The organism is Streptomyces sp. 378, assembly GCF_030124145.1.
Taxonomy (GTDB): domain Bacteria; phylum Actinomycetota; class Actinomycetes; order Streptomycetales; family Streptomycetaceae; genus Streptomyces.
Window position 1 is genome coordinate 1 of the sequence record NZ_JASKMS010000007.1, and the last position, 115,343, is coordinate 115,343.

At 71.1% G+C, this 115,343-nt stretch carries 99 protein-coding genes, 3 pseudogenes and 2 riboswitches (1 of these 104 running past the window's edge); of the genes and pseudogenes, 60 read left to right on the top strand and 42 right to left on the bottom strand.

The features are described from left to right. Nucleotides 1-140: 140 nt before the first annotated feature. From QNO09_RS11945 to glgX, 8 genes are all read right to left on the bottom strand, one after another. On the bottom strand, nucleotides 141-677 hold the full coding sequence (locus QNO09_RS11945; RefSeq protein WP_283970356.1) for a DUF1990 domain-containing protein: 537 nt from the start codon (nucleotides 675-677) through the stop codon (nucleotides 141-143). A 62-nt stretch (nucleotides 678-739) separates the two neighbouring features. Continuing rightward, entirely contained in the window at nucleotides 740-2,386 is a 1,647-nt protein-coding gene (locus QNO09_RS11950; RefSeq protein ID WP_283970113.1) for a M4 family metallopeptidase, read from the bottom strand. 197 nt (nucleotides 2,387-2,583) lie between these two features. After that, complete coding sequence (locus QNO09_RS11955; protein ID WP_283970114.1) at nucleotides 2,584-4,644, bottom strand: M4 family metallopeptidase; 2,061 nt, start codon at nucleotides 4,642-4,644, stop codon at nucleotides 2,584-2,586. 170 nt (nucleotides 4,645-4,814) lie between these two features. Beyond that, entirely contained in the window at nucleotides 4,815-6,587 is a 1,773-nt protein-coding gene (locus QNO09_RS11960) for an ABC transporter ATP-binding protein (protein WP_283970115.1), read from the bottom strand. Then, the gene (locus QNO09_RS11965; protein ID WP_283970116.1) at nucleotides 6,584-8,347 is read right to left on the bottom strand and encodes an ABC transporter ATP-binding protein; all 1,764 of its coding nucleotides are present in this window, start codon (nucleotides 8,345-8,347) and stop codon (nucleotides 6,584-6,586) included. The genes QNO09_RS11960 and QNO09_RS11965 overlap by 4 nt, the downstream gene beginning before the upstream one ends. 22 nt (nucleotides 8,348-8,369) lie before the next feature. After that, nucleotides 8,370-10,295 (bottom strand): ABC transporter ATP-binding protein, encoded by a 1,926-nt coding sequence (locus QNO09_RS11970; RefSeq protein ID WP_283970117.1) that lies wholly within the window; start codon nucleotides 10,293-10,295, stop codon nucleotides 8,370-8,372. Further along, nucleotides 10,292-12,169 (bottom strand): ABC transporter ATP-binding protein, encoded by a 1,878-nt coding sequence (locus tag QNO09_RS11975; protein WP_283970118.1) that lies wholly within the window; start codon nucleotides 12,167-12,169, stop codon nucleotides 10,292-10,294. Before QNO09_RS11975 ends, QNO09_RS11970 begins: the two co-directional genes overlap by 4 nt. 278 nt (nucleotides 12,170-12,447) lie before the next feature. Next, nucleotides 12,448-14,715, bottom strand: a complete 2,268-nt coding sequence (gene glgX, locus QNO09_RS11985; protein ID WP_283970119.1) for a glycogen debranching protein GlgX — start codon at nucleotides 14,713-14,715, stop codon at nucleotides 12,448-12,450. 187 nt (nucleotides 14,716-14,902) lie between these two features. Here glgX and QNO09_RS11990 point away from each other — a divergent pair, with 187 nt between their 5' ends. The 5 genes from QNO09_RS11990 to QNO09_RS12010 all read left to right on the top strand — a co-directional run bounded on the left by QNO09_RS11990 (nucleotide 14,903) and on the right by QNO09_RS12010 (nucleotide 20,517). Continuing rightward, nucleotides 14,903-16,147 (top strand): L,D-transpeptidase, encoded by a 1,245-nt coding sequence (locus tag QNO09_RS11990; protein ID WP_283970120.1) that lies wholly within the window; start codon nucleotides 14,903-14,905, stop codon nucleotides 16,145-16,147. A gap of 154 nt (nucleotides 16,148-16,301) precedes the next feature. After that, the gene (locus QNO09_RS11995; protein ID WP_283970121.1) at nucleotides 16,302-17,534 is read left to right on the top strand and encodes a L,D-transpeptidase; all 1,233 of its coding nucleotides are present in this window, start codon (nucleotides 16,302-16,304) and stop codon (nucleotides 17,532-17,534) included. Between the two features lie 181 nt (nucleotides 17,535-17,715). Continuing rightward, nucleotides 17,716-18,483, top strand: a complete 768-nt coding sequence (locus tag QNO09_RS12000; RefSeq protein ID WP_283970122.1) for an enoyl-CoA hydratase/isomerase family protein — start codon at nucleotides 17,716-17,718, stop codon at nucleotides 18,481-18,483. A 275-nt stretch (nucleotides 18,484-18,758) separates the two neighbouring features. Beyond that, on the top strand, nucleotides 18,759-19,262 hold the full coding sequence (locus QNO09_RS12005; RefSeq protein WP_283970123.1) for an ATP-binding protein: 504 nt from the start codon (nucleotides 18,759-18,761) through the stop codon (nucleotides 19,260-19,262). A gap of 76 nt (nucleotides 19,263-19,338) precedes the next feature. Further along, nucleotides 19,339-20,517: a YncE family protein gene (locus tag QNO09_RS12010; protein WP_283970124.1), complete on the top strand. Its 1,179-nt coding sequence runs from the start codon at nucleotides 19,339-19,341 to the stop codon at nucleotides 20,515-20,517. A 366-nt stretch (nucleotides 20,518-20,883) separates the two neighbouring features. On the opposite strand, the pseudogene QNO09_RS12015 reads toward QNO09_RS12010, so the two are convergent. Further along, nucleotides 20,884-20,994: pseudogene (locus QNO09_RS12015) on the bottom strand (GNAT family N-acetyltransferase); the annotation flags it as partial. 413 nt (nucleotides 20,995-21,407) lie between these two features. Between QNO09_RS12015 and QNO09_RS12020 the strand changes: the two are divergent. Next, nucleotides 21,408-21,620 (top strand): EF-hand domain-containing protein, encoded by a 213-nt coding sequence (locus QNO09_RS12020; protein ID WP_283970125.1) that lies wholly within the window; start codon nucleotides 21,408-21,410, stop codon nucleotides 21,618-21,620. 359 nt (nucleotides 21,621-21,979) lie between these two features. Here QNO09_RS12020 and QNO09_RS12025 read toward each other — a convergent pair whose 3' ends face one another. From QNO09_RS12025 to QNO09_RS12035, 3 genes are all read right to left on the bottom strand, one after another. Further along, nucleotides 21,980-22,660: an ATP-binding cassette domain-containing protein gene (locus QNO09_RS12025; RefSeq protein WP_283970126.1), complete on the bottom strand. Its 681-nt coding sequence runs from the start codon at nucleotides 22,658-22,660 to the stop codon at nucleotides 21,980-21,982. 43 nt (nucleotides 22,661-22,703) lie between these two features. Further along, nucleotides 22,704-24,710: a bacteriocin-associated integral membrane family protein gene (locus tag QNO09_RS12030; RefSeq protein ID WP_283970127.1), complete on the bottom strand. Its 2,007-nt coding sequence runs from the start codon at nucleotides 24,708-24,710 to the stop codon at nucleotides 22,704-22,706. A 240-nt stretch (nucleotides 24,711-24,950) separates the two neighbouring features. Next, on the bottom strand, nucleotides 24,951-25,172 hold the full coding sequence (locus tag QNO09_RS12035) for a lactococcin 972 family bacteriocin (protein ID WP_283970128.1): 222 nt from the start codon (nucleotides 25,170-25,172) through the stop codon (nucleotides 24,951-24,953). 43 nt (nucleotides 25,173-25,215) lie between these two features. On the opposite strand from QNO09_RS12035, the gene QNO09_RS12040 reads away from it, so the two are divergent. From QNO09_RS12040 to QNO09_RS39915, 4 genes are all read left to right on the top strand, one after another. Beyond that, a complete protein-coding gene (locus tag QNO09_RS12040) occupies nucleotides 25,216-25,596 on the top strand; it encodes a hypothetical protein (RefSeq protein ID WP_349636965.1) in 381 nt (126 codons plus the stop codon). A 119-nt stretch (nucleotides 25,597-25,715) separates the two neighbouring features. After that, nucleotides 25,716-25,994 (top strand): helix-turn-helix domain-containing protein, encoded by a 279-nt coding sequence (locus tag QNO09_RS39905; protein WP_502962282.1) that lies wholly within the window; start codon nucleotides 25,716-25,718, stop codon nucleotides 25,992-25,994. Continuing rightward, nucleotides 25,966-26,196: a winged helix-turn-helix domain-containing protein gene (locus QNO09_RS39910; RefSeq protein WP_502962283.1), complete on the top strand. Its 231-nt coding sequence runs from the start codon at nucleotides 25,966-25,968 to the stop codon at nucleotides 26,194-26,196. Before QNO09_RS39905 ends, QNO09_RS39910 begins: the two co-directional genes overlap by 29 nt. After that, nucleotides 26,142-26,597 (top strand): IS630 family transposase, encoded by a 456-nt coding sequence (locus tag QNO09_RS39915; RefSeq protein WP_502962288.1) that lies wholly within the window; start codon nucleotides 26,142-26,144, stop codon nucleotides 26,595-26,597. The genes QNO09_RS39910 and QNO09_RS39915 overlap by 55 nt, the downstream gene beginning before the upstream one ends. A 304-nt stretch (nucleotides 26,598-26,901) precedes the next feature. Here QNO09_RS39915 and QNO09_RS12050 read toward each other — a convergent pair whose 3' ends face one another. The 4 genes from QNO09_RS12050 to gcvT all read right to left on the bottom strand — a co-directional run bounded on the left by QNO09_RS12050 (nucleotide 26,902) and on the right by gcvT (nucleotide 31,254). Continuing rightward, nucleotides 26,902-28,269 (bottom strand): L-serine ammonia-lyase, encoded by a 1,368-nt coding sequence (locus QNO09_RS12050; RefSeq protein WP_283970129.1) that lies wholly within the window; start codon nucleotides 28,267-28,269, stop codon nucleotides 26,902-26,904. Between the two features lie 106 nt (nucleotides 28,270-28,375). After that, entirely contained in the window at nucleotides 28,376-29,638 is a 1,263-nt protein-coding gene (gene glyA / locus QNO09_RS12055; protein WP_283970130.1) for a serine hydroxymethyltransferase, read from the bottom strand. A gap of 14 nt (nucleotides 29,639-29,652) precedes the next feature. Next, entirely contained in the window at nucleotides 29,653-30,030 is a 378-nt protein-coding gene (gene gcvH, locus QNO09_RS12060; RefSeq protein WP_283970131.1) for a glycine cleavage system protein GcvH, read from the bottom strand. Nucleotides 30,031-30,132: 102 nt separating this feature from the next. Further along, the gene (gene gcvT, locus QNO09_RS12065; RefSeq protein ID WP_283970132.1) at nucleotides 30,133-31,254 is read right to left on the bottom strand and encodes a glycine cleavage system aminomethyltransferase GcvT; all 1,122 of its coding nucleotides are present in this window, start codon (nucleotides 31,252-31,254) and stop codon (nucleotides 30,133-30,135) included. A 38-nt stretch (nucleotides 31,255-31,292) separates the two neighbouring features. Then, a riboswitch (glycine riboswitch) is annotated at nucleotides 31,293-31,411 on the bottom strand. Beyond that, nucleotides 31,412-31,511, bottom strand: a riboswitch (glycine riboswitch). A 222-nt stretch (nucleotides 31,512-31,733) separates the two neighbouring features. Between gcvT and QNO09_RS12070 the strand changes: the two genes are divergently transcribed. The 9 genes from QNO09_RS12070 (at nucleotide 31,734) to QNO09_RS12110 (ending at nucleotide 42,258) form a co-directional block, all read left to right on the top strand. Continuing rightward, on the top strand, nucleotides 31,734-32,408 hold the full coding sequence (locus QNO09_RS12070; RefSeq protein ID WP_283970133.1) for an AAA family ATPase: 675 nt from the start codon (nucleotides 31,734-31,736) through the stop codon (nucleotides 32,406-32,408). An 886-nt stretch (nucleotides 32,409-33,294) separates the two neighbouring features. Further along, a complete protein-coding gene (locus QNO09_RS12075; protein WP_283970134.1) occupies nucleotides 33,295-34,083 on the top strand; it encodes an enhanced serine sensitivity protein SseB in 789 nt (262 codons plus the stop codon). Between the two features lie 138 nt (nucleotides 34,084-34,221). After that, nucleotides 34,222-35,022: an enhanced serine sensitivity protein SseB C-terminal domain-containing protein gene (locus QNO09_RS12080; protein WP_283970135.1), complete on the top strand. Its 801-nt coding sequence runs from the start codon at nucleotides 34,222-34,224 to the stop codon at nucleotides 35,020-35,022. Nucleotides 35,023-35,408: 386 nt separating this feature from the next. Beyond that, nucleotides 35,409-36,407: an ABC transporter permease gene (locus QNO09_RS12085; RefSeq protein ID WP_283970136.1), complete on the top strand. Its 999-nt coding sequence runs from the start codon at nucleotides 35,409-35,411 to the stop codon at nucleotides 36,405-36,407. A gap of 40 nt (nucleotides 36,408-36,447) precedes the next feature. After that, nucleotides 36,448-38,181, top strand: coding sequence for an ABC transporter substrate-binding protein (locus QNO09_RS12090; RefSeq protein WP_283970137.1), 1,734 nt, complete (start codon nucleotides 36,448-36,450; stop codon nucleotides 38,179-38,181). Nucleotides 38,182-38,272: 91 nt separating this feature from the next. Beyond that, a complete protein-coding gene (locus QNO09_RS12095) occupies nucleotides 38,273-39,283 on the top strand; it encodes an ABC transporter permease (protein ID WP_283970138.1) in 1,011 nt (336 codons plus the stop codon). Beyond that, nucleotides 39,280-40,362 (top strand): ABC transporter ATP-binding protein, encoded by a 1,083-nt coding sequence (locus QNO09_RS12100; protein ID WP_283970139.1) that lies wholly within the window; start codon nucleotides 39,280-39,282, stop codon nucleotides 40,360-40,362. Before QNO09_RS12095 ends, QNO09_RS12100 begins: the two co-directional genes overlap by 4 nt. Then, complete coding sequence (locus QNO09_RS12105) at nucleotides 40,359-41,519, top strand: ABC transporter ATP-binding protein (RefSeq protein ID WP_502962284.1); 1,161 nt, start codon at nucleotides 40,359-40,361, stop codon at nucleotides 41,517-41,519. The genes QNO09_RS12100 and QNO09_RS12105 overlap by 4 nt, the downstream gene beginning before the upstream one ends. Before the next feature lie 64 nt (nucleotides 41,520-41,583). Continuing rightward, nucleotides 41,584-42,258, top strand: a complete 675-nt coding sequence (locus QNO09_RS12110; protein ID WP_283970140.1) for a trimeric intracellular cation channel family protein — start codon at nucleotides 41,584-41,586, stop codon at nucleotides 42,256-42,258. Here the strand turns inward: QNO09_RS12110 and QNO09_RS12115 are convergent. Continuing rightward, nucleotides 42,149-42,394, bottom strand: a pseudogene (locus QNO09_RS12115) (esterase); the annotation flags it as partial. The gene QNO09_RS12110 and the pseudogene QNO09_RS12115 overlap by 110 nt on opposite strands. 46 nt (nucleotides 42,395-42,440) lie before the next feature. On the opposite strand from QNO09_RS12115, the gene QNO09_RS12120 reads away from it, so the two are divergent. Next, nucleotides 42,441-43,301, top strand: a complete 861-nt coding sequence (locus QNO09_RS12120; protein WP_283970141.1) for a thioesterase family protein — start codon at nucleotides 42,441-42,443, stop codon at nucleotides 43,299-43,301. A gap of 23 nt (nucleotides 43,302-43,324) precedes the next feature. Here the strand turns inward: QNO09_RS12120 and QNO09_RS12125 are convergent, their stop codons facing one another. After that, nucleotides 43,325-43,543, bottom strand: coding sequence for a hypothetical protein (locus QNO09_RS12125; protein WP_283970142.1), 219 nt, complete (start codon nucleotides 43,541-43,543; stop codon nucleotides 43,325-43,327). Between the two features lie 258 nt (nucleotides 43,544-43,801). Continuing rightward, on the bottom strand, nucleotides 43,802-44,440 hold the full coding sequence (locus QNO09_RS12130) for a TetR family transcriptional regulator (RefSeq protein ID WP_283970143.1): 639 nt from the start codon (nucleotides 44,438-44,440) through the stop codon (nucleotides 43,802-43,804). Nucleotides 44,441-44,555: 115 nt separating this feature from the next. Between QNO09_RS12130 and QNO09_RS12135 the strand changes: the two genes are divergently transcribed. The 3 genes from QNO09_RS12135 (at nucleotide 44,556) to QNO09_RS12145 (ending at nucleotide 46,340) form a co-directional block, all read left to right on the top strand. Continuing rightward, nucleotides 44,556-44,720, top strand: coding sequence for a hypothetical protein (locus tag QNO09_RS12135; RefSeq protein ID WP_283970144.1), 165 nt, complete (start codon nucleotides 44,556-44,558; stop codon nucleotides 44,718-44,720). Between the two features lie 44 nt (nucleotides 44,721-44,764). After that, nucleotides 44,765-45,031, top strand: a complete 267-nt coding sequence (locus tag QNO09_RS12140) for a DUF4190 domain-containing protein (RefSeq protein ID WP_283970145.1) — start codon at nucleotides 44,765-44,767, stop codon at nucleotides 45,029-45,031. A 139-nt stretch (nucleotides 45,032-45,170) separates the two neighbouring features. Next, nucleotides 45,171-46,340 (top strand): cysteine desulfurase family protein, encoded by a 1,170-nt coding sequence (locus QNO09_RS12145; RefSeq protein ID WP_283970146.1) that lies wholly within the window; start codon nucleotides 45,171-45,173, stop codon nucleotides 46,338-46,340. Nucleotides 46,341-46,364: 24 nt separating this feature from the next. Here QNO09_RS12145 and QNO09_RS12150 read toward each other — a convergent pair whose 3' ends face one another. Continuing rightward, the gene (locus QNO09_RS12150) at nucleotides 46,365-47,030 is read right to left on the bottom strand and encodes an N-acetylmuramoyl-L-alanine amidase (protein WP_283970147.1); all 666 of its coding nucleotides are present in this window, start codon (nucleotides 47,028-47,030) and stop codon (nucleotides 46,365-46,367) included. A 60-nt stretch (nucleotides 47,031-47,090) separates the two neighbouring features. On the opposite strand from QNO09_RS12150, the gene mnmA reads away from it, so the two are divergent. Further along, entirely contained in the window at nucleotides 47,091-48,221 is a 1,131-nt protein-coding gene (gene mnmA, locus QNO09_RS12155; protein WP_283970148.1) for a tRNA 2-thiouridine(34) synthase MnmA, read from the top strand. A 57-nt stretch (nucleotides 48,222-48,278) separates the two neighbouring features. Here the strand turns inward: mnmA and QNO09_RS12160 are convergent, their stop codons facing one another. Both QNO09_RS12160 and QNO09_RS12165 read right to left on the bottom strand, forming a co-directional pair. Then, the gene (locus tag QNO09_RS12160) at nucleotides 48,279-49,061 is read right to left on the bottom strand and encodes an alpha/beta fold hydrolase (RefSeq protein WP_283970149.1); all 783 of its coding nucleotides are present in this window, start codon (nucleotides 49,059-49,061) and stop codon (nucleotides 48,279-48,281) included. 61 nt (nucleotides 49,062-49,122) lie between these two features. Beyond that, complete coding sequence (locus QNO09_RS12165; protein WP_283970150.1) at nucleotides 49,123-49,446, bottom strand: DUF427 domain-containing protein; 324 nt, start codon at nucleotides 49,444-49,446, stop codon at nucleotides 49,123-49,125. Nucleotides 49,447-49,527: 81 nt separating this feature from the next. Here QNO09_RS12165 and QNO09_RS12170 point away from each other — a divergent pair, with 81 nt between their 5' ends. The 10 genes from QNO09_RS12170 to gatB all read left to right on the top strand — a co-directional run bounded on the left by QNO09_RS12170 (nucleotide 49,528) and on the right by gatB (nucleotide 61,757). Next, nucleotides 49,528-50,331, top strand: coding sequence for a class I SAM-dependent methyltransferase (locus tag QNO09_RS12170; protein WP_283970151.1), 804 nt, complete (start codon nucleotides 49,528-49,530; stop codon nucleotides 50,329-50,331). Then, nucleotides 50,328-50,867, top strand: coding sequence for an LOG family protein (locus QNO09_RS12175; protein ID WP_283970152.1), 540 nt, complete (start codon nucleotides 50,328-50,330; stop codon nucleotides 50,865-50,867). The genes QNO09_RS12170 and QNO09_RS12175 overlap by 4 nt, the downstream gene beginning before the upstream one ends. An 18-nt stretch (nucleotides 50,868-50,885) precedes the next feature. Then, the gene (locus QNO09_RS12180; protein WP_283970153.1) at nucleotides 50,886-51,584 is read left to right on the top strand and encodes an SDR family oxidoreductase; all 699 of its coding nucleotides are present in this window, start codon (nucleotides 50,886-50,888) and stop codon (nucleotides 51,582-51,584) included. Between the two features lie 31 nt (nucleotides 51,585-51,615). Next, on the top strand, nucleotides 51,616-52,623 hold the full coding sequence (locus tag QNO09_RS12185) for a methionine synthase (protein ID WP_283970154.1): 1,008 nt from the start codon (nucleotides 51,616-51,618) through the stop codon (nucleotides 52,621-52,623). Nucleotides 52,624-52,638: 15 nt separating this feature from the next. After that, nucleotides 52,639-54,834: an NAD-dependent DNA ligase LigA gene (gene ligA, locus QNO09_RS12190; protein WP_283970155.1), complete on the top strand. Its 2,196-nt coding sequence runs from the start codon at nucleotides 52,639-52,641 to the stop codon at nucleotides 54,832-54,834. Between the two features lie 258 nt (nucleotides 54,835-55,092). Next, nucleotides 55,093-57,369 (top strand): putative bifunctional diguanylate cyclase/phosphodiesterase, encoded by a 2,277-nt coding sequence (locus QNO09_RS12195; RefSeq protein ID WP_283970156.1) that lies wholly within the window; start codon nucleotides 55,093-55,095, stop codon nucleotides 57,367-57,369. 827 nt (nucleotides 57,370-58,196) lie between these two features. Beyond that, nucleotides 58,197-58,493, top strand: coding sequence for an Asp-tRNA(Asn)/Glu-tRNA(Gln) amidotransferase subunit GatC (gatC, locus tag QNO09_RS12200; protein ID WP_018531282.1), 297 nt, complete (start codon nucleotides 58,197-58,199; stop codon nucleotides 58,491-58,493). Nucleotides 58,494-58,498: 5 nt separating this feature from the next. Next, entirely contained in the window at nucleotides 58,499-59,992 is a 1,494-nt protein-coding gene (gatA, locus tag QNO09_RS12205; RefSeq protein ID WP_283970157.1) for an Asp-tRNA(Asn)/Glu-tRNA(Gln) amidotransferase subunit GatA, read from the top strand. Further along, nucleotides 59,989-60,228 (top strand): hypothetical protein, encoded by a 240-nt coding sequence (locus tag QNO09_RS12210; RefSeq protein WP_283970158.1) that lies wholly within the window; start codon nucleotides 59,989-59,991, stop codon nucleotides 60,226-60,228. Before gatA ends, QNO09_RS12210 begins: the two co-directional genes overlap by 4 nt. A gap of 14 nt (nucleotides 60,229-60,242) precedes the next feature. After that, nucleotides 60,243-61,757: an Asp-tRNA(Asn)/Glu-tRNA(Gln) amidotransferase subunit GatB gene (gene gatB, locus QNO09_RS12215; protein ID WP_283970159.1), complete on the top strand. Its 1,515-nt coding sequence runs from the start codon at nucleotides 60,243-60,245 to the stop codon at nucleotides 61,755-61,757. Nucleotides 61,758-61,818: 61 nt separating this feature from the next. Here gatB and QNO09_RS12220 read toward each other — a convergent pair whose 3' ends face one another. Continuing rightward, nucleotides 61,819-62,622 (bottom strand): SAM-dependent methyltransferase, encoded by an 804-nt coding sequence (locus tag QNO09_RS12220; RefSeq protein ID WP_283970160.1) that lies wholly within the window; start codon nucleotides 62,620-62,622, stop codon nucleotides 61,819-61,821. Between the two features lie 191 nt (nucleotides 62,623-62,813). Between QNO09_RS12220 and QNO09_RS12225 the strand changes: the two genes are divergently transcribed. The 7 genes from QNO09_RS12225 (at nucleotide 62,814) to QNO09_RS12255 (ending at nucleotide 70,499) form a co-directional block, all read left to right on the top strand. Further along, nucleotides 62,814-63,149: a hypothetical protein gene (locus tag QNO09_RS12225; protein ID WP_283970161.1), complete on the top strand. Its 336-nt coding sequence runs from the start codon at nucleotides 62,814-62,816 to the stop codon at nucleotides 63,147-63,149. 158 nt (nucleotides 63,150-63,307) lie between these two features. Next, nucleotides 63,308-65,551: an MMPL family transporter gene (locus tag QNO09_RS12230; RefSeq protein ID WP_283970162.1), complete on the top strand. Its 2,244-nt coding sequence runs from the start codon at nucleotides 63,308-63,310 to the stop codon at nucleotides 65,549-65,551. Continuing rightward, nucleotides 65,529-66,101 carry a GNAT family N-acetyltransferase gene (locus QNO09_RS12235; protein WP_283970163.1) on the top strand — a complete coding sequence of 191 codons (573 nt, stop codon included), beginning with the start codon at nucleotides 65,529-65,531 and terminating at the stop codon, nucleotides 66,099-66,101. The genes QNO09_RS12230 and QNO09_RS12235 overlap by 23 nt, the downstream gene beginning before the upstream one ends. A 35-nt stretch (nucleotides 66,102-66,136) precedes the next feature. After that, nucleotides 66,137-66,673 carry a hypothetical protein gene (locus tag QNO09_RS12240; RefSeq protein WP_283970164.1) on the top strand — a complete coding sequence of 179 codons (537 nt, stop codon included), beginning with the start codon at nucleotides 66,137-66,139 and terminating at the stop codon, nucleotides 66,671-66,673. Between the two features lie 198 nt (nucleotides 66,674-66,871). After that, nucleotides 66,872-67,057, top strand: coding sequence for a hypothetical protein (locus QNO09_RS12245; RefSeq protein ID WP_283970165.1), 186 nt, complete (start codon nucleotides 66,872-66,874; stop codon nucleotides 67,055-67,057). A gap of 26 nt (nucleotides 67,058-67,083) precedes the next feature. Further along, a complete protein-coding gene (locus QNO09_RS12250; RefSeq protein WP_502962289.1) occupies nucleotides 67,084-70,236 on the top strand; it encodes a helix-turn-helix transcriptional regulator in 3,153 nt (1,050 codons plus the stop codon). 68 nt (nucleotides 70,237-70,304) lie between these two features. Then, nucleotides 70,305-70,499: a DUF6191 domain-containing protein gene (locus tag QNO09_RS12255; protein ID WP_283970358.1), complete on the top strand. Its 195-nt coding sequence runs from the start codon at nucleotides 70,305-70,307 to the stop codon at nucleotides 70,497-70,499. A 20-nt stretch (nucleotides 70,500-70,519) separates the two neighbouring features. Here QNO09_RS12255 and QNO09_RS39920 read toward each other — a convergent pair. The 3 genes and pseudogenes from QNO09_RS39920 to QNO09_RS12265 all read right to left on the bottom strand — a co-directional run. Next, a pseudogene (locus QNO09_RS39920) lies at nucleotides 70,520-70,618 on the bottom strand (IS481 family transposase); the annotation flags it as partial. 122 nt (nucleotides 70,619-70,740) lie between these two features. Next, nucleotides 70,741-71,910, bottom strand: a complete 1,170-nt coding sequence (locus QNO09_RS12260; protein WP_283970167.1) for a PQQ-dependent sugar dehydrogenase — start codon at nucleotides 71,908-71,910, stop codon at nucleotides 70,741-70,743. Between the two features lie 123 nt (nucleotides 71,911-72,033). Next, entirely contained in the window at nucleotides 72,034-73,032 is a 999-nt protein-coding gene (locus QNO09_RS12265; RefSeq protein WP_283970168.1) for an aldo/keto reductase, read from the bottom strand. A gap of 76 nt (nucleotides 73,033-73,108) precedes the next feature. Here QNO09_RS12265 and QNO09_RS12270 point away from each other — a divergent pair, with 76 nt between their 5' ends. The 6 genes from QNO09_RS12270 (at nucleotide 73,109) to serA (ending at nucleotide 83,073) form a co-directional block, all read left to right on the top strand. After that, nucleotides 73,109-74,059, top strand: coding sequence for a 2-hydroxyacid dehydrogenase (locus QNO09_RS12270; protein ID WP_283970169.1), 951 nt, complete (start codon nucleotides 73,109-73,111; stop codon nucleotides 74,057-74,059). A 427-nt stretch (nucleotides 74,060-74,486) separates the two neighbouring features. Further along, nucleotides 74,487-77,474 carry a putative bifunctional diguanylate cyclase/phosphodiesterase gene (locus QNO09_RS12275; protein ID WP_283970170.1) on the top strand — a complete coding sequence of 996 codons (2,988 nt, stop codon included), beginning with the start codon at nucleotides 74,487-74,489 and terminating at the stop codon, nucleotides 77,472-77,474. A gap of 230 nt (nucleotides 77,475-77,704) precedes the next feature. Next, nucleotides 77,705-79,549 (top strand): acetolactate synthase large subunit, encoded by a 1,845-nt coding sequence (locus tag QNO09_RS12280; protein WP_283970171.1) that lies wholly within the window; start codon nucleotides 77,705-77,707, stop codon nucleotides 79,547-79,549. A gap of 21 nt (nucleotides 79,550-79,570) precedes the next feature. Beyond that, nucleotides 79,571-80,095 carry an acetolactate synthase small subunit gene (gene ilvN / locus QNO09_RS12285; RefSeq protein ID WP_010048631.1) on the top strand — a complete coding sequence of 175 codons (525 nt, stop codon included), beginning with the start codon at nucleotides 79,571-79,573 and terminating at the stop codon, nucleotides 80,093-80,095. 121 nt (nucleotides 80,096-80,216) lie between these two features. After that, entirely contained in the window at nucleotides 80,217-81,215 is a 999-nt protein-coding gene (gene ilvC, locus QNO09_RS12290; RefSeq protein ID WP_283970172.1) for a ketol-acid reductoisomerase, read from the top strand. A gap of 268 nt (nucleotides 81,216-81,483) precedes the next feature. After that, nucleotides 81,484-83,073, top strand: coding sequence for a phosphoglycerate dehydrogenase (gene serA / locus QNO09_RS12295; protein ID WP_283970173.1), 1,590 nt, complete (start codon nucleotides 81,484-81,486; stop codon nucleotides 83,071-83,073). Nucleotides 83,074-83,105: 32 nt separating this feature from the next. On the opposite strand, the gene QNO09_RS12300 is transcribed toward serA, so the two are convergent. After that, nucleotides 83,106-84,680, bottom strand: a complete 1,575-nt coding sequence (locus tag QNO09_RS12300; RefSeq protein WP_283970174.1) for an MFS transporter — start codon at nucleotides 84,678-84,680, stop codon at nucleotides 83,106-83,108. 86 nt (nucleotides 84,681-84,766) lie between these two features. Between QNO09_RS12300 and QNO09_RS12305 the strand changes: the two genes are divergently transcribed. Next, nucleotides 84,767-85,342: a TetR/AcrR family transcriptional regulator gene (locus tag QNO09_RS12305; protein WP_283970175.1), complete on the top strand. Its 576-nt coding sequence runs from the start codon at nucleotides 84,767-84,769 to the stop codon at nucleotides 85,340-85,342. Between the two features lie 10 nt (nucleotides 85,343-85,352). Here the strand turns inward: QNO09_RS12305 and QNO09_RS12310 are convergent, their stop codons facing one another. The 3 genes from QNO09_RS12310 to QNO09_RS12320 are packed head-to-tail and all read right to left on the bottom strand — an operon-like array spanning nucleotide 85,353 to nucleotide 87,028. Continuing rightward, nucleotides 85,353-85,475, bottom strand: coding sequence for a hypothetical protein (locus QNO09_RS12310; protein ID WP_283970176.1), 123 nt, complete (start codon nucleotides 85,473-85,475; stop codon nucleotides 85,353-85,355). Nucleotides 85,476-85,478: 3 nt separating this feature from the next. Continuing rightward, the gene (locus QNO09_RS12315) at nucleotides 85,479-85,613 is read right to left on the bottom strand and encodes a hypothetical protein (protein ID WP_283970177.1); all 135 of its coding nucleotides are present in this window, start codon (nucleotides 85,611-85,613) and stop codon (nucleotides 85,479-85,481) included. Then, on the bottom strand, nucleotides 85,610-87,028 hold the full coding sequence (locus QNO09_RS12320; protein WP_502962285.1) for a PucR family transcriptional regulator: 1,419 nt from the start codon (nucleotides 87,026-87,028) through the stop codon (nucleotides 85,610-85,612). The genes QNO09_RS12315 and QNO09_RS12320 overlap by 4 nt, the downstream gene beginning before the upstream one ends. A gap of 152 nt (nucleotides 87,029-87,180) precedes the next feature. Here QNO09_RS12320 and QNO09_RS12325 point away from each other — a divergent pair, with 152 nt between their 5' ends. From QNO09_RS12325 to QNO09_RS12340, 4 genes are all read left to right on the top strand, one after another. Beyond that, nucleotides 87,181-88,107, top strand: coding sequence for a proline dehydrogenase family protein (locus QNO09_RS12325; RefSeq protein ID WP_283970179.1), 927 nt, complete (start codon nucleotides 87,181-87,183; stop codon nucleotides 88,105-88,107). Nucleotides 88,108-88,542: 435 nt separating this feature from the next. After that, nucleotides 88,543-90,174 (top strand): L-glutamate gamma-semialdehyde dehydrogenase, encoded by a 1,632-nt coding sequence (gene pruA, locus QNO09_RS12330; RefSeq protein WP_283970180.1) that lies wholly within the window; start codon nucleotides 88,543-88,545, stop codon nucleotides 90,172-90,174. Nucleotides 90,175-90,248: 74 nt separating this feature from the next. Continuing rightward, complete coding sequence (locus tag QNO09_RS12335) at nucleotides 90,249-90,791, top strand: GNAT family N-acetyltransferase (protein WP_283970181.1); 543 nt, start codon at nucleotides 90,249-90,251, stop codon at nucleotides 90,789-90,791. A 280-nt stretch (nucleotides 90,792-91,071) separates the two neighbouring features. Then, nucleotides 91,072-91,200, top strand: coding sequence for a hypothetical protein (locus QNO09_RS12340; RefSeq protein WP_283970182.1), 129 nt, complete (start codon nucleotides 91,072-91,074; stop codon nucleotides 91,198-91,200). 46 nt (nucleotides 91,201-91,246) lie between these two features. Here QNO09_RS12340 and QNO09_RS12345 read toward each other — a convergent pair whose 3' ends face one another. Then, complete coding sequence (locus QNO09_RS12345) at nucleotides 91,247-92,827, bottom strand: purple acid phosphatase family protein (protein WP_283970183.1); 1,581 nt, start codon at nucleotides 92,825-92,827, stop codon at nucleotides 91,247-91,249. Nucleotides 92,828-92,981: 154 nt separating this feature from the next. On the opposite strand from QNO09_RS12345, the gene QNO09_RS12350 reads away from it, so the two are divergent. From QNO09_RS12350 to cimA, 3 genes are all read left to right on the top strand, one after another. Next, nucleotides 92,982-94,025 carry a 3-isopropylmalate dehydrogenase gene (locus tag QNO09_RS12350; RefSeq protein WP_283970184.1) on the top strand — a complete coding sequence of 348 codons (1,044 nt, stop codon included), beginning with the start codon at nucleotides 92,982-92,984 and terminating at the stop codon, nucleotides 94,023-94,025. 242 nt (nucleotides 94,026-94,267) lie between these two features. After that, the gene (locus QNO09_RS12355; RefSeq protein WP_283970185.1) at nucleotides 94,268-95,356 is read left to right on the top strand and encodes a branched-chain amino acid aminotransferase; all 1,089 of its coding nucleotides are present in this window, start codon (nucleotides 94,268-94,270) and stop codon (nucleotides 95,354-95,356) included. 651 nt (nucleotides 95,357-96,007) lie between these two features. Beyond that, a complete protein-coding gene (gene cimA, locus QNO09_RS12365) occupies nucleotides 96,008-97,612 on the top strand; it encodes a citramalate synthase (RefSeq protein ID WP_283970186.1) in 1,605 nt (534 codons plus the stop codon). Between the two features lie 37 nt (nucleotides 97,613-97,649). Here cimA and QNO09_RS12370 read toward each other — a convergent pair whose 3' ends face one another. Continuing rightward, nucleotides 97,650-98,336, bottom strand: a complete 687-nt coding sequence (locus QNO09_RS12370) for an SLATT domain-containing protein (protein ID WP_283970187.1) — start codon at nucleotides 98,334-98,336, stop codon at nucleotides 97,650-97,652. Between the two features lie 115 nt (nucleotides 98,337-98,451). On the opposite strand from QNO09_RS12370, the gene QNO09_RS12375 reads away from it, so the two are divergent. Continuing rightward, a complete protein-coding gene (locus QNO09_RS12375) occupies nucleotides 98,452-99,810 on the top strand; it encodes a hypothetical protein (protein ID WP_283970188.1) in 1,359 nt (452 codons plus the stop codon). A gap of 327 nt (nucleotides 99,811-100,137) precedes the next feature. Here QNO09_RS12375 and QNO09_RS12380 read toward each other — a convergent pair whose 3' ends face one another. After that, complete coding sequence (locus QNO09_RS12380; protein ID WP_283970189.1) at nucleotides 100,138-100,923, bottom strand: S1 family peptidase; 786 nt, start codon at nucleotides 100,921-100,923, stop codon at nucleotides 100,138-100,140. A gap of 219 nt (nucleotides 100,924-101,142) precedes the next feature. Next, nucleotides 101,143-101,748, bottom strand: a complete 606-nt coding sequence (locus QNO09_RS12385) for a YceI family protein (RefSeq protein WP_283970190.1) — start codon at nucleotides 101,746-101,748, stop codon at nucleotides 101,143-101,145. A gap of 257 nt (nucleotides 101,749-102,005) precedes the next feature. On the opposite strand from QNO09_RS12385, the gene QNO09_RS12390 reads away from it, so the two are divergent. The 4 genes from QNO09_RS12390 (at nucleotide 102,006) to QNO09_RS12405 (ending at nucleotide 107,760) form a co-directional block, all read left to right on the top strand. Then, nucleotides 102,006-102,863 (top strand): SDR family NAD(P)-dependent oxidoreductase, encoded by an 858-nt coding sequence (locus QNO09_RS12390; protein ID WP_283970359.1) that lies wholly within the window; start codon nucleotides 102,006-102,008, stop codon nucleotides 102,861-102,863. Nucleotides 102,864-103,368: 505 nt separating this feature from the next. Next, on the top strand, nucleotides 103,369-105,792 hold the full coding sequence (locus QNO09_RS12395) for a polysaccharide lyase 8 family protein (protein WP_283970191.1): 2,424 nt from the start codon (nucleotides 103,369-103,371) through the stop codon (nucleotides 105,790-105,792). A 154-nt stretch (nucleotides 105,793-105,946) separates the two neighbouring features. Further along, entirely contained in the window at nucleotides 105,947-107,530 is a 1,584-nt protein-coding gene (locus QNO09_RS12400) for an acyl-CoA carboxylase subunit beta (RefSeq protein WP_283970192.1), read from the top strand. 35 nt (nucleotides 107,531-107,565) lie between these two features. Beyond that, entirely contained in the window at nucleotides 107,566-107,760 is a 195-nt protein-coding gene (locus QNO09_RS12405; RefSeq protein ID WP_283970193.1) for an acyl-CoA carboxylase epsilon subunit, read from the top strand. A gap of 177 nt (nucleotides 107,761-107,937) precedes the next feature. Here the strand turns inward: QNO09_RS12405 and QNO09_RS12410 are convergent, their stop codons facing one another. The 8 genes from QNO09_RS12410 to QNO09_RS12445 all read right to left on the bottom strand — a co-directional run. Next, complete coding sequence (locus QNO09_RS12410) at nucleotides 107,938-108,519, bottom strand: GTP-binding protein (RefSeq protein WP_014675207.1); 582 nt, start codon at nucleotides 108,517-108,519, stop codon at nucleotides 107,938-107,940. Further along, nucleotides 108,500-109,084: a DUF742 domain-containing protein gene (locus QNO09_RS12415; protein WP_283970194.1), complete on the bottom strand. Its 585-nt coding sequence runs from the start codon at nucleotides 109,082-109,084 to the stop codon at nucleotides 108,500-108,502. The genes QNO09_RS12410 and QNO09_RS12415 overlap by 20 nt, the downstream gene beginning before the upstream one ends. Nucleotides 109,085-109,178: 94 nt before the next feature. After that, nucleotides 109,179-109,592 (bottom strand): roadblock/LC7 domain-containing protein, encoded by a 414-nt coding sequence (locus QNO09_RS12420; RefSeq protein ID WP_283970195.1) that lies wholly within the window; start codon nucleotides 109,590-109,592, stop codon nucleotides 109,179-109,181. A gap of 10 nt (nucleotides 109,593-109,602) precedes the next feature. After that, nucleotides 109,603-112,917 carry a sensor histidine kinase gene (locus tag QNO09_RS12425; RefSeq protein ID WP_283970196.1) on the bottom strand — a complete coding sequence of 1,105 codons (3,315 nt, stop codon included), beginning with the start codon at nucleotides 112,915-112,917 and terminating at the stop codon, nucleotides 109,603-109,605. Nucleotides 112,918-113,292: 375 nt separating this feature from the next. Beyond that, nucleotides 113,293-113,868: a GTP-binding protein gene (locus tag QNO09_RS12430; RefSeq protein WP_283970197.1), complete on the bottom strand. Its 576-nt coding sequence runs from the start codon at nucleotides 113,866-113,868 to the stop codon at nucleotides 113,293-113,295. Next, the gene (locus QNO09_RS12435; RefSeq protein ID WP_030851927.1) at nucleotides 113,849-114,244 is read right to left on the bottom strand and encodes a DUF742 domain-containing protein; all 396 of its coding nucleotides are present in this window, start codon (nucleotides 114,242-114,244) and stop codon (nucleotides 113,849-113,851) included. Before QNO09_RS12435 ends, QNO09_RS12430 begins: the two co-directional genes overlap by 20 nt. A gap of 111 nt (nucleotides 114,245-114,355) precedes the next feature. Next, on the bottom strand, nucleotides 114,356-114,769 hold the full coding sequence (locus QNO09_RS12440; protein ID WP_030851929.1) for a roadblock/LC7 domain-containing protein: 414 nt from the start codon (nucleotides 114,767-114,769) through the stop codon (nucleotides 114,356-114,358). A gap of 9 nt (nucleotides 114,770-114,778) precedes the next feature. Then, nucleotides 114,779-115,343: the end of a sensor histidine kinase gene (locus tag QNO09_RS12445; RefSeq protein WP_283970198.1), read on the bottom strand. The gene runs 3,311 nt beyond the window's last position; only the last 565 of its 3,876 coding nucleotides appear in the window; its start codon lies off the right edge, out of view — the gene reads right to left on this strand; it ends in the stop codon at nucleotides 114,779-114,781.

Sequence of the window (115,343 nt, forward strand, 5' to 3'; positions counted from 1 at the left end):
CGCCGCACCGCGCGAAAGCCCGAGTAGCTCCGCTACGAGGGCTTCCACGCGGCACTCCCCCAAGCTCTTCGAGCAGGGGGGACCCCCAGAGCACGCACCGAACGCCGCTCCTTCTCCCACGGAGATCCATCAGAAGGGGCCTAGGCCGGCTCGTCACCTCGCGTCGCCAGGTTCCGCAGGACGGTGCCACAGCGGCGCGCGTACGCGTGCTGCAAGCCCCTGGTCGCGGGGCCGCCCGCCTTCGCGTACCACTTCGCCGCACGGCTGAAGGCGTTCACCGTCAGCCAGACGGTGCCGTCGCCCGTGCGGTCGACCACGAAGGACTCCTCGCCGGTCTCGGGGTGGCCGGGCAGCGTGCCGTAGGCCCAGCCCGCCCGGCGGGGTTCCTCGACCGTCCAGACCACGCGGCAGGGGGCCTTGATCATGCCGGCCAGGGTGACGGTGACGTCGACACCGGGGGCGGCTCGCTCCGCGCCCGCGTCGAGGCCCACGCCCATCGCGCGGTGCATCTCCCAGGTGAGGACCGCCTGCGCGGCCCGGCGGAAGACCTCCTCGCCCTCGCCGAGGCGGGTGCGGACGGTCATGAGGTGGAAACCCGGCGGGCAGAAGCCCTGATCGCGGGTGGCGCCGACATCGGCGTAGGTGAAGTCCTTCGGATCCGGATAAGACACGGTCACCAAGAGTAGGACGGTACCCGGACCGGACCGCGTCCCGGGTACCGCCCGTGGTCGTGCTTCGGTCAGCCGACGTTCACGGCCGACCAGGCGGACGCGACCGCCTTGTACTCGGTGCTGGAGGCGCCGTACAGCGCCGAGGCCGCGTTCAGGGTCGCCGTACGGGCCTGCGCGTACTTGGTCGTCGACGTCATGTACGTCGTCAGCGCCTTGTACCAGATCTGCAGCGCCTTGGTGCGGCCGATGCCGGTGACCGTGGAGCCGTTGGACGTGGGCGAGTTGTAGGTGACGCCGTTGATCGTCTTGGAGCCGCTGCCCTCGGACAGCAGGTAGAAGAAGTGGTTGGCGGGGCCCGAGGAGTAGTGGACGTCCAGGCTGCCGAGGCCGGCGGACCAGGCGTCGGCGGAGTCGCCGTCCTTGCTGGGCTTGTCCATGTAGCGCAGCGGCGTGCCGTCACCGTTGATGTCGATCTTCTCGCCGATGAGGTAGTCGCCGACGTCGGAGGGGTTGTTCGCGTAGAACTCCGCGCCCGCGGCGAAGATGTCGCTGGTCGCCTCGTTCAGGCCGCCGGACTCGCCGCTGTAGTTGAGGCGCGCCGTGGCCGACGTCAGGCCGTGGCTCATCTCGTGGGCGGCCACGTCGAGCGAGGTCAGCGGGTGGGTGTTGCCCGAGCCGTCGCCGTAGGTCATGCAGAAGCAGCCGTCCGACCAGAAGGCGTTGTTGAAGTTGTTGCCGTAGTGGACGCGCGAGTAGGCGGCCTTGCCGTCGTTGCGGATGCCGTTGCGGCCGAAGGTGTTCTTGTAGAAGTCCCAGGTCGCCTGGGCGCCGTAGTGGGCGTCGGCGGCGGCGGTCTCCAGGTTGGAGGGGTTGCCGTTGCCCCAGATGTCGTCGGAGCCGGAGAAGAGGGTGCCGGTGCCGGAGGTGCCGCGGTTGAGGTTGTACGTCTTGCTGCCGCCGCGTGTGGCGTCCGACAGGGTGTAGGACGACCCGGACTTCGTGGTGCCGAGGGTGACCTGGCCGCTGTACGTGGTGTTGCCGGTGCCGGTCTCGATGCCCTGGTACTCGTAGAGCTTCTTGCCGGTGGCGGCGTCGGTGACGACGTGCAGCTCGTTCGGGGTGCCGTCCTCCTGGAGGCCGCCGACGACGGTCTCGTAGGCGAGGACCGGCGTGCCGCTCGCCGCCCAGATCACCTTGCGGGGAGCGGAGTTCGCCGCGGTCTTGGCCGAACCGGCCGCCTTGGCGAGGGTCACGGCCTGCTTCTCCGCCTTGGCGGCGGTGACCGCGGGCTTGAGCGAGGCGACCTTCAGCGCCGCCGTGGTGGCTCTGGTGACGCCCCTGGCCGCGCCGGACTTCGACTCGTGCACCACGAGGTCGCCGCCGAGGACCGGCAGGCCCGCGTAGGTGCGCTCGTAGCGGGTGTGGACCGAGCCGTCGGCGTCCTTCACGACGTCCTTGACGACCAGCTTCTCCTGGGCGCCGAGGCCTATCTCGTCGGCGGTCCGCGTGGCGTCCGCCTGCTGCTCCTGGATGAGCGCCGTGCGGGCGGGCGCCGAGAGCAGCACGGGGGCGGCGCCGAGGGCCGGCTTGTTCGCGGAGTCCGCGGCGACGCTGCTGCCGGACGTCAGCGCGGTGGTGAGCAGGGCGCCCGCGGCGACGGCGGTGGCGATGGCGAGCGTGGCGCGCTTTTTACGCGCGTAGACAGGGGTGGACACACGAGCTCCTCGTTGTGGGGGGGGGTGCTGCGGTGCTGTGCGGCGTGGGGGAAGAGTGGCACCGAGGGCGCGTACATGTCAGGAGTGGGAGGTGATGTTGGCCAGAAATGGACGACCAGATGTACGCGAGGACACGTGAAACGGACGCCGCCCCGGGGGGATTCGAACCCACCGGGGCGGCACCCTGACTCAAGGGCCTACGGGAATGTCAGCTTCCAGCTGTTGATGTAGCCGGTGTCGACAGCCGCGTTGTCCTGCACCCGCAGCTTCCACACGCCGTTGGCCACCTCGGAGGAGGCGTTCACCGTGTAGGTGGTGTCGATGTTGTTCGCGCTGCCGCCGGTGCCGTACCCCTTCAGGGTGTACGCCGTGCCGTCGGGGGCGACCAGTTCCACCTTGAGGTCACCGATGTAGGTGTGGACGATGTCCACCGCGACCTGGAGGTTGGACGGCGCGTTGCCGGTCCGGCCGGACACGGTGACCGACGAGGTGACCGCCGCGCCCCGGTCCGGGATCGCCACATCGGCGGTGTTCTCGAAGGACGTGCCGCCGCCGCCTCCGTCGCCGGGCCGGGTGCCGACGTTGATGCCCGCCCACGCGTGCTGGACCGCCTTGTACTCGGCGCTGTCCGTGCCGTAGAGCTCACCGGTGGCCGCGAGGGTGCCGGTGCGGGCCCCCGCGTAGTTGGTGGTCGAGGTGAACTTCGTGGTGAGCGCGCGGAACCAGATCTTCTCCGCCTTGTCCCGGCCGATGCCGGTGACCGGAAGGCCGTCCGAGGTGGGCGAGTTGTAGGTGACACCGTTGATCGTCTTGGTGCCGCTGCCCTCGGAGAGCAGGTAGAAGAAGTGGTTCGCCGGGCCCGACGAGTAGTGCACGTCGATCGAGCCGATGCCCGAGTACCAGGCGTCCTTGGACGCGCCGTCCTTGCTCGGTTTGTCCATGTAGCGCAGCGGCGTGCCGTCGCCGTTGATGTCGATCTCCTCGCCGATGAGGTAGTCACCGACGTCGGAGGAGTTGTTCGCGTAGAACTCGACCGTCGCTCCGAAGATGTCGGAGGTGGCCTCGTTCAGACCACCGGACTCACCGCTGTAGTTGAGACCGGCGGTGTTCGAGGTGAGCCCGTGGGTCATCTCGTGCGCGGCCACGTCGATCGACGTCAGCGGGTTGGCGTTGCCCGAGCCGTCGCCGTAGGTCATGCAGAAGCAGCTGTCCGACCAGAACGCGTTGACGTAGTTGTTGCCGTAGTGGACCCGGGAGTACGCGCTCACGCCGTCGCCGCGGATGCCGGAGCGGCCGTGCACGTTCTTGTAGTAGTCCCAGGTCAGCGCCGCGCCGTAGTGTGCGTCGGCCCCCGCGGACTCCAGGTTGGACGGGCTGCCGTTGCCCCACACGTCGTCCGGGCCGGAGAAGAGGGTGCCGGTGCCGGAGGTGCCGCGGTTGAGGTTGTACGTCTTGTGGTTGCCGCGGGCGCCGTCGGTGAGGTTGTACGTCGACCCGGACTGGGTGGTGGTCAGGTCGACCGTGCCGGAGTACACCGTGTTGCCGGTGCCGGTCTCGATCGCCTCCCACTCGTACAGCTTCTCGCCGGTGGTGGCGTCGGTGACGACGTGCAGTTCCTGCGGGGTGCCGTCGTGCTGGAAGCCGCCGACGACCGTCTCGTAGGCCACGACCGGCGTGCCGCTCGCGGCCCAGATCACCTTGCGGGGCTCGCGGTTGATGTCGGGGTTCTTGGCCTCGTCGGCCTCGCCGGCGGTCAGGGCCTGCTGCCGGGCCTTCGCGGCGGGCACCGCGGTCTTCGTCGTGGCGGGCTTGACGGCGGCACGGGTGGCCTTGACGACGGCCGCCGTGGCGTCCGCCTTCGTGCTCTCCACGACCAGGTCGCCGCCGAGGACCGGCAGGCCGTCGTAGGTGCGCTCGTAGCGCGTGTGCACGGTGCCGTCACGGTCCTTCAGGACGTCCCGGACGACCAGCTTCTCCTTGGCGCCGAGGCCCAGGTCGCGGGCCGTCCGCGCCTTGCCGGCCTCGGCCTCGCGGATCAGCGCGGCGCGCTGCGCGGGGCTGAGCTTGACCGATTCCGAGCCGGGGATCGCCTTGCTCGCGGCCGACGGTGCCTTCTCCGGGGCTGCGGTGGCGGTGCCGCTCTGGACGGCTGCGGCGATCAGCGCGGCGACGCCGGCGAGGGCCACGGCCGCGGTGCGACGGGTGGTGTGCGGAGTGCGTCTGTGGGAGGTGCCTCTGCGCGCGGAACTGCTTCTCAACACGGACTCCTTCTGCGGGACCGGGGGTCGCCCGGCCTGGGGAGGTGGAGGTGTTGCTGTGGGGTTCCTGTGGAGCAGTCGTGGGAAGCGTGGCAGGGGAGCGCGCTTTCTGTCAGGACCGCGTCAAAACTATGGCCGGAAACGGTTCGTTGTCCGGAAGTTCATGTTCGCTATGCGGACGCTTGGTCGTCCCCGGGCAGCTCCCCGTGCCAGGAGTGCCACAGCGCCGCATAGGCCCCGCCGGCCGCCACCAGCTCGTCGTGCGTGCCGAGTTCGGTCAGCCGGCCGTCCTCCATCACCGCCACCCGGTCGGCGTCGTGCGCGGTGTGCAGCCGGTGCGCGACGGCGATGACCGTGCGCCCTTCGAGGACGGCGGCCAGGGCCCGCTCGGTGTGCCGGGCGGTCGTCGGGTCGAGCAGCGCGGTCGCCTCGTCGAGGATCAGCGTGTGCGGGTCCGCCAGCACGACCCGGGCCAAAGCGAGTTGCTGGGCCTGCGAGCCGTCGGTCCGGCAACCGCCCTGGCCCAGCGGGGTGTCCAGCCCCTGCGGCAGCCCCCGCACCCACGCGTCGGCGCCCACCACGGCCAGCGCCTCCCACAACGAGTCGTCGTCCGCGGCCGGTTCGGCCATGCGCAGATTGTCGCGGACCGAGCCGAGGAACACATGGTGCTCCTGGGAGACCAGGACGACCTGGCGGCGCAGCCGCTCCGGCCCCAGTCCGACGACCGGCACACCGCCGACCGTGACCGAGCCGGAGGTCGGCGCGTCGACGCCCGCCATCAGCCGGCTCAGCGTGGTCTTGCCGGCACCGGACGGCCCGACGACGGCCAGCCGCTCCCCGGGCCGCACCGTCAGGTCGACGCCGCGCAACACCTCCACGCCCCCCTCGTACGCGTAGCGCACCCCGGTGACGTCGATGCGGTCACCGTCCGGATCCGGACCGTCGCCCTCACCGGCCACCCGCGGCGCCCGGGCCAGCCCCTCCACCCGGGCGAAGGAGGCGCCGCCGGACTGGAGTTGCTCGATCCGTACCAGGACCTCGTCCAGGGGCGCGCTCAGCTGGTGCAGATACAGCGCCGCCGCCACCACCGCTCCGAGGCTCATCGAGCCGGACGCGTGCAGCGCACCGCCGATCACCAGCACTCCGGCCACCGGGAGGACGTACGACGTCTCCATCACCGGGAAGAGCACCGAACGCAGGAAGAGGGTGTGGTAGCGGGCGCGGCGGGAGGTCTCCAGGGCGTCCCGGCTCGCGGCCGTGCGCTGCTTCTGGAGCCCGAAGGTCTCCACCGTGCGTGCCCCGGCCGCCGTCGAGGCCACGATCTCCGCCACGTCCGACGTGGCGGCGCCCTCGGCGAGGTAACCGTCCCGGGCTCGTCGCAGATACCAGCGCAAGACGATCCAGATCGGCGTCAGCGCCAGCACCGCGAGGACGCCGAGCAGGGGGTGCATCAGGAAGACCGCGCCGATCAGGAACAGTGCCTGCACCAGGTTGACCAGCAGGACGGGGCCCGCGTCCCGCAGGGTGTTGCCGACCGTCGTCACGTCCGCCGTCCCGCGTGCCGTCACGTCACCGGTGCCGGCTCGCTCCACCACCGACGCGGGCAGCGTCAGCGCTCGGTCCACGAACCGTTCCCGCACCCGGGCCAGGGTCCGCTCCCCGAATCGATGTCCCACGTACCGGGCCCACCGCGCCAGCAGTACCTGTGACAGGACGCTCAGCAGCAGGAGCAGGGCCAGCCGGTCCACGGCGGCCGTCCCGTGCCCGGCCTGCACCTCGTCGATCATCCGGCCCAGCAGCCACGGACCGGCCAGCCCCGCCGCGGCCGCGAGCGCGTTCAGGCCCAGGACGACACCGAAGGCGCGGGCGTCGGCCCGTACGAGAACCAGCAGGGCGCGCCGAATGTCGGCCCGTTCAGCGACCGGCAGGTGTGCCTGGCTCATCCCAGGGCCTCCTCGGCGTCCCTCGCGACGAGGGTGCGGTAGCCGGGGGTGGTGACGAGCAGTTCGTGGTGGGTGCCGGAGGCTTCGACCTTGCCGTCCCTGAGGTAGTGGACGGTATCCGTGCGATCCAGGACGAGAGGAGAGGTGGTGGTCACGACGGTGGTGCGGCCTTCCCTCGCTTTCCTCAGCCTGGTGGCGACGGTGGCTTCGGTGTGGGCGTCCAGGGCCGAGGTGGGCTCTATGGCCAGGAGGATCTCCGGGTCGGTCAGGAGGGCTCTGGCCAGGCGGATGCGCTGGCGCTGGCCGCCGCTGAGGTTGCGGGCCTGAGCGTCCATGAGGGTGTCCAGGCCGTGAGGAAGGGCTTGGACGATGTCCTCCGCCGCGGCTGTGTGGAGCGCCTTCCGCAGTGCCGGGTGGTCTGGTGGGGTGGCTGCGGGCGCGTTGTGGTGGTCCGCGCAGTTCCCCGCGCCCCCTGGGGACGTGCCCTGTACGCCCAGCATGTGGGAGAGGGCGCCCGCGAACAGGTCCGCCTCGTGGTCGGACACCAGAATGCGCGACCGGATCTGGTTCAGGGCGATGTCGTCCAGGCGTGTGTCTCCCCATGTCACGCTCGACGGGACGAAACGGCCCAGGCGGTCCACGACGGTGGTCGCGTCCGCGGAGTGTTCCGCGACCAAGGCCGTCAGGCGCCCCGGCAGGATGCGTACGCCCGATTCGGGGTCGTACAGAGCGGACGGTTCGGACGGGGCGTCCAGGGTCCCCGAGCCGGCCATCGGTTCCAGGCGCAGGAAGCGTACGACCCGGCGTGCGCACACCAGGCCGCGGCTGATCTGGTAGCCGCACTCGACCAGGAAGGCCACCGGCCACACCAGCACGGCGACATAGCCGTAGACGGACACCAACTGGCCCACGGTGATGCCGCCCTGCGCGGCGAGCCGGGCCGCCAGCCAGGTCACCACCGCGAGGAACAGGGTCGGCAGCCCGACCCCGAGCGCCTGCACCCAGCTGGTCACCGCCCCCACCCGGTACCCCTGCTCACGCAGGCGGCGTGAGTCCTGCAGGAAGGCGTCCGCCACCAGCTGCTTGCCGCCCAGACCGGCGAGGACCCGCAGCCCCCCTGCCAGATCACCGATGCGCGCCGTCAGCACGCCCTGCCGCGCACGGTACTCCGCCTCCGACCCCTGCAACCGGCCGAGCAGCGGCCCCATCACCAGGGCGAGCACCGGAATGCCGAGCAGCACGATCAAGGCAACGAAGCCCGAGACCGACACCAGCAGCAGGGCGATCACCAGATAGCCCAGGACCGCGCCGACCCCGGGCCCCACCACGGTCAGCGACTGGCTGACCGTCTGCACGTCGCTGACGCCGATGGTGACGACCTCCCCGGCGCCCGCTTGCCGCCGCAGAGAGGCGCCCAGCCGCACCGCCTGCCCGACGACCACTTTCACCGTGCGGAAGTTGGCGTCCATCCGCACCCGCGTCATGGTGCGGTGCCGCATGATGCTCAGCCAGGCGTTGAAGGCGCCCACCGCGAAGAGCGCGCCGCTCCACAGGGCCAGCGCCCTCATGTCCCCGGGCTCCAGGCCGTCGTCGATCGCCCGGGACATCAGATACGGCGTCGCCGCCAGCAGCACCATCCACACACTGCCGAACATCGCCCCCGCGGCGCACCGCCCCGGCTGCCGGGCGACCAGCCACCACAGGTAGCGGGCGCCGCTCCGGTCGTCGGGTGTGCCGGGTTCCTCGTACGCGTCGATCATCCGCCCGCCCCTCGCCACCGCTCTACGCCAAGCTGTCCCGCCAGGCGCGGTGCAGGTCCGCGAACCTGCCCGTGCCCGCGATGAGTTCGGCCGGTTCGCCGTCCTCCACGATCCGGCCGTGCTCCATCACCAGGACCCGGTCCGCGATCTCCACCGTCGACAGCCGGTGGGCGATGACCACGGCCGTACGGCCCTTCAGCACCGTCGTCATGGCCCGCTGCACCGCGCGCTCCCCGGGGATGTCCAGCGAGCTGGTCGCCTCGTCGAGGATCAGCACGGCCGGGTCGGCCAGCAACGCCCGGGCGAAGGCGACCAGTTGCCGCTGCCCGGCGGAGATACGGCCGCCCCGCTTGCGCACGTCGGTGTCGTAGCCGTCGGGAAGGGCGCTGATGAAGTCGTGGGCGCCGATCTCCTTCGCCGCCTGCTCGATCTCCTCGCGGGTGGCGTCCGGGCGGCCGATCGCGATGTTGTCGGCGACCGTGCCGGAGAAGAGGAACGCCTCCTGCGTCACCATGACCACCCCGCGTCGCAGTTCGGGCACGGCGAGGTCGCGCAGGTCGACACCGTCCAGCAGCACCCGGCCGCCGTAGGGGTCTCCCCTGCTCGAACGCAGTTGAGAGCTTGGGGAAGGGTCGTAGAACCGGGCCAGCAGTTTGGCCAGCGTCGACTTGCCGGCGCCCGTGGAGCCCACGACCGCGACCGTCTGCCCGGCCGGAAGGGTCAGGTCGAAGGAGGGCAGCACCTCGCCGCCGGTGCGGTAACCGAAGCGGACGCCGTCGAAGACCACCGCGCGGTCGGGGTGTTCGCTCTCCGGCGGCGGCAGCCGCCGGGGGGCGGCCGGCTCGGGGACCGACGGGGTCTGCGCGAGCAGGCCGGCGATCTTCTCCAGGGAGGCGGCCGCCGACTGGTAGGAGTTCAGAAACATCCCGAGACGGTCGATGGGGTCGTACAGCCGCCGCAGGTACAGCACGGCCGCCGCCAGCACACCGAGGGCCAGTGTGCCGTCCGCGACCCGGTAGGCGCCCCACAGCACGATCGCCGCGACCGCCACGTTGGCGACCAGCCGCGAGCCGGTGACGTAGCGGGTAATCTCCAGCAGCGCGTCGCCGTTGGTCCGTTCGTGCCGCCGGTTGAGCACGCCGAAGTCCGCGTCGTTGACGGCCTCGCGACGGAAGGCGCGCACCGGGCGGATGCCGTTCATGGTCTCGACGAACGTGACGATGACGGCCGCGATGGCCGTCGACCGGGCCCGGTACACCCGGCCGGCCCGCCGCTGGTACCCCCGCACGAGGGCGTAGAGCGGCACCAGGGACGCCACCGCCACGCCCCCGAGGCCCAGGTCGAGCCAGAGCAGCATGACCGAGATGTAGACGAAGGAGAGGATGACCGTCACGAGCTCCTGGAGGCCCTCGTCGAGCAGTTCGCGCAGTGACTCCACGTCGGCCGTGGAGCGGGAGATGAGCCGGCCCGAGGTGTAGCGCTCGTGGAAGTCGACACTCAGCGCCTGCGCGTGGCGGAAGATCCGGCCCCGCAGATCCAGCAGCACGTCCTGGCTGACCCGTGCGGCGGCGCCGACGAACGCGAACTGCAGCCCGCCCGCGGCCAGCGCGCACGCCAGGTAGCCCACGCCCACCGCGATCAGCGGCCCGTGGTCCCGCGCCCGGAACGCCGGTACGGCACGGTCGATGGCGTACGCCACGAGCAGCGGCCCCGCCTGCACGACCGCCTGCTGGAGCAGCAGCAGGACCGTCGTGACCGTGACCCTGGCCTTCAGGGGCGCGAGCAGGGAGCGGAGCAGGGCTTTGGTGGCGCCCGGCGGGGTGGGCAGGACGTCCCGGTCGAAGGGGTCGCCGGTGGCGGCCGGCCGATCGTCGGGTCGGTCGCCGGGAGGTTCGTCGGGTTGTTCGTCGGGTGTGCTGCCGGCCGGTGTGCCGGTGGCCGCCGTCATCGTGCGCCCTCCTCTTCCCCTGACATCAGATGCGCGTACTCGGCGTTCGTACGCAGCAGTTCGTGGTGGGTGCCGACCGCGGCGATCCGGCCGCCGGACAGCAGCGCGACCCGGTCGGCGAGCAGCACGGTGGACGGGCGGTGCGCCACGATCAGGGCGGTCGTGTCCGCGAGGACCTGACGCAGGGCGGCCTCCACGGCGGCCTCGGTGTGCACGTCCAGGGCCGACAGCGGGTCGTCGAGGACGAGGAACTCCGGCTGGCCGACGACGGCCCGGGCGAGCGCGAGGCGCTGGCGCTGGCCGCCGGAGAGGCTGAGGCCCTGCTCGCCCACCCGGGTGTCCGTCCCCTGCGGCAGGGCGTACACGAAGTCGGCCTGGGCGACGGCCAGCGCGCGCTCCAGATCAGCCGTACCCGCGGTGTCCTTCGCGCCCATGAGAACGTTGTCGCCGACCGTGGCCGAGAACAGCGTGGGCTCCTCGAAGGCCACGGCGACCTTGGCGCGCAGCGCTTGTCTGGGGAGGTCTCTGATGTCGACGCCGTCGAGGGTGATGCGGCCCGACGTCAGCTCGTACAGGCGGGGGATGAGCGCGGTCAGGGTGGTCTTGCCGCTGCCGGTGGCGCCGACCAGGGCCATGGACTCGCCCGGGCGGATGTGCAGGTCGATGTGCTGGAGGACGGGCGGGGTGCCGGGCGGGGCGTCGGGGTAGCGGAAGCGCACCCCGTGGAAGCGGAGTCCCCTGTCCCGGACGTCCACCGTGCCGGTGCCGGTGCCAGCGGTGCCGGAGGTGGAAGCGGGGGCGGGGGCCGCGGTGGTGGCGATGGCGGTGGCAGGGACGGTTGCGGTGGCGGTGATCCCCTCCGCCGTTCCCTCCGTGTCGTCCTCCGCGTCCTCGTCCATCACCTCGAAGTACCGCTGCGTCGCCGTCGCCGCCTCCTGGCTCATCGCCAGCAGGAACCCGATCGACTCCACCGGCCACCGCAGCGCCAGCGCCGTCGACAGGAACGCCACCAGCGTGCCCGCCGACAGGGCACCGTCGGCCACTTGGACGACGCCCACCACCAGCGCCGCCCCGATCGCCACCTCGGGCAGCGTCACGATGACACCCCAGATGGCGGCCAGCAGCCGCGCCTTGCGCAGTTCCGTGCCGCGCAGCTTCGCCGACAGGTCCCGGAAGGCCAGCGCCTGGCTGTGGTGGCGGCCGAAGCCCTTGATGATGCGGATGCCGAGCACGCTCTCCTCGACGACCGTCGTCAGGTCGCCGACCTGGTCCTGGGCGCGCCGGGCCATCGCGGCGTAACGCTTCTCGAAGATCACGCAAGTGACCATGACGGGCAGCGCCGGCCCGAGGATGACCAGCCCCAGCGTCCAGTCCTGGAGCAGCATGATGAGCACGCCGACGAGGATCGTCACCCCGTTGACCAGCAGGAACGTCAGCGGAAAGGCGAGGAACTGGCGCAGCAGCATCAGGTCCGTCGTCGCCCGGGACAGCAACTGCCCCGAGGCCCACCGGTCGTGGAAGGACACCGGTAGCCGCTGGAGGTGCCGGTACAGATCCGCCCGCATCGACGCCTCGACGTGGGAGAGCGGACGGGCCACGAGCCACCGCCGCAGCCCGAACAGCAGGGCCTCGGTGAAGCCGAGGAGCAGCAGGTACAGCGCGCCGAGCCACACCCCGGCCGGGTCCCTGTCGGCGATCGGCCCGTCCACCATCCACTTCAGGACGAGCGGGATCACCAGGCCCACGCAGGAGGCGAGTATCGCGACGAACGCGGCGCCGGACAGCCGCGCTCGCACGGGCCGCACATACGGCCACAGGCGCAGCAGCGTACGCACGGCGGAACGGTCCTGGGCGGGGGCGGGTGTCGTGGCCATCGGCAGCGAGCCTACGGATCGTCACTGACACTGCCCACCGAGTTTCCGCCGGACCCGGATCGGCCCATGGTCCTGCGACCTGGGCGTTCGGCAGATCGCCCGGCGGGACCGGTCGGGTCGTACGGCCGCATCAGCCGATCGGCTGATGCCCGTTCGAGCGAGACGGCCGATGTGGCGGGCCCCGCCCGCCGGGACCCCCTCTACGCCGAGCTCGGCGTCAAGGACCGCGCGGATGCGGTGGCGGTGGCGTACGACCGGGGCATCCTCGGACGGAACAGCTAGCCCGCCACCCGCAACAGCAGTACCGCCCGCGCCGGTATCGTGATCTCCGTGCCCGCCCGGTGCTCCACGCCCGGCGCCTCCGCCTGCTCCTCCAGGCTCGTGTCGACGACGACCTCGTAGCGCTCCGCCCAGGGCGGCCCCGGCAGCGTGAAGGTGACCGGTCCCTCGCCCGCGTGCAGCACGGCCAGGAAACTGTCGTCGACGATCTGCTCCCCGCGCTCGTCCCGGCCCGGGATGTCCCGGCCGGACAGGTACATGCCCAGCGTGGCGGCGGGCGCGTACCAGTCCTGCTCCGTCATCTCCGTGCCGCGGGAGGTGAACCAGGCCAGATCGCGCAGCCCGTCCGCGGTCTGGGCCCGGCCCGAGAAGAACGCCCGGCGCCTGAGCACCGGGTGACGGTGGCGCAGCGCGATCAGCCGGGACGTCAGCGCGAACAGGGCCTTCCAGCCGGGGTCCGTCAGCAGCGTCCAGTCCAGCCAGCCGATCTCGTTGTCCTGGCAGTACGCGTTGTTGTTGCCGCGCTGGGTGCGGCCCAGCTCGTCGCCGGCGACCAGCATCGGCACGCCCGTGGACAGCAGCAGGGTGGTCAGCAGGTTCCTGAGCTGCCGCCGCCTGAGCGCTCGTATCCCCTCGTCGTCGGTCTCGCCCTCGGTGCCGCAGTTCCAGGCCCGGTTGTCGTCCGTGCCGTCCCGGTTGCCCTCGCCGTTGGCCTCGTTGTGCTTGCGCCCGTAACTCACCAGGTCGCGCAGGGTGAACCCGTCGTGGGCGGTGATGAAGTTGACGGACGCGTACGGCCTGCGCCCGCCCCAGGCGTACAGGTCGCTGGAGCCCGACAGGCGGTAGCCCATCTCCCGGACGTCGGGCAGGGCGTGCCGCCAGAAGTCCCGCACGGCGTTGCGGTACCGGTCGTTCCACTCCGTCCACAGCGGGGGAAACGCCCCCACCTGGTAGCCGCCCGACCCCACGTCCCACGGCTCGGCGATCAGCTTCACCCGGCGCAGCACCGGGTCCTGGGCGATGACCGCGAGGAACGGGGAGAGCATGTCGACGTCGTGCATGGAGCGGGCCAGCGCCGCCGCCAGGTCGAAGCGGAAGCCGTCCACGCCCATCTCGGTGACCCAGTAGCGCAGCGAGTCCGTGATCAGGCGCAGCACATGCGGCTGGACCACGTGCAGGGTGTTGCCGCAGCCGGTGTAGTCGGCGTAGCGGCGGGCGTCGTCCTGGAGACGGTAGTAGCCGCGGTTGTCGATGCCCTTCAGAGAGAGCGTCGGGCCGAGTTCGCCCGCCTCCGCGGTGTGGTTGTAGACCACGTCGAGGATGACCTCGATCCCGGCCGCGTGCAGGGCGCGGACCATGCGCTTGAACTCGCCGACCTGCTGGCCGGTCGTCCCGGAGGCCGCGTAGGCCGCGTGCGGGGCGAAGTAGCCGATGGAGTTGTAGCCCCAGTAGTTCCTGAGGCCCCGGCGCAGCAGGTGGTCCTCGTGGGCGAACTGGTGCACCGGCAGCAGCTCCACCGCCGTCACGCCCAGCTGGACCAGGTGCTCGATCGCCGCCGGGTGCGCGAGACCGGCGTAGGTGCCGCGCAGCTCCTCGGGGATGCCGGGGTGCAGCCGCGTGAAGCCCTTGACGTGCAGCTCGTAGATCACCGAGTCGGCCCACGGCGTCTTCGGGCGGCGGTCGTCCGCCCAGTCGTCGTCATCGTGGACGACGACGCCCTTCGGCACGTGCGGTGCCGAGTCCCGGTCGTCGCGCACGGTGTCGGCGACGTGCTGCTGGGGCCAGTCGCGGACGTGCCCGTACACCTCCGGCGGCAGGCTGCTGTAGTCATTTCCCTCGGCGCCGTCGACCGCCCGGGCGTACGGGTCGAGGAGTAGCTTCGCCGGGTTCCAGCGGGCGCCGGTCCACGGGTCCCAGCGGCCGTGCACCCGGTAACCGTAGCGCTGGCCCGGCAGCACGCCCGGGACGAAGCCGTGCCAGATCTCATGGGTCAGCTCGCCGAGCCGCACCCGCGACTCCTTGCCCGCCTCGTCGAAGAGGCACAGCTCGACACCCTCCGCCCCGCCCGCCCACAACGCGAAGTTGGTGCCCGCCACCCCGTCCGGACCGACCCGGAACCGGGCGCCCAGCGGGGTCGGCGCACCCGGCCACGCGGGCACGGTGGGCGGCGGCGCGGCCCGCCGTGCGCCGTTCACGGCGGCGTCCTGGCGCCCGTTCCCGGTGGCCTGATGACCGGCCACCGCCTCCTGCTCGGCTGCGCTGGACACCTGTCCGCCTCCCGCGGCTCGTGGAACGACGGGGGACAGAGGGGTGCGGCCCTGTGCTGCGGCCCGGGTCGCGGCTCCCCTGCGCGTCGTCCTCCCCACTGTTCTGCCCAGAGCGTGGGTCGCACTCACGTTTCCCCGGGGGCGGGCATGGTCGTTTCCGGGGACACGGCCGGTCGTTGGGCACCCCGTGAGGCACGTACAAGGGCGCGCGCGGCGCGCGAGGGCCGCGCTGGCCGCCGTAGTGACATGGGCAGGGCTCCTCGCCGGGGCCACGGGCTGTACCTCGGACGACGCGGGCGGGATCACCGGGGCGTTCGGCGCGCCCCCGGCGCCCGAGGACGTCATCAAGGTCTCGCCCGAGGACGGCAGCAGGGGTGTGCGCCCCGGGAAGAAGCTGCGGGTGCGCGTGCCCGACGGCCGGCTGGAGAAGGTGAAGGTCGTCCGGTCGCAGGACGCGCAGGAGACCCCGGTGCCCGGGCATCTCTCCGCCGACCGCCTGACCTGGGAACCCGACGACCAGCGGCTCGCGCTGGCCGCCAGGTACACGATCGACGCGGTGGCCGTGGACGGCGACGGACGCCGCTCGGCCCGGCACACCACCTTCACCACCTACGTCCCCGGGGAACGCTTCATCGGCTACGTCGCCCCGGAGAACCGTGCCACCGTCGGCACCGGCATGATCGTCTCCCTGGAGTTCAACCGGAAGATCACCGACCGCGCCGCAGTCGAACGCGCGGTGCGGGTCACCGCCCGCCCCGCCGTGGAGATCCGCCCGCACTGGTTCGGCAGAACGCGCCTCGACTTCCGCCCCGAGGACTACTGGAAACCCGGCACCCAGGTCACCGTCGACCTGCGCCTGCGCGACGTCGAGGGCGCCCCCGGGGTCTACGGCCTCCAGCACAAGACGTTCTCCTTCACCGTCGGCCGCAGTCAGATCTCCGTGGTCGACGCCGCCGCGCACTCCATGGAGGTCCGGCGCGACGGCGAGCCCCTCGCCACCGTGCCCATCACGGCGGGCGCGCCGAAGACCACCACGTACAACGGCAAGATGGTGGTCACCGAGATGCTCGACGTCACCCGGATGAACGGCGCCACGGTCGGCTTCAAGAAGCGCGACGGCAAGGGCGAGTACGACATCCCGGATGTCCCGCACGCCATGCGCCTGACCGACTCCGGCACCTTCCTGCACGGCAACTACTGGGCGCACCACACCGTCTTCGGCCGCGCCAACGTCAGTCACGGCTGCATCGGGCTGCGCGATGTGAAGGGCGGCAGTTCGGACACCCCCGCCGGCTGGTTCTTCGACCGCAGCCTCATCGGGGACGTCGTCGAAGTCGTCAACAGCAATGACAAAAAGGTCTCTCCCGACAACGGGCTCGGAGGCTGGAATATGGGCTGGAATGCATGGAAGGCGGGCAGTGCGGTGAAGTAGCCGGACAGGGGGGCGGGTTGACCCGGCGCCGCGTTGGGACCGAACAGTGACAATCGCGGGCCGCCGGGCCCGTCCCCCCAGTGGTTACTATTCGCCGACGCGCGGGGGACGCGCGAGGTGTGGGCCTGACCTGGCCCTGGGAGGGGAGAACCACTTGAACGGGCGACCGATATCGGGGGCGTCGGTTGGACGCGGGAACGGACTGCGCGCGCTGATATGCGGCGTGCTGCTCCTCGCCGTCACGGCGTGCGGCGGCGGAGGGGCCGACTCCGGTTCCAGCGGGGGCGACACCAAGGGCAAGGACTCGGGCGCCGCGCGGAGCGGGCAGTCCGAGGCGGTCGTCAGCATCACCCCCAAGGACGGAGCCAAGGCCGTCGACACGAGCGGTGCGCTGAAGGTCACCGCCGCGAAGGGGAAACTGACCGAGGTCGAGGTCAAGGACGCCAAGGGCAAGAAGGTCGACGGCGAGATATCCGGGGACGGCGCCAGCTGGACGCCGTCCACCCATCTGGCCGGCGCCACCAAGTACACGGTCCACGCGGTCGCCAAGGACTCCGAGGGCCGCACGGCCGCGGAGGACGCCGGCTTCACCACGCTGACCCCGGAGAACACCTTCATCGGCACCTTCACTCCCGAGGACGGCTCCAAGGTCGGCGTCGGGATGCCGTTCTCCATCCGCTTCTCGCGGGGCATCACCCACCCGGAGGACGTCGAGAAGGCCATCCGCATCAAGACGGAGCCGGCCGTCGACGTCGAGGGCCACTGGTTCGGCAACGATCGTCTCGACTTCCGCCCCGAGAAGTACTGGAAGCCCGGCACCAAGGTGACCGTCGACCTCAACCTCGACGGCGTCGAGGGCCGCAACGGCGTCTACGGCGAGCAGGACAAGACGGTCGAGTTCACCATCGGCCGCAACCAGGTCTCCGTCGTCGACGCCAAGAAGCTCACGATGAAGGTCATGCGCGACGGCAAGGTCATCAAAACCATCCCGGTCACCACCGGCAAGCCCGGTATGGAGACCTGGAACGGCCAGATGGTCATCAGCGAGATGCTCACGGTGACCCGGATGAACGGCGAGACCGTCGGCTACGGCGGCGAGTACGACATCAAGGACGTCCCGCACGCCATCCGCCTGACCACGTCCGGCACCTTCCTGCACGGCAACTACTGGGCGGGCGGAGCCTTCGGCAACTACAACGCCAGCCACGGCTGCATCGGCCTGCGCGACGTGCGCGGCGGCTGGGACAAGAAGGTGCCGGCCGCCTGGTTCTTCAACCACTCGATGATCGGCGACGTGGTGGTCGTCAAGAACTCCGAGGACCGGATCGTCGACCCGGACAACGGGCTCAACGGCTGGAACATGTCGTGGGAGAAGTGGAAGAAGTAGCTTTCAGCGACCGACGGGCCCCGGTGCGACCGACCGCACCGGGGCCCTCGCCGTCGGTACCCGCGCCACGCCTGCCCGGCGGGTGACCCCGGGTCGGAGCCTGGGGTGTCCCGATGGGCCCCCGGCCGGTGTGACCGACCGCACCGGGCCGAATGCTGTTAGCCCCCGTTAACCTGCTGCCATGACCGTCTCTCTCGAAGTCGCTGAAGGCGTCGGCACGATCCGTCTCGACCGCCCGCCCATGAACGCGCTGGACATCGCCACGCAGGACCGGTTGAAGGAACTCGCCGAGGAGGCCACGCGCCGCGCGGACGTGCGGGCCGTGGTGGTCTACGGCGGCGAGAAGGTGTTCGCGGCCGGCGCGGACATCAAGGAGATGCAGGCGATGGACCACACCGCGATGGTCCTGCGCGCCCGCGCTCTGCAGGACTCGTTCACGGCGGTGGCCCGGATCCCCAAGCCGGTCGTCGCGGCCGTGACGGGCTACGCGCTGGGCGGCGGCTGCGAACTCGCCCTGTGCGCGGACTTCCGGATCGCCGGCGAGAACGCCAAGCTCGGCCAGCCGGAGATCCTGCTCGGCCTCATCCCCGGCGCCGGCGGCACCCAACGCCTGGCCCGCCTGGTCGGCCCCTCCAAGGCCAAGGACCTCATCTTCACGGGCCGCATGGTGAAGGCCGACGAGGCCCGCGAGATCGGCCTGGTGGACCGGGTCGTGCCCGCCGACGAGGTGTACGCACAGGCGCACGCCTGGGCCGCGAAGCTGGCGCAGGGCCCGGCGCTCGCGCTGCGCGCCGCCAAGGAGTCGATCGACACGGGCCTGGAGACGGACATCGACACGGGCCTCGCGATCGAACGCAACTGGTTCGCCGGTCTGTTCGCCACCGAGGACCGCGAGCGCGGGATGCGCAGCTTCGTGGAGGAGGGGCCCGGCAAGGCGAAGTTCCGCTGAACCTCCCTCCAGGGGCTTGCCATTGACACCGTGTCTGACCCGGGATCCCTCGATGGGGCGGTTTATGTCACCCTTAAGCCAACCTTAAGCGTGTCTGGTCGAGGGAGTTCGCCCCGTACTCCGAAACGAGTCGTTCCAGCAGGTCAGATGAGGTATGCATGCCTTCGTAGTGCCGTTGGCATATGACGGGCGACCGTCGGTTCACCGCCCGTTCCCCGGGGCGTATTCCCCGGGAACGGCCCCGTCGGGCGTTCCGGACGGCCATGATGGGGGGCATGGCGGGGCTGGAGGGTATGGGACAGCCGCGGGGACACGCACATGCGGCCGCGGCGCGCTGGTCGCCGACCGTCGAGGACGAACACGCGCTGAAGGCGCTCGAGTTGTACGGCAACCCGACGGAGGCAGAGGTTCCACTGCCGTCCCGCCCCGAGTCCGCGGCCACCGCGCGACGGCTCACCCAGGTCGTCGTGCTGCGTCACTGGGGGCTCAGTCCCAAGATCACGGAGGATGCGGTCCTGCTCGTCTCCGAACTGGTCGGCAACGCCGTACGCCACACCGGTGCCCGGGTCTTCGGACTGCGTCTGCACCGGCGCCGCGGCTGGATCCGCGTCGAGGTCCGCGACCCCTCCCGGGGGCTGCCCTGCCTGATGCCGGTCCAGGAGATGGACATCAGCGGCCGGGGCCTGTTCCTCGTGGACAAGCTCGCCGACCGCTGGGGAGTCGATCTGCTGCCCCGGGGCAAGACCACCTGGTTCGAGATGCGGGTCGCCGACCGCTGAGCGCACGCGATGCCTCACCCGGTCGCCGGACGGGTGAATCACGGGATTCCCGTCCGCACGCCCCTTAAATGGGGCAATGCACCGCCATCTCGTCAGAAGCGCCCTGGCCGCGGGTGCCGCCCTCGCCGCCCTCGCCGCCTGTGGCACCGGAAGCGGGGAACGGACCTCACCGGCGCGCGCCACCAAGGCCGCCGTGCCCGCCCCGCCCGAGAAGAAGCCCCTCAAGGGCCTGCCCGGCATGCCGCCCGTCCTGGATCCCGAGGACGTGTACGCGGCCGACCGCCCGAACAAGCTGTCCCCGGTGGTCAAGGGCTTCCCGTCCCGGGTCTACGTCCCCAACACCGAGTCCGACACGGTCTCCGTGATCGACCCCAAGACCTACGAGATCGTCGAGACCATCCGCGTGGGCCGACAGCCCCAGCACGTCGTGCCCTCCTGGGACCTCAAGACGCTCTGGGTCAACAACAACCGCGGCCACACCCTCACCCCGATCGACCCGAAGACCGGCAAGGCGGGCAAGGAGGTCGAGGTCCACGACCCGTACAACCTCTACTTCACACCCAACGGCAGGTACGCCGTCGTCATGGCCTCCCTCGACCGCGAGCTGGTCTTCCGCGACCCACACACCATGAAGGTCGAGAAGACCGTCCCGGTCTCCTGCTACGGCGTCAACCACGCCGACTTCTCCCTCGACGGCCGCTACTTCATCGTCTCCTGCGAGTTCAGCGGCGAACTGCTCAAGGTCGACACCGAGAAGATGAAGGTCGTCGGGCAGCAGCGACTGCCGTTCCAGGGCGCCATGCCGCAGGACGTGAAGATCTCGCCCGACGGCAAGAGGTTCTACATCGCCGACATGATGGCCCACGGCATGTGGGTCCTGGACGGCGACAAGTTCACCGAGCCCACCCTGATGCCCACCGGCAAGGGCTGCCACGGCCTCTACGTCAGCCGGGACTCACGCGAGATGTACGTGAGCAACCGCGGCGAGGGCACGATCTCCGTCTTCGACTTCACTCAGGGCAAGCTGACGAAGAAGTGGCGGCTGCCCGACGGCGGCAGCCCCGACATGGGCGGCGTCTCCGCCGACGGCAAGGTGCTGTGGCTGTCCGGCCGTTACGACGCCGAGGTGTACGCCATCGACACCCGCACCGGCACCCAGCTCGCCCGCATCCCGGTCGGCAGTGGCCCGCACGGCCTCGCGGTCTACCCGCAGCCCGGCCGCTACTCGCTCGGCCACACCGGCGTCTTCCGGTGACGCGCTCACACCGTCCACCCCGGGGGAGTCGACCCGCCCTGACCCGGTGAGGGCCCCGCAGCCGCACGAAGATCACGGGCAAGCGCGGGAGCGACCCGCACCACAAGCCCCGGCACGGAGAGAGCGACCCGCACCACAAGCCCCGGCACGGAGAGAGCGACCCGCACCACGGGCCCCGGCACGGAGAGAGCGACCCGTACCACGGGCCCCGGCACGGAGAGAGCGACCCGCACCACAAGCCCCGGCCCGGAGCAGCGCCCCCTAGCCCACGGGCCGGTAGCCGTCCGCCCGGAACGCCCGCAGCCTGCGGGCGTTCCCCGCCGCCCCTGCGCCCACACGGGCGCGCCCCCGGCCGGCTGCGCGCCGCGGCTGGGGCACGATCGTCGTACCGCCGTCCACCGGCGGGAAGGCGCCCCGCGCCGCCGCGTCGAGTATGTCCCGGGAGGGTCCGTCACGACGTGCTCCTCGAGTCTCCACCCGCTGGAGTCCGGGCCGCGATGCGCAAGGTGGCCGAGTTCAACGCGGCCGACCGCGGTCATGACGCGCCCGTCGGGGCGTCCCTGTGGTTCTCCCGGCGGCTCGTGCGGCTGGGAGCCCGGGCGTGCGCGCACGGGCTCGCGCGCGATTCGCCGGAGGCGGCCGGGGCGCTGCGCGAGCTGCCGGGAGACGCTGACCCCGCCACCGTGCTCGCCCGGCCGCGGTCGCACGCACCCACGAGGTCGCCCGCTACCGCGAGTTGCTCGCCGTCGTGCAGGGCGTCGGGCACGAGGCGGCGTATCGCGAGGAGTTACCTGGGTGGTCGCCGCGCTGGAGGCGCGCACGGCCGGTTAATCTGACCTGCGTCAAACGCGCGTCACGAGGACGCACAGCACGAGATGAGGGGCGGATCGGTGGCGGACATCGAGGAAGCACGCAAGCAGTTCGAGCAGATCGATACGGATGGTGACGGCTTCGTCACCGCTGCCGAGTTCAAGGCCGCCCTCGCCCGGTCGGGCGACTGGAACGTCACCGAGTCGGTCGCCGAGGTCGTCATCAAGACCCGCGACCTCGACGGCGACAAGCAGCTGAGCTTCGACGAGTTCTGGGCCTACCTGAACAAGTAGGCGCCGGTTTTCGCCGAGTGGTGGGGCCCGGTCCGCGGTCGCGGACCGGGCCCCACCGGCCGACGGCCCCGGGGCGATTCGCTGCGTCGGCCACTCACGCGAACTCGCTCTCAGAGGCATCCCCGTGATGTGCTCCGCCTGCCGTGCCCGACGCCACTGGCTGCTCATCAACCACGGCCGCACCTTTGGGTCCGCCGACGTTCAGCTGTGGTCAGTCGCGTGTGCTGTCCATTGGTTCCCCGGAGATCGCGCCCTGGAACTCGTCCTCACGCTGGACACCGCGCACGTACCAGCCATGGACCGTTGTGTGCAGGATCGCCTCCTCGGACCCCGCTCTTGGACGGAAAGACGCGCCTTGGTCAGGTGGCGCGGAGGCTGGCGGTCGGTCGCTGCGCGGCACGATCGTTCTCACCCAGGGCGAAGACCCTGTCGCACTGATCCCGAACTGAGGCGCTGTGGGTGGCGATGACGACAGCGCACCCGGCCTTGCTCATTGTGCGTAGCACATCGACGACCATGTTCGCGTTCGCCTCATCGAGGGCACCGGTCGGCTCATCCGCGAGCACCAGAGCGGGCCGCTTGACCATGAGCCGGGCGAGGGCCACGCGCTGCTGTTCTCCGCCACTGAGGTGGTGGATCGTTTCCTTCTCCCTGCCACCCAGGCCCACGTGGTCCAGGGCCTCGGCGATGGTCGTGCCAGGCTGGTCCGGCGAGGACCGGCGGGGTTTCACGGCTACCTTGAGGTTCTCGGAAACGGTCGCGTTCTCGATAAGAGCGTAGTTCTGGAACAGGTAGCCGAGCACGTCGCGGCGGAACCCACGGGTCTCGCGCCGGCCGAATCGAGTGATGTCCTTGCCCTCATGGCGCATCGCTCCCGTGCTCGGCTTGTCCAGCAGCCCGAGACAGTTGAGGAGGGTGGACTTGCCCGAGCCGCTGGGCCCGACGAGAGCGAGCATCTCGCCACGGTTGATGTTGAAGGTGACATCGGACCACAGAGTCCGGGAACCGTAGGACTTCGAGAGATTCTCGATATCGATCACGACAGTACTCCTGCTGAGGGGAAGGGGATCGCACGTACGGGTCTCACGCCTCGGTCGCCCCTTCCCTGATGATGCGACGATGGAAGACGGCAAGGGCAAGGAGCACAGCACCGAATTCGACGGCCACGAGCCCGGCGATGATGCCCAGGTCAAGTCCGGTGAGCTCGACGAGTGGCCGGGGAAGGGGGGCACCGGACGCGGCGATCCGTTCCAGGTCCTTGTTACGCATCCATGTTTCGAAGGGCACTCGGGTAGCCAGGAGGAAGGCGATGGCCGCCTCCACGCCGAGGATGAACCGGTGGGTGGCCACGTATCTCCACCCATTGATGTGCTGCGCGAAGATGGACTGGGCGTTCTTGCGCGCGTAGATGACGCAGATGCCGAGGCCAGCGATGAGGAGGACGGTGACCGTCAGCGCGAGGTTGAAGAGCTGTACCCGAAACTCGGTGACCACCTCTCTCATCTTCAGCGCGGAGTTCTCAGCGACGGGACGTAGCGCCACGACGTAGACGCCCAGTCTCTTCCCCTGAATGGCGCTCACGACGACGTCAGGGTCGGGGAAGACGACGCCCTCCTGCGCGGCGAACGCGGTGTAGCCGTCGTCGGACACGAAGTGTGAGCCGTTGGGGACCACGACAAGGACCGGGTCCTGTACGAGGGAGCGGTCCTCCTTCTGGCTGTGGGCCGCGTTGTAGACCTGGTTTCCGGGGTTGTATGTGAAGACGCTCTGGCCGCCCTTGGCAGGGAGCGCTTCCAACTGGGTCCGGGGGTCGAATTCCGAAGCCAGCACTCCGGCGACCGCCTTGGTGAGGGCTGCTTCGTGTCCGCGGAGGGATTCGGGAACGATGAGCCGTACCCGGTCCCCCTTTGCGGCCTTACCCTTCCCGTCCGCGGGCATGTAGCGCTGTCCCGCTGGATCGAGGACGGGCTGTTCGGTGAGGAAGGTTTCGTTCACGACGAGCACCTCACCTGGTGGGAGGTGTGAGCCCGGCGCCAGGTTTTGGAGGTCTCGGCGCCCGGCGAGAATGACCTCACCGTTGCTGTCTGCCCGGCGCAGCCACGGGCCGATCTCCTCGACGACCCTCTCCTTCTCGCCGGAGAGGCCTCCGTTGAGGCGGATGGTGACGGCGTCGCCCGCCTCGGCGTAGGCCGCCCGGTTCTCCTGACGCGTCTCCATGTCTCGGCCGACCGCCGCGATGTCGGTGGCGACACTGAGTGCGAGTAGCAGAGCGGGAATGCGCACCAGGTAGACGCCGACGGATGCTGTCCGAGCGGGGAGGGCACCCTTTACTGCTTGGAGCACGTCGACCTTGAACGTCAGGGCGATCACAGCCACATGAGCGGACACCACGAGGAGAATGAGCAGTCCGGCCAAGGCGGCGGCCAGAGTGGCGAAGAGCGAGAGCCAGGCAAAGCCGTTGTAGAAGCCGAGGAAGGTGAGTGCCACCGCGGTCACGGCACCGAGCGTCACGGCCCAGGGCACCAGCAGTTGCCTCAGGTCACGCACGAGGAGATGCATCAGGGAGAAGCCCTGCAACCGCAGGATTCCATAGGTCCTCGCGGACAGCAGTACGCTGGCGCCGGTGAGGGTCACCGCGGCGAGAGTGATCACCCAGAACGACCAGTACATGACGCTGTTGGTGTAGGTGGTGGCCAGTTCCTCATACGAGAGCGGGTGGGACACGTCCGCCCTCAGGCCGAGGCCGGAGAACTCCGCGACCAACGCGTCCGCGGTCTCCGGCGGTCCGAACACATAGTAGTGGCCACGCGGGTCACGCTGTCCGATGTCGGCAATCGGATGCACGTCCGTGGCCAGGTTCGAACTGAACGCCGGATAACCCTCGTTCAGCCACTCGCTGGCATCGGACGGGTCATCGCCTGCGGTCATGTACAGGTGGCGGCGGCCATCAGGATCCCTCAGGTCGGGCACCTCACGAGCCACCGTGACGCCGTGGTCCTCGGCGAACGACGCGATCGTCCGGGTGACCTGGGCTCCACTCGTCGAATCATCGGAGTCGAAGACGAAGATCACGGCCGAGTTGCCCAGCACCTCGTCCTCGTCCAGTTCCCGGACGAACAGGAAGGCCAGCACCGCGGCGAAGAACAACACGGCGACATGGACGAACTTGATACCTCGGTGCAGCATCGGCTTCCTAGGTCGGACCACTGGGTCGGCTTACGAGACTGCCCGGGGCCGGTGAGATGTGGCGGGAGAATGGCTGTGGGCGGTCGGGTGGACCCACGTGAGCCCCGGCGATGTCGACACCGGGGCTCACGGTAGTACGTGGGATCAGAGCTTGCAGCCCTTGTCCCAGTACGCCTTGCCGGTACCGCCGTCGAGCTCCGCTGACGCCAGGGCCCACGGTCCGGGCGCGGTGCAGCCACTGTAGGCCCAGTAGTCGCCATCGGCCGAGGACGAGTGGTTCACCGAGGCGTGCTTGTAGTTCGACCAGACGCTGCAACAGCCGGTCCCGTACGACCACTGACCGCCGCCCACGTTGACGGAGGCCATCGCCGGAGCGCCTGCGGCCACGGTGAGGGCGACAGTCGCGGACGTGCGGCGGCTCAAGCGGCCCGGCGACGGCGTGCTCTTCGTGCCGGCCGCGCGGCGCGACACCAAGTCGGTTTCCCCCGATGCCTTCACCGGCCTAAGGGACATCGCGTTGATGGAGAGCCCGGCGGTGTCCGGGACGCTCAAGGGGGTGGAGACGAACCCGGCGGGGATCCGCGCCGCGATGCTTGCGCAGAAGCAGATACTGCTTGTCACGGATGCCACGGAGGTTGCGGCACCCGTGACGTCCCCGCGGGACAAGGCGAAGCTCTCGGTGCTGGACGAGCACTTCAAGGCAGTGGCGGACGAGCAGGTCCGCGGCCGGCGGGTGACGGTGTACCGGAGTCTCGACCCCAACAGGTTCTCAGCGCCTGGCCGTGGTTGAACAGGATCGTGAGGTCTATTGATCCGAAACGGTTAATGTTCTGGGTCGTTGTTCCCTATGTGAGTGAACTAGTGGGGGGCGGACGGCAGTTGTCGCCGTCGGCACCGGAGGCCCTTCGGATGCGGGCGGTAGCCGCGTTGGTGGCGGGCCGGACCCGCGAGGATGTCGCGGCGGTGTTCCAGGTCTCGCTGAAGGCTGTGGACAACTGGTGGGCGAAGTGGCTGGCCGGCGGGCGCGAAGCACTCGTAGCTCGGCCGCGTGGGCGCCGGGTCGGCGAACATCAGGTCCTCGACGCGGCCGAGCAGCAGGCGATCCGGCAAGCGGTTCTGGATCACCGTCCCTGTGTGACCTGGGGCTGGCGGGGCAGCTGTGGACGCGGGCCGGGGCCGGAGATCTGATCGCGAAGCTGTACCGGGTACGGCTGACCGAGCAGGGCGTGGGCAAGTCCTGCGCCGCTGGGGCCTGTCCTTCCAGCGCCCGGACAAGCGGGCCGTCGAGCAGAACGCGGAAGCGGTCCGCGTCTGGCGGGAGGAGACCTGGCCGCGATCCGGGCCAGGGCGAAGGCCGAGGGTGGTGAGGTGCTCTTCGCCGACCAGGTAGGCATCCGTTCCGACCAGGTCACCGGCCGCACCTGGGGCGCCAAGGGGTGCACCCCCGTCGTGCGCCGCACGGGCAACCGGTTCTCGGTCAACGCGATGTCCGCGATCAGCACCAAGGGCCGCATGCACTTCATGGTCTTCACCGAGACCTTCGACGCCTACGTCATGTGCCGCTTCCTGGACCGGCTCGCAGGCCACTTCGGCCGCAAGGTGCACCTCGTCGTGGACGGCCACTCCGCACACCGCTCCCGCAAGGTCCGCGCATGGCTGGCCGCCCACCCGGACCGCATCGAACTGCATTTCCTGCCGTCCTACTCGCCGGAGCTGAACCCCGACGAGTTGGTCAACGCCGACCTCAAACGGAGCCTGCCCATGCATAGCCGGGCCCGCGACCAGGCCTAACTCGCCGCCGAGACCCGCAGGTTCTTCCACCGCCGCCAACGCCAGCCACACATCGTCCGCGGTTACTTCGGCGGACCCCACGTCCGCTACACCGTCGAATAGAACCCTTTGAGTTTCGGATCAATATGCAAGCGGTTGCCGTGTCCGATCAGCTGAGGGGGTCCCTGGATCGCCCCCGAACGCAGGGACGGTCCAGGGACTTTCACGTCTGTCCCAGGGAGATTCCAGGGACTTTCCGCCGAGTAAGCAGGGAAGGCACTGATAGCGCCGAAAGACACGAACGCGCTGGTCAGGACCGATTTCCCTAGCACTCGATGATGTTCACCGCCAGCCCGCCACGGGCCGTCTCCTTGTACTTCACCGACATGTCCGCGCCGGTGTCCTTCATCGTCTTGATGACCTTGTCCAGGGACACCTTGTGGGAGCCGTCGCCGCGCATCGCCATGCGGGCGGCGGTGACGGCCTTGACCGCGGCCATGCCGTTGCGTTCGATGCAGGGGATCTGGACCAGGCCGCCGACCGGGTCGCAGGTGAGGCCGAGGTTGTGCTCCATGCCGATCTCGGCGGCGTTCTCGACCTGTTCGGGCGAGCCGCCGAGGACCTCGGCGAGGGCGCCCGCGGCCATGGAGCAGGCGGAGCCGACCTCGCCCTGGCAGCCGACCTCGGCGCCGGAGATGGAGGCGTTCTCCTTGAAGAGCATGCCGATCGCGCCCGCGGCCAGCAGGAAGCGGACCACGCCCTCCTCGTCGGCGCCCGGCACGAAGTTCATGTAGTAGTGCAGGACCGCCGGGATGATGCCGGCGGCGCCGTTGGTGGGGGCGGTGACGACCCGGCCGCCCGCGGCGTTCTCCTCGTTGACCGCCATGGCGTAGAGGGTGATCCACTCCATGGACAGGGCCAGCGGGTCGCCCTCGGAGCGCAGCTTGCGCGCGGTGTTCGCGGCCCGCCGGCGCACCTTGAGACCGCCGGGCAGGATGCCCTCCTGGGACAGTCCGCGCGCCACGCAGTCCCGCATCACCTGCCAGATCTCCAGCAGGCCCGCGCGGATCTCCTCCTCGGAGCGCCAGGCCCGCTCGTTCTCCAGCATCAGCGCGGAGATCGACAGGCCGGTCTCCTCGGCCAGGCGCAGCAGCTCGTCGCCCGTGCGGAAGGGGTACTTGAGCACGGTGTCGTCGAGTTTGATGCGGTCGGCGCCGACCGCCTCCTCGTCGACGACGAAGCCGCCGCCGACCGAGTAGTAGGTCTTGGTCAGCAGTTCCGTGCCCGAGGCGTCGTACGCCCACAGCGTCATGCCGTTCGCGTGGTACGGCAGGGTTTTGCGGCGGTGCAGGACCATGTCGTCGTCGAAGGAGAACACGATCTCGTGTTCGCCGAGCAGGTTCAGCCGACCGTCGGTCTTGATCGCCTCCACCCGCTGGTCGGCGTTCGAGACGTCCACCGTGCGCGGCGAGTCGCCCTCCAGGCCGAGCAGCACCGCCTTGGGAGTGCCGTGGCCGTGCCCGGTCGCGCCGAGCGAGCCGTACAGTTCCGCACGGACCTTCACCGTCGGCGCCAGCAGTTCCTCGTTGCGCAGCCGCCGGGCGAACATCCGGGCCGCCCGCATCGGGCCGACGGTGTGGGAGCTGGACGGGCCGATGCCGATCGAGAACAGGTCGAAGACCGAGATGGCCACGGGGGAACTCCTGACTACGGGGGTGGTGCAGAGGGGTGGGTGCCGCGCCCGCTTGTGGCCGACGCGGCGCCCGAAAGGTTTCTTCGCGGCCGTTGCGAGCCGCTTGTTACACGTTCAGACCCGGGTACAGCGGGTGCTTGTCGGCCAGGGCCTTCACCCGGGCCTTGAGAGCCTCCGCGTCGTAGGACGGCTTCAGCGCCTCGGCGATGACGTCCGCGACCTCCGCGAAGTCCTCGGACCGGAACCCGCGGGTGGCCAGGGCCGGTGTGCCGATCCGCAGACCGGACGTCACCATCGGCGGACGCGGGTCGTTCGGGATCGCGTTCCGGTTGACGGTGATGCCCACCTCGTGGAGGCGGTCCTCGGCCTGCCGGCCGTCCAGCTCCGAGTGGCGCAGGTCGACCAGGACCAGGTGCACGTCCGTGCCGCCGGACAGGACGTCGACGCCCACGGCCCGGACGTCGTCCTTCACCAGACGCTCGGCCAGGATGCGGGCACCCTCCAGCGTACGGCGCTGGCGCTCCGTGAAGTCCTCCGAGGCGGCGACCTTGAAGGCGACGGCCTTGGCGGCGATCACATGCTCCAGCGGGCCGCCCTGCTGACCGGGGAAGACGGCGGAGTTGATCTTCTTGGCCAGTTCGGCCGTGGAGAGGATCACACCGCCGCGCGGACCGCCGAGGGTCTTGTGGGTCGTGGTGGTGACCACATGGGCGTGCGGCACCGGGTTGGGGTGCAGCCCGGCCGCGACCAGCCCGGCGAAGTGGGCCATGTCGACCATGAGGTACGCACCGACCTCGTCCGCGATCCGGCGGAACGCGGCGAAGTCCAGCTGCCGCGGGTACGCCGACCAGCCGGCCACGATCAGCTTCGGCTTGGCCTCCTTGGCCAGCCGCTCGACCTCGGCCATGTCGACCCGGCCGTCCTCGCCCACGTGGTAGGCGACGACGTCGTAGAGCTTGCCGGAGAAGTTGATCTTCATGCCGTGGGTCAGGTGCCCGCCGTGGGCGAGGTTCAGACCCATGATGGTGTCGCCCGGCTTGAGCAGCGCGAACATCGCCGCCGCGTTGGCCTGGGCGCCGGAGTGCGGCTGCACGTTGGCGTGCTCGGCGCCGAACAGCTCCTTGACGCGGTCGATCGCGATCTGCTCGACCACGTCGACGTGCTCGCAGCCGCCGTAGTAGCGACGGCCCGGGTAGCCCTCGGCGTACTTGTTGGTGAGGACCGAGCCCTGCGCCTCCATGACCGCGACCGGAGCGAAGTTCTCCGAGGCGATCATCTCGAGCGTGGACTGCTGGCGGTGCAGCTCGGCGTCGACCGCCGCGGCGACGGCCGGGTCGAGCTCGTGCAGGGGTGTGTTCAGGACGGACATGGGGCTACGACTCCTCAGCCGGCGGAGAACGCGGTGTACTCGTCGGCGGAGAGCAGGTCGCCCGGCTCGTCCGTGACGCGCACCTTGAACAGCCAGCCGCCCTCGAAGGGGGCCGAGTTCACCAGCGACGGGTCGTTCACGACGTCCTCGTTGACCTCGGTGACCTCACCGGAGACCGGGGAGTACAGGTCGGACACCGACTTGGTCGACTCCAGCTCGCCGCAGGTCTCGCCGGCGGACACGGAGTCACCGACCTCGGGAAGCTGGACGAACACGACATCGCCGAGCGCGTTGGCCGCGTGCTCCGTGATGCCGACCGTCGAGACGCCGTCGTCGGCGGCCGACAGCCACTCGTGCTCCTTGCTGTAGCGCAGCTCTTGGGGGTTGCTCATGGCCTGGATTCTCCTGTACGCGCGGGAGTGCTGTGAAAGGGGGACTACGGGTGAGCTGGGACGACGGGCACGGGGTCGCTGCCGCGGCCCTTCGGCCAGTGTCTACTTCTGGCGCGTGTAGAACGGCAGCGCCACGACCTCGTACGGCTCGTGACTGCCCCGGATGTCCACGCCCACGCCGGTCGTGCCGGGCGCGGCGTGCGCGGGATCGACATAGGCCATCGCGATCGGCTTGCCGAGGGTGGGGGAGGGGGCGCCGGAGGTGACCTCGCCGATCACCTCGCCGCCGGCGACGACCGTGTACCCGGCGCGCGGTACCCGCCGGCCCTCGGCGACGAGGCCGACCAGGACGCGCGGCGGGTTCTGCTCGGCCCGGGCGGCGGCCTCGCGCAGGGCCTCGCGTCCCACGAAGTCGCCCTCCTTCTCGAACTTCACCACCCGGCCGAGCCCGGCGTCGAAGGGGGTCAGGGACGTCGACAGCTCGTGCCCGTACAGCGGCATGCCCGCTTCCAGGCGCAGCGTGTCACGGCAGGACAGTCCGCACGGGACCAGGCCGACGCCCTCGCCGGCCTTGGTCAGGGCCTGCCACAGCTCGACCGCGTGCTCCGGCTTCACGAACAGCTCGAAGCCGTCCTCGCCGGTGTAGCCGGTGCGGGCGATCAGGGCCGGGACGCCCGCGACCGTGCCGGGCAGACCGGCGTAGTACTTCAAGCCGTCCAGATCGGCGTCCGTGAGCGACTTCAGGATGCCGGGGGACTCAGGGCCCTGCACGGCGATCAGCGCGTAGGCGTCCCGGTCGTCGCGCACCTCGGCGTCGAAAGCGGCGGCGCGCTCGGTCAGCGCGTCCAGGACGACCTGGGCGTTGGAGGCGTTGGCGACGACCATGTACTCGGTCTCGCCCAGCCGGTAGACGATGAGGTCGTCCAGGATGCCGCCGTCGGCCCGGCAGATCATGGTGTACCTGGCGCGGCCCGGCTTCACTCCGCCGATGTTGCCCACCAGGGCGAAGTCGAGGAGGGCGGCGGCCTGCGGGCCGGTGACGGTGATCTCACCCATGTGGGAGAGGTCGAACAGTCCGGCCTTCGTGCGCACGGCGGTGTGCTCGTCGCGCTCGGAGCCGTAGCGCAGGGGCATGTCCCAGCCGGCGAAGTCGGTCATCGTCGCGCCGAGCGAGCGATGCAGGGCATCGAGCGCGGTGTGACGGAGTTCTCCTGTACTGCTCACAGTCGGTCGTCTCCCAGGGCAATGACGGGCGAGGTCGGTCCTCCCCATCTGTCATCGGAACCTGAGAGGTTCGCCATGACCGCGCTGGTCCATGGCTTGCACCTTGGGTGGGGCCACGCCCTGCCGGGACAGGGGAGGGCCCGCTTTTCAGATGTGCCTCGCCCGCGCGGTAACGGGGCCTGAGAGATTCAAGGGAGGGACTTGCTCCTTCGGCGCCCCAGCTCTTGCGGTGCTGGGGACTCTCCCGCGCGGATTCAAACGGCCGGTATGCAGTTGGCGCGCACATCATTGCACGCATCCTTCCGGTGCGGCAGGGGGACCTTTCACAGGGAGTGCACGAGTCCCGCCCGCCGGACTCCGCGACCTGTAGCAGCCCTGTTGCAGGACGAGGACGTAAATGAGAGGCCTGCTGCATTACCTTCTCTTTACACTCAGCGGGGATGGGACTCCGTACCTGGCCCCAGGGGAGGACGATCACGGTGAACAGGACCACCGCGTACGCGACGACGGGCATCGCGCTGCCCGACCAGCCGGCCGCCGCTCCGGTCCGGGCGGTCCGCGCCCCGGTGCCGGTGCCGGCGCCGGTCGTCCGCGATCTGCGTGACCGCGCCGGGCGCGGCCCGCGCACGCTGCTGTTCGGACCCCGCGACCTCGTCGTGGTCACGGGTCTGCCCGGCAGCGGCAAGTCCACACTGATGCGGCGCACCGTGCCGGACCGGCGGATCGACTCCCAGGACACCCGCGACCGCTGGGAGCGCCGCATGCCGCGCGCCCTGCCGTACGCGCTCTACCGCCCGCTCGTCCGCCTCGCCCACTACGCCGGGCTGCGGCGCGCACTGCGCACGGGCGAGGGCCTCGTCGTGCACGACTGCGGCACCCAGGCCTGGGTCCGCCGCTGGCTGGCCCGCGAGGCCCGCCGCCGGGGCGGCACGCTCCACCTGCTGCTGCTCGACGTCACCCCCGAACAGGCGCTGGCCGGCCAGCGCGACCGGGGCCGCGGCGTCTCGCACTACGCGTTCCTGCGCCACCGCGCGGCGAGCACCCGCCTGCTGCGCGCGGTGGAGCGCGGTGACCTCCCCACCGGCTGCGGCTCGGCCGTCCTCGCCGACCGGGCCGCGGCCGACGCCCTCCGCAGCATCGGCTTCACCGGCTGACGGGCCGGAGGCGGGGAGTCGGGCCGGTGGCCCGGGGGCGACGGGGCGCACGAGTGCCACCCGTCGGCGGCCCCGGCTGTGGGGCTTCGGTGTGACGGGTGCCGCCCGTTGGCGGCCCCGGTCGTGGGGCGTCGGGTGTATGGGTGTCGCCCGTCGTGTGGGTGCCGCCTGTCGGCGGCTCCCGGCCCCGGACGCCGGGCGTTACGGGTGCCACCTGCCGGTGGCCCCGGCTGTGGGGCTTCGGTGTGTGAGTGCCGCCCGCTGGCGGCCCCGGCCGTGGGCCGTCTGTCGGCGGCTCCCGGCCCCGGACGCCGGGCGTTACGGGTGCCACCTGCCGGTGGCCCCGGCTGTGGGGCTTCGGTGTGTGAGTGCCGCCCGCTGGCGGCCCCGGCCGTGGGCCGTCTGTCGGCGGCTCCCGGCCCCGGACGCCGGGCGTTACGGGTGCCACCTGCCGGTGGCCCTGGCCGTGGGGGTCTCGGGTGTGTGGGTGCCGCCTGTCGGCGGCTCAGGGCGCGGGGCTCCGGGTGTACGGGGGTCGCCCGTCGGTGGCTTTGCCGCGGGGCTCCGGGCGTTACGAGGGCCACCTGTCGGCGGCGCCCGGTCGCTGGGTTTCGAGTGTGGGTGTCGCCCGCTGGGGAGGGTTCCTCACCCCGGGCCTCCGGGCGTTACGGGGGCCACCCGCCGGAGGCCTCGGCCCCGGGGCTCCGGGTGTACGGGTGCCGCCCGCCGACGGCGCCTGCCCGGGCCCCCGGGCGTTACGGGTGCCGCCCGCCGACGGCCCCCGCCCCCCCGGGCTCCCCTCACCCGCTTCACACCCGACCGCGCCGCGCGCCCGAGCCGTTAGCCTTTTGAGCCACAGCAGTGGTTCCAGGCAGGCGGTAGGCAGATGGACTTCCCGGCGGAATTCTCCGCGGACTTTCCGGCGCAGACGCAGACCCACCCGCACGGCGGTTGGCCCGGCAACGAACTGGAGGAGGTGCTCTCGGCCTCCCTCGGCGCCGGTCCGGCGGCCGGCGGGCGGATCGTCGAGGTGCTCGGCCGGAGCTTCGTGTGGGTCCCGCTGCCCAGCGGCGGCGGCCCGCACAGCGGCCCCCTCGACCTGCCCGGCATCGAGATCGACGGCCAGGCGTTCGTGCCGGTGTTCAGCTCCGAGGAGCAGTTCCGCCAGGTCGTCGGCTCCCACATGGCGTACACCATCGCCCCCGCCGTGGAGTTCGCCCGCGGCCTGCCCCCGCACGCGGGGATGGTCGTCAACCCGGGCGGTGTGGTGGGCATCCCGCTCCCGCCGCCCGCCGTGGCGGAGTTGTGCCGGGCTGGCCGGACCCCGCTGGACGGCCCCGCGAGCGGCGGCCGGGTCCGTCTCTTCGAGCCCGACTGGCAGGACGACCCGGTGGATTTCCTGGCCGCGGCGTCCGCCGAGTTCGAGACCACCGGCGTCGTCGTGACGGCCCGCCGCTGTCTCGCCGCCATCGAGACCGCCGAGCCCGTGATGTTCGTGGGCGTCGAACTCTCCCAGCGGGAAGGAGACTTGCGCGCGCTCCCGTTGGAGGCCCTCACCCGGGCCGTCACCGCCGTCCCGGCCCCCTGGCCGGTCAACCTGGTGCTCCTGGACGTGACGGAGGACCCGGTGGCCACCTGGATGACGGAGCGGGTCCGGCCCTTCTACCAGCGGTAGGGCAACGCACCGAAGGGGCGCGGGGAACCGCGCGAGAACCACACGCGGCCCGCACCGGCACGGCGGCGCCAGGTTCGGAGTCGGCGTGCGGGCTTAAGCTAGGGCACCGTCGAGGCGTTGTACGAAGGGGCGGTAAAGGTGAGCGCGAGCGGCACGGCCGCGGCCGGACAGGTCGAGCACATGCTGCGCCAGGTCACGCCCGGGCGCTACGACGCCTATGAGGCACTCCTGCGCGCGCTCGCGACCCCGCACACCGGCCAGATCTGGATGCTCCTGTGGCACGGGCAGGCCGGCTCGCCGGACGCCCAGTACGGGAACATGGACGTCGACGGCTACGGCTACGCCCCCTGTGTGACCTCCGCTCAGGAGCTCTCCGCCAGCGGCTGGAACCGCTCGTACGAGGTGGTCGACGGGATCGACGTCGCCCGCGCCCTCTACCCCGACCACTACGGACTGTGGCTCAACCCGCACGCCCCCGGCGGGGGCGTCGGCATCCCCTGGCTCGACCTGCGCCGGATCGCGACGGGCCTGGACCGCCAGCCCGCCGGCCCCCTGCGCCTGTCCGAACCGGCCATCGAGATCCCCCAGTTCTACGCCCTGCTCGCGCAGAACGCCCACCGCACCCCGGCCGTCCGCTCGTTGCGCCGCGCCTGGGTGCAGCCCGCGCTCGGGGCGCCGTACCTCGCCATCGGACTGGATGTGTACGACACCTCGCCGCCGGCCGTGGACTCCGTGCGCGCGATGATGCAGCAGTCCCTCGGCGCCGTGCCCGACGGGCTGCCCGTGTCGACCGTCGCCCTGTCCGACGAGCACGACCCGGTCGCGATGTGGCTGCGCGCGAAGGCCCGCCCCTTCTACGACCGCGAGGCGCACGCCACGGCCCCCGTCCAGGCTCCGGCGTCGGGCTACGGATATCCTCCGGCTCAAGGCCGGTACTGACGGCTCGTGAGCCGGTACTGACCGCCCCTCAGTCGGTACTGACCGGCTCGAAGTCGCCCTCCGAACCCCTCCCGTACCGCTCCGCGAAACGGGACGATCACGCGGCTCTCCGCGCGTAGATAGGGGTGAAGTGTGCGCCTATGTCTTAAAATTCACCCATCTCAGCCTGTCCGACCCGCGTTACCCGCTGTCCGGATAACGGAACCCCGCAGACAGCATCACGTTTACGCATCCTTTCATCGCCAAGTCTGGCAACAGATCGCCAAAGCGTTGAAGACTCCCGGCAAGACACGGGCCGGGTCGGTCTCGTGTACGAGACAAACAAAACCGCTACAGCGGCAGCCAGGGGGTCGGCGATCGCCGGCCCGAGAGGGGTCAATCGCACCGTGACCGCACCGATCGAGACCACCGGGGCGGAAGCCGGAGCACAGCCCGAGGCCGTGCTCTCCGGGGTCAAGAAGAGCCAGATCGAGGGGCGTTCGCTCACCCAGATCGCCTGGATGCGCTTCAAGCGGGACAAGGTGGCAATGGCGGGAGGTGTCATCGTCATCCTGCTGGTGCTGATGGCGGTGTTCTCCAAGCCGATCCAGTGGATCTTCGACCTCGATCCCAACAAGTTCAACCAGGACCTGATCGACCCCGCGTTGCTCGCCCCCAAGGGCGGCTGGGGCGGGATGAGTTGGGACCACCCGCTCGGCGTGGACCCCCAGTACGGCCGGGACATGCTGGCCCGCATCATCGACGGTTCCTGGGTCTCCCTCCTGGTCGCGGGCGGCGCCACACTGCTGTCCGTGTGCATCGGCACCGTGCTCGGTGTCGTCGCCGGGTACTACGGCGGCTGGATCGACAGCGTGATCAGCAGGCTCATGGACACGTTCCTGGCCTTCCCCCTGCTGCTGTTCGCCATCTCGATCTCGGCCTCGGTGCAGGACGGGTTCTTCGGCCTCGAGGGCCTGTCCCTGCGCATCAGCGTGCTGATCTTCGTGATCGGCTTCTTCAGCTGGCCGTACATCGGCCGCATCGTGCGGGCCCAGACCATGACCCTGCGCAAGCGGGAGTTCATCGAGGCCTCCACGAGCCTCGGGGCGCGCGGCCCGTACATCCTGTTCCGGGAACTGCTCCCGAACCTCGTCGCGCCGATCCTCGTCTACTCGACGCTGATCATCCCGACGAACATCCTGTTCGAGGCCGCGCTGAGCTTCCTCGGCGTCGGTATCGCTCCGCCGCAGGCCTCCTGGGGCGGCATGCTCAGCAACGCTGTGGATCTCTACACAGCTGATCCGCAGTACATGTTCGTGCCCGGACTGGCGATCTTCATCACCGTCCTGGCCTTCAACCTGCTGGGTGACGGGCTGCGTGACGCCCTCGACCCTCGCAGCAAGTGATCCATCGAATGAGGGGGCTTCCTCAGTGAAGACGAGAAGGGTGACCGCCGGCGTTGCGTCGGTCCTGGCACTGTCGCTCGGTGCTGCCGCGTGCGGCGGCGGAGGCGACGACAACGACGGGGGAGGCAACGGCAAGAAGGACGCCGCGCTGAACTCGATCGTCAACGCGTCGGACAAGAAGGGAGGAACGGTCACGTACGAGCACTCGGACGTGCCGGACTCCCTCGACCCCGGCAACACGTACTACGGCTGGGTGCAGAACTTCTCCCGGCTCTACGGCAGGACGCTCACCACGTTCAAGCCGGCCGCGGGCAAGGAAGGCCTGGAGGTCGTGCCGGACCTCGCCGAGGGACTCGGCAAGGCCAGCCCGGACGCCAAGACCTGGACGTACAAGCTGCGTGCGGGTGTGAAGTTCCAGGACGGCACCCCGGTGACGTCCAAGGACGTCAAGTACGCCATCGAGCGCTCCAACTTCGCGCCCGAGGCACTGTCCAACGGCCCGACGTACTTCAAGGCCTACCTGGAGGGCGGCGACAAGTACAAGGGTCCCTACAAGGACAAGTCCGCCGATGGCATCAAGTCCATCGAGACGCCGGACGACCGGACGATCGTCTTCAAGCTGAAGCAGCCGTTCGCCGACTTCGACTACCTGGCGACCTTCTCGCAGACGGCCCCCGTGCCGCAGGCGAAGGACACCGGTGCGAAGTACGTCCAGGCCATCCAGTCCTCCGGCCCGTACCAGTTCCAGTCCTACGAGGAGGGCCGCGGCGCCACCCTCGTGCGCAACAAGCAGTGGGACCCGAAGACGGACCCGATCCGCAAGGCCCTGCCGGACAAGATCACGATCAAGTTCAAGGTCAACCCGGTCACGGTCGACAACAACCTGATCTCCGACAAGATCACGGCTGACGCGGCCGGCACCGGTGTGCAGCCGCAGACCCAGCCGAAGGTGCTGCGCGGCAAGCTCGCCGGCCAGACGGACAGCTCCTACGCGGGCGCCACGCAGTACATCGCGCTCAACGTGAACGTGAAGCCGTTCGACAACGCCGACTGCCGCAAGGCCGTGCAGTGGGGCCTCGACAAGCAGTCGGTGCTCGACGCCATGGGCGGTTCGCCGAAGGGCGACGTGGCGACCACGCTGCTGCCGCCGTCCGTGAACGGCTACACCAAGTTCGACACCTACGCGACCGACGGTCACAAGGGTGACGCGGCCAAGGCCAAGGCGGCGCTGAAGGCGTGCGGCAAGCCGAACGGCTTCAACACCATCCTGACGGCCCGCTCCGACCGCCCCGCCGAGATCGCCTCGGCGACCGCCGTCCAGGCGTCGCTGAAGAAGATCGGCATCAACGTCGAGATCAAGCAGTTCCCCTCCGGCAAGTACTTCTCCAACTTCGCCGGTGTCCCGAGCTACGTCCACGACAACAAGCTCGGCATGCTCTCGATGGCGTGGGGTGCCGACTGGCCGACCGGCTACGGCTTCCTCGACCAGATCATCAACGGTGCCGCCATCAAGCCCTCGGGCGGCAACAACCTGATGGAGCTGGACGACCCGAAGATCAACAAGGCCCTGACGGACGCGATCGCCAACACCGACGACGCGGCCCGCACCAAGGCCTGGGGTGACATCGACAAGATGGTGCTCGACAACGCCTCGGTCGTCCCGCTGGTCTACCGCAAGAACCTGCTGCTCCGGCCGGCGTCCGCGACGAACGTCACCGTCACGCAGGCCTACCTCGGCATGTACGACTACCTGCTGATGAGCTCCTCGAAGTAACTCAGCAGGCCGGATCCTTTCGAAAGGCAGGTGAAGGCACCGGGTGGCCGCGGCGGACGACCCCGCCGCGGCCACCCGGGGCCGTACAGCTGTGGCTGCGTACATCCTCCGACGCGTCATGGGCGCGGTGCTGTTGCTGCTGGTGGTCAGCGCAGTCACCTTCGCCATCTTCTTCCTGGTCCCCCGCCTCGGGGGCCAGACGGCCGACCAGTTGGCCACCCAGTACGTCGGCAAGGACGCGAACCCCGAGTCCGTCGCCGCGATCAAGCAGAATCTGGGCCTGGACCAGCCGGTCTACGTCCAGTACTGGGACTTCATCAAGGGCATCGTGGTGGGCGCCGACTACAAGTTCGGTCCCGACGCGACGCACTGCAGCGCACCCTGCTTCGGGTACTCCTTCAAGAACCACGTCGAGGTCTGGCCCCAGCTGCTGGAGCGGATCCCCGTCTCCTTCTCCCTGGCCATCGGTGCCGCGGTGATCTGGGTGGTCTTCGGTGTCACGACCGGTGTCATCTCGGCGCTCCGCAAGGGCAAGCCGATCGACCGCGGCGCCATGTTCATCGCGCTCGCCGGCGTCTCGCTGCCCATCTTCTTCACCGGCCAGATCCTGCTCGCGCTCTTCGTCTACGAGATCCCGATCTGGGACAGCATCGACTACGTCCCGTTCACGGAGAACCCCGCCGAATGGGCCTGGCACCTGGTGCTGCCCTGGGTCAGCCTCGCCTTCCTCTTCTCCGCGCTGTACGCCCGGCTCACCCGGGCGGGCATGCTGGAGACGATGAGCGAGGACTACATCAGAACGGCCAGGGCCAAGGGCCTCAAGGAGAGCACGGTCGTCACCAAGCACGGCCTGCGCTCCGCACTCACCCCGATCGTGACGATCTTCGGCATGGACTTCGGCACCCTCGTCGGCACCGCGGTGCTGACCGAGACGGTCTTCTCGCTGCAGGGCATCGGCGCCTACGCCGTCCAGTCCATCCAGACGAACGACCTGCCCATCATCATGGGCGTGACCCTGGTCGCCGCGTTCTTCATCGTCTTCTGCAATCTGATCGTCGACCTGGTGTACGCCGCCATCGACCCCCGGGTGAGGTACTCGTGAGCAAGCTCGACAAAGCCGCGCTCGGCGAACCGGACACCATCGCCGCGTCCGTCCCGGACGACGTGTTCCTGTCCGTCCGTGATCTGCACATCCACTTCGACACCGACGACGGCCTGGTCAAGTCCGTCGACGGTGTCAGCTTCGACGTGCGCAAGGGCAAGACCCTGGGCATCGTGGGCGAGTCCGGCTCCGGCAAGTCGGTCACCTCGCTCGGCGTGATGGGACTGCACCGCTCGGCGCGCGCCAAGGTCTCCGGCGAGGTCTGGCTCGACGGCCAGGAGCTGATCGGGGCCGACCCCGACGACGTGCGGCGGCTGCGCGGCCGGAAGATGGCCATGATCTTCCAGGACCCGCTGTCGGCGATGCACCCCTACTACACCGTCGGGCAGCAGATCGTCGAGGCGTACCGCGTCCACCACGACGTCAGCAAGAAGGCCGCCAAACAGCGGGCGATCGAGATGCTCGACCGGGTCGGCATCCCCGAGCCCGCCAAGCGCGTCGACGGCTACCCGCACGAGTTCTCCGGCGGTATGCGCCAGCGCGCCATGATCGCCATGTCGTTGGTGAACAACCCCGAGCTGCTCATCGCCGACGAGCCGACCACCGCCCTGGACGTCACCGTGCAGGCGCAGATCCTCGACCTGATCCGGGATCTGCAGAAGGAGTTCGGCTCCGCGGTCATCATGATCACCCACGACCTGGGCGTGGTCGCCGAGATGGCCGACGACCTGCTGGTCATGTACGGCGGCCGGTGCATCGAGCGCGGCCCCGCCGAGGACGTGTTCTCCGAGCCCCGGCACCCCTACACCTGGGGCCTGCTCGGCTCGATGCCGCGTCTGGACCGCGAGGAGACCGACCGGCTCATCCCGATCATGGGCGCGCCGCCCTCCCTCATCAACCTCCCGTCCGGCTGCGCCTTCCACCCGCGCTGCCCGTACGCGGACCTCCCGAAGGACAACGTCACCCGCACGGTCCGCCCCGAGCTGACCGAGGTCGGCGGCTCGCACTGGGCCGCCTGCCACATGACGCAGGAGCAGCGGGAGCGTATCTGGACCGAAGAGATTGCGCCGAAGCTGTGAGCGACGACAAAACGGTGAGCACACCGGACACGAGCGGAAGCACCCTCACCGAGGGCACCACGGACGACCGCGAGGTCCTGCTGAAGGTGACCGGCCTTCAGAAGCACTTCCCGATCCGCAAGGGCCTGCTCCAGCGGCAGACCGGCGCGGTGCGCGCCGTCGACGGCATCGACTTCGAAGTGCGCAAGGGCGAGACGCTCGGTGTCGTCGGTGAGTCGGGCTGCGGCAAGTCCACCATGGGCCGGCTGATCACCCGGCTGCTCGAACCGACCGGCGGCTCGGTCGAGTTCGAGGGCAAGGACATCACGCACCTGAAGACCGGCGAGCTGCGCCCCATGCGCCGCGACGTGCAGATGATCTTCCAGGACCCGTACTCCTCGCTGAACCCGCGCCACACGATCGGCACGATCGTCGGCGCCCCCTTCCGGCTCCAGGGCGTCCAGCCCGAGGGCGGCGTGAAGAAGGAGGTCCAGCGGCTGCTGTCGGTGGTCGGTCTCAACCCCGAGCACTACAACCGCTACCCGCACGAGTTCTCCGGCGGCCAGCGCCAGCGCATCGGCATCGCCCGCGCGCTCGCGCTCAACCCCAAGCTGGTCGTGGCGGACGAGCCGGTCTCCGCGCTGGACGTGTCGATCCAGGCGCAGGTGGTGAACCTGCTGGACGACCTCCAGGAGGAGCTGGGCCTGACGTATGTGATCATCGCGCACGACCTGTCGGTCGTCCGGCACGTCTCGGACCGGATCGCGGTGATGTACCTCGGCAAGATCGTCGAGCTGGCGGACCGCGACAAGCTGTACAAGTCGCCGATGCACCCGTACTCCAAGGCCCTGCTGTCGGCCGTGCCGATTCCGGATCCCAAGCGCCGGGGCGTCAAGAGCGAGCGCATCCTGCTCAAGGGCGACGTGCCCTCGCCGATCGCCCCGCCGAGCGGCTGCCGCTTCCACACCCGGTGCTGGAAGGCGACGGCGATCTGCAAGACGACCGAGCCGCCGCTGGTGGAGCTGCGGGCCGGCCAGCAGGTCGCCTGCCACCACCCGGAGAACTTCGCGGACCAGCAGCCGCAGGACACCGAGCTGCTGGCCTCGGCGCAGGAGGCGGCCGGGGAGACCGTCATGGGCAAGACCGCCGGGAAGGACACGGCGACCGCCGAGAAGTGAGTCCGGCCGAGCCCTCGCCCTCGCACATCAGGGCGAGGGCTCACCCGTGGGGGAAAATGCACGGGTGCTCCAGCAACTCTTCAGCCCGTCCGTCCAGCACACGCTCGATCTGATCGGCATCTTCGTCTTCGCGATCTCCGGCGCCCTGCTGGCCGTGCGCAAGAACTTCGACGTGTTCGGCATGGCCGTCCTCGCCGAGGTCACCGCGCTGGGCGGGGGGCTGTTCCGCGACCTGGTCATCGGGGCCGTGCCGCCCGCCGCCTTCACGGACCTGGGGTACTTCCTCACTCCGCTGCTCGCCACCCTCCTGGTCTTCTTCCTGCACCCCCAGGTGGAGCGCATCCAGGGCGCGGTGAACGTCTTCGACGCGGCCGGCCTCGGCCTGTTCTGCGTCGCCGGCACCATCAAGGCGTACGAGTACGGGCTGGGCCTGACCGCCTCCGCCGGGCTGGGCCTGACCACCGCTGTGGGCGGCGGTGTGCTGCGGGACGTCCTCGCCAACGAGGTGCCCTCGCTGCTGCGCTGGGACCGCGACCTGTACGCGGTCCCCGCCATCGTCGGCTCCGCCCTGGCCGCCCTGTGCATCCGCTACGACGCCCTGAACCCGGTGACCAGCGGCCTGGCGGTCATCACCGCCTTCGCACTGCGTCTGCTCGCGATGCGATACCACTGGCGAGCTCCGCGGGCGTGGCACCGGCGGTCGACGGTGAGCGAGGAGGAGCAGCCGGTCCTGCCGTGACGCGGGCGCCCATCTCCTCGGTCAGCCGGCGGAACGCCGGGACGACCTGGGGCCGCCACAAGGCCGTGTCGTGGCCACCCGCGCTCTTCGGGATGACCACGTGCACGGTCGTCGGCGCCTTCGCGATCTGCTCCAGGAGTGGAAAGCTACCGCTTAGTAGCAAGTTCTTGTACTGTTCAGCCATGCCAGAAGCAGCCACCGCCCCGGCCGCCCGGGCCACGATCGGCGACAGTGAGTTCGACCGCGACACCGCCCTCACCCGCCGCGCGCCGGGCGTCTACGACATCGACCTCTCCGCCGGCTGGACGATCATCAGCGCCGTCAACGGCGGCTACCTGCTGGCCGTCCTGGGCCGCGCCCTCGCGGACGCCCTGCCGCACGCCGATCCCTTCACGATCTCGGCGCACTACCTGACCGCGTCCCAGCCCGGCCCCGCGGTCGTCCGCACGGACGTCGTCCGCACCGGCCGCACCCTGTCGACCGGCCAGGCCTCCCTCTTCCAGTACGACGAAGAGGGCCGCGAGGTGGAGCGCATCCGCGTCCTCGCCTCCTACGGCGACCTGGACACCCTGCCCGACGACGTCCGTACGACGGCCCGGCCGCCCGCGATCGCGCCGCCGGAGCACTGTTTCGGCCCCGAGGACGGACCCGCCCCTGTCGACGGCAGCTCGGCGATCACCGAGCGTCTGATGCTCAAGCTCGACCCGTCCACGCTCGGCTGGGCCCTCGGGCAGCCCTCCGGCAAGGGCGAGATGCGGGCCTGGTTCGGACTCAAGGACGGGCGTGATCCCGACCCGCTCTCCCTGCTGCTCGCGGTCGACGCCCTGCCGCCCACGGCCTTCGAACTCGGGCTGAAGGGCTGGGTGCCGACCGTCGAGCTGACCGTGCACGTCCGGTGCCGCCCGGCACCGGGTCCGCTGCGGGTGTCGATCGTCACGCGCAACCTCGCCGGCGGCTTCCTGGAGGAGGACGCCGAGGTGTGGGACAGCGCGGACCGGCTGGTGGCGCAGTCCCGGCAGCTGGCGCGGGTCCGGCTGGGCTGAACTCCGCCGCACTGACGCGCGGTTCACAGGCTCCTGGCCCTGCTGGTGCTCTCGCCCCCGGCCCTGGCGGCCTGCGGGTCGGGCGACCCCTCGTCGTCCTCGAACAGTGGGGGCGGGTCGGGGCGGCGGTCCTGCCAGGCGCCGTCGGGTGCGGCTTCGCGTGCGCCTTCCGGCGCGCCCTCGGGTGCTCCGTCCGGCGCGCCCTCGGGGGCCCCTCGGGGCGCCGCCTTCGCCGGATCCAAGTCGACCGGTAAGCCGTCCGGGGCCCCTTCGGGGATGCCCCGCGGCCCGCCGGGCGGCGACCAGGGCGGTCCCGGTGGTGACCAGGGGCAGCAGCCTCAGCCGCAGGAGGAGCAGGGAGCACTGGGGGCACTAGGAGCAGCAGGGCAAGAGGCGCAGTCGGCGCAGGAGACCGCCTCGGGCCCAACCCGGGGCGGTATGCGGCAGGGGCGGCGCGTCCGGTGAACGGGCGCTCCGCCCCTGTGTGTGGTCCGGGGGTGTCAATCCAGCCAATGCCGGCGGCCGAGGCCGATCAGCCGCATCTGGCGGGTCGCCAGCTGTGTGACGTGCCGGGTCCGGTCGGGGCGCTCCTCCTCCGGGCCTTCCAGGGCTTCCAGGAACAGCGACGCCGTGCTCAGCATCTGGTCGACGTAGAGATGCGCGAGCATCAGCAGGTCGTCCTCGCTCCAGCCCTCGGAGACCGGGTCCTTGGCCAGTTCGTCCTTGACCTCCTGGGCGAAGCGGGCGAGTTGCTCCCGTATGGCTTCTCGTACCGGCAGGACTCCGCCATGTCGTTCACGGGCGATGAAGCGGACATGAGCGGGGTACCCGTCGACGTGACGGGCGATCAGTTCGATGGTGCGCGTGATGCGTTCCTCGTGGTCGTCCGTCGTGGACACCGTCGTCCGGATCATCGGGTGCAGGCTGCCCAGCGCCTCCTCGACCAGGGCCACGCCCAGATCCGCCGTGGAGCGGAAGTGGCGGTAGAAGGCGGTCGGGGCGACCCCGACGGCGCGGGTGACCTCGCGCAGTCCCAGGCTGCTCAGACTCTGCCCCTCCAGCAGCCCGAGGGCCGCGTCGAGGAGTGCCTGCCGGGTCTTCTGCTTCTGGGCCTGCCGGATGCCGAGGGTGTGACTCATACCATGCAGTTAACAACTGTTCTCTGGAATTGGAAAGTCATGAGAGGCGTTAGACTGGGAAGTCAGTGAACAACTGTAACCACAAGCGTTCACCGAACCCTGGGGGCTGATTCCCGTGCTGTTCATCGTCGCCGCACTCCTGCTGCTGGGTGTCGTCCTAGGCACCGTGGCCCACGCGCCGCTCACCTTCTCCGTCGCCCTCGGCGCCGTCATCGCGGTCTGGCTCGGCATCTTCGCGCTCCGCGAGCGCGGCCGCCGCCGCCACACGCAGGCCCACTGACACCGACCGCCGCCTCTTCGATCCGCATCCAGGAGTCGATCACCATGCAGCTCACCGCTCCGGCCTCGCGCCGCACCGGCATCCGCGACACCGACGGCATGGCCGTCGCGTCCTTCATCCTGGGCCTGCTGGGCCTGCTCGTGCTCAACCTCTTCCTCGGCCCGATCGCCATCGTGCTGGCGAGCATCGCCCTGTGGCGCGGCACCGAGCGCCGCGGCCGCGCGCTGCTGGGCCTGGGCCTGGGCGTCGCCGACCTGCTGGTCCTCGCGGCCTTCATGGAGTTCGACAGCACCATCTCGTGGAGCTTGTGAGCCACCGTCGGACAGCCGTCCGCCGGTACGCCGCGGCCGGCCCGAGGACGACGGGCCGTCGCCGCGCCGGCAAGCGGTTCACGTTCGGCCAGCCTTGATCTGAGGCCGGTGAACGGGGAGCCGTAGAATCGGGCTCACCATGGCTTACCTCGACCACGCCGCGACCACCCCGATGCTCCCGGAGGCGGCAGAGGCGCTCACCGCCCAGCTGGGTGCCACCGGCAACGCGTCCTCCCTGCACGCATCCGGCAGGCAGGCCCGCCGCACCGCCGAGGAGGCCCGCGAGACCCTCGCCGAAGCCCTCGGCGCCCGCCCCAGCGAGGTCGTCTTCACCTCGGGCGGCACGGAGGCCGACAACCTCGCCGTCAAGGGCCTTTACTGGTCACGCCGCGACGCCGGCCCGGCCCGCACCCGCGTCCTCGCCAGCCCCGTCGAACACCACGCGGTGCTCGACGCCGTGCACTGGCTCGGCGAACACGAGGGCGCCACCATCGAGTACCTGCCGGTCGACTCCCACGGCCGCGTCCACCCCGACACCCTGCGCGAGGCGATCGCCCGCAACCCCGACGACGTGGCCCTCGCCACCGTCATGTGGGCGAACAACGAGATCGGGACGATCCTGCCGATCCGCGAACTCGCCGCCGCGGCAGCCGAGTACGGGGTCCCGCTGCACTCGGACGCCGTCCAGGCCTTCGGTCAGATCCCCGTGGACTTCGCCGCCTCGGGCCTCGCCGCGATGACGGTCTCGGGCCACAAGATCGGTGGCCCCTACGGCATCGGCGCGCTGATCCTCGGCCGTGAGCACACCCCCGTCCCGGTACTGCACGGCGGCGGCCAGGAGCGCCACGTGCGCTCCGGCACCCTCGACGTGCCCGCCATCGCCTCCTTCGCCGTCGCCGGGCGGCTGGCCGCCGAGCAACGCGAGTGGTTCGCCCGCGAGATCGGCACCCTGCGCGACGCCCTTGTCGACGCGGTCCGTTCGGCCGTGCCGGACGCGATCCTCGGCGGCGACCCGGACCCGCAGGGCCGCCTCCCGGCCAACGCGCACTTCACCTTCCCCGGCTGCGAGGGCGACTCCCTGCTGCTCCTGCTCGACGCACAGGGCATCGAGTGCTCCACCGGCTCCGCCTGCACCGCCGGCGTCGCCCAGCCCAGCCATGTCCTGCTCGCCACCGGCACCGATCCCGACCTGGCCCGCGGCACCCTGCGCTTCTCCCTCGGCCACACCTCCACGGAGGCCGACATCAAGGCCCTGGCGAAGGCCATCGGCCCGGCGGTGGAACGGGCGCGGGCAGCCGGACTGACCTGAAGGTGCTGCCGACGGGCCCGGGCGTCAGGCCGGTGTCGTACCCGCCCGCCGCACCAGACGCATGTACTTCTCCCAGTCCCAGTGCCGCCCCGGGTCCGTGTGGTCCGTGCCCGGGACCTCCACGTGGCCGATGATGTGCTCGCGGTCGAGGGGTATGTCGTAGCGGGCGCAGATCCGGGCCGTGAGGCGGGCCGAGGCCTCGTACATCTCGTCCGTGAGGTCCTGCGGGCGGTCCACGAAGCCCTCGTGCTCGATGCCGACACTGCGTTCGTTGTAGTCGCGGTTGCCCGCGTGGTAGGCCACGTCCAGCTCGCGGATCATCTGTGCTACGTGCCCGTCCTGCCGGACGATGTAGTGCGTCGCCGCCTTGTGCCCCGGGTCCTGGAAGGCCTTCACCGCGCTGTCGAAGCTGCCCTGCGTGACATGGACGATCACCATGTCTATGCCGTAGTCGTCGGGGCGGTCCGCACGGCGCCAGTTGGCGTCCGACGCCGCCACCCAGCGCGCCCCCGCGTAGTCGACCTCGCCCTCCTCGCGCGGTTTCTCGACACCCGGAGCACGCCACCACAGGCGCGCCAACTCGTCCCGGGCCAGCACGGCGGAGCCCGCCGCGGCCACCGTGCCGCCGATCAGCAGCGCCCGGCGGCCGACCTTCCGGTCGCCGTCCCTCGAAGCCTTCCGCTCTCCCATGTGATCGTCAACGGATACCCGGCGGCCCTGGTTCCCGCGCCCCCGTACCCTGGAAGGGTTATGACTGAGACCCCGCAGCGCCCCCGCCCCCTCCGCGTCCTGGCCGCCATGTCCGGCGGAGTCGACTCCGCCGTCGCCGCCGCCCGCGCGGCCGAAGCGGGTCACGACGTGACCGGCGTCCACCTCGCGCTCTCCGCCAACCCTCAATCGTTCCGGACGGGCGCGCGGGGCTGCTGCACCATCGAGGACTCGCGCGACGCCCGCCGCGCCGCCGACGTCATCGGCATCCCGTTCTACGTGTGGGACCTCGCCGACCGCTTCCGCGAGGACGTCGTCGAGGACTTCGTCGCCGAGTACGAGGCCGGCCGCACCCCCAACCCCTGCCTGCGCTGCAACGAGAAGATCAAGTTCGCCGCCCTCCTCGACAAGGCGCTCGCACTGGGCTTCGACGCGGTCTGCACCGGCCACTACGCCCAGGTGATCGTCCGCGAGGACGGCACCCGCGAACTGCACCGCGCCTCCGACATGGCCAAGGACCAGTCGTACGTCCTCGGAGTGCTCGACGACCGGCAGCTCGCCCACGCGATGTTCCCGCTCGGCGACACCCTCACCACCAAGGACGAGATCCGCGCGGAGGCCGAGCGCAGGGGCCTGGCGGTGGCCAAGAAGCCCGACTCGCACGACATCTGCTTCATCGCCGACGGCGACACCCAGGGCTTCCTCGCCAAGCGGCTCGGCCGCTCCGAGGGCGACATCGTCGACGAGTCCGGCAACCGGCTCGGCACGCACGAGGGCGCGTACGGCTTCACGATCGGCCAGCGCAAGGGGCTGCGCATCGGCACCCCGGCCCCCGACGGCAAGCCGCGCTACGTCCTCGACATCTCACCGGTGGACAACACGGTGACCGTCGGCCCGGCGTCCGCCCTGGATGTCAGCGCCCTCACCGCCGTCAAGCCCCGCTGGTGCGGCGTCGCCCCCGCCGGCCCCGGCACCTACACGGCCCAGCTGCGCGCCCACGGCGGCGAGACCGAGGTGACCGCCGAAGTCGTCGACGGCTGCCTGGAGGTGACCTTCACCGAGCCGGTCCGCGGCGTCGCGCCCGGCCAGGCGATCGTCCTGTACGACGGCACGCGGGTCGTCGGCTCGGCGACGATCGCGTCGACGACCCGCGCGACGGCCGGCGTGGCCTGACCCCGCGGCGGGGCCCGGGGGCGGGCTCCACGCGCGCGTGCCCCCGCGCCCCCCGGCTCAGTCCCGGCTGAAGAACTCCGTCAGCGCCGGCGCCAAAACGTTCGGCTCGACCATGTGCGTCTGGCCCTGGAGCGTGCGGTACGAACCGTCGGGGACGGAGTCCGCGATCGCCCTGGCCGCCTCGCGCAGCCACCCGGGGCTCGCGTCCCCCGCGACCGCCAGGACGGGGACGCCGACCGAGCCCAGCCGGGAGCGGGGCACCCGGCCGTCGCCCATGACGGCGTCGTCGTAGGCGAGGCTCGACGCCATGGCCTCCATGCCGGCCCACATGGGGGACTGGCGTGCGCCCTGGATCACGCCCTCGCCGAGGCCCGTCAGGCGCAGGAACAACTCGACCGCGTCCCCGCGCCGTCCCTCCCCGAGCGCTTCCCTCAGCCGCCGGGTGTAGTCCGCGCGCTCCTTGGCGCCCTCCTCGGACATCGCGTACGGCGTCTCGTAGACCGCCACGCGCCGCACCGGCAGTCCGCTCGCCGCCGCCTCCAGCGCGAGGGCCCCGCCCGAGGAGATGCCGTACAGGTGTGCCTCGCCGCCCACCGCCTCGATCACGGCGGCCAGGTCCTCGACCTCACGCTCCACGGCGTACGGCGCGGTGTCCGCGCTGGCGCCGCGGCCCCGGCGGTCGTACACGACGGCCTGGAAACGGTCCGAGAGCGACACGGCCAGCGGCGCCAGGGTGCCGCCCGTCGACATCGCGCCACTCACCAGGACGACCGTGGGGCCGCGTCCGGTGCTCTCGTAGGCGATGCGGGTGCCGTCGCCCGAAAGGGTCTTCTTGTCCATGCCCATGCAGACTGCCGCACGCCGGGGTGTTCATCGATGAGGCGGGCGGCGCGTCCGCCGATCAGAACACTTCCACTTCGTAGAAGCACAGGTGGTCCTTGATGTCGACGACGTCCGGCTTGGGGTCCGGATACGCCCAGACGAGGTCCGCCGCGTCCGGCAGCGACCAGTAGGAGGCGGTGCCCTTGAACGGGCAGTACGTCCGCGTGCCGGACGGCGTCAACAGGTCCAGGCGCACGTCCTCGGCCGGGATGTAGTACCGCTCGGGACAGCCCGTCTCGCGCAGGACCAGCGACCGGTCGCTCTCCGCGAGCACCTGCCCGTCGTGCACCACGCGCACGTGCCCGCCGCTCCGTTCGATGGTGATGCGATGCCCTGTCGTCACGATCGTCCCTCCTCGGGTAGCCGACTCCTCGGGTACAGCGCAGGCTGAAGCGGAGTTCTTCCCTCGCCGCAGGAGGTCCCCATGCGCGCCACGCAACCGGCCGGAAACCGCTCCAGCCTGCTGCACCAGGTCCGGTACGCCCTGCGCCACCCGGAGCGGGTGCCCGCGCACGCCCGGCGCGCGGCGCGGGACGCCTGGCTGCGGCTGCGCCACCCCGACCACATCGCCTACTACCGGGCCGTGATGGCCTCGGACGCGGCCCGCAGCACCGAGGCCGCGGTGGGGCACAACCCCTCGCGCGAGCAGTGGGCGCGCATCGGCCGCATGCAGTTCGACTACCTGGTGGGCCACGGCCTCCGGCCGCACCACCGCCTCCTGGAGATCGGCTGCGGCAATCTGCGCGCAGGCCGGCTGTTCATCGACTACCTCGACACCGGCAACTACTACGGCATCGACATCTCGCCCCCCATCCTGCTGGCCGCCCAGGACACCCTCGTGGCCGAGAAGCTCCAGCCCAAACTGCCCTATCTGGCGCTCGCCGACGACCTCACCTTCGCCTTCCTGCCGGACGCGCACTTCGACGTCGTGCACGCGCACAGCGTCTTCTCGCACTCTCCGCTGCACGTCATCGAGGAGTGCTTCGCCCACGTCGGCCGGATCCTCGCACCCGGCGGCTTCTTCGATTTCACGTTCGACCGCACCGAGGGCCAGGAACACCAGGTCCTGCACGAGGACTTCTACTACCGGACGCGGACCCTCACCGACCTCGCCGCGCGGCACGGCCTGTCCGCCCGGTTCATGGACGACTGGGAGCGCCTCCCGCACCGGCAGTCCAAACTCCGGGTCACCGTCACGGTGGACCGGGCCCCTACGGTGGGTGCATGAACATCTGTGTCTTCCTGTCCGCCGCCGACCTCGACGAGCGTTACACCCGCCCCGCGCGGGAGTTCGCCACGCTGCTGGGCAAGGGCGGCCACACGCTGGTGTGGGGCGGCTCCGACGTCGGCCTCATGAAGGTGGTCGCCGACGGGGTGCAGGAGGCGGGCGGCCGGCTGGCCGGCGTCTCCGTGCAGTTCCTCGCGGCCAAGGCCCGCCCGGGCGTCGACGAGATGGTGATCGCCAAGGACCTCGCCGAGCGCAAGAAGCTGCTCCTGGAGCGGGCCGACGCGGTGGTGATCATGGTCGGCGGCACGGGCACGCTCGACGAGGCGACCGAGATCCTGGAGCTGAAGAAGCACGGCCACACCGACAAGCCGGTGGTCCTGCTCAACACCGCGGGCTTCTACGACGGCCTGAAGGAGCAGTTCCGCCGCATGGACACCGAGGGCTTCCTGCCCCGGCCGCTCACCGACCTGGTGTTCTTCGCCGAGGAGCCGGTGGGGGCGCTGGCGTACCTGGAGGAGAGCCGGGGCATCGGATGACCCGGTACTGATGCGAGCATGGCGGGCATGGCTACTCATGTGATCACCGGAGCCGGCTCCGGCATCGGCGCGGCCGTGGCCCGCCGCCTGCACGCGCGCGGGGACGACCTCGTGCTGCACGCGCGCGACGCGGGCCGCGCGAAGGAGCTGGCGGCCGAGTTCCCCGGCGCGAGGACACTGGTGGGCGACCTCGCCGACCCCGACAAGCTGTCCTGGGCCTTCTCCCACCAGTCGCTGCCGGACCGCGTCGACTCGCTGCTGCACATCGCCGGCGTCGTCGACCTCGGCCCGGTCGGCGAGCTCACCCCCAAAGCCTGGCGCCACCAGCTCAACGTCAACCTGATCGCCCCCGCCGAGCTGACCCGCCACTTCCTGCCCCAGCTGCGCGCCGCCCGCGGGCACGTGCTCTTCGTCAACTCCAGTGCCGGCCTGAGCGCCCACGCCGACTGGTCCGCGTACGCCGCCTCCAAGCACGGCCTGAAGGCGCTCGCCGACTCCCTGCGCCACGAGGAGCACGCGGGCGGCGTCCGCGTCACCTCGGTCTACCCCGGCCGCACCGCCAGCCCCATGCAGGCCAAGGTCCACCAGCAGGAGGGCAAGGAGTACGACGCCTCGAAGTGGATCGACCCCGAGTCGGTCGCCACGACCATCGTCATGGCCCTGGACCTGCCGAGGGACGCGGAGGTCAACGACCTGACGGTGCGCCCGGGAGGCTGACCCCGGTCACGGCGCTGCGTAGGCTGCTCCGGTGAGCGAAAACAGCCAGTTCAGGTTCGGCGCCGCCACCGGCGTGGGATCCATGCCGGGCGGCGACGCCCGTGAGGCCGCCAAAACCGTCACCGGCACCTTCGAGGACTTCCCCTTCCTGCCCGAACTGCCCGCCCGGGGCCCCGGCGCGGACATGATCGGGCGGACCGCCGGCATGCTCGTCGAGCTCTACGCGCGCGTGGAGCCCAGCGGATGGCGGCTCGGGGACCGGCCAGGGCGCGACACCAAACGAGCCCGCTCCTGGCTCGGCGAGGACCTCGACGCGCTGGAGGAGTTCACGCAGGAGTACGCGGGGCCGCTGAAGGTGCAGGCCGTCGGTCCCTGGACCCTCGCGGCCAACCTGGAGCTGCGCAACGGGGAGGCCGTCCTCTCCGACGCCGGTGCCTGCCGCGACCTCGCCGCCTCCCTCGCCGAGGGCCTGCGTCTGCACCTCGCCGAGGTGCGGCGGCGGGTCCCCGGGGCGCAGCTCGTCCTCCAGCTCGACGAGCCGTCCCTCACCGCCGTCCTGCGCGGCCAGGTGAAGACCGCCAGCGGCTACCGCACCCACCGGGCCACCGACCGGCAGATCGTCGAGCAGACGCTGCGCGACCTCGTCGGCACGCACACCGACGGCCCGGTCGTGGTGCACTCCTGCGCCCCCGACGTGCCGTTCGTCCTGCTCCGCCGGGCCGGGGTGGCCGCCGTCTCCTTCGACTTCTCCTTGCTCACCGAGCGTGACGACGAAGTGATCGGGGAGGCCGTGGAAGCCGGCACCCGGCTCTTCACCGGTGTCGTCCCGGGCGCGGAGGATCCATTGTCAGACCCTGCCGGTAGCGTCATGGGTGTCAGGACGCTGTGGCGCAGGCTGGGGCTGTCTCCGGGGCTTCTCGTGGAGGCGGTCACGGTCACCCCGGCGTGCGGACTCGCGGGGGCCTCCCCGGGGTACGCGCGCACGGCTCTCGCGCACTGCGCCCGGGCGGCGAGATCCCTCGCGGACAACCCAGAGTAACGGGAGGACGACACGGTGGCCGGCGACAAGCAAGCGGAGACGACGACGGTGCCCGCCGAGGCACGGGAGAAGCACGCGCGCCTCGCGGAGCAGATCGAGGAGCACCGCTTCCGCTACTACGTGAAGGACGCTCCCGTCGTCAGCGACGCGGAGTTCGACCAGCTGCTGCGTTCCCTGGAGGCGCTGGAGGAGGAGCACCCGGAGCTGCGCACTCCGGACTCGCCGACGCAGAAGGTGTCCGGCTCGTACGAGACGGAGTTCACGGCGGTCGAGCACCGCGAGCGCATGCTCTCCCTCGACAACACGTTCAACGACGAGGAGATGGCCGCCTGGACGGAGCGCATCGCCAGGGAACTGGGCGAGCAGGAGTACCACTTCCTGTGTGAGCTGAAGGTCGACGGCCTCGCCGTGAACCTCACCTACGAGCACGGCCGTCTCACCCGCGCGGCCACCCGCGGCGACGGCCGCACCGGTGAGGACATCACACCGAACGTGCGGACGATCGCCGAGATCCCCGACCGCCTCAAGGGCGACGACGTCCCCGACCTCGTGGAGATCCGCGGCGAGGTCTACTTCCCGATGGAGAAGTTCCAGGAGCTCAACGCCCGCCTCGTCGAGGCCGGTGACAAGCCCTTCGCCAACCCGCGCAACGCGGCCGCCGGTTCCCTTCGCCAGAAGGACCCGCGCGTCACCGCCACCCGCCCCCTGCACATGGTGGTCCACGGCATCGGCGCCCTGGAGGGCTTCACCGGCCTGACCCGCCTCTCCCAGGCCTACGACCTGCTCAAGACCTGGGGCCTGCCCACCTCCCGGCACAACAAGGTGGTCGACGGGCTGGAGGGCGTACGGGAGTTCATCGCCCACTTCGGCGAGAACCGCCACTCCGTGGAGCACGAGATCGACGGCGTGGTCGTCAAGCTCGACCAGATCCCCCTTCAGGGCCGCCTGGGCTCCACCTCGCGCGCACCGCGCTGGGCGATCGCGTACAAGTACGCGCCGGAGGAGGTCAACACCAAGCTCGTCAACATCCGTGTGGGTGTGGGCCGCACGGGCCGCGTCACCCCGTACGCCCAGGTCGAGCCGGTCACGGTCGCGGGCTCCGAGGTCGAGTTCGCCACGCTGCACAACCAGGACGTGGTGAAGGCCAAGGGCGTCCTCATCGGGGACACGGTCGTGCTGCGCAAGGCCGGTGACGTCATCCCGGAGATCCTCGGCCCCGTCGCGGACCTGCGCGACGGCAGTGAGCGCGAGTTCGTGATGCCGAGCGAGTGCCCCGAGTGCGGCACGCCGCTGCGGCCGATGAAGGAGGGCGACGTCGACCTGCGCTGCCCGAACGCCCGCACCTGCCCGGCCCAGTTGCGCGAGCGCCTGTTCTACCTCGCGGGCCGCAAGGCCCTGGACATCGAACACTTCGGCTACGTCGCCGCCGCCGCCCTCACCGCCCCGCTGGAGCCGAAGACCCCGCCGCTCGCCGACGAGGGCGACCTGTTCGACCTCACCATCGAACAGCTGCTGCCCATCAAGGCGTACGTCCTCGACCCGGACAGCGGTCTGCCCAAGCGCGACCCGAAGACCGGCGAGGAGAAGGTCGCCACGATCTTCGCCAACCAGGAGGGCAAGCCCCGCAAGAACGCGGTGGCCATGCTGGAGAACATCGCGGCGGCCAAGGAGCGCCCCCTCGCCCGCGTCATCACCAGCCTGTCGATCCGTCACGTCGGCCCCGTCGCGGCCGAGGCGCTGGCCCGCGAGTTCCGCTCGATCGAGCGCATCGACCAGGCCACGGAGGAGGAGCTGGCGGCCACCGAGGGCGTCGGCCCGACCATCGCCGCCTCCCTCAAGCAGTGGTTCGCCGAGGACTGGCACCGCGACATCATCCGTAAGTGGAAGGCCGCGGGCGTCCGTCTGGAGGCAGAGAGCACCGGCGAGGACGAGGGGCCGCGCCCCCTCGAAGGCCTCACCGTCGTCGTCACCGGCACGCTCGAACACTTCACGCGGGACGGCGCCAAGGAGGCGCTGCAGAGCCGCGGAGCGAAGGTGACCGGCTCGGTTTCGAAGAAGACCTCGTTCGTCGTGGTGGGGGACAGTCCCGGGTCGAAGTACGACAAGGCGATGCAGCTGAAGGTTCCGGTCCTGAACGAGGAGGGTTTCGGCGTCCTGCTGGAGCAGGGACCGGACGCGGCGGCCGACGTCGCGCTTTCGGCCGAGGAGTAGCGGTTGAAGGCCACCCGTTCGGCGCATACCAGATGCATACGGGTGGCCGGGGCGCATTCGGGCAACCGTCGGCGACCGCTGCCCGAGGAAGCCTTCAGCGGCCTACTGTTGAGATGTGCGCCTGCCGTGCCCAGCTGCGGTCGGGGCAACTTCGTGCTCGCACAGAGCGCGGGGAAGGGTTTTCCAGCGCGGGCCGTTGAGAGTTGTCGGGCACCGGGCCGCGGGGCGTGGGCACCGCCGGCTGTGAGAGGGACGGGAATGGAACCGACCGAGAGCGCCGTGCCGGGCTCACGGCTGCGTCTGCGCCGCATGGCGGTCGCATGGCGTGCAGTCCGTGGGACCGGGCGGCCGGCGGGACGTCCGGGGGCGGAGGTGCGCGCCGTCGGACAGTACACCCCGGACGGGCGTGCCGGCGCGGGGCGGGCCGCCGACGGCCCCGGCGCACGACCGATCACCGACCACACCTCCGGACTGGTCGGCGAGGACGCGGACGGTGAACGGCAGCACTCCTGGCCCGCGCTGCCCGCGGCCGTCGTCGCCGCGGCCGGCTTCGTCCTGGGCGCGGGCTTCTACCGCGCCTTCACCGACGGCCACGCCCTCTTCCCGTCCGGCGCGGCCGGCTGGTCGCTGGCCGTGCTGACCGGCGTCATCGTCGGCCACCTCGTCATGCTGGGCCGCTCCCGCTGGTGGGGCGGCACCGGCTCGGGCGCCGCCCTCACCCTCGCCGTGCTGCTGCTCTACGGCTGGGTTCCGGCCGGCATGGTCAGCCTGACGGTCGTCGTGCTCGTCGGGATAGCCCGCCGCAACCGCTGGCGCCAGGGCGTGCTGCACGGCGCCGTCGACCTCCTCGGCATCGGCGCCGGCGCGCTCGTGCTGGGCGTCTTCGGCAGCGTGCCCTCCGTCGAATCCCCGGCGGAGCCCGCCGCCTGGACAATGGCCACCGGACCCCAGGTGGCCCTGGTCGCCGTCGCCTACCTGACGGTCAGCCGCGTCCTGCTCTGGTACCTGCACGCCCCGCGCCCCGGCCTGCCCACCGTCGCCCGCACCGCCCTGGTCAGACAGGGCCTGGTCGCGGTAGCGCTGCTGGGAATCGCGCCGCTGATCTGCGTGGTCGCCGCGGCCAAGCCGATCCTGCTGCCGCTGTTCGCCATCCCGCTCATCGCCCTGGACTCCACCCTGTGGATAGCCCGGGCCCGCGCGGAGGAGCAACTGCGCGACCCTCTGACCGGGTTGCCCAACCGCCAGTGGCTGCTGGAGCGCATCTGGACCGCACTGGACGACGCGGAGCGGATCGACGCCCGCGCCGCGTTGATGCTGATCGACCTCGACCGGTTCCGGTCGGTCAACGACACGCTCGGTCATCTCGCCGGTGACCGGCTGCTGTTGCAGATCGCCGACCGGCTGCGGGTGGCGCTGCCGCGCGGGGCGGAGGCCGCCCGGCTCGGCGGGGACGAGTTCGCCGTCTTACTGCCCGTCGCCGACTCCACGACCTCCGCGACCCGCGTCGCCCGCAACCTCGTCGCCGCGCTCAGCTCCCCGCTCGACCTCGACGGCCTCACCCTCGTGCTGGAGGCCAGCGCCGGAGTCGCCGTCTTCCCGGACCACGCCCTGGACGCCGAAGGGCTGCTGCGGCGGGCGGACGTGGCGATGTACCAGGCGAAACGGGACCGCACCGGCGTGGAGGTCTACGAGTCCAAGCGCGACTCCAACACCCCCGACCGGCTCGGCCTGCTGGGCGATCTGCGCCGCGCCCTCGACGCCCACGAGGTGCATCTGCACTACCAGCCCAAGGTCCGCTTCGACGGTCAGGTCGCGGGCCTGGAGGCCCTGGTCCGCTGGGTGCACCCCGAGCGGGGCAAGGTGCCGCCGGACGAGTTCATAGCGATCGCCGAGTCCTCGGGCCTGATGCCCCACCTCACCGAGTACGTGCTGGAGACCGCCCTCGGCCAGGTCGCGCACTGGCGGAGCCAGGGCCTGTTCGTCCCGGTCGCGGTGAACGTCTCCCCGCGCGATGTGCACACCCCCGGCTTCGCCGGCTCCGTCGCCGCCCGGCTGGCCCGGCACGGCGTCCCGGCGGGAGCGCTCCAACTGGAGATCACCGAGCACGTCCTCCTGGAGGACCCGCAGCGCGCCGCCGACACCCTCAACCAGCTGACCGCGCACGGCGTGAAGATGTCCCTCGACGACTTCGGCACGGGCTACTCCTCGCTCGTGCACCTGCGCCGCCTGCCGGTCAGCGAGCTGAAGATCGACCGCTCGTTCGTGGCCCGGCTCGCGATCGACACCGAGGACGCGGAGATCGTGCGCTGCACGGTCGACCTCGCCCACTCCCTCGGCCTGCTCGTGGTCGCCGAGGGCGTCGAGGACGACGAGACCTGGGAGCGCCTGCGCGACCTCGGCTGCGACGCCGTCCAGGGCTGGCTGGTCGCCGCGGCGATGCCCCCGGAGGAGACCACGGCGTGGCTGCGGGCGCGGGGGCCCCGGGGGTGGCAGCGGCCGCGTGCCGCGCTGCCCGCCGCGACGGCCGACGAGTAGGCCTGCGCCCCGGCCGTGCCGCCCGCACGGCTCCGTGGTTCGCGCGAGAGGCGCCCCTCCCGGCTGCCGCGGACTGAGGCGGCCCTCCCCGGCACCGGTGGATGGTGCCTCTCCCGCCCGCCGGGGACGGAGGTGGCCCTCCCCGGCACCGGTGGATGGTGCCTCTCCCGCCCGCCGGGGACGGAGGTGGCCCTCCCCGGCACCGGTGGATGGTGCCTCTCCCGCCCGCCGGGGACGGAGGTGGCCCTCCCCGGCACCGGTGGATGGTGCCTCTCCCGCCCGCCGGGGACGGAGGTGGCCCTCCCCGGCACCGGTGGATGGTGCCTCTCCCGCCCGCCGGGGACGGAGGTGGCCCTCCCCGGCACCGGTGGATGGTGCCCCTCCCGCCCGCCGGGGACGGAGGTGGCGGCGGCCCTGCCTCCCGCCGGTGAAGGTACTGCCCCTTCCGCGGGTCGGCGAAGGAGGGCCCGGCCCTCTCACCCGCCGGCGGTCGGCCCTCCAGCCCGGGGCCCCGCCCGGCTTGGCGACTCGGGCGAGGGCGAAGCTCCCTGTCGGGGTTGCCCGGCGGTCGGCCCTCCAGCCCGGGGTCCGCTCGTCCGGCTCGGCGGTTCGGGCGAGGGTGACGCTGTTCCACTGCTCGTCGCCGTCCGAGTGCGTCCGGGCCGTCATCCGGCGGCTCGACGGGCGCCGCACGAGGGCCACATCCCGAGGAGCGGGGCCCGGGAGAACCGCCGTCGCCGACGGCCGGGCCGAACCGTTTCACGGGCACGGCCCCTCGCCCCATAGGATTGGGCCAAATCCATTCACTCACCCCAGAGGATCGCTGCATGCCTGGCATCACGCGCGAGGAGGTCGCCCACCTCGCCCGGCTGGCGCGTCTGGAGCTGAAGCCCGAAGAGCTCGACCACTTCGCGGGACAGCTGGACGACATCATCGGCGCGGTCGCCCGCGTCAGTGAGGTCGCCGACCAAGACGTACCGCCGACCTCGCACCCGCTCCCGCTGACGAACGTCATGCGCGCGGACGAGGTCCGTCCGTCGCTCACCCCCGAGCAGGCGCTCTCCGGCGCCCCGGCCCAGGAGCAGCAGCGTTTCAAGGTGCCGCAGATCCTGGGGGAGGACTAACAGCCATGACGGACATCATCAAGCTCACGGCAGCCGAGACCGCCGCGAAGATCGCCTCCGGCGAGCTCACCGCGGTCCAGGTCACGGAGGCCCACCTGGCCCGCATCGAGGCCGTCGACGAGAAGGTGCACGCCTTCCTGCACGTCGACCGCGAGGGCGCCCTGGCCCAGGCCCGTGCCGTCGACGACAAGCGCGCCAAGGGCGAGAAGCTCGGCCCGCTGGCCGGTGTGCCCCTCGCGCTGAAGGACATCTTCACCACCGAGGGCATCCCGACCACGGTCGGCTCGAAGATCCTCGAGGGCTGGATCCCGCCGTACGACGCGACCGTCACCCAGCGTCTGAAGGCCGCCGACGTGGTCATCCTCGGCAAGACCAACATGGACGAGTTCGCCATGGGGTCCTCCACCGAGAACAGCGCCTACGGTCCGACCGGCAACCCCTGGGACCTGACCAAGATCCCCGGCGGCTCCGGGGGCGGTTCCTCCGCCGCGCTGGCCGCGCACATGGCCCCCCTCGCCATCGGCACCGACACGGGCGGCTCCATCCGCCAGCCCGCCGCCGTCACCGGCACGGTCGGTGTGAAGCCGACGTACGGCGGGGTGTCCCGCTACGGCATGGTGGCCTTCTCCTCCTCCCTCGACCAGGGCGGCCCCTGCGCCCGCACGGTCCTGGACGCGGCCCTGCTGCACGAGGTGATCGCGGGGCACGACCCGCTCGACTCCACGTCCATCGACGCCCCGGTCCCGCCGGTCGTCGAGGCCGCCCGCAACGGCTCGGTCGAGGGCATGCGCGTCGGCGTCGTCAAGCAGTTCCGCGGCGAGGGCTACCAGGCCGGTGTCATCCAGCGGTTCGACGAGTCCGTCGCGCTGCTCAAGGAGCTGGGCGCCGAGATCGTCGAGCTGGACTGCCCGTCCTTCGACCTGGCGCTGTCGGCGTACTACCTGATCGCGCCCTCCGAGTGCTCCTCCAACCTCGCCCGCTTCGACGGTCTGCGCTACGGCGCGCGGACCGGCGACGACGGCACGCGCTCCGCCGAGGAAGTCACCTCCCTCACCCGCGAGGCCGGCTTCGGCCCCGAGGTCAAGCGCCGCATCATGCTCGGCACCTACGCCCTGTCGAGCGGCTACTACGACGCCTACTACGGCAGCGCCCAGAAGGTCCGCACACTCATCAAGCAGGACTTCGACAAGGCGTTCGACCAGGTCGACGTGATCGTCTCCCCGACGACCCCGACCACCGCCTTCGCGATCGGCGAGCGCGCCGACGACCCGATGGCGATGTACCTCGCCGACCTGTGCACCATCCCGACCAACCTGGCGGGCAACGCGGCCATGTCGCTGCCGTGCGGTCTCGCCCCGGAGGACAACCTCCCGGTCGGTCTGCAGATCATCGCCCCCGTCATGAAGGACGACCGCCTGTACAAGGTGGGTGCGGCCGTCGAGGCCGCCTTCGTGGAAAAGTGGGGCCACCCGCTGATCGAGGAGGCTCCGTCACTGTGAGCGCACTGTCCAAGGCCAAGGGCTTCAAGAAGTCCAAGTCCGGTCTGTACATCTCGATGGCCACGTCGGCGTTCGGCGTCCTCGGGGTCTACAAGCAGATCAAGAAGGCCCGCGGAGACAACGACACGCTGCGGCTGCTCGACGCCGTCGTGACCGGAGCGGCGGTCGTCACCAACCTGGCCATTCTCTACCGCGAGCTGAAGCAGCTGGGCGACGAAGACGTCCTGTTGGGCTGAGAGGGAAGTTCACCGTGACCACCACGACCGACCTGGTGTCGTACGAGGACGCACTCGCGTCGTACGACCCCGTCATGGGCCTTGAGGTCCATGTCGAACTCGGCACCAAGACCAAGATGTTCTGCGGCTGCTCGACCGCCCTCGGCCAGGACGCCAACACGCAGACCTGCCCGGTCTGCCTCGGCCTGCCCGGCGCGCTCCCGGTCGTCAACGCGACCGGCGTCGAGTCCGCGATCAGGATCGGCCTCGCGCTGAACTGCGAGATCGCCGAGTGGTGCCGCTTCGCCCGGAAGAACTACTTCTATCCGGACATGCCGAAGAACTTCCAGACCTCCCAGTACGACGAGCCGATCGCCTTCAACGGCTACCTCGACGTCCAGCTGGAGGACGGCGAGACCTTCCGCGTGGAGATCGAACGCGCCCACATGGAGGAGGACACCGGCAAGTCGACCCACGTCGGCGGCGCCACCGGCCGCATCCACGGCGCGTCCCACTCCCTGCTGGACTACAACCGCGCCGGTATCCCGCTCATCGAGATCGTCACCAAGCCGATCGAGGGCGCGGGCGAGCGTGCCCCCGAGGTCGCGCGGGCCTACGTCCGTGAGCTGCGCGAGCTCATCAAGGCGCTCGGCGTCTCCGAGGCCCGGATGGAGATGGGCCAGATGCGCTGCGACGTGAACCTGTCGCTGCGCCCGCACGGCACCGAGAAGTTCGGCACGCGTTCGGAGACGAAGAACGTCAACTCGCTGCGGTCCGTGGAGCGCGCGGCCCGCTTCGAGATCCAGCGGCACGCGGCCGTGCTGTCGTCCGGCGGCACGATCATCCAGGAGACCCGCCACTTCCACGAGGACACGGGGTCGACGACCTCGGGCCGGGTGAAGGAGGAGGCCGAGGACTACCGGTACTTCCCGGAGCCCGACCTCGTCCCGGTGGCCCCGTCCCGCGAGTGGGTCGAGGAGATCCGCGCCGGGCTGCCCGAGCTGCCGCTGGTCCGCCGCAACCGGCTCCGTGAGGAGTGGGGTGTCTCGGCCACCGACATGCAGGCGATCCTCAACGCCGGTGCGCTGGAGCCGATCGTCGCCACCATCGAGGCCGGGGCCGACGCGGCGTCCGCCCGCAAGTGGTGGATGGGCGAGCTGGCCCGCAGTGCCAACGAGTCGGGCAAGGCGCTCGACGAGCTGGCGATCACGCCGGTCCAGGTCGCCCGGGTCACCGAGCTCGTCGCGAAGGGCGACCTGAACGACAAGCTGGCCCGGCAGGTCATCGAGGGCGTCCTCGCGGGCGAGGGCACCCCGGACGAGGTCGTCGACAAGCGGGGCCTGAAGGTCGTCTCCGACGAGGGCGCCCTCACCACCGCCGTCGAGGAGGCCATCGCCGGCAACCCGGCCATCGCGGACAAGATCCGCGGCGGCAAGGTGGCCGCGGCCGGCGCCCTGGTCGGCGCGGTCATGAAGGCGACCCGGGGGCAGGCCGACGCGGCCCGCGTCAAGGAGCTGATCCTGCAGAAGCTGGGCGTCAGCGAGGGCTGAGCCCCGCCGACGCGACCGAGGGGGATGCGCCGAACCCGGCGCGTCCCCCTTTGTCACGCGCTCAGCGGCGACGCCCCACGACCCGGACGAAGCCCAGCGTCTCGCCCCGGTCGAGGCGCAGCATCTCGGCGCACTGCCGGGCCATCCGGATGTGCCAGTCGTCCGTGTGCTCCTCGGCCACGACCTCGCACCAGCGCAGCCAGTCGCGCCAGCCGTCCTCCAGCCAGTCCGCGGTCTCGACCTCCACGGCCCCGCTGCGGGTCCAGTGGCGTCGCCACCACGCCGCGGTGTGGAAGCACCAGAAGTCGGGCTGCCAGTACGGCTTGAGGTGCTCCGGCGGCTCGACGCCGTCGATCTCCTCGCGCAGCGCCGGTACGACGACGCCGATCCGCCCGCCGGGCTTCAGCAGCCGCGTCAGGTGGGGCAGGTAGAGGTCGTCGGTGCCGAAGTACTGGTAGGCGTCGATCGAGACGATCGTGTCGAAGCTGCTCTCGCCGAACGGCAGGTCGTGCGCCTCGGCGAACACGGGCAGGACGCGGTCGGCGACGCCCGCCTCGGCGATGCGCCCGGCGTTCTCGCCGGGCTTGACCCACAGGTCGGCGGCGGTGACCTGAACGTCGTACTCCCGGGCGAGGAAGACCGACGTCATGGCGCGGCCGCAGCCCAGGTCGAGCACGCGGGATCCGGGGCTCAGGGTGTCGAGCCCCAGGGCGGGGGCCAGCCACTCCAGCAGCCACAGCGCGTGCGGGCCCATCTGGTGGTCGATGGTCCAGCGGGCGTCGTAGCCGTTGCTGCGCGGATAGCCGGGGTGACGCACACGGTCAGTGAGGGGGTCGTTCGAGGTCCGGGAAGTGATGTCCGACATCGGTGGACGGGCTCCTTGAGTCCTTGAGGAAGAAAGGGGATGGGGAGGAGCTCGGTCGGACCGTCAAACAACGCACCTGCTTCGGCCGGGCGGCGGGATGCCGCGGGCATTCCTCGGACGAGCGGACGCTAACAGCCCGCTGACCGGCCCCGCACCCGGTTTTCCCCGCCCGGCGCGCTACCGTCTCGGCCATGAGTGGACGTGCTGATTCCGACATCGATCCCGCGATAGCGGACTCGGAGACGGCCGCCGGGCAGGACGAGGCCGCCGACGACCTCATGGAAGACGCGCGCCGGGCCCGCTGGACGGCGGCGGCCACCGGCGCCGCACTGACCCTGGCGGGGTTCGCCGCGGCGCTGCTCCGCCTCACCGGCTCCGCACCGGCGCTCGTCCCGGCCGCGTACGCCGGCGGGGCCGCCGTCTGCGCTGCCGCCGCCGTGCTGGGCTCCCGTGGCCGCACCCGGCGCGCGCTGTGGCTGCTGGTCGCGGGCGTGATGGTGATGGCGCTGGGGGACCAGTTCGACTGAGGCCGGACGCTGTGAATAAGCCCACGAAGCCGACAAATGATCTCACGCGTTTGTAAGAGTGGCAGCGCATTGCTCATGCGTTCTTTGCTGGCCGTTCAGTTCATGCACGACTGTTCCCGGTCAAAGATCCACCCAAGGCAACTCCGGGAGCACGTTTCGTGGCAGCCCTCGCACGCTGGTGTGTCCAGCGCCGTCTGCTCAGCGTCCTGCTGTGGCTCCTCGCGTTCTCGGGGATCGCCGCCGGTGCCGCCGTCGCCGGTACCGCGTACTCGAACGACTACCAGGTCCCCGGCACCGAGTCGGGCCGTGCCACCGAACTGCTGCACGAAGGGTTCCCGCAGCTCGGCGGGGACAGCGACACCGTCGTCTGGCACACCTCCGGCAGCGTCCGCGCCGCCGACGTCGAGCAGACGATGACCCGCACCCTGGACCGGATCGAGAACCTCCCCGGCGTGGCCTCGGTCACCAGCCCCTACGACGGGCCGGGCGAGGGCCGCATCAGCGCGGACGGCCGCACCGCGTACGCCTCGGTCACCTTCGACGACCGGGCCGAGGACATCGGCGAGGGCCAGGCACAGGCCGTCGTCGACACGGCGAAGAGCGCCGAGACCGACGGGCTCCAGGTGGAGCTGGGCGGCAGCGCCGTCGCGCTCACCGAGTCCTCCGGCGGGCACCTCGCCGAGATCGTCGGCGTGATCGTCGCCGCGGTGGTGCTGTTCCTCGCCTTCGGCTCGCTCGCCGCGTCCCTGCTGCCCATCGCCACCGCCCTGGTCGGCGTCGGCACCGCCTACGCCGGGATCGTGCTGCTCGGACACGCCATGACCGTCGCCGACTTCGCGCCCATGCTGGGCATGCTGATCGGGCTCGGCGTCGGCATCGACTACGCGCTGTTCATCGTCACCAGACACCGGCGCGGGCTGAAACGCGGGCTGTCCGTCACCGAGGCGGCCACGAGCGCCGTCGCGACCACGGGACGGGCGGTCGTGTTCGCGGGTGCCACCGTTTGCATCGCCCTGCTGGGCATGCTGATCCTGCGGCTGAGCTTCCTCAACGGCGTCGCCGTCGCGGCCAGCCTCACCGTGGTCCTCACCGTCGCCGCCTCCGTGACCCTGCTGCCCGCCCTGCTGTCCTTCATCGGCATGCGCGCCCTCAGCCGCCGCGAGCGCCGCCGTCTCGCGGAGCACGGACCGGAACCCGAGGTGCCCACCGGCTTCGCGGCCCGCTGGTCGGCCTTCGTGGAGCGCCACCCCAAGGTGCTCGGCGCGGTCGCCCTGGTCGTCATGGCCGTCCTCGCGCTGCCCACCTTCTCCCTGCACCTGGGCACCTCCGACCAGGGCAACGGCCCGAAGACGGCCACCACCCGGCAGGCCTACGACCTCCTGGCCGACGGTTTCGGCCCCGGCGTGAACGGCCCGCTCACCCTCGTCACGAAGGTCGACGGAGCCGGCGACAAGCTCGCCCTGGACAACCTCGACGGCACCCTCCGCACCACCGACGGCGTCGCCGCGGTCACCCCGGTCACCTTCGACTCCGGCGGCCACACCGCGTACCTCACCGTCGTCCCGGAGTCCTCCCCGCAGTCGCAAGCGACCAGCGACCTCGTCGACCGGCTGCGCGGCGAGGTGCTGCCGCGTGCCGAGGCGGGCACCTCCCTGGACGTGCAGGTGGGCGGCATGACGGCCGGCTACGACGACTTCGCCGACGTCATCGTCTCCAAGCTGCCCGCGTTCGTCGGGGTCGTCATCGGCCTGGGCTGTCTGCTGCTCCTGCTGGCCTTCCGGTCCGTCGGCATACCGCTGAAGGCCGCCGTGATGAACGTCGCCGCCGTGGCCTCCGCCTTCGGCGTGGTGGTCGCGATCTTCCAATGGGGCTGGGGCAGCGAACTGCTCGGCCTCGGCAGCGCGGGGCCCATCGAGCCCTTCCTGCCCGTGATCATGGTGTCGGTGCTGTTCGGCCTCTCCATGGACTACCAGGTCTTCCTGGTCAGCCGGATGTACGAGGAGTGGCTGGAGACCGGGGACAACCGGCGGGCCGTGCGCGTCGGCCTCGCCGAGACCAGCCGGGTGATCAACTCGGCGGCGGTCATCATGATCTCCGTCTTCCTCGCCTTCGTCCTCAGCGGCGACCGGGTCATCGCCATGTTCGGCATCGCCCTCGCGGCCGCCGTCGCCCTGGACGCCTTCGTCCTGCGCACCCTCCTGGTGCCCGCCCTGATGCACCTGCTCGGCGGGGCCAACTGGTGGCTGCCCCGCTGGCTCGACAAGCGCATGCCGCGCATCAGCATCGAGCCGCCCGAGAGCCGTGCCGCCCATGAGAGGCTGGCAGCCGCGACGGACGCCGAGGTGGCGGACGTCCTGGCCGAGGAGGAGCGGCAGCGGGATGTACGCGATATCCCTGGGTGACGACGCCGAGCTGAGGCCCCTGGAGCCCTGGCACGCCGGAGAGTTCCTGGCGCACCTGGAGCGGGGCCGGGAGTTCATCGGGCAGTACATCCCGTTCGGGACCACCGAGACGGACCCGGCCTCGGCGCGGGCCAAGCTCCAGCGGTACGCCGACCTGCGCGCCGCCGACACGGGCTCCCTGCACGGCCTGTGGCTGGACGGGACGCTGGTGGGCGGGGTGCTGTTCCTGAACTTCGACGCGGCGGCCGGGAACTGTGAGGTCGGCTGCTGGCTGGAGCCGGCCGGAACGGGCCGGGGACTGGTCACGCGCGCGATGCGGGTCCTCATCGACTGGGCCGTCGAGGAGCGTGGCATCCACCGCGTCGAGTGGGTCGCCGCCTCCGGCAACCAGCCGAGCCTGAACGTGGCGCGGCGACTCGGAATGACCCGTGACGGTGTGCGGCGCGAGGCACACCCCTATGGTGGCGTACGGCACGATCTCGAAGTCTGGTCGGTGCTGGCGCCAGAGTGGCGCGCCGCACGCGCGCGTGCCGCTCAGGACGATCATTAAGAGACTTCTCAGACAGCGACCCTACGGTGCGAGACATGCCAACGAACGCAGTGGACGAGACCGAGGCCACCAAGGCCACGACCGACGAGGGGGCGGTGGACACCACGGAGTCCGACCAGGTGCCCCAGAGCGAGGTCCCGGCCACGGCCGAGGACGCGCAGACCAAGAACGAGAGCCCCTCCGGCGTCGGCCAGGGCGCCGCCGCCGTGGTCTCCGCCGCGCTGGGCGTCGTCTCGCTCACCGGCAGCTGGATCGGCACCGTGGCCTCCGCGCGCCAGAACCTCATCGGTCAGCTGGAGACCGCGCAGAACGCGGGCGTGGCCCAGCAGATCCAGGCGGTCTACGGCGACGCCTGGCAGACCACCGCCCTGTGGGGTGGCCTGTTCGCGCTGATCGCGCTGGTCGTCGGCGTCGTGACGCTCGCCCGCCCCGCGTTCGGCCCGCCCGGCAGGATCCAGGCCCCCTGGATCAAATCCGTCGCCTGGGCCGGAGTCGCGCTCGGCGTCATCGGCCTGTTCCTGGCCGTGCTCAAGTACACCGGCATCCTGCTCGGACTGCCGTCCGCGAGCTGAGCCGCCGCACGTCCCGAGGGGTCTCAGGGCTTCCGTAAGCACCTTACGGAAGCCCCTGAGGCCCCTCGGCCGTGTCTAAGGCCCCTCGTGGCGCCGAAGATGCGGAACTCTCCCGATGTGGCCGCCCCACCTGGGAGACGAGAGTGAGGTCGGCGCGGAGAAACCCTCCGCGACCGGCCCTCTCACCAAGGACACACCATGTACGAGTACGAGCTCCAGCAGCTGCGCACCGCCGACCTCATCCGCCGCGCCGACCACGAGCGCCTGGTCCGCGAGGCCGCCCGGGCCCGCCGCGCGGCCCGGCACCCGGCGGATGAACACTCCGCCGAGCACGAGAGCCATAGCAGCCGTTTCCGCCGGCTCCGGTCCGCCCGGACGGCGTGAACACCGGGGCGGGACCGGCCACCGTCATGGCCGCCCGCGGGGCAGCGGCCGTCGTTCGCACCGCAACGGCGGCCGCTGCCCCGGCCGTTCACCGGAAAACCGGTGCCGCGCCGTCCGGCCCGCATGCGATGCTCGGGGCCGTGGAGACCAGGTCCGTCAGCCCCGTGTTCGTCGGCCGAGCCGAGGAGCTGGGCACGCTGCACGACGCGCTCGTCCGCGCCGGCGAGGGCGAGCCCCAGGCGCTGCTCATCGGCGGGGAGGCCGGAGTCGGCAAGACCCGCCTGGTCGAGGAGTTCGCCGCCGCCGCCCGCCGCCGCGGGGCGGTGATCGCGCTCGGCGGCTGCGTGGAGATCGGCGCCGACGGGCTGCCCTTCGCCCCCTTCTCCACCGCGCTGCGCGCACTGCGCCGCGAACTCCCCGGCGAGCTGGCCGCCGCGGCCGCCGGCCAGGAGGAGGAACTGGCCCGCCTGCTGCCCGAACTGGGCGAGTCGAGGGCCGGACGGCACGACGAGGACGGCATGGCCCGCCTCTTCGAGCTCACCGCACGCCTGCTGGAACGCGTCTCCGCCGAGCACACCGTCGTCCTCGTCCTGGAGGACCTGCACTGGGCCGACGCCTCCACCCGGCATCTGCTCTCCTACCTCCTGCGCACCGTGCGCACCGGCCGGCTCGTCGTCCTCGCCACCTATCGTTCCGACGACATCCACCGTCGCCATCCGCTGCGGCCCCTGCTCGCCGAACTCGACCGGCTCCGCACGATCCGCCGCCTCGAACTCGCCCGCTTCAACCGCGACGAGGTGTGCCACCAGATCGCCGGGATCCTCGCCCACGATCCCGAACCGGACCAGGTCGACGCGATCTTCGAACGCTCCGACGGCAACGCCTTCTTCGTCGAGGAACTCGCCGTCGCCGCGCACGAGGGCTGCCGGACCGGTCTGACCGACTCGCTGCGCGATCTGCTGCTCGTCCGCGTCGAAAGGATGCCGGAACCCGCCCAGCAGGTCGCCCGGATCGTCGCCGAAGGCGGCTCCACCGTCGAGTACCGGCTGCTGGCCGCCGTCGCCCGGCTCACCGAGGACGACCTCATCGAGGCGCTGCGGGCCGCCGTGAACGCCGGCATCCTCGCCCCCGCGCCCGGCGACGACGGCTACCGCTTCCGGCACTCCCTGGTCCGCGAGGCCGTCAGCGACGACCTGCTGCCCGGCGAGCGCTCCCGCCTCAACCGCCGCTACGCCGAAGCCCTGGAGAGCGACCCGGCCCTCGTCCCCGCCGACCAGCGGACCACACGCCTGGCCAGCTACTGGTACCACGCCCACGACGCCGCCAAGGCCCTGCCCGCCGTCCTCGAAGCCTCCGTCTCCGCCCGCCGCCGGCACGCCTACGCCGAGCAACTCCGGCTGCTGGAACGGGCGATGGAACTGTGGGACAGCGCCCCCGACGCCGTACGCCGCACCCTGCGCCCGGTCGACTACGCCGAGGTCTACCCTCCCTGCGGATGTGATCCGGCCACCACCGCCCTGCGCTACCTGGACCTGCTGGCCGAGGCGGCCGTCGCCGGACGGCTCTGTGGGGAACGCGAACGCGCCCTGAAGATCACCAAGCGGGCGCTGCGCCTGCTGGACGAGGAGGGCAGGGGGGACCCCCAGCGTGCCGCCTGGTTCTGGATCCAGCGCTCCCGGCTGGTGCAGGGGCTGGCCCGGGGCGACGGCTGGAAGGAGATCGCCACCGCGCAGGAACTGGTCCGCGGCCTGCCGCCGTCCGAGGTGCACGCCGAGGTGCTGGCCACGGCCGCCCACTGGTCGATGCTCCGCGAACCGGGCCCGGACGCCCTGACGGCCGCCGAGCGGGCCGTCGAGTACGCGCGCATGGTCGGCGCCGACGACATCGAGTCCAACGCCCGGCTCACCCTCGGCGGACTGATGGTCGACGCCGGGCAGATCGACACCGGTCTCGGCCACATGTACGACGTCAGGGACGAGGTGGTCGCCCGGGGCCTCGCGGCGATCGCGGGGCGCAGCCATGTGAACCTGCCCTCCGTCCTCGAAGGCGTCGGCCGCTCCGAGGAGGCCGTCGGCATCCTGCGCGAAGGCCTGCGGCTCACGGGGACGATGGGCCTGCGGGACGCCGAGGCCTGGATCTGGAGCAACCTCGCCGAATCGCTCCTCTCCCTCGGCCGCTGGGACGAGGCCGCCGAGGCCGCCGGCAATGCCCAGCGACGCGGACAGACGGCCGGTCCGCACGGGTCCGGCGCCAACTGCCTGGCCTTCCTGGCGCTGGCGCGCGGGCAGGTGCCCGAGGCGGCCCGCCACCTCGCCCAGGGCCGCGCCGCCTACGGCCCGCACGACCCCATGCCGCAGCACGACCTGCCGATCTCCTGGCTCACCATCGCGCTCGCCGCCGCCGAGGGGCGCCTGGCCGACGCCCGCGCCGAACTGGCCCGCACCCTCGAATCGGGCTTCCCGCTCGGCACCCAGCGCTACGCCTGGCCCCTGCTGCTCGCAGCGGCCACCGCCGAGGCCGACTCCCGGGCGCTGCCGGCCGCCCGCGAGGGCCGCGAGGGCGTTCTGGACGGCATCTTCGGGGTCGTCAAGCGCCTCACCACCCACGCCCCCGTCTGGCTGGCCCACGAGCAGTGGGTCCGGGCCGAACTCCACCGCGCCGAGGGCCGGAGCACCCCGGACGCCTGGTCCGAGGTGGTCACCGCCTTCGAACCCCTGGACCGGCCCTACGACCTCGCCCGCGTCCGGTACCGCCTGGCCGAGTCCCTGCTGGCGGTCGGCGGCGAGGACGAGCGTGACCGTGCCACGGAACTGCTCCGCCTCACCCACACCGTCGCCGGCCACCTCGGTGCCCGGCCGCTCGCCGACGCCGCCCGTGCGCTCGGCCGGCGCGCCCGCCTCCCGCTCACGCGTGCCGGGGAACCGGGCCCCGATGCGGCCGACCCCGTGGAGGCCCTGGGCCTCACCAGCCGGGAACGGGACGTGCTGCGCCTGGTCGCCGCCGGCCACACCAACCGCCGGATAGCGAAGGAGCTGTTCATCTCGCCGAAGACCGCGAGCGTGCACGTCTCCAACATCCTCGGCAAGCTCGGCGTCTCCGGGCGGGGCGAGGCCGCGGCGGTGGCCCACCGGCTGGGGCTGTTCCCGGCCGACATGCTCTTGCCCGGTACGGCGGGCTGAGGCATACGCTGTCAGGGGCGTCGCGGATGCCGCGGGCCCCGCGGCCCTGGGAGGCTGAGTTGTTCAACGTGTTCGAGGAACTGTTCTCACCCGGGCGCAAGCACACCCGCGACGAGCAGAACCGCCTGGAACTGACCCGTGAGGACGTCGGGGACGGCGATCCCGGACGCGGGCCGATAGATCTCGCGTCCGGGAAGGTCGTCGTGCGCCCGCCCGAGGAGGAGCCGGAGCACCCGGAGCACCCGGTGGATCCGGGCCGCTAGGCCCCTTCCGATGGATCTCCGCGGCGTCGCGACGCCCGGCACGCTCCCCCGTCCTCGACCACGCAGCGGGCCAGACGCAGGCGGCCGGTCTCGGTCAGCGGTGCATTACGGTGGGGCACGAGGGCCTTTCTGTTGCTGGTGCAGATGTCGCAATCCACACCAGGCCAGAAGGCCCTCACCCATTTCAAGATCGATCAGCCGTGAGCCCTGTCACCGTCCACAACCTCCCGGGACAGAACACCTAGTCCACCTTCAGTTCGAGGATCCGGTCGTCCCTGTCCTTCGGGTCGCCCCGGCCGTCCGTGTTGCTGGTCACCAGCCACAGCCGGTCGCCGCCCGCCGGCACCACCGTGCGCAGCCGGCCGTACTCGCCCTCCAGGAAGGCCTGCGGCTCGGCCGAGGTCTCGGTGCCGTTCAGCGGGATGCGCCACAGCCGCTTGCCGCGCAGCCCCGCCATCCAGATCGACCCCTCGGCGAAGGCGATGCCGCTGGGGGAGGCCTCGGCCGTGCTCCACTGGTCGACCGGGTTGTGGAACCGCTTGTCGTCGGACCGGCCCTCGGCCTCCGGCCAGCCGTAGTTGTCGCCCGGCTTGATCGCGTTGAGCTCGTCCCATGTGTCCTGGCCGAACTCCGAGGCGAACAGCCGCTGCTCGCCGTCCCAGGCGAGGCCCTGCACATTGCGGTGGCCGTAGGAGTACACCGGCGAGTCCGGGAACGGGTTGCCCGGCGCCGGCTCGCCCTCCGGGGTCAGGCGCAGGATCTTGCCGCCCACGGAGTCCTTGTCCTGGGACAGACCGGTGTCACCGCTCTCGCCGGTGCCCACGTACAGCATCTTGTCCGGGCCGAACGCGATGCGCCCGCCGTTGTGGACGAAGCCCTTGGGGATGCCCCGGAAGACCGTGTCGGGCGCGCCGAGCTGCTCGCCGGGGGGCTTCTCCTCGTCGTAGCTCATGCGGACGATGCGGTTGTCGGAGGCCGAGGTGAAGTACGCGTAGACCATGTGGTCCGAGGCGTATTGGGGGGACAGGGCGAGCCCCAGGAGACCGCCCTCGCCGGCCGCCGAGACCCCCGGCACCTCACCCAGTTCGGTCTTCTCGCCGGTCTTCTCGTCGACCCGGACGATCGTCCCCTCGTCCCGGGAGGACACGAGCAGGTCGCCGTCCGGCAGCGGAGCGAGCCCCCAGGGGGACTCCAGGTCCTCGGCGACGGTGCGCACCACCTTCACCGAGCCCTTCGCGGGGGGTGTCTCCTCGGCGGCCTGCCGCGGTGGCGCGGACGACCCCGGCGCCGTACGGCCGGGGGAGGAGCTGTCGTCGGCACCGGACGGCCCTTCGTCGTTGGAGCAACCTGCCGTCAGCAGGAGCGCGGCGGCGGCCAGCACGGCCGGGACGGCTCGACGATGCACGATCATGGTCCCTTCGACGGGGCAGGTCCTCTCCCTGTCATACACCGCTCACGGCTCCGAAGTTCCCGATCACGCAAGGCCGAAACGAGAACACGGGGTTTGCCCGATACGCGCCCGGCGGGGACCGGCTCAGTCCCACGACCCCTGGGCCGGGGGCAGCCGGGCCATCTCCCGGAGATCGTCGGGGGTCAGGCGCAGTGCCGTCGCGGCCGCGTTCTCCGTGACCCAGCGCTCCTGCTTGGTGCCCGGGACGGGGACCACGTGCGGTCCCTGGGCCAGCACCCACGCGAGGGCGACCTGGGCGGGCGTGACGTCCGCGCCGTGCCGGCGGGCCACACGGCGCAGGCCCGCGACGAACGGCTGGTTCGCGGCCATCATCTCGGCCGTGAAGCGGGGGTGGCGGGCGCGCAGGTCGTCCGCCTCGAAGCCCGCGCCGGGCCGCAGTCTGCCGGTCAGGAAGCCGTTGCCCAGCGGCATCGCGGCGAGGAAACCGACACCCCGCGTCCGGCACCACGGCAGCAGGGCCTCCAGCGCCTCCGGCGACCACACCGACAGCTCCGCCTCCACCGCGCTCACCGGAAAGACCTGCTGCACCCGCTCCAGCTGCCGGATCGTCCCGTCGTGCAACCGGGTCCCGGCGCGGCGGCCGGCCCGCGCGCCCACCGCGCACAGGCCCAGCGCCCGTACCTTCCCGGCCCGGACGAGTTCCGCCATCGCGCCCCAGGTCTCCTCGACCGGCACCTCGGGGTCGGCCCGGTGCAACTGGTAGAGGTCTATGACGTCCGTCTGGAGCCTCCGCAACGACGCGTCACAGGCCCGCTTCACATACCCGGGGCGGCCGTTGGCGACGATGTGCTGGTCGCCCACGAGCAGCCCGACCTTCGTCGACACGAACGCGTCGGACCGCCGCTCCTTCAACGCCCGCCCCACCAGCAGCTCGTTGGTGAAGGGGCCGTACATGTCGGCCGTGTCCAGCAGGGACGCGCCCAGGTCGAGCGCCCGGTGCACCGCCCTGAGCGACTCGTCGCCGCGCCGCCGCGACGCGCTGTAGGCCCAGCTCATCGGCATGCATCCGAGTCCGACGGCCCCCACCGCGAGCGCCGCCGCGCCGATCGTCCTGCGCTCCACCTGGTCGTGACCCTCCCTGTTCCGGCCACCCAACCTAACCTCTGCCGTCGCACGCTCCTGACATAGCCTCCAGAGCATGACTGCTGACGTGTGGCTGCCCATCCCGCCGGACGAGATCGAGGGACTCCCCGAGGGTCCGGACTACCGGTTCTGGAACGGCGCCGAGGACTTCCCCGCGGATCCGGCCGACTGCGCCTTCTACGTCGTCCCCTACATGAAGCCCAGTCCGCTCTGCGTGCGTCCCCTGGGGCGGATGAGCAACGTGCGGGTCGTGCAGACCCTCTCCGCCGGCATCGACCACGTGGAGCCGGGGCTCGGGCACCTGCCCGCGGGCGTGCGGCTGTGCAACGCGCGTGGGGTGCACGAGGCCAGCACCGGCGAGCTCACCCTCGCGCTGATCCTCGCCTCACTGCGCGGGATCCCCGATTTCGTCCGCGCGCAGGACCGGGGGGAGTGGCTCGGCGGCTTCCGGCCCGCGCTCGCCGACAAGAACGTCCTCATCGTGGGATACGGCTCGATCGGCGAGGCCATCGAGGACCGGCTCGTTCCGTTCGAGGTGGCGCGGGTGGCGCGCGTCGCGCGCTCCGAGCGCACCACGGCGCGCGGTCCTGTGCATCCGCTCACCGAACTGCCCGCCCTGCTGCCGGAGGCGGACGTCGTCATCCTGTCCACCCCGCTCACGGAAACCACCCGTGGCCTGGCCGGAGCCGACTTCCTGTCCCGGATGAAGGACGGCGCGCTCCTCGTCAACGTCGCCCGCGGTCCCGTCGTCGACACCAAGGCCCTGCTCGCCGAGCTGGAGAGCGGCCGCATCACCGCCGCCCTCGACGTCACCGATCCGGAGCCGCTGGCGCGCGAACACCCCTTGTGGCGTGCGCCGGGGGTACTCATCAGCCCCCATGTCGGCGGTCCCACCTCCGCGTTCCTCCCGCGCGCCAAGCGGCTCCTGGTGGACCAGGTGCGCCGATATGTGAACCGGGAGCCGCTCCGCAACGTGATTCTCACGACGGGTGCATCAACCGACTGAGAGACCTTCGAGTACCGTCCGCAATCCTTCGGGCGCGGTGGGTACTCATCTATCTGTTGATCGTCACGGAGCGTAGAGAACCTATGTCCCTGAGTGACGAGACTGGTGTATCGTCCCGACAGGGGCAGCGCCGGGGACCGTTCGGCGCCGGGGACGGACACTTCAGACTGTGAGGGGGGCGACAGGCGATGCACGGCCTTTGGACGAGCGATCCGACGGGGCGGGGCGGCCGGCGGCGACCCTGGCGGACGACCGCCGGCGGACGCGGTCACCACGCCGGTCACGGCGGCCACCACACCCACCACAGCGAACGCCGCAGCGGACACCACACCGAACAGAGCCACAGCCCCCGCAGGCCCGGCAGCCGCAGAAGGCACCACCAGCCGGACCACCGGGACCCGGGAGCGGTGCGGACCGGGAGCACCCGGTGAGCGCGCCCCCCACCCCCACGCTGGACGGAGCGCTGCGAGCACAGCCTTCGTCACCGAGCGCGCTGCTGCCTCGCACGCCGGTCTCCGGCCGCCGGCCGGGCCTGGCCCTCCAACTCGTCCTCGCCCTGGTCTGCGCGGTATACGCCATCGGTGCCGCGCTCGGCTGGGGTTCGAACGAAGTGGCCCTGTTCATGGGCGACTTCGGGCTGAGCGCAGCGGCCGGCACCGCCGCCGTCTCGTGTTTCCTCTACGCCCGCAGCCGCCGCACCCGCTTTCGATCCGCCTGGCTGCTGTTCGGCCTGTCCTCGACCATGGCCGCCCTGGGCAACCTGGTCTGGGGGTGGTACGAGGTGGTCCTGGGACTGCCCGTGCCCAGTCCCAGCTACGCCGACCTGTTCTTCCTCTGCTTCGCGCCGCCCGCCATCGTCGGGCTGCTCGTGCTCGCCAAGCGGCCGGTGACCAAGGCCGGCTGGGTCTGCCTCGGGCTGGACGCCTGGCTGATCGGCGGCTCGCTGCTCACGCTGGCGTGGAGCCTCGCCCTCGCCCAGGCCGCGAGGTCGGAAGGCCCCGGGGTGACGCACATCGCGCTGTCACTGGCCTATCCGCTGCTCGACATCGCGCTGGTCAGCATGGTGCTCGCCCTGCACTTCAGGCGGTCCGCGGTGAACCGCTCCGCGGTCAACACCGCCATCGGCGCCCTCGCGCTGACCGTGATGTGCGACGCCCTGTTCACCTCGCCGCTCATGCGCTACGACTACCGCTCCGGCCAGCTGCTCGACGCGGGCTGGTTCGCGGGCTCGCTGCTCCTGGCGTACGCCCCGTGGGCCGGGACCCGGGACGCCGACCGGCACGGCACGGGGCACACCCGCGTGGTGCACGAGCACGTGCCCGGGCAGCGCGGCGGATCCCACCAGGTGCCGCTGCCGGGCACCGAGCACAGCCGGTACCCGGCCTCCCGGCCCATCGCCGGCTCCCTCGCCGCCCTCACGCCGTACCTCGCGGCCGCCGTGTGCACCCTGGGCATCCTCTACAACGTCCTCAACGGCCGCAGCGTCGACCGCGTGGTCCTGCTGACCGGGGGCACCGTGGTCCTCGCGCTCGTCGTGCGCCAGGGCATCATGCTGCTCGACAACATCACCCTCACCCAGGAACTGGCGCAGAAGGAGAACCACTTCCGCTCCCTGGTGCAGGGCTCCAGCGACGTCATCATGATCGCCGCCCCCAGCGGCGTCCTCAGGTACGTCTCCCCGGCCGCCGCCGGAGTGTACGGCCGCTCGGCGGAGGAGCTGGTGGGTACGGAACTGGCCGGCCTGATCCACCCCGAGGATCTGGGGTGCCTCGTGCACGAGGTGCGCAGATTCCTCGCGGCCCACCCCGTCGAGGAACCCACCACCCGCATCGAGTGCCGCTTCCGCTCGGGCGACGGAGGCTGGCTGAACGTCGAGTCGACCGTCAACCGCCATCACGGCGGCCTCATCTTCAACAGCCGGGACGTGACCGAGAGGGTGCGGCTTCAGGCCCAGTTGCAGCACAACGCCGAACACGACCCGCTCACCGACCTGCCCAACCGGGCCCTGTTCACCAAGCGCGTCCAGCACGCCCTCTCGGGCCGCCGCGCCTCCGACCGGGGCGTGGCCCTGCGGAACACGGCCGTGCTCTTCATCGACCTCGACGGTTTCAAGGCCGTCAACGACACGATCGGGCACCAGGCCGGGGACGAGCTGCTCGTCCAGGCAGCCCGCAGACTCCAGGAATCCGTCCGGCACGGCGACACCGCCTCCCGGCTCGGCGGAGACGAGTTCGCGGCCCTGATCGCCGGGGACAACACCCGCGACCGGGACGCCCGGGAGCGGCACATCCTGGAGCTCGCCGACCGCCTCAGGGCGACGCTGTCCCAGCCCTACCTCATCGACGGCAACGATGTCCGGGTCAACGCCTCCATCGGCGTGGCCTTCGCGGACGCCGGCCTCGGCGCGGGCGAACTGCTGCGCAACGCCGACCTGGCGATGTACCGCGCCAAGGCCGGCGGCAAGGGCCGCGTCGAGCTGTACAAGCCGCAGATGCAGCAGGACGTCGTCCGCAAGGCCGAGCTGGCCACCCGCCTGCGGGCCGCGCTGCACGACGGGGAGTTCGCCCTGCTGCACCAGCCGGTGGTGTCCCTGGAGGACGGCCGGATCACGTCGGTGTCCGCGCAGGCGCGCTGGCGTTCCTCGCAGGGGGTGCTCTTCACCCCCGCGGAGTTCCTGCGGGTTGCCGAGGACAGCGACAAGACCGCCGAGCTGGGCCGCTGGATGATCGAGGAGGCCGTCCAGCAGGCCGCCGAGCGGCACGCGGCCGGGCTGTCCGTGCCGGTCGTCGTCCGGATGAGTGCCCGCCGGCTGCTGGACCGGTCGATGCCTGCCGGCTCGATCGAGGCGCTGCTCACGCGGCACGGGCTGCCGCCCGGCGCGCTGATCATCGAGCTGTCGGACGCCGACCCCAGGGTCTCGCTGGACGAGCTGGAGCGGCGCCTGAGCGCCCTGCGGCGGGTCGGTGTACGGATCGCGCTCGACGGGTTCGGCAGCGGCTACGCGGCGATCACGGCCCTCAGGCGGCTCCCCGTCGACGTCCTGAAGCTCGACCGCGGCCTGGTCGACGGCGTCGTCGAGTCCGCACGGCTGTACAAGATCACCAGCGGGCTGCTGCGCATCGCCGGCGATCTCGGGCTGAAGTCCGTGGCCGAGGGGGTGGATCTGCCCGAGCAGGTCATCGCCCTGCGCGCGATGGGCTGCACCCACGGGCAGGGTATGGCGTTCTCCGGGCCGCTCGACGAGTACCGGCTGCGCCGGGCGCTCGCTTCCGGCCGCTGTCCGGTGCCCAACGGACCGGTCGAACCGGCGTTCGCGGGGGGCACCCCGCGGGTGTACAGCTCGGGTGTGTCCGCCGTCATCGGAGGCGGCACGGCCCTCCGTTCACATAATGAGACTCCCGTCCCACCCACTTGACAGTGAGTGCGTGCCGGGGGGAGGGTCAGTGCCATGCGCACCCGAATTCTCGTACTTGGAAAGCGCGTCGGCTGACGCTGAGCCTCGACCGCTCAGCGACCCCACCCGGCGCGCTCCCCTCGCTTGCCTCATGGCACGAGGGGTTTTTTGTTGCACAGGCGCCTTTCGTGCAGCAGCCGAAGACCGTCCAAACCTCGCAAAAACCCTCAGCATCTGAGAAGAGAATGCCGATGACCGAGCAGGCCACCGGGGCCCACCACCCGCAGCCCCGGCCCCGATCCGGAGGACACTCCGCCCCCGAGCAGGTGACGGGCGCGCAGTCCCTCATCCGCTCTCTCGAGGAGGTCGGCGCCGACACGGTATTCGGCATTCCCGGTGGTTGCATCCTCCCGGCGTACGACCCGCTGATGGACTCCACCCGCGTCCGCCACGTCCTGGTGCGCCACGAGCAGGGCGCCGGTCACGCGGCCGAGGGGTACGCGCTGGCCACCGGCAAGGTCGGCGTCTGCATGGCGACCTCGGGCCCCGGCGCGACCAACCTGGTCACGCCGATCGCCGACGCGCACATGGACTCGGTGCCGATGGTCGCGATCACCGGACAGGTGGCCTCCAAGGCGATCGGCACGGACGCCTTCCAGGAGGCGGACATCGTCGGCATCACCATGCCGATCACCAAGCACAACTTCCTCGTCACCAAGGCCGATGACATCCCGCGGGTCATCGCCCAGGCCTTCCACATCGCCTCCACCGGCCGTCCCGGCCCGGTCCTGGTCGACATCGCCAAGGACGCCCTCCAGGCGAAGACCACCTTCTCCTGGCCGCCGGCCATGGACCTGCCCGGCTACCGCCCGGTGACCAAGCCGCACGCCAAGCAGATCCGCGAGGCCGCCAAGCTGATCACCCAGGCCCGCCGGCCCGTGCTGTACGTCGGCGGCGGCGTGCTCAAGGCCCAGGCCACCGCCGAGCTGAAGGTCCTCGCCGAGCTCACCGGCGCGCCCGTCACCACGACCCTGATGGCGCTCGGCGCGTTCCCCGACACTCACCCGCAGCACCTGGGCATGCCCGGCATGCACGGCTCGGTGGCCGCCGTCACCGCCCTGCAGAAGGCCGACCTGATCGTCGCCCTCGGCGCCCGCTTCGACGACCGCGTCACCGGCAAGCTGGACAGCTTCGCCCCGCACGCCAAGATCGTCCACGCCGACATCGACCCGGCCGAGATCGGTAAGAACCGGGCTGCCGACGTGCCGATCGTCGGTGACGCCCGCGAGGTCATCGCCGACCTGGTCCAGGCCGTGCAGAAGGAGCACAGCGAGGGCCACCGGGGCGACTACGGCATGTGGTGGAAGGACCTGAACCGCTGGCGCGAGACCTACCCGCTCGGGTACGACCAGCCCGATGACGGCTCGCTCTCCCCGCAGCAGGTCATCGAGCGCATCGGACAGCTCGCTCCCGAGGGCACGATCTTCACGGCGGGCGTCGGCCAGCACCAGATGTGGGCCGCGCACTACATCGAGTACGACAAGCCGGGCACCTGGCTGAACTCCGGCGGCGCCGGAACCATGGGCTACGCCGTCCCGGCCGCCATGGGCGCCAAGGCCGGCGCTCCGGACAGGGCGGTCTGGGCGATCGACGGCGACGGCTGCTTCCAGATGACCAATCAGGAGCTCGCCACCTGCGCCCTGAACAACATCCCGATCAAGGTCGCCGTCATCAACAACGGCGCGCTCGGGATGGTCCGCCAGTGGCAGACCCTCTTCTACAACCAGCGGTACTCCAACACCGTGCTGCACTCCGGCCCGGACGACGTCAACCCCGGGGCCCGCGGCACCCGCGTCCCCGACTTCGTGAAGCTGTCGGAGGCCATGGGCTGCTACGCGATCCGCTGCGAGTCCCCGGACGACCTCGACAAGGTCATCGAAGAGGCGAACTCGATCAACGACCGCCCGGTCGTCGTCGACTTCATCGTCCACGAGGACGCGATGGTGTGGCCGATGGTCGCCGCCGGCACCTCCAACGACGAGATCATGGCCGCCCGGGACGTCCGCCCCGACTTCGGCGACAACGAAGACGACTGAGAGCCGTAAAGGAAGCAGATCATGTCCAAGCACACGCTCTCCGTCCTGGTGGAGAACACCCCCGGCATCCTCGCCCGGATCGCCGCCCTGTTCTCCCGCCGCGGCTTCAACATCGACTCGCTCGCGGTCGGTGTCACCGAGCACCCCGACATCTCCCGCATCACCATCGTCGTCGGCGTGGAGGACCTGCCGCTGGAGCAGGTCACCAAGCAGCTCAACAAGCTCGTCAACGTGCTGAAGATCGTCGAGCTGGAGCCGTCGCAGGCGGTGCAGCGCGAACTCGTCCTGGTGAAGGTGCGCGCCGACAACGAGACGCGCTCCCAGATCGTCGAGATCGTCCAGTTGTTCCGCGCCAAGACCGTCGACGTCTCCCCGGAGGCCGTCACCATCGAGGCCACCGGATCCGGCGAGAAGCTGTCCGCGATGCTCAAGATGCTGGAGCCGTACGGCATCAAGGAGCTCGTCCAGTCCGGCACCATCGCGATCGGCCGCGGTGCCCGTTCCATCACCGACCGGTCGCTGCGCGCCCTGGACCGGTCGGCGTAAGACCCGGAACGGGCGGTCGGCGCGCCGCCGGCCGCCCGTATTCCGAGACCCTCAAGCTTCCCTTCCGCCCCCCGTCATACGGTGGGACGCAACACCTGCACTCCCGAGGAGAGAACCCAAAGTGGCCGAGCTGTTCTACGACGCCGACGCCGACCTGTCCATCATCCAGGGCCGCAAGGTCGCGGTCATCGGGTACGGCAGCCAGGGCCACGCCCACGCGCTGTCGCTCCGTGACTCGGGTGTCGACGTCCGCGTCGGTCTGCACGAGGGCTCCAAGTCCAAAGCCAAGGCCGAGGAGCAGGGCCTGCGCGTGGTGAGCCCGTCCGAGGCCGCCACCGAGGCCGACGTCATCATGATCCTCGTCCCGGACCCCATCCAGGCCCAGGTCTACGAGGAGCACATCGCCCCGAACCTGAACGACGGCGACGCGCTGTTCTTCGGCCACGGCCTGAACATCCGCTACGGCTTCATCAAGCCCCCGGCCGGCGTCGACGTCTGCATGGTCGCCCCCAAGGGCCCGGGCCACCTGGTGCGCCGCCAGTACGAGGAGGGTCGCGGCGTTCCCTGCATCGCCGCCGTCGAGCAGGACGCCACGGGCAACGCCTTCGCGCTGGCCCTGTCGTACGCCAAGGGCATCGGCGGCACCCGCGCCGGCGTCATCAAGACGACCTTCACCGAGGAGACCGAGACCGACCTGTTCGGTGAGCAGGTCGTGCTCTGCGGTGGTACCGCGGCCCTCGTCAAGGCGGGCTTCGAGACGCTGACCGAGGCGGGCTACCAGCCGGAGATCGCCTACTTCGAGTGCCTGCACGAGCTGAAGCTGATCGTCGACCTCATGTACGAGGGCGGCCTGGAGAAGATGCGCTGGTCGATCTCCGAGACCGCCGAGTGGGGCGACTACGTCACCGGCCCGCGCATCATCACGGACGCCACCAAGGCCGAGATGAAGAAGGTCCTCGCCGAGATCCAGGACGGCACCTTCGCCCAGACCTGGATGGACGAGTACCACGGCGGTCTGAAGAAGTACAACGAGTACAAGACCCAGGACTCCGAGCACCTGCTGGAGACCACCGGCAAGGAGCTGCGCAAGCTCATGAGCTGGGTCGACGAGGAGGCGTAAGCCTCACGGCCGAGGGGCCGGAGCATCCCGCTCCGGCCCCTTCGGCGAACCGCGGGTAACGTCGGTGGTACGGCGTTGTCCATCTCGTCCGGCCACGGACGGGTGATCCTTCCGCAGCGGCACAGGACGATGCCCCCGGCGCCACTAGACTGCTGCACACATACGCGTCAGGCCCACAGCGTCGTGCGTCTTCCACGCGGCAAGCAACCCTCCACCGCCTGCGGCCGTCGGGACGGCCGTCCGCAGCACTGGACTTGTGAGGACTCACGTGAGCTCGAAACCCGTCGTACTCATCGCTGAAGAGCTGTCGCCCGCCACCGTCGACGCCTTGGGCCCGGACTTCGAGATCCGCCACTGCAACGGCGCGGACCGGGCCGAGCTGCTCCCGGCCATCGCCGACGTGGACGCGATCCTGGTCCGTTCGGCCACCAAGGTCGACGCCGAGGCGATCGCCGCCGCGAGCAAGCTGAAGGTCGTCGCACGAGCCGGCGTCGGCCTGGACAACGTGGATGTCTCCGCCGCCACCAAGGCCGGTGTGATGGTCGTCAACGCCCCCACCTCGAACATCGTGACCGCCGCCGAACTGGCCTGTGGTCTGCTCGTCGCCACCGCCCGGAACATCCCGCAGGCGAACGCCGCGCTGAAGAACGGCGAGTGGAAGCGCAGCAAGTACACGGGTGTCGAGCTGGCCGAGAAGACCCTCGGTGTCGTCGGCCTCGGCCGCATCGGCGCGCTCGTCGCGCAGCGCATGTCGGCCTTCGGTATGAAGGTCGTCGCCTACGACCCCTATGTGCAGCCCGCCCGCGCCGCGCAGATGGGCGTCAAGGTGCTGTCGCTGGACGAACTGCTCGAGGTCTCCGACTTCATCACCGTCCACCTCCCCAAGACGCCCGAGACCCTCGGCCTGATCGGCGACGAGGCGCTGCGCAAGGTCAAGCCGAGCGTGCGCATCGTCAACGCCGCGCGCGGTGGGATCGTCGACGAGGAGGCGCTGTACTCCGCCCTCAAGGAGGGCCGGGTCGCCGGTGCCGGTCTCGACGTGTACGCGAAGGAGCCCTGCACGGACTCCCCGCTGTTCGAGTTCGACCAGGTCGTCTGCACCCCGCACCTCGGTGCCTCCACCGACGAGGCGCAGGAGAAGGCCGGTATCGCCGTCGCCCGCTCGGTGCGTCTCGCCCTCGCCGGTGAGCTCGTGCCGGACGCGGTGAACGTGCAGGGTGGTGTCATCGCCGAGGACGTCAAGCCGGGCCTGCCGCTCGCCGAGCGCCTGGGCCGGATCTTCACCGCGCTCGCCGGTGAGGTCGCGGTCCGCCTCGACGTCGAGGTCTACGGTGAGATCACCCAGCACGATGTGAAGGTGCTGGAGCTGTCCGCGCTCAAGGGTGTCTTCGAGGACGTCGTCGACGAGACGGTGTCGTACGTCAACGCCCCGCTGTTCGCCCAGGAGCGGGGTGTCGAGGTGCGCCTCACCACCAGCTCCGAGGCGACCGACCACCGCAACGTCGTCACGGTGCGCGGCACCCTCGCCGATGGCGAGGAGGTGTCGGTGTCCGGCACGCTGGCCGGCCCCAAGCACCTGCAGAAGCTCGTCGCCGTCGGGGAGTTCGACGTCGACCTCGCGCTCGCCGACCACATGATCGTGCTGAAGTACGAGGACCGGCCGGGCGTCGTCGGCACGGTGGGCCGCATCCTCGGCGAGGCGGGTCTCAACATCGCCGGCATGCAGGTGTCGCGGGCGGCGGCCGGTGGCGAGGCGCTGGCGGTGCTGACCGTGGACGACACGGTGACCGCGGGCGTGCTGGCCGAGGTCGCTGCGGAGATCGGTGCCACGTCCGCGCGTTCCGTGAACCTGGCCTGACCTTCCCGGGGGCTTCGCCTCCGGGCCCCCGTTCACCGCGAGCGGGCTGATCCGCACACACCGGACGGGCTGACAGTGTCGGCCCGTTCGGTGTTTTCCCCCACCGGCACCCGGGCGGGGACCCGCCGCAGGGTCACCGCCGCCGCTGCCGCCGCCCCGGCCAGCAGGACCGCGCCCGTGATCGCCGCCGCGTGCATGCCGCCGGTGAAGGCCTCGCGTGCCGCCGTCGCCAGGGCGTCCCCCGCGCGCCCCGGAAGCCGGTCGGCCACGGCCAGGGCGCCGCCCAGGGTCTCGCGGGCCGCAGCGGGCGCAGAGCCCGGGATCTCGTGGCGGTAGACGGCCGTGCCGATGGAGCCGAGGAAGGCCATGCTCAGCGCGCCGCCGAACTCCGTGCCGGTCTCCAGCAGGGACGAGGCCGCACCCGCCTTCTCCACCGGGGCGGAGCTCAGGGCGAGGTCGGCCACCTGGGCCATGACGATGACGATGCCGCAGGCCAGGACGGCGCAGGCGGCCAGCAGCAGCCACAGGGAGTCCGTGCCGGCCAGGGCCAGCATCCCGTAGCCGCACGAGGCGACCGCGAAGCCGCCGCCGACGACGTATGCGCGGGGAACGCCCCGCCGGACGAGGTGGGCGCCGACCGGGGCCGCGAGTCCGATGGGCACCGACGGCAGCAGGCTCCACAGCGCCGCCTCCAGAGGGCCGTTGTCCAGGACCGACTGGATGTACTGGGTCGTGAAGTAGGCCGAGCCCATCATGCCGAAGGCGGCGACGAGGTTGAGGACGACGGCCGGGCTGAAGCCGCGGCCCCGGAACAGTTCGGGGGAGATCAGCGGGGAGGCCGCCGTGCGCTGGCGGTGGACGAACAGCGCGGCGAAAAGCAGGCCGACGGTCACCGACATCACGTACCGCACGTTCCAGCCCTCGGACGCGAGTTCCTTCAGGCCGTAGATCACGGGGAGCACCGCCGCCATCGACAGGGGGACGCTCAGCAGGTCGAAGCGGCCGGGGTCCGGGGTGCGCGACTCGGGCAGCAGCACGGGGCCGAGGACGAGGAGCAGCAGCATCGCGGGCAGGTTGACCAGGAAGACCGAGCCCCACCAGAAGTGCTCGACGAGCACCCCGCTCATGACCGAGCCGAGCGCGATGCCGGCCGTCATCACGCCCGACCACACCCCGATCGCCTTGGTGCGCTGCGCGGGGTCGGTGAACATCGTGCGCACGAGCGCCATCGTGGAGGGCATCAGAGTCGCGCCGCCGATGCCGAGGACCGCGCGGGCGGCGATGAGGGTCTCGGCACTGGTGGCGTAGGCCGCGACCAGGGAGGCCGCGCCGAAGGCGGCGGCGCCGATCAGCAGGAGCCTGCGGCGGCCGATGCGGTCGCCGAGCGAGCCCATCGTCATCAGCAGGCCGGCCAGTACGAAGCCGTAGATGTCGAAGATCCACAGCTGCTGAGTGGCGCTCGGTTCCAGGTCGGCGCTGATCGCGGGAATCGCGAAGTAGAGGACGGAGACGTCCATCGACACCAGCAGCAGCGGAAGCATCAGCACGCCGAGGGCCGTCCATTCGCGTCGGCCGGCGAGGGCGGGAGGGCGCGGGTTCGTCGTCATGGGCAGGACTGTACGAGCGTCTTAAACGTATGTCTAGTACGACTGTCTAATACGATCGTCTGGATCGAGGGGTAAGGTGGCGAGGCATGGGACACCGTGAGGATCTGCTCGAGGGCGCCAAGCGCTGCCTGCTGGCCAAGGGCTTCCTGCGCACGACAGCGCGCGACATCGTCAAGGAGTCGGGCACCAACCTGGCATCGATCGGCTACCACTACGGCTCGAAGGACGCGCTGCTGGCGCAGGCGTACGTCGAGATGGTGGAGGGCATGTCCGACGCCTTCGAAGGTGGCGAACCGCGCGGCGAGCCGGGGTCCCTGGAACGGTTCACCGGGGTGTGGGCGAACATCATCGGGACCATGCGCGACCCCGGGTCCATGTGGCGTCTCAGCATGGAGATCGTCGCCATGGGGGACCAGTTGCCGGAAGTGCGGGAGCATCTCGCACGGGCCCAGCGGGAGGGGGCGCGCGGCATCGTCACGCTCTTCCACGGCGGGCACGAGGACGAGGTGACGGACGAGCAGGTGGACACCCTCGGGTACTTCTACCTGACGCTGATGATGGGGCTCATGGCGCAGTGGACCTTCGACCCGAAGAGCGCGCCGGAGGCGGAGCAACTCGCCGCCGGGCTCCGCCGGGTGATCGAGGCCGCCGAGGGAAAGTGACGCGTCCCCCTCACCCGGGGGCGTCGACGGGCGGATCGATGGCGGACGCGGTGTGGGGGGCGGCCCGGATGGTGCCGACCGCGGCCCGGGTCACCTCGGCGCGGGGCGTGCGGCCGGCGGCCTCGACGGTCATCACTCACTCGGCGTCGTGCGCGGGCAGGGTGTGCAGGGTCAGGAAGTCCGCCACCGCCGCACGGAACGTGGCGTCCCCGCCACCGGCCAGGATGCTGTCCAGGTCCAGCAGCAGAGGCAGCGACGAGGCGGTCCTCACAGCCGGTGTGCCTTCAGGGTCATGTGCAGCAGCAGGCGGTCCTCGCCGTCGTCCAGGTCGAGTCCGGTGAGCTTCTCGATCCGGGACAGGCGGTAGTACAGGGTCTGGCGGTGGACGCCCAGCTCGGCGGCGGCCCGGGCGGCCTGGCCGGCGCAGTCGAGGTAGACCTCGGCCGTCCGGGCGAGTTCGTGGTGGACCGGAGCGAGCAGGGTCCGGGCGACGGGGTCGCGGGCGATCTCCGGGGGCAGGGCGGTCAGCAGCCGGAACGGCCCGATCGACGTCCACTGCGCTACGGGCCCCAGCCGCGCCTCGGCCAGCGCCGCCCGGGCGGCCGCCGACGCCTCCCACCAGGCGGCCGCCAGGTCGGCGAGGCCGGAACGGGGGGTGGCGACCCCGGCGGCGACACCGGCGGTGTCGCGCGACGCGCCACCGCGGCGGCCGGACGGGGGGGCACCGGCCGCTCCGTCGGCCGACGCCGTGGGGCGGGACCTGGCGGAACGTGACATCCCGGCCGGCCCGCCCACCCCGTTCGCCGCGTCGTCCGAACCGCCTGCGGCGGCTCCGCCCGGACCACCGGAGCCCGGCCCCTGCCCGGCCGCGCTCGCCGGGCCGCCCGCCCCGCGCACCCGCTCCAGCAGCCGCCCCGCCGCCGTGGTGGCCGGAGTCAGGACCTCGGGGGAGCGCAGACGCAGGAGCACGGCCACGCACTGGGCCGTCGCCCCCCACGGCAGGGTGCACAGGGCCGTCGCGCCGGGCACCGCGCGCACCGACGGGGCGTCGTCCGGATCGGCCGAGGGCCAGGGGGCGACGCACACCAGGGTGTGCGGACCGTCGGCTCGGGCACCGAGGGCCGTGCGGAGCTCGGCGACGGCCATGTCGCTCTGCCAGCCGCGCTCGGCGGTGAGCACGGCCCGGAGCTCGCGGCTGAGGTCGGCGCCGTGCTGCGCCTCGTCCGCGAGGAGGGCACCGATGCGGGCCGTGACCCGCATGGCGTCGGAGAGCCGGCGCTCGCTCGGGCCGGGATCGTCGTCCAGGAGCCAGACATAGCCGTGGACCACGCCCCGGTGGCGGACGGGGAGGCAGATCCGGCCCCGGTAGACACCGGCCTCCGGGGTCGGGGGGATACGGACGGGACCCGTCGCCCGCGTGATGCCGAAGCCCTCGAACCAGGCGCGGACCGCCGCCGTCGAGCGGCGGGTGAGGATCGAGCGGGTGCGCACGGGGTCCAGGGCCGACGGATCGAGGTCGCCCTCACTGTCGTACGCCCCGAAGGCGATCAGCTCGAAGTCCCGGTTCTCCAGGGTCGCGGGCGCGCCGAGCAGCTCCGAGATCTCGTCGACCAGCTCCTCGTAGTCGCCCCTGTGTTCCGACGTCACCCGGACATTGTCCCGCACTTCCCGAACCCCTTCATACATCTGTCTGAGATCTGCGGCACGGATGCGTGACAGCTGTCGATGGCAGACGATCGAAGGGATCCTTAGGTTTCACGGTGGTTCTCCGTGCCGTACCCGACGCGTCGTCCGCGAGAGGTCCGGCCCTCACGTTGCTTGTGCTCTGGAGGTGCCCCGTGCTGGGTCCCGTGATTCTCGCCGCGTCGCGCAGCGACCGGCTGCGACGCCTGATCTCGGCGGCCCCGGTGACCAAGCAGGTCGTCGACCGCTTCATCCCGGGCGAGGACGTCGACGACATCGTGCCCGTCATCCGGAAGCTGACCGGGCAGGGCCTGGAGCTGACGATGGACGTCGTCGGCGAGGACATGACCAATCCCGCGCAGGCCGTCGCCGCCCGGGACGCCTACCTGGAGCTCGTCGACCGCCTCAAACCGCTGGAGCTCGGCACCCGCGCCGAGATGTCGGTGAAGCTGTCGATGTTCGGTCAGGCGCTTCAGGACGGCCATGAGCTGGCCCTGAAGAACGTCCGCCCGGTCGTCGAGGCCGCCGCCGAGATCGGCACCACGGTCACACTCGACGCCGAGGACCACACCACGCTGGACTCGATGTTCGCCATCCACGAGGAACTGCGGAAGGACTTCCCGCAGACCGGCTGCGTCATCCAGGCCTACCTCTTCCGCACCGAGGACGACGCCCGCCGCCTCGCCGCGAGCGGCAGCCGGGTCCGTCTGGTCAAGGGCGCCTACAAGGAACCGGCCTCGGTCGCGTACCAGGACAGGCAGGAGATCGACCGGGCATACGTGCGGATCCTGCGGACGTTGATGGAGGGGGAGGGGTACCCGATGATCGGGTCCCACGACCCGCGCCTGATCGCGATCGGCCAGGAACTCGCCCACCGGGCCGGGCGCAAGCCCGACGAGTACGAGTTCCAGATGCTCTACGGCATCCGCGGCGAAGAGCACCTGCGGCTGGCCGCCGAGGGCCACCGGATGCGGGTGTACACCGCCTACGGCACCGACTGGTACGGCTACTTCATGCGGCGCCTCGCGGAGAAGCCGGCGAACCTGCGCTTCTTCGCCAGGAGTGTGATCACACGTGGCTGATGGAACGAGCCTGTGCTGCGGCCCCTGCCGGGGGTCCGGGGGTCGCCCCCCGGGAAGGCACGGCATGCGGCGCCTCGCGGAGAAGCCGGCGAACCTGCGCTTCTTCGCCAGGAGTGTGATCACACGTGGCTGATGGAACGAGCCTGTGCTGCGGCCCCTGCCGGGGGTCCGGGGGTCGCCCCCCGGGAAGGCACGGCATGCGGCGCCTCGCGGAGAAGCCGGCGAACCTGCGCTTCTTCGCCAGGAGTGTGATCACACGTGGCTGATGGAACGAGCCTGTGCTGCGGCCCCTGCCGGGGGTCCGGGGGTCGCCCCCCGGGAAGGCACAGCATGCGGCGCCTCGCGGAGAAGCCGGCGAACCTGCGTTTCTTCGCCCGAAGCATGCTCACCAAGGGCTGAGACCGAATCACCGCTCAGTAAGGAGTTACGGAAAACATGGACGCTGTGACCCAGGTCCCCACCCCCGTCAACGAGCCGGTGCGCGGCTACGCCCCCGGCTCGCCGGAACGGGCGCGGCTGGAGGCCCGGCTGAAGGAGCTGGCCGACAACCCGATCGACCTGCCCTGCACCATCGGCGGTGAGAAGCGGATGGGCGGCGGCGAGGCCTTCCAGGTCGTCCAGCCGCACCACCACCAGGCCGTGCTCGGCACCTACCGCAACGCCACGCAGGCGGACGCCCAGGACGCGATCGACGCGGCCCTGGCCGCCGCGCCCGCCTGGCGCGCCATGTCCTTCGACGACCGCGCGGCGATCATCCTGCGCGCCGCCGAGCTGCTGGCCGGCCCCTGGCGCGAGACGCTCGCCGCCTCGACCATGCTCGGCCAGTCCAAGACCGCCCAGCAGGCCGAGATCGACACGCCCTGCGAGCTGGTCGACTTCTGGCGGTTCAACGTCTCCTACGCCCGCGACCTGCTGGCCGAGCAGCCGCCGGCGAACGCCCCGGGCGTGTGGAACCGTCTGGACCACCGCCCGCTGGAGGGCTTCGTCTACGCGATCACGCCCTTCAACTTCACCGCGATCGCGGGCAACCTGCCGACGGCCCCGGCCCTGATGGGCAACGTCGTCGTCTGGAAGCCGTCCCCGACGCAGACGCACGCCGCCGTGCTGCTCATGCAGCTGCTGGAGGAGGCCGGTCTGCCCAAGGGCGTCATCAACCTCGTCACCGGTGACGGCATCGAGGTCTCCAAGGTCGCCTTGGAGCACCGCGACCTCGCCGGTATCCACTTCACCGGCTCGACCCCCACCTTCCAGTACCTGTGGAAGACGGTCGGCGCGAACATCGAGAAGTACCGCACCTACCCGCGCCTCGTCGGCGAGACGGGCGGCAAGGACTTCCTCGTCGCCCACCCCTCGGCCGACCCGGCGATCCTCAAGACCGCCCTGACCCGCGGTGCCTTCGAGTACCAGGGCCAGAAGTGCAGCGCCACGTCCCGGGCGTACATCCCCGCCTCGATCTGGAACTCCGGCTTCAAGGAGGAGTTCGCCGCCGAGGTCGACGGCATCAAGATGGGTGACGTCACCGACCTGTCGAACTTCATCGGCGCCGTCATCGACGAGCGTGCCTTCGCCAAGAACAAGGCCGCCATCGACCGCGCCGAGGGCGACGCCTCCTGCACGATCGTCGCGGGCGGCACCTACGACGACTCCGAGGGCTGGTTCGTCCGTCCGACGGTCATCGAGTGCACGGACCCGGAGAACGAGGTCTTGCGCACCGAGTACTTCGGCCCGATCCTCGCCGTGCACGTCTACGAGGACGACAGGTACGACGAGATGCTGACCCAGATGGAGGCCGTCTCCGACTACGCCCTGACCGGCTCGGTCATCGCGGGCGACCGCGCCGCGGCCGCCCACACGGCTCACCGGCTGCGTTACGCGGCCGGCAACTTCTACATCAACGACAAGTCGACCGGTGCCGTCGTCGGCCAGCAGCCCTTCGGCGGCGGCCGTGCCTCCGGCACCAACGACAAGGCCGGCGCCCCGCAGAACCTGATGCGCTGGACCCTGACCCGTGCCATCAAGGAGACGCTGGTCCCGCCGACCGACTACACCTACCCGCACATGGGCTGACACCCGGCCTCACCGACGGGCCAGGTCGCGAAACGACCTGGCCCGTCGGCGTGTCCGCGCGGAAGACTGGCCCGATGACCACCCGAGCGCGCACCGCCCACACCGCCGACCTCACGCCCGCCGAACTCGACGCCGTACGCGGCCTCCTGGACGCCGCGTTCGACGGCGACTTCGGCGACGAGGACTGGGACCACGGACTGGGCGGCATGCACGTCCTCGTGCACGACGGCTCGGGGCTCGCCGCGCACGGAGCGGTCGTGATGCGCCGCGTGCGGCACCGCGACCGGTGGTTGCGCACCGGCTACGTCGAGAACGTCGCCGTCCGCGCCGACGCCCGCCGCACCGGCCTCGGCGGCCGGGTCATGGCGGAACTGGAGCGCGTCGTCGACCGCGCCTACGACCTCGGCGCCCTCTCCGCCAGCGACGACGGGGCCCGGCTCTACACCTCTCGCGGCTGGCAGCCGTGGACGGGGGAGGTGTACGCACTGAGCCCCCGGGACGGAGTCGTCCGGATGCCGGACGAGGAGGGGAGCACCTATGTGCGGACCGCCCCCGCCGGCTCCCTCGACCCCGCTCACCCGCTCCTCTTCGACTGGCGGGACGGCGATGTGCTCTAGAGATCACCACAGCTCAGCACGGTGTGACCGGGTCCGCCGTCTCAGATAGTAGGAAGTCCGAGTAATTGTGGAGACAGGCGCTCCGTGCTCCCTTAGCTTTGTAGGAGCCGAACGTCTCGCTCGACCAAGCGAATGGCGGTCGTGAGCCGGGCCCCGTGCAGGCAACCCCTGCGGCACCGCTCCCCGCCCCTTCTGGGGGTCCCACCCACGCCCATTAGGCAGTGGGGGAGTCTCGCAACCCTCTCTGTGCACTCCGTGCTGTCGAAGGAGTCGATTTCCCATGGCCGAGACGACCGTCCGCCGAGTCCGTCACATCTCCCGTACGACTGAGTCAGACCGCAAGAACGCCGCCGCGGCGCTCCAGCGCGCCCTCGACCGCAGGGACAACGGCGGATCCAGCGGCCACTGAGCCGCCGCGGGAACGGGAGCCGCCCGACGAGGTGCGGTGCGGGGCCTCACGCCCCGCGCCGCACCTCGAAGTGGTCGATCCGCTCACCGCTCGCCGCCAGCGCCGACACCTTGAGCTTCGGCCGGGCGCCGCTCTCCGCCTCCACCGACAGGAACGAGAAACCGCGGTAGCGCACGCGCGACCACTGCACCGACTCCGCCCTGGTGTCCCGGGACTTGGTCCACCGGAACGTGGCGACCGGCTCGTGGTCCGCGGTGTTCCCCTCGTAGCTCTCCTTCACTCCGCCGGGGAAGCCGTACAGCTCCTTGCCGCCGCCGCCCGCGGTGACGTACACGATCCCGTCCCGCCGCGGATCCGTCGTCCCGCCGACCGGCACCGGCCGGCCCACCTCGCCGTCCCGGATGGCGTCGGTCCGCTCGTAGACGTGGTTGTGCCCGTTGATCACCAGATCCACCTCGTGCCGGGCGAACAGAGGCAGCCACTCGGCGCGCACCCCCCCGTCGGAGGCGTGGGTGGACGTCGAGTACGCGCAGTGGTGGAAGAACACGACGATGAAGTCGACGTCCGCGGACGACCTCAGTTCGCCGAGCTTCTTCTCCAGCCACCTGGTCTGCCTGCCCTCCGTATAGCCGAAGTTGGCGGGGATCTCGTACGACACGTCGTTCGCGTCCAGCGCGACCACGCCGACGTTGCCGTACGTGAAGGCGTACACGCCCGGTGCCGTGCGCGCGTCGAAACCGCTGTCCGGCAGGGAGAACCGGGCGAGCTGGCCGCCGTAGCCGTCCGGTGAGTACCAGGCCTCCATGTCGTGGTTGCCGGTCGTCACCATCCACGGCACCGACCTGGCCACCGGCTCGGTCTGCTTCAGGAACCGGTCCCACTGCCCGGCGTCGAAGACGTCCGACTCCTTGCCCTTGCCGGTCGGGTCGGCGTAGCAGATGTCGCCGGCGTGCAGATGGAAAGCGGGCTTCTGGCGCAGCAGCGTCCGGTCGTTGAGGGCCGCCTCCTCGCCGACGCCCTGATCGCCGAAGGCGGTGAACACGAACCGCTCCGGCGGGCGTGCGGGTGCCGTGCGGAAGGACGTGACGGTCGGCCGGTGCCGCGGGGAGGCCGGGTCGAAACCCTCGTGGCCGACGCCGTAGTAGTACGTCGTGTCCGGGCGCAGGCCGTCCAGCGCGGCGTGCGGGTAGTACTGGTCGACCGCCGCCCGGATGCCCTTCAGCTCCGGGGTGTGCAGGTCACGCAGCTCCGCCTCGACCTTGCGGCCGAGGTCGTCGGGGCGCAGGCCCACCCGGACGTACGGCTTCTTCACCGCGAGCGGCACCTGCCAGGAGATCCGCATCTGTGTCTTGGGGTCGGCGCCGAAGGCGAGATGGCGGCCGAAGGGCCTGATCAGGGAACCGGGCGCCAGCGACGTGAGGGGTGACGGGCTCCCGGCCGCCGTGGCGCCGCCCTGCCCGGGACGCGAGCCGGCACCCGAGCAGCCGGTCAGCAGTCCGCTCGCCACCGCGCCCGCGGTCACCAGGGTGCGCCGCCGGGACAGTCGTGTCCGCAGGTACTCGTGCTGCTCCGCCATGCTCATCCGGCGGGCGAGCTCGGGCGGGATGCCGAAGTGGGGGATCTCCATGTCCGGTGAACTTCCCAGCGGAGGCCAACGGCCGCACCACATACGGGTGAACGGCACCCGGCGGACGCGTGCCGTCCCCCGGTCGGGTGCCTCCCGGCTGTCCGTATCACGGACACCGCATGTCATCCCATGGGACGAGGAGTAGGGTGCCCGCATGTCTCGCAGCATCAATCTCGCAGTGATCCCCGGTGACGGCATCGGCCAGGAGGTCGTGGCCGAAGGTCTGAAGGTCCTCTCCGCCGTCCTTCCGCAGGATGTGAAGCTGGAGACCGAGGAGTACGACTTCGGCGCCCGGCGCTACCACGCCACCGGTGAGACCCTCACCGACGCCGACCTCGACGCCCTGAAGCGGCACGACGCCATCCTGCTCGGCGCGATCGGCGACCCGAGCGTGCCCTCCGGTGTGCTGGAGCGCGGCTTCCTGCTCAAGCTCCGCTTCGCCTTCGACCACCACGTCAACCTGCGTCCGTCGAAGCTCCTCCCGGGTGTCGCCACCCCGCTCGCCGGCGAGCCGCAGATCGACTTCGTCGTCGTCCGCGAGGGCACCGAGGGCCCGTACACCGGCAACGGCGGCACCATCCGCAAGGGCACCGAACACGAGGTCGCCACCGAGGTCTCCGTGAACACGGCCTTCGGTGTCGAGCGCGTGGTCCGTGACGCCTTCGCGCGGGCCCAGGCCCGCCCCCGCAAGAAGCTGGCGCTGATCCACAAGAACAATGTGCTGACCTTCGCGGGTCACCTGTGGACGAACGTCTTCAACAAGGTGGCCGCGGAGTTCCCCGAGGTCACCACCGAGTACATGCATGTGGACGCGGCGACGATCTACCTCGTCACGCAGCCCGAGCGCTTCGACGTGATCGTCACCGACAACCTCTTCGGCGACATCGTCACCGACCTCGCCGCAGCCGTCTCCGGCGGCATCGGCGTCGCCGCGAGCGGGAACATCAACCCCTCCGGCGAATTCCCCTCGATGTTCGAGCCCGTGCACGGTTCGGCCCCGGACATCGCCGGCCAGGGCAAGGCCGACCCGACCGCCACCGTGCTGTCCGTCGCCCTGCTCCTGCGCCACCTCGGCTACGAGGCCGAGGCCGCCCGCATCGACGAGGCGGTCGCCGCCGACCTCGCCGAGCGCACCGGCAAGCCGGCCCGCTCCACCTCGGAGATCGGCGACGCCCTCGCCGTACGCGTAGCCGGCTGACCCGCCGCTGCACACCGCCAGCCGCCGGGTCGCATCCGCGCCCGGCGGCTTCCGCATGTTCCCGCCGGGTGCCACCATCGACCACCGGGCCGCATTCACCCCGTTCCTTCCGCCGCCGCCCCCGGGCGATAATCGAACGCGAGGCCGCGGAATGAGGGAATGCTCGGACGTCCTAGCACTGGTCACCATCAGAGCAGTACCGAGCGCGGCCCGTCACTACAACCGGTGAAGGACATCACTCCATGACGACGCCCACGATCGAGCTCAAGCCCTCCGCCCACCCGCTCTCCGCCGCGGACCGCGAGGCGATCCTGGCCAACCCCGGGTTCGGCCGCCACTTCACCGACCACATGGTGACGATCAAGTGGACGGAAGGCCGCGGCTGGCACGACGGTCAGCTCGTGCCGTACGCGCCGATCTCCCTGGATCCCGCCACCACGGTCCTGCACTACGCGCAGGAGATCTTCGAGGGGCTGAAGGCCTACCGCCGGCCCGACGGGTCCGTCGCCACCTTCCGTCCCGAGAAGAACGCCGAGCGCTTCCAGCGTTCCGCCCGTCGGCTCGCGATGCCCGAGCTGCCCGTCGAGACATTCATCGAGGCCTGCGACGCCCTGGTCCGGCAGGACAAGGCATGGGTGCCGGCGCACGGCGGCGAGGAGTCCCTCTACCTGCGCCCGTTCATGATCGCCACCGAGGTCGGTCTGGGTGTGAAGCCGGCCAACGAGTACCTGTTCCTGGTGATCGCCTCCCCGGCCGGGGCGTACTTCCCCGGTGGTGTGAAGCCGGTGTCCATCTGGGTCTCCGAGGACCGCGTCCGCGCCGTCCCCGGTGGCATGGGCGACGCGAAGACGGGCGGCAACTACGCGGCGTCCCTGCTCGCCCAGGCCGAGGCCGCCACGAAGGGCTGCGACCAGGTCTGCTACCTCGACGCCGTGGAGCACACCTGGGTCGAGGAGCTGGGCGGCATGAACCTGTACTTCGTGTACGGGAACAAGATCGTCACGCCGACGCTCACCGGGTCGATCCTGGAGGGCGTCACCCGGGACTCCCTGCTCGCCGTCGCCCGTGACCTCGGGTACGAGGCGGAGGAGGCCCGGGTCTCGGTCGACCAGTGGCAGCGGGATGCGGAGAACGGGTCGCTCACGGAGGTCTTCGCCTGCGGTACGGCCGCGGTGATCACTCCGGTCGGTACGGTGAAGCGGGCCGGGGCGGAGTGGATGCAGAGCGGGGGAGAGCCGGGCGAGGTCACGCTGCGGCTGCGCCGGGCGCTACTGGACATCCAGCGCGGTACGGCCGAGGACAAGCACGGCTGGATGCACCGGCTGGGCTGAGCCGACCTGGGCCCGGGACTCGGCCCCCGGCCCCCGGGGGCCTGTGCCCACCCACCGCCCGATCGGGCCAGGCAAGCGGCAGTGGTCACCTCGTAGGCCCCTCGCGCGGCGGCAGGGAGACCGCCAGGACTCCGACCGTCGCACCGGCCGCCCAGGACAGGGTGGCGGGGGACGTTCCAGCCGGGGCGGTACCCCGTAGACGCCGCCCCGGCGCGCCGGTCGCAGACCTGGAGGGTGTCCGCGCCGTAGACCCCGCCGCGGCGGGCGAGGTCATGAGGGCGATGACCGCCCAGGGCGTGCCGAAGGCGGTCACGAGCAGCTCGCACGTCTACCTCCGTCACCTGAGGTGACCGACCGCATCCTGAGACGGCGGTGAGCGAAGCGCGGGGGTTGTGCCACACTTCCCCCGTGCTCTCGTTCGCCACGATTATTGGCAGCAGGCGCGCCGGTCCGCAGTGACCGCCACGTACGACCAGGTACGGGCGGACACCGTCGTCCTCGACCCGCGCGCAGACCTCTCGCACCCGCGAGAGGTTTTTCGCATTTCTGGCCCACCCACAGCCGGAGACGAGAGCGCGAGGGAGTATGTGAGGGCGGTGGAGCCGGTCATTCCGGTACGACCGAGATCCCATCCTCAGGAGCCTTGAGACCATGACCGCTAGCAGCGAGCTCGACGATTCGTTCCACGTCTTCGACACCACCCTGCGCGACGGCGCCCAGCGGGAGGGCATCAACCTCACCGTCGCCGACAAGCTCGCCATCGCACGGCACCTGGACGACTTCGGCGTGGGCTTCATCGAGGGCGGCTGGCCCGGCGCCAACCCCCGGGACACCGAGTTCTTCGCCCGCGCCCAGCAGGAGATCGACTTCCGGCACGCCCAGCTCGTCGCGTTCGGCTCCACTCGCCGCGCCGGCACCACCGCCGCCGAGGACCCGCAGGTCAGGGCACTCCTGGAGTCGGGCGCGCCGGTGATCACGCTGGTCGCCAAGTCACACGACCGCCATGTCGAGCTCGCGCTGCGCACGACCCTGGACGAGAACCTCGCCATGGTCCGTGACACCGTTTCCTTCCTCAAGGAGCAGGGCCGCCGCGTCTTCATCGACTGCGAGCACTTCTTCGACGGCTACCGCGCCAACCCGGAATACGCCAAGGCGGTCGTGCGCACCGCGGCGGAGGCGGGCGCGGACGTGGTCGTCCTGTGCGACACCAACGGCGGCATGCTCCCGGCCCAGATCCAGGCCGTCGTCTCCACGGTCCTCGCCGACACCGGCGCCCGCCTCGGCATCCACGCCCAGGACGACACCGGCTGCGCCGTCGCCAACACGCTGGCCGCCGTCGACGCGGGCGCGACCCACGTGCAGTGCACCGCCAACGGCTACGGCGAGCGCGTCGGCAACGCCAACCTCTTCCCGGTCGTGGCGGCCCTGGAGCTGAAGTACGGCAAGAAGGTGCTGCCCGAGGGGCGCCTGCGCGAGATGACCCGTATCTCGCACGCGATCGCCGAGGTCGTCAACCTCACCCCCTCCACGCACCAGCCCTACGTCGGCCTCTCCGCCTTCGCCCACAAGGCCGGTCTGCACGCCTCGGCGATCAAGGTCGACCCGGACCTCTACCAGCACATCGACCCCGAACTGGTCGGCAACACCATGCGGATGCTCGTCTCCGACATGGCCGGGCGCGCGTCCATCGAGCTCAAGGGCAAGGAACTCGGCGTCGACCTCGGCGGCGACCGCGAACTGGTCGGCCGGGTGGTGGAGCGAGTGAAGGAGCGCGAACTCCAGGGCTACACGTACGAGGCGGCCGACGCGAGCTTCGAACTGCTCCTGCGGGCCGAGGTGCAGGGCATGCCGCTGCGCTACTTCGAGGTCGAGTCCTGGCGGGCCATCGTCGAGGACCGGCCCGACGGCTCCCACGCCAACGAGGCCACGGTCAAGCTCTGGGCCAAGGGCGAGCGCATCGTCGCCACCGCCGAGGGCAACGGCCCGGTCAACGCCCTCGACCGGTCCCTGCGCGTGGGCCTGGAGAAGATCTACCCCCAGCTCGCCCAGCTGGAGCTGGTGGACTACAAGGTCCGCATCCTGGAGGGCAAGCACGGCACCAACTCCACGACCCGCGTACTGATCTCCACGTCCGACGGCACGGGCGAGTGGTCGACGGTCGGCGTCGCCGAGAACGTCATCGCCGCGAGCTGGCAGGCCCTGGAGGACGCGTACACCTACGGGCTGCTGCGCGCCGGGGTCGCTCCGGCGCAGTAGCCGCGCTCCCGCCGGGAGCGGGTGCCCGGGGCGCGTGTCACATCGCCGTGTCCCGGGACCGCGGTACCGGGACCTCGCCGCCCCGGTCACGGCCGGGCGTCCGGTCGAGGCGGAACAGGCCCGCGGTGTGGGAGCGCTGGCCGCCGGCGGTGCTGGTGGAGCGGGTCAGCTCCTCGACGCCGTCGGCCAGATAGCCGACCCACGCCGTGCCCTCGTCCTCGATGATCCGCTGGGCGTCGGCCCGCAGTCGCTCGATCACCCCGAGCAGGGCGGCCTGCTCCTTGTCGCTGGGTGAGTCGGTGGTCCTCAGGAACCCCTGCGCCCAGTCGGACTGCGCCTTCTTGAGGATCTGCTGCAACGCCAGCTCCGCACGGATGTAGCGGGTCCAGGACGCCGAGAACCCGAAGATCCGGTCGAAGAGGACGCAGCCGGCGCCGCCGGCCAGGAACACGAAACCCCACTCGGGCTGCACGGCCGTGGGCGCGGCCGCGTGCACCAGCGGTGTGAGGGTCCCGACGATGCCCAGCAGCGTGGCGAGCGCCCGCAGCGAACGCGACCACAGCGACGGCCCCCTGCGCCGGGCCAGATACCAGCCGATCGCCGACGTCACCTCCGCCTCGGCGTGCCGGAAGAGCTCCCACAGCAGGTCGGCCCGCGTGCGCGACCGGTCCAGCTCGGTCAGTTCGGACACCGTCATGTCCGCAGCCCTGCGTCGTCCGAACATGTCCCTGTTCCCGCCCCTCCTGGATGGCCAGAGGGCATCCTAGGCGCAGCCGCGTCGACAAATCTCTGTCTCGACGGATAACCCTTCTTGTGCCGTTTCGGGTAGCTTCGAACATATGAAGGCCCCGCTGGTGCGTACCGTCGTACGTCTGCTGATCGTGCCGTTCGCCGCCCTCCTGGCGGTGCTGCTGGCCGGTGCGTCCGGGGCGCACGCGGCCACCGACCTGTCCGATGTCGCCCGGCACCTGCGCGAGAGTCCCGTCTACGTCGATCCGGCCGCCTCCGGGCAGCTGGCGGCGTCGGACGCGGAGGCCCTGGCCGACAAGATCAAGGACGCGGACAAGCCCGTCTTCGTGGCCGTCCTCCCGGCCGGCTCCCCCACGGAGGACCTCTTCCGGAACCTCCGCACCGAGACCGGCATCACCGGCCTGTACGGCGTCCGCCTCGGCGACCGGTTCGACGCCCGCGCCGACAGCTCCGTGATGAGCCGCCAGGGGGTGTCCAACCTGGTCACGGCGGTGCAGGACGCGGGCGACACCAAGGCGCAGCTGAATGACTTCGTCGACGGCGCCCTGCGCAACGTGGGCGGCTCGGCGCCGAGCGGCTGGAGCGGCGGCTCGGGCACCGACGTGCCGGTCGGCGGCCTGATCACGGTCGGCGCCCTGGCCGCGGCCGGTGGTGCGGGCGCCTACGCCGTGGCCCGCCGCAACCGGCGTCGGCACGAGGAGGAGCAGCGGGCCGCGCTGGAGAAGCTGCGGGTGGTCGTCGACGAGGACATCACCGCGTTCGGCGAGGAACTCGACCGGCTCGACTTCCACCCCGGGGAACCCGGCGCCGACGACGCGATGCGCACCGACTACGAGCGGGCCCTGGACTCCTACGAGCAGGCGAAGTCGCTGATGGCGGCCGCGACGAAACCGGAGGACGTCCGGGCCGTCACCCAGGCCGTGGAGGACGGCCGGTTCTCCCTCGCCCGCCTGGCGGCCCGCCGTGAGGGCGGAGCCCTGCCGGAGCGCCGACCGCCCTGCTTCTTCGACCCGCGCCACGGCCCCTCGGTCGCCGACGTCACCTGGACGCCCCCGTCCGGCAGCGCCCGCGACGTCCCGGTCTGCGCGGCCGACGAACGGCGTCTGGCCGAGGGTCGCGACCCGGTGATCCGCGAGGTCGACACCGACCACGGCCGCCGCCCCTACTGGGAGGCCGGTCCGGCGTACGGCCCCTGGGCCGGCGGCTACTTCGGCGGCGGCCTCCTGCCCGGCCTCCTCGTCGGCACCATGCTCGGCAGCATGATGGCCGGCCCCGCCTACGCGGCCGACTACGGCTCCGGCTACGGCGACTTCGGCGGCTACGAGGGCGGCGACGTCTCCGGCGCCGACTTCGACACCGGCGATTTCGGAGGCGGCTTCGGCGGAGGGGACTTCGGCGGGGGCGGCGGCTTCGGCGGCGGGGGTGGCGACTTCGGCGGCGGGTTCTGAGCAGGGCAGAGCTCGGCGGTGCGTGCCCATACCGGTACCCGGGCCCCGCGCCGATCGCCACCCCGGCCCGAGGGCCCGACGCCGCACTGGGCCGCATGGACCGGTATCTGGTGATGCTCGCCGTCCTGAGGACCAGAACGGCGGCGAGCCGGGCCGCGCGGGTGGCGGCGGCGGTGCGGAGGCTGGAGTCGGCGGGCGCGCACGACTGAGGCCGGGTGCGGCCGTGCCGTCGCGAAGCGCGGGCCCCCGTACCTCGCTCCCGCACGCCGCAGGGCGGAACGGAACGGGCCCGGCGCCCCATCGGTGCCGGGCCCGCGAAGCCGTTGATCAGAGGGTCGATGCCGCCGAAGCGATGGCGGAGGCGAAGGCGGAGACCTCCGTGTAGACGCCGGGCGCCTCGGGGCGGGCGCAGCCCTCGCCCCAGCTGACGATGCCGACCTGGATCCAGTCGCCGGCGTTGTCCTTGCGGAACATCGGGCCGCCGGAGTCGCCCTGGCAGGTGTCGACGCCGCCCGCGTCGAAGCCCGCGCAGATCTCCTCGTTGGCGACGAGGCCGCTGTAGAGGCCGCCGTAGGCCTTGCAGGCGGCGTCGCTGACGAACGGGACGGTCGCCTTCAGGAGGTAGCGCTGCTGGGAGCCGCCCTCACGGTTCGCGCCCCAGCCCGCGACGGTGAAGTCACCGGTGTTGTACTGGGCGGTGGTGGCGATCTTCAGGGTCGGCAGGTTGATCGGCCGGGCGAGCTTGATGAGCGCCCAGTCCTTGCCGGTGCCGTTGTAGCCGGGGGCGCGCAGCACCTTGGTGGAGCGGACCTGGACGCGGCCGCTGGTGGACTGGAGGTCGACGACCCCCGCGGTGGCGGTGATGCCGGTGTTGTTGCCGGACCGGCCCACGCAGTGCGCGGCCGTGAGCACGATCTGCTGGGTGTAGAGCGCACCGCCACAGCCCATGGAGAGCCGGACCATGAACGGGAACTCGCCCTGTGTGGCCCGGGTCCCGCCGACGACGGGGGAGGGGGCGGCCTGTGCGGCGGAGACGGGCTGAAGGCTGGCGATCGCGAGCGCGGCGGCGCCGAGGACCGCGCATCTCTTGAGGGCCGTGAGGAGTCTCTTCAACGTGATGCCTTCCGTGGGGGGTTGACCGGGGAGATGTGCAACCGAAGCATCAGATTGACGAGTGCATGACAGCAGCAGGGCAAAAAGAACGTCCATGTGCTGGCATGGACTGGTCAAAATACTGCTGCTGGATTATGAGAACGCCGGCAGTCTTTGCACAAGGGCCCGGAACCGGCCAGACCGGCCCGGTGGTGTGTCACCGGGCCGGCCCCGCGGGGCTCACGCGTTCCTGATGGCCGAGATGTCGAAGTTCAGCTTGATCTTGTCGGAGACCAGGACTCCGCCGGTCTCCAGCGCGGCGTTCCAGGTCAGGCCCCATTCGGAGCGCAGGATCTCCGCCTTGCCCTCGAATCCGACGCGCTCGTTGCCGAAGGGGTCCTTCGCGGCGCCGTTGAACTCGAGGTCGATGGTGAGGGGGCGGGTGGTGCCCAGGATCGTCAGGTCGCCGGTGATCCGGTACTCGTCACCGCCGAGCGCCTCCGCCTGGGTGGAGCGGAACGTCATGGCCGGGAACTCGTCCGTCTTGAAGAAGTCCGCGCTCTTCAGGTGGCCGTCACGGTCGGCGTTGCCCGTGCTGATGCTGTCCATCACTACGTCGAGGGAGGCCGTCGACCGTGACGGATCGGTGCCGTCCAGGTGCAGTGTGCCGGTGAAGTCCTGGAAGCCGCCCTTGACGTTGGTGACCATGGCGTGCCGGGCGACGAAGCCGATCGTCGAGTGCGCGGGGTCGATCGTGTAGTCGCCGGTCAGGGCGGCCTGCTCGGGGTTCACGGCGGCACCGGTGGGAGCGGCGGTCCGGGCGTCGTTGCGGCTGAAGATGCTCATGGGGTGTACGCCTCCTGCATGCGATGTTGAATCTTTAACTACTTCAACGAGACCCACCGTAGACCTATTCCGTTCAATGTTTAACATCTTCACCGGGTGGGTCCGCGACGCCTTCCGCGGCGCCCCTCCCGTACACCCGGTTGGCGGAACCGCGCGCCCTGCGGTGGCGACGTCCGGCGAGAAGGGGTTCCGTTTCTAGGGAGCGTATGGAGACAGACGAGACCACGGCGGACGCACAGCGCAGGGGAGAGCGACTCGTGACACTCACCGGCTCCGGCTCGGCCTACGACCCACCGGCGGACCCCGTCCCGCCCCGCGCCACGACGCCCGTCCCCGCCCGGGTGAACCAGTACGGGCCGCCGCGGCGCCTGGACCGGCGCGTCGCCCTGGTCACCGGAGCCTCCTCGGGCATCGGCGCGGCGACGGCGCGGCGGTTCGCCATGGACGGCTGGCAGCTGATCCTCAACGGACGCGACCGGTACCGCCTGGAACAGACGGCGTCCGGCACGTCGGCCGTCGTGCTGCCCGCCGACCTCGCCGCCCCGGGCGGCCCCCGCCTGCTGGCCCAGTCCGCCCTGCACACCACCGGCCGGATCGACGTCCTGGTCGCCGGAGCCGGCCTCGGGTGGACGGGCCCGTTCTCCGCCATGCCGCACACCGACATCGACCGGGTGCTGACCCTGGACCTCAACGCCACGCTCCACCTCGTGCGCGAGGTACTGCCCTCCATGATCGCGGCCGGACGGGGCCGCGTGGTGCTGCTCGGCTCGGTCGCGGGCTGCGTGGGACTGCGGGAGGAAGCGGTGTACTCCGCCGCCAAGGCCGGCCTGGCCGCCTTCGCCGAGGCGCTGCGCCAGGAACTGCGCGGCACGGGCGTCGGCGTCACCTTCGTCGTCCCCGGAGCCGTCGACACGGCCTTCCACCCCCGCCGCGGCAGGCCCTACGACGGCACTCGCACCGGCCTGCTCTCGCCCGGCTGCGTCGCCGGCACCATCTGGGAAGCCGTGCGGCACAACCGCGACGAGGCGTACGTCCCTGCGTGGCTCACCGTCCCGGGCCGGGTCCGCGGCCTGGCACCGGGCCTGTACCGCCGCCTGCTGAACCGCTTCGGCTGACCCCGGGCGGCTTCTCGCGGTGCGGCCTCCAACCCGGGCCGTTCGCCGTTCCGGTCACTCCGGCGGTCAGCGGTTCCAATGGCCCGGGCCGTTCACCCGTGCCGGACCTGCCGGACCTGCCGGATCTACCGGGGCTGTCATCCCGTTCCGGTCGCCCCGGCCGTTCGCCGGTTCCGGTGGACTCGGCCGCTCCCCGTACGACCTCTGCGGCCCCTCGGGGCACGGCCCTGGTCCCGCCCCCCGTGCGCGCGGCCCCTGTGGCCCCTCGCGTCACCACGGCCGCCCTGCCGGTTCTGGTCACCCGGGCCGTTCTCCGTTCGGCTCGCCCTGGGCGTTCCCCGCTCGGGTCGCCCCGGCCGATCCCCTTCCCGGTCACTCCGGCCGTCCGCGGATCCGGCCATCCCGGCCGTTCACCCCTTCCGGTCGCCCCGGCCGTTCCCCCGTTCCGGTCACTCCGGCCGGATGCACCGTTCAGGTGACCGTCTCCCCGTGGTAGGGCATGGGCATGACTCCCCAGCGTCGCGTGGTCCCTCGCCATACGGCCGTGGCCGCCGCCCGGCCCCGGCCCAGCCGCCGCGCCCTGCTGCTGGCGGCCACGGCCCTCGCGGCGACGGGGGGCACGGCGCCCGCGGGCGGCGGCGCCGACACGGCGGATGATCCGGGCGATCCGGGCGGCCCGGGTGATCCGGGTGGCTCGGACGGCCCGGGCGATCCGTACGACACACTCCGCCGACGCTGGCTCGGCATCTCGCTCGGTGCCGGCTACGACCCGGCGGCCGAGCCCTACGCGGCCCGGCTCGCCGAAACCGGCACACTCGCCCGCGGTCTGCTCGCCGGCATGGCCCCGGCGCCGGACTCCCTCTGGCCGGGCCACCCCTTCGACCCGCCGGCCGGCATCACCCTCGGCTACGGCCGCCTGTGGACCATGACGCAGGCCTACGTCCAGCAGGGCACCGGCTCGACCGCCGACCCCGGCCTCCTCGCCGACATCCTGCGCGGCCTCGATCACCTCTCCGTCACCGTCTACAACCCCTCCACCCCCCGCTACGGCAACTGGTGGGAATGGCAGATCGGCAGCCCCCGGCTGCTGATGGACATCACGGCCGCCCTGTACGAGCACCTGGGGGAGACCCGGGTGCGCGCCGCCTGCGCCGCCGTCGACCACTTCGTCCCCGACTCGGCCTTCGGGGACTACTCCGGCACCTCCACCGGCGCCAACCGCGTCGACCTGTGCCGTTCCGCCGCCCTGAGCGGCATCCTCGGCCGCGACCCCGCCAGGATCGCCCTGGCAAGGGACGCGCTCTCCCCGGTCTTCCCGTACGTCACCCGGGGCGACGGCCTCTACGCCGACGGCTCGTTCGTCCAACACACTTGGGTCGCCTATTCGGGCACCTACGGCCAGGTCATGCTCGACGGTCTCGGCCGGCTCTTCGCCCTGCTCGCCGACTCCGACTGGGAGGTCACCGATCCCGAGCGGCAGATCATTCTCGACAGCGTCGAACGCGCCTTCGCGCCGCTCCTCCACGACGGGCTGGTCATGGACAGCGTCAACGGCCGGGCCATCAGCCGCGGTCACCTGGCCACCGACGACCGCCCGGTCATGCGCAGCGACCACTACCACGGCCACCAGCTCATCGCCGCCATCGCCCTCCTCGCGGCCGGCGCGAGCACGGCGGAACGCGACCGCTGGCACGCCCGTATCAAGGGCTGGGCCGAACGGGACACCGTGAGCCCGATCCTGACGGCTTCGCAGTTCGGGGTCGCGGACCTGTCCCGGCTCGACGCCATCGCCGCCTCGCCCGTCCCGGCCGCCCCCGAACCCGCCGGGCACCACCTCTTCGCCGCCATGGACCGGGCCGTCCACCGCGGCCCCGGCTTCACCGTGAGCATCGCCATGGCCAGCGACCGCATCGCCCACTACGAGTGCGGCAACGGCGAGAACCCCCGCGGCTGGCACACCGGCGCGGGCATGGTCAGCTGGTGGGCCTCCGCGAGCGACCAGTACACGGACTGGTTCTGGCCGACCGTCGACTGGTACCGCCTGCCCGGCACCACCGTCTCGACCAAGCGGCTCGCCGACCGCGAAGGCGGCGAATGGGGTGCGGCCCGCCCGGGCACGCGCTGGGTGGGCGGCACGACCGACGGCACCTACGCGGCCCTCGGCCAGCACCTCAAGGGCCTCGGCTCCACCCTCGAAGCCCGGAAGTCCTGGTTCTGCGTCGCGGACGCGGTCATCTGTCTGGGAGCCGGGATCACCTGCGCCGACGGCGGCCCGGTCGAGACGATCGTCGACAACCGCAACCTCGGCGCATGGGGCACCCAGCGCTTCGTCAAAGGCCCGAACTGGGCCCACCTGGAGGACCACGGCGGCTGGGTCCTGCTCGGCCGTGAGCCCAGGGCGCTGCGCGAGGACCGCACCGGCGCCTGGTCCGACATCAACACCGGCGGCACACCGCAGCGACGCACCCGCCGCTGGCAGACCCTCTGGCTGGACCACGGCACCGACCCCGAGGACGCCACGTACGCCTACGTCCTCATGCCCGGGGCGTCCCGCCGGGCGGTCGCCCGCCGCGCCGCCGACCGCCACTGGATGTCGGTGCTCGCCAACGACGCCGTCCGCCAGGCGGTCACCGTGCCCTCCCTCGGCTGCACGGCCGCGAACTTCTGGCGGGCCGGCACGGCGGGCCCGCTCACCGCCTCCGCAGGCGCGAGCGTGCTGATGGTCCGCCGGGGACGTACCGCTACCCTCTGCGTGAGCGAACCGCCCCGCACGGGCGAGCCCCTGGAGATCACCTGGGACGGCCCGGTCCGTCGGGTCGTCCGCGCGGACGAGACGGTCGAAGTGCTCTCCACAGGCCGCCGATTGCACCTGCGCGTCACCCCTGGGGAGGCATGCGCCACACACATCTGTGAGGTGGCTCTCGCCTGACCGCTTTGTGTGACCCCTACAAGCAACACGCCAGCTGAGCAGTCGGAAAGGGTCAACGCCGCCATGGTTCTGTTCAGTGGTACCAGGAAAACACGCCGGACACTGTGAGGAGTCGACGGCCCGCATTCCTCGGTTGGCTTCGTAAGGTCACTACATGACCGTTTTGGATGAGGCGCCGGGTGAGCCGACCGACGCGCGCGGACGCGTGGCCGAACTGCACGAGATCCGTGCGCAGGCGATGGCCGGACCGAGCGAGAAGGCGACGGCGGCGCAGCACGCCAAGGGCAAACTGACCGCGCGCGAGCGCATCGAACTCCTCCTCGACCCGGACTCCTTCCGGGAGGTCGAGCAGTTGCGCCGGCACCGGGCCACGGGCTTCGGACTGGAGGCCAAGAAGCCGTACACGGACGGTGTGATCACCGGCTGGGGCACGGTGGAGGGCCGCACGGTCTTCGTCTACGCGCACGACTTCCGCGTCTTCGGCGGCGCGCTGGGCGAGGCCCACGCCACGAAGATCCACAAGATCATGGACATGGCCATCGCGGCCGGTGCCCCGCTGGTCTCCCTCAACGACGGTGCGGGCGCCCGTATCCAGGAGGGCGTCTCGGCGCTCGCCGGGTACGGCGGCATCTTCCAGCGCAACACCAGGGCCTCGGGCGTGATCCCGCAGATCTCGGTGATGCTCGGTCCGTGTGCGGGCGGCGCGGCCTACAGCCCCGCCCTGACCGACTTCGTCTTCATGGTCCGCGAGACCTCGCAGATGTTCATCACCGGTCCCGACGTCGTCAAGGCGGTCACCGGCGAGGAGATCACGCAGAACGGCCTGGGCGGCGCCGACGTCCACGCCGAGACCTCGGGCGTGGCGCACTTCGCCTACGACGACGAGGAGACCTGCATCGCCGAGGTCCGCTACCTCCTCTCCCTGCTCCCGCAGAACAACCGCGAGAACCCGCCCCGCACCGAGTCCTCCGACGCGGCCGACCGCCGCTCGGACGTCCTGCTGGACCTGGTCCCGGCGGACGGCAACCGGCCCTACGACATGACCAAGGTCATCGAGGAGATCGTCGACGACGGCGAGTACCTGGAGGTCCACGAGCGCTGGGCCCGCAACATCATCTGCGCGCTGGGCCGGATGGACGGCCAGGTCGTCGGCATCGTCGCCAACCAGCCCCAGTCCCTGGCGGGCGTGCTGGACATCGAGGCCTCCGAGAAGGCGGCCCGCTTCGTGCAGATGTGCGACGCCTTCAACATCCCGATCATCACTCTTCTGGACGTCCCCGGCTTCCTCCCGGGCGTCGACCAGGAGCACGGTGGCATCATCCGCCACGGCGCGAAGCTCCTCTACGCCTACTGCAACGCGACCGTGCCGAGGATCTCCCTGATCCTGCGGAAGGCCTACGGAGGTGCGTACATCGTCATGGACAGCCAGTCCATCGGCGCCGACCTCACCTACGCCTGGCCGACCAACGAGATCGCCGTCATGGGCGCGGAGGGCGCGGCCAACGTCATCTTCCGCCGCCAGATCGCCGAGGCCGAGGACCCCGAGGCCATGCGGGCCCGCATGGTCAAGGAGTACAAGTCCGAGCTGATGCACCCCTACTACGCGGCCGAGCGCGGCCTGGTCGACGACGTCATCGACCCCGCGGAGACCCGCGAGGTGCTCATCAAGTCCCTCGCCATGCTCCAGACCAAGCACGCGGACCTGCCGTCCCGAAAGCACGGCAACCCGCCGCAGTAACCCGGCGGACATCTTCCTCACGGAGACTGACACTCATGGAATCTGCTGATATCCGCGTCGAGAAGGGCCACGCCGAGCCCGAGGAAGTCGCCGCCATCACGGCCCTCCTCCTGGCCCGCGCCGCCGCCCGCCCCACCGACCCGACCCCGGCCCACCGCGGCCGCATCAAGGCCGGCTGGCGCCGCCTGGAGCGCGAGCCCGGCTTCCGCGCCCCGCACAGCTGGCGCTGACCCACCCTTCGAATAAAGGGCCCCTCCACACGGAGGGGCCCTTTATTCGATGCCCAGGGGGTGCGCGCCGTAAGGGGCGCGGGGAACCGCGCGACAAGCCACGATCCACCTGCACCCGGCAACGCGACAGCCCCTGGCAGCCCAGAGGCCGCCAGGGGCTGTCCCACAGCAGGAGAACTACCGCAGACGAGCCATCAGCGCATGCTCGACCAGCGTGATCAGCGCCGACTTCGCATCGGCCCGATGCCGCGCGTCCGTCGTGATGATCGGGGTGTCAGGCCCGATCTGGAGCGCTTCGCGCACCTCGTCCGGCGTGTACGGCTGCTGGCCGTCGAAGCCGTTCAGCGCGATGACGAACGGCAGGCCGCTGTTCTCGAAGTAGTCGACGGCGGGGAAGCAGTCGGCGAGCCTCCTCGTGTCGACCAGCACGATCGCGCCGATGGCGCCGCGCACCAGGTCGTCCCACATGAACCAGAAGCGGTCCTGGCCCGGTGTACCGAAGAGGTACAGGATCAGGTCCTGGTCCAGGGTGATACGGCCGAAGTCCATGGCGACCGTCGTGGTCGTCTTGTCCCCGGTGTGGGTGAGGTCGTCGATGCCGGCCGAAGCGGACGTCATGACGGCCTCGGTGCGCAGCGGGTTGATCTCCGAGACGGCACCCACGAACGTGGTCTTGCCCACGCCGAAGCCGCCAGCCACCACGATCTTCGCGGACGTGGTGGAGCGGGAAGGCCCTCCGCTAGAGCTTGCGAAGTCCACTGAGCACCCTTTCGAGCAGTGTCACGTCTGGCTGGCCGCCGGCGCTCTCGTCGCCGCCGGGCTGATGGATGGCGACCAGTCCCGCCTCCGCCAAGTCGGCGACGAGGATCCTGGCCACGCCGAGAGGGATCGTGAGGAGCGCCGAGATCTCGGCGACCGACTTGATTTCCCGGCAGAGGTTGCAGATCCGCTGATGCTCGGGCAACTGGCCCTGCATCTGATGCGGCTGCGCAGTGGTGTGCACCAGCGCCTCGATGGCGAGCTGGTAGCGCGGGCGGGTCCGGCCGCCGGTCATGGCGTACGGACGCACCAACGGATTGTGGTGGTTCGACGCCCCGCCGGGCGTCGGCTCGGGGCTGCGGCGCTGCGGCTGCACGGGCTGAATGCGCGGCGCGTGCGGCTGGTCGTACGGCGAAGGGCCGGGGCCCTGCGGCGCGTACGGCTGCCGGTGGCTGGGCGCGGAGGGGAAGTTGTAACGGTTCGGGTTCTGACCACCGTCGCCCTGACCCTGGGCAGGGCCGTACGACCAGTTGCCCGAAGACGGACCGCCTGGGGGTGTTGCCACTTTCTCCTCCTCCGACTGTGCCTGGCACCCATCGCTGTGGAGCCGCGTCCCAAGACCTTACGGCCCCGGGACGCCAAAACGCACCGTCCGTCTGTTAGTTGAGCAGGCTCCCCTGGAGCTCCGCACGAAGGTCCGGTGTCAGGACCGTACCGGCTCGGTCGACCAGCAGCGCCATCTCGTACCCGACGAGGCCGATGTCCGCCTCCGGATGTGCGAGGACCGCGAGCGACGATCCGTCGGAGACGGACATGATGAACAGGAATCCCCGCTCCATCTCCACGACCGTCTGGTTCACGCTGCCACCCTCGAAGATCCGGGAGGCGCCTGCGGTCAGAGACGTCAAACCGGAGGCGACGGCCGCGAGCTGGTCGGCGCGGTCACGGGGGAAGCCTTCGGACATCGCCAGAAGGAGTCCGTCGGCGGAGACCACCACCGTGTGGGACACCCCCGGGGTGTTGTCCACGAAGTTGGTGATCAACCAGTTCAGGTTCTGTGCCGCCTGGCTCATCGGGCTCACACTAACGCTCCTGGTTGTAGGTGCTGTCAGGACCGAGGCCCTGGCCGTTCGTTTCACTGCCTGCGCTGCGTCCGCGTTGGACGCCTCGACGCAGGTTGCTCAGCCTGCCCCGGACGTCCTCCGGGGCGCGGGAGACCTGTGGGCCTCCCTGGTGGGTGCTTTCGGCGGCGCCCTCGATCAGGTTGGCCTTGGGCACCCGCCTCGGCAGGCCGGAGGAGGTGACCCCGCCCGCCTTGGGCTTCCGGAGCTGCGAGGCCTGCTGCCACCGCTCGTCGTTCGCCGAGCGCCAGTCGTCCCCGTTGTTCCCCGGAGCGGAGGCCGGCGGTTCCTGGCTCACCTGGCGTGCGCCACCACCCGTACCGTTCGCACCGCTCGCGTTGGGTCCACGGCGGGGAAGCCCGGCGTCGGTCATGGTGTGAGCGGCGGAGGGGCTCGATCCCGGACGGTCGAAGCCTACGCGGTCCTGCTCACTCGCGTCAGCGGCCTGCGCAGATTCCGTTTCCGGGGCCTGAGAAGGGTACTGGCTCGGGTAGCCATTCTGGTAGCCGTCCTGCTGCGGCCAGTCATCCTGGTGACGACGCTGCTCGAACGCGGCGAATCCGCCCTGCCCACCCGTGCCCTGCGCCGGGGGCTCCTCCTGGGCCGGCTCCGCATAGGAGGGCTCCGGGTAGCCGCCGTTCGGCGAGAAGGTGTCGTTCTGCGGCAGACCGCCGCCCGGCGCGTAGTACTGCTCGTCGTACGCAGCCCGCTGCGGCTCCTCGTACGCCGCGTGCCGCTGCTCCTCGTACGACGCCTGCTGCTCCTCGTACGGCGCCTGACGGTCGTACGCGGACGGCTGCTGCTCCGGGTAACCGCTCTGGCCGGTGTCGTAGGCCTGCCCGGCGTCGTAGCCCTGCTGCCCGTCCGCGTACTCGTCGCGGTACCCGGTCGCCTCGGTGGACTGCTGCTGGTCGCTCTGCCCGGGCAGCGCGGGCTGCTCGTGCGACTGGGCCTCCAGGGCCGCCCGGCGCTCCTCGCGCATCAGGGAGCGGCCCACGGGGTCCAGCTCACGTATGTCGTCGGGGACTTCGGTGTAGCGGCTGTCGTCGAAGCCGAGCTCCGCGGCCGTGCGCATGGGCTGGCCGAAGTTCTCGCCGCCGAAGTTCTGCTCCGGGATGATCTGCGAGACGGTGAACTCGTCGCGGTCCACGTGGTGCTCGCCGCCGCCACCGTGGGTGATCGCGTCCGGCAGCATGACCAGCGAGGTCGTCCCGGCCTGCTCGCCCGAGGGGCGCAGCTGGACGCGGATGCCGTGCCGGTCGGACAGGCGGCCGACCACGAACAGGCCCATGCGCTGGGAGATCGCGGCGTCCACGGTCGGCGGGTTGGCCAGCTTGTGGTTGATGTCCGCGAAGTCCTCGGCGGTCAGGCCGATGCCCTTGTCGTGGATCTCGATCATCACGCGGCCGTCGGGCAGCCGGGTGGCGGTCACGCGGACCTTGGTCTGCGGGGAGGAGAACGTCGTCGCGTTCTCCAGCAGCTCGGCGAGCAGGTGCACGAGGTCGGTCACGGCCCGGCCGTGGATCTCGGCCTCCGGGACACCGGACAGCTCGATGCGCTCGTACTGCTCCACCTCGGAGGAGGCGGCGCGCAGCACGTCGACCAGCGGGACCGGCTGGTCCCAGCGGCGGCCGGGCTCCTCGCCGGCGAGGACCAGGAGGTTCTCGCCGTTGCGGCGCATACGCGTGGCCAGGTGGTCCAGGCGGAAGAGGTTCTCCAGCTGGTCCGGGTCGGCCTCGTTGTTCTCCAGGTCGGTGATCAGGGTCAGCTGGCCCTCGATCAGGGACTGGTTGCGGCGCGACAGGTTGGTGAAGATCGCGTTGATGTTGCCCCGCAGCAGGGCCTGCTCGGCGGCGAGCCGGACGGCCTCGCGGTGGACCTGGTCGAAGGCGCGGGCGACTTCGCCGATCTCGTCCGTGGTGGTGATCGGGATGGCCTGTACGCGGGTGTCGACGCGGCCCGGGTCGGTGCGGGAGAGCTGGTCGACCAGCATCGGCAGGCGCTGCTCGGCGATGCCGAAGGCGGCGTTGCGCAGCTGACGCATCGAGCGGCTCATCTGACGGGCGACCGCACCGGCCAGGATGAAGGCCAGCAGCAGGGCGACCACGACGGCGGCACCGGTGATGTAGGCGTCACGCTGGGCGTCGTCGGCGATGTCCGAGGCCTCGCTCACGGCCTTGTCGGCCAGGTCGTTCTCGATCTTCTCGTACGCGTTGAACTTGAGGGTGTTGACCGCCCACCAGTTCTCGGCGGTGATGCCCTTCTCCGCGAGGGCGGCGCGGGCGCTCGGGTCCGTGCTCTGGAGCGTCGCGACGGCGGAGATCATCGTCGTCGGGTTGGACGGCGGCGGGACGTAGTCCGGGTTCTTGGCCTTGGCCTCCCGGGCCATCACGGCGGCGTCGGCCTTGATCTTGGTCTCGGCCGCGTCGAGCTTGGCCGCGTCCTGCTCGGTGCCGCCGCCGATGTACTCCTGCACGGCGATGCGCTCGAGGTAGGCGTACGAGGACAGGGCGATGCGCTGGCTGGCCAGGTTGCCGGCGTCCGGGCCCGGCTTGACCAGGATGTGCATGCCGATGGAGCGCTGCAGCGACAGGGCCGCCTTGGTGAGCTCGATGGCGTACACGGTCCGGCCGTAGCTGGTGATGTTGCCGGTGCCCAGACCGAGCTCGTTGGCGAACTCCGTCAGCGGGTGGGCGACCTCGACGTAGCCCTCCTCGGTCTGCACGCCCCTGAGCTTGGAGGTGTACGCGACCTGGCGCAGCGTGGCGAGCTTCGGCTCCGCCTTGCGGAACAGATCCAGCCGGCGCTCCAGGCCGGGCTTCGCCGGCATGTTCTGGGCCGCGGCGTCGAAGGCGTCGGCCGCCTCGTCGGTGGCCTTGCGGACCTGCGTGACGGTCGCCTTGTCCTGCGCGGTCTGGGCGCTGCCCTTCAGCAGGGGCGCCGCCGAGGCGTCACGTTCGTTGTAGAGGGCGTTGGCGTAGAGCAGCGAAGCGCGCACCAGACGCGCCGTGTTCTCCGCGTCCTCGGCCTCCTGCCAGGTGTCGATCGAGCTCTTCACCTGGAAGCCGCCCATGACGAGGCCGACCACCACGGGTATGAGCAGGATCGCGTTGAGCCTGGTCGCCACGCGCCAGTTGCGCGGGGAGAGACGGCCGCCGCTCTCGGCGGGCGCGGCCGTCGGCTCCGAACCGGGCACGGGGGCGGGCGCCGCTGTGCGCGGCGGCGGGGTGAAGTTGCCCCGGGCCGACGGCTCGGGACTGTTCTTGCTTCGCCTCACTCGACCAACAACCTCTCGGCGGTCGGCACCAACGTTGTGCCGCAGTGTTCAGAGCCCAACACGACTCGATGGACGAGTACGTCATTGACTATTGGGCAGTTCAGGCATTCCAGCACGACGACCTGCGCTCTTCCAAACAGTCCGGGGAGGCGATTCGACGTGATGCAAGCCCCAGATAAAACGGTCATAAAGAACGAGCCCCGCCAAAAGGCGGGGCGATTGTGAGCGCAGCGACACCGCATGTGCGCGACGCGTGGCCGTACCACCCCATTCCTCTGCCGAAACGTTATGAACACCGTGGCCGACCGTGTCAAAGGACACAGTCGGCTCCGGTGTATCTACGGCAACTGCCGTATGACGTATCTGAATTGGGTGCTACCTCAGCCGTGCCATCAAAGCATGCTCGACCAGTGTGATCAGGGCACCCTTCGCATCCGACCGGTGCCGGGCGTCGGTGGTGATGATCGGGGTGTCCGGTCCGATCTGCAGCGCCTCGCGCACCTCTTCGGGCTGGTAGGGCTGCTGTCCGTCGAAGCCGTTCAGCGCCACGACGAACGGCAGACCCGAGTTCTCGAAGTAGTCGACGGCCGGGAAGCAGTCGGCCAGGCGCCGGGTGTCCACGAGCACCACCGCGCCGATGGCACCGCGCACCAGGTCGTCCCACATGAACCAGAAGCGGTCCTGGCCCGGCGTACCGAAGAGGTACAGGATCAGGTCCTGGTCCAGGGTGATACGGCCGAAGTCCATGGCCACCGTGGTGGTGGTCTTGTCCCCGGTGTGGGTGAGGTCGTCGATGCCCGCGCTGGCGGAGGTCATCACGGCCTCCGTGCGCAGCGGGTTGATCTCCGAGACGGCACCCACGAACGTGGTCTTGCCCACGCCGAATCCGCCCGCCACCACGATCTTCGCGGAGGTGGTGGATCGACCCGCGTCAGAGCTTGCGAAGTCCACTGAGCACCCTTTCGAGCAGTGTCACGTCCGGTGCACCGGTGGCGTCGTCGCCGCCCGGCTGGTGGATCGCGACGAGACCGGCCTCGGCGAGGTCCGCGACCAGGATCCGGGCCACACCGAGCGGCATGTTGAGCAGCGCCGAGACCTCGGCCACCGACTTCACCTCACGGCAGAGGTGGCAGATCCGCTGGTGCTCAGGGAGCAGTCCCATGAGCGCGGCGGGGTCCGCGGTCGTACTGATCAGTGCCTCGATGGCCAACTGATAGCGCGGCCGCGTCCGGCCGCCGGTCATGGCGTAAGGCCGTACCAGCGGCTGGTCGCCCTCGTCCTCGTACGGCTCCGCGTACGGATCATGAGAGGCGGTGGGCGGGGTCATGAGTCCTCCGGGCGGGACAGCAAGTCGGTCAGCAAGCCGTCTGACGGGGCCTGTGTGGGGTGTGCGGCGGCCGGACGGTGATGTGGGTGAGACGGGTGGTGCCGGGGCCGATCAGTGGAGCAGACTGCCTTGGAGCTCAGCTCGCAGGTCGGGGGTGAGGACCGCGCCCGCGCGGTCGACCAGGAGCGCCATCTCGTAGCCGACGAGGCCGATGTCGCACTCGGGGTGGGCGAGAACGGCCAGGGACGAGCCGTCCGAGACGGACATGAGGAACAGGAACCCTCGCTCCATCTCCACGACCGTCTGCGCCACCTCACCGCCCTCGAAGATCCGGGAGGCGCCCGCCGTCAGGGACGTCAGGCCCGAGGCGACGGCCGCGAGCTGGTCCGCGCGGTCGCGCGGGAAGCCCTCCGACATCGCCAGGAGGAGACCGTCGGCGGACACGACGACGGTGTGGGACACCCCGGGGGTGTTGTCCACGAAGTTGGTGATCAACCAGTTGAGATTCTGTGCCGCCTGGCTCATCGGACTCAACTAACGCTCCTGCTGGTGAGTGGGCCGTGGGTGGCTGCCGGTCTGGGTGGACCCGGCCTGACGACCCTGTGCGATTCCCCGACGGAGATTGGTCAGCCGGCCGCGCACGTCATCGGGCGCACGCGAGACCTGCGGACCGCTCTGGTGGGTTTGCTGCTGAGCCGTGCCCGGGACGAGGTTCGCCCGGGGCACCCGGCGCGGCAGGCCGGAGGTGGTGACACCACCCGCGGCGGGCTGGCGGACGCGTTCGGCCTGGCGGACGAGGTCGTCGTTCGGCGAGGCGCGCCAGCCGGCGGGGGCGGCGGACCGCTGCGGACCGGTGGGTCCCTGCGGTTGCTGCGGGGCGGCCGGAGCGGAACCGTTGTTCTGCGGCTGCTGCTGCTCCTGCTGGCCGTGGAACCAGTTGGTCTCCAGCGTGTCGTACAGCGGGGTACGACCGTCGCCCGGACCGGACGCCGGCGGCAGGGCCTCGGGCTCCTGCCGGACGGGCCGGGCCTGCGGGGCGGGCGGACGCGGGGCACCGAAGTCGGCACCGCCCCGCCCGCCGTTGACCTGCGGCCGCTCG

Excerpts from the sequence above, each read along its gene's own strand:
- QNO09_RS11960 (WP_283970115.1), bottom strand. The coding sequence starts at position 6,587 with ATGAGCCAGGCACACCTGCCGGTCGCTGAACGGGCCGACATTCGGCGC.
- QNO09_RS11965 (WP_283970116.1), bottom strand. The coding sequence starts at position 8,347 with ATGATCGACGCGTACGAGGAACCCGGCACACCCGACGACCGGAGCGGC.
- QNO09_RS11970 (WP_283970117.1), bottom strand. The coding sequence starts at position 10,295 with ATGACGGCGGCCACCGGCACACCGGCCGGCAGCACACCCGACGAACAA.
- QNO09_RS11975 (WP_283970118.1), bottom strand. The coding sequence starts at position 12,169 with ATGGCCACGACACCCGCCCCCGCCCAGGACCGTTCCGCCGTGCGTACG.
- QNO09_RS12000 (WP_283970122.1), top strand. The coding sequence starts at position 17,716 with ATGACCGTCTCTCTCGAAGTCGCTGAAGGCGTCGGCACGATCCGTCTC.
- QNO09_RS12005 (WP_283970123.1), top strand. The coding sequence starts at position 18,759 with ATGGCGGGGCTGGAGGGTATGGGACAGCCGCGGGGACACGCACATGCG.
- QNO09_RS12010 (WP_283970124.1), top strand. The coding sequence starts at position 19,339 with ATGCACCGCCATCTCGTCAGAAGCGCCCTGGCCGCGGGTGCCGCCCTC.
- QNO09_RS12035 (WP_283970128.1), bottom strand. The coding sequence starts at position 25,172 with ATGGCCTCCGTCAACGTGGGCGGCGGTCAGTGGTCGTACGGGACCGGC.
- QNO09_RS39905 (WP_502962282.1), top strand. The coding sequence starts at position 25,716 with ATGCGGGCGGTAGCCGCGTTGGTGGCGGGCCGGACCCGCGAGGATGTC.
- glyA (WP_283970130.1), bottom strand. The coding sequence starts at position 29,638 with ATGTCCGTCCTGAACACACCCCTGCACGAGCTCGACCCGGCCGTCGCC.
- gcvH (WP_283970131.1), bottom strand. The coding sequence starts at position 30,030 with ATGAGCAACCCCCAAGAGCTGCGCTACAGCAAGGAGCACGAGTGGCTG.
- QNO09_RS12075 (WP_283970134.1), top strand. The coding sequence starts at position 33,295 with ATGGACTTCCCGGCGGAATTCTCCGCGGACTTTCCGGCGCAGACGCAG.
- QNO09_RS12120 (WP_283970141.1), top strand. The coding sequence starts at position 42,441 with ATGCCAGAAGCAGCCACCGCCCCGGCCGCCCGGGCCACGATCGGCGAC.
- QNO09_RS12130 (WP_283970143.1), bottom strand. The coding sequence starts at position 44,440 with ATGAGTCACACCCTCGGCATCCGGCAGGCCCAGAAGCAGAAGACCCGG.
- QNO09_RS12140 (WP_283970145.1), top strand. The coding sequence starts at position 44,765 with ATGCAGCTCACCGCTCCGGCCTCGCGCCGCACCGGCATCCGCGACACC.
- QNO09_RS12145 (WP_283970146.1), top strand. The coding sequence starts at position 45,171 with ATGGCTTACCTCGACCACGCCGCGACCACCCCGATGCTCCCGGAGGCG.
- QNO09_RS12150 (WP_283970147.1), bottom strand. The coding sequence starts at position 47,030 with ATGGGAGAGCGGAAGGCTTCGAGGGACGGCGACCGGAAGGTCGGCCGC.
- mnmA (WP_283970148.1), top strand. The coding sequence starts at position 47,091 with ATGACTGAGACCCCGCAGCGCCCCCGCCCCCTCCGCGTCCTGGCCGCC.
- QNO09_RS12160 (WP_283970149.1), bottom strand. The coding sequence starts at position 49,061 with ATGGACAAGAAGACCCTTTCGGGCGACGGCACCCGCATCGCCTACGAG.
- QNO09_RS12170 (WP_283970151.1), top strand. The coding sequence starts at position 49,528 with ATGCGCGCCACGCAACCGGCCGGAAACCGCTCCAGCCTGCTGCACCAG.
- QNO09_RS12175 (WP_283970152.1), top strand. The coding sequence starts at position 50,328 with ATGAACATCTGTGTCTTCCTGTCCGCCGCCGACCTCGACGAGCGTTAC.
- QNO09_RS12180 (WP_283970153.1), top strand. The coding sequence starts at position 50,886 with ATGGCGGGCATGGCTACTCATGTGATCACCGGAGCCGGCTCCGGCATC.
- QNO09_RS12195 (WP_283970156.1), top strand. The coding sequence starts at position 55,093 with ATGGAACCGACCGAGAGCGCCGTGCCGGGCTCACGGCTGCGTCTGCGC.
- gatC (WP_018531282.1), top strand. The coding sequence starts at position 58,197 with ATGCCTGGCATCACGCGCGAGGAGGTCGCCCACCTCGCCCGGCTGGCG.
- gatA (WP_283970157.1), top strand. The coding sequence starts at position 58,499 with ATGACGGACATCATCAAGCTCACGGCAGCCGAGACCGCCGCGAAGATC.
- QNO09_RS12220 (WP_283970160.1), bottom strand. The coding sequence starts at position 62,622 with ATGTCGGACATCACTTCCCGGACCTCGAACGACCCCCTCACTGACCGT.
- QNO09_RS12225 (WP_283970161.1), top strand. The coding sequence starts at position 62,814 with ATGAGTGGACGTGCTGATTCCGACATCGATCCCGCGATAGCGGACTCG.
- QNO09_RS12235 (WP_283970163.1), top strand. The coding sequence starts at position 65,529 with ATGTACGCGATATCCCTGGGTGACGACGCCGAGCTGAGGCCCCTGGAG.
- QNO09_RS12240 (WP_283970164.1), top strand. The coding sequence starts at position 66,137 with ATGCCAACGAACGCAGTGGACGAGACCGAGGCCACCAAGGCCACGACC.
- QNO09_RS12245 (WP_283970165.1), top strand. The coding sequence starts at position 66,872 with ATGTACGAGTACGAGCTCCAGCAGCTGCGCACCGCCGACCTCATCCGC.
- QNO09_RS12250 (WP_502962289.1), top strand. The coding sequence starts at position 67,084 with ATGGCCGCCCGCGGGGCAGCGGCCGTCGTTCGCACCGCAACGGCGGCC.
- QNO09_RS12260 (WP_283970167.1), bottom strand. The coding sequence starts at position 71,910 with ATGATCGTGCATCGTCGAGCCGTCCCGGCCGTGCTGGCCGCCGCCGCG.
- QNO09_RS12270 (WP_283970169.1), top strand. The coding sequence starts at position 73,109 with ATGACTGCTGACGTGTGGCTGCCCATCCCGCCGGACGAGATCGAGGGA.
- QNO09_RS12280 (WP_283970171.1), top strand. The coding sequence starts at position 77,705 with ATGACCGAGCAGGCCACCGGGGCCCACCACCCGCAGCCCCGGCCCCGA.
- ilvN (WP_010048631.1), top strand. The coding sequence starts at position 79,571 with ATGTCCAAGCACACGCTCTCCGTCCTGGTGGAGAACACCCCCGGCATC.
- QNO09_RS12300 (WP_283970174.1), bottom strand. The coding sequence starts at position 84,680 with ATGACGACGAACCCGCGCCCTCCCGCCCTCGCCGGCCGACGCGAATGG.
- QNO09_RS12305 (WP_283970175.1), top strand. The coding sequence starts at position 84,767 with ATGGGACACCGTGAGGATCTGCTCGAGGGCGCCAAGCGCTGCCTGCTG.
- QNO09_RS12310 (WP_283970176.1), bottom strand. The coding sequence starts at position 85,475 with ATGACCGTCGAGGCCGCCGGCCGCACGCCCCGCGCCGAGGTGACCCGG.
- QNO09_RS12320 (WP_502962285.1), bottom strand. The coding sequence starts at position 87,028 with ATGTATGAAGGGGTTCGGGAAGTGCGGGACAATGTCCGGGTGACGTCG.
- pruA (WP_283970180.1), top strand. The coding sequence starts at position 88,543 with ATGGACGCTGTGACCCAGGTCCCCACCCCCGTCAACGAGCCGGTGCGC.
- QNO09_RS12335 (WP_283970181.1), top strand. The coding sequence starts at position 90,249 with ATGACCACCCGAGCGCGCACCGCCCACACCGCCGACCTCACGCCCGCC.
- QNO09_RS12340 (WP_283970182.1), top strand. The coding sequence starts at position 91,072 with ATGGCCGAGACGACCGTCCGCCGAGTCCGTCACATCTCCCGTACGACT.
- QNO09_RS12345 (WP_283970183.1), bottom strand. The coding sequence starts at position 92,827 with ATGGAGATCCCCCACTTCGGCATCCCGCCCGAGCTCGCCCGCCGGATG.
- QNO09_RS12350 (WP_283970184.1), top strand. The coding sequence starts at position 92,982 with ATGTCTCGCAGCATCAATCTCGCAGTGATCCCCGGTGACGGCATCGGC.
- QNO09_RS12355 (WP_283970185.1), top strand. The coding sequence starts at position 94,268 with ATGACGACGCCCACGATCGAGCTCAAGCCCTCCGCCCACCCGCTCTCC.
- cimA (WP_283970186.1), top strand. The coding sequence starts at position 96,008 with ATGACCGCTAGCAGCGAGCTCGACGATTCGTTCCACGTCTTCGACACC.
- QNO09_RS12370 (WP_283970187.1), bottom strand. The coding sequence starts at position 98,336 with ATGTTCGGACGACGCAGGGCTGCGGACATGACGGTGTCCGAACTGACC.
- QNO09_RS12375 (WP_283970188.1), top strand. The coding sequence starts at position 98,452 with ATGAAGGCCCCGCTGGTGCGTACCGTCGTACGTCTGCTGATCGTGCCG.
- QNO09_RS12385 (WP_283970190.1), bottom strand. The coding sequence starts at position 101,748 with ATGAGCATCTTCAGCCGCAACGACGCCCGGACCGCCGCTCCCACCGGT.
- QNO09_RS12395 (WP_283970191.1), top strand. The coding sequence starts at position 103,369 with ATGACTCCCCAGCGTCGCGTGGTCCCTCGCCATACGGCCGTGGCCGCC.
- QNO09_RS12400 (WP_283970192.1), top strand. The coding sequence starts at position 105,947 with ATGACCGTTTTGGATGAGGCGCCGGGTGAGCCGACCGACGCGCGCGGA.
- QNO09_RS12405 (WP_283970193.1), top strand. The coding sequence starts at position 107,566 with ATGGAATCTGCTGATATCCGCGTCGAGAAGGGCCACGCCGAGCCCGAG.
- QNO09_RS12420 (WP_283970195.1), bottom strand. The coding sequence starts at position 109,592 with ATGAGCCAGGCGGCACAGAACCTGAACTGGTTGATCACCAACTTCGTG.
- QNO09_RS12435 (WP_030851927.1), bottom strand. The coding sequence starts at position 114,244 with ATGACCCCGCCCACCGCCTCTCATGATCCGTACGCGGAGCCGTACGAG.
- QNO09_RS12440 (WP_030851929.1), bottom strand. The coding sequence starts at position 114,769 with ATGAGCCAGGCGGCACAGAATCTCAACTGGTTGATCACCAACTTCGTG.